This is a genomic window from Campylobacter sp. VBCF_01 NA2, assembly GCF_027797205.1.
Classification (GTDB): Bacteria; Campylobacterota; Campylobacteria; order Campylobacterales; family Campylobacteraceae; genus Campylobacter_B.
In genome coordinates, this window is record NZ_CP115607.1 from 573,617 (window position 1) to 688,604 (window position 114,988).

General features: G+C 41.3%; 119 protein-coding genes (2 of these 119 cut by a window edge). 66 read left to right on the plus strand and 53 right to left on the minus strand.

Annotated elements, in window-relative coordinates:
• The 4 genes in view from queA to hemW are tightly spaced (at most 57 nt apart) and all read right to left on the minus strand, a layout consistent with a single transcriptional unit that may run on beyond the window.
• Window positions 1–473, minus strand: partial view of a tRNA preQ1(34) S-adenosylmethionine ribosyltransferase-isomerase QueA gene (queA, locus tag PF027_RS03065; protein ID WP_270877351.1) — the 5' portion only. 544 nt of this gene lie to the left of the window's left edge; the window shows 473 of its 1,017 coding nt (coding positions 1–473); its start codon is at window positions 471–473; the stop codon falls past the left edge of the window.
• Window positions 473–1,258: a twin-arginine translocase subunit TatC gene (gene tatC / locus PF027_RS03070; RefSeq protein WP_270871982.1), complete on the minus strand. Its 786-nt coding sequence runs from the start codon at window positions 1,256–1,258 to the stop codon at window positions 473–475. Before tatC ends, queA begins: the two co-directional genes overlap by 1 nt.
• Window positions 1,259–1,261: 3 nt before the next feature.
• The gene (gene tatB / locus PF027_RS03075; RefSeq protein ID WP_270871981.1) at window positions 1,262–1,780 is read right to left on the minus strand and encodes a Sec-independent protein translocase protein TatB; all 519 of its coding nucleotides are present in this window, start codon (window positions 1,778–1,780) and stop codon (window positions 1,262–1,264) included.
• Between the two features lie 57 nt (window positions 1,781–1,837).
• A complete protein-coding gene (gene hemW, locus PF027_RS03080; RefSeq protein WP_270871980.1) occupies window positions 1,838–2,896 on the minus strand; it encodes a radical SAM family heme chaperone HemW in 1,059 nt (352 codons plus the stop codon).
• Between the two features lie 113 nt (window positions 2,897–3,009).
• On the opposite strand from hemW, the gene PF027_RS03085 reads away from it, so the two are divergent.
• From PF027_RS03085 to PF027_RS03120, 8 genes are all read left to right on the plus strand, one after another.
• Complete coding sequence (locus tag PF027_RS03085; RefSeq protein WP_270859098.1) at window positions 3,010–3,474, plus strand: RNA pyrophosphohydrolase; 465 nt, start codon at window positions 3,010–3,012, stop codon at window positions 3,472–3,474.
• On the plus strand, window positions 3,474–4,679 hold the full coding sequence (locus tag PF027_RS03090; RefSeq protein ID WP_270859097.1) for an aspartate kinase: 1,206 nt from the start codon (window positions 3,474–3,476) through the stop codon (window positions 4,677–4,679). Before PF027_RS03085 ends, PF027_RS03090 begins: the two co-directional genes overlap by 1 nt.
• The gene (locus tag PF027_RS03095) at window positions 4,679–5,212 is read left to right on the plus strand and encodes a HobA family DNA replication regulator (protein WP_270871265.1); all 534 of its coding nucleotides are present in this window, start codon (window positions 4,679–4,681) and stop codon (window positions 5,210–5,212) included. The genes PF027_RS03090 and PF027_RS03095 overlap by 1 nt, the downstream gene beginning before the upstream one ends.
• On the plus strand, window positions 5,209–5,826 hold the full coding sequence (locus PF027_RS03100; protein WP_270871979.1) for a DNA polymerase III subunit delta': 618 nt from the start codon (window positions 5,209–5,211) through the stop codon (window positions 5,824–5,826). Before PF027_RS03095 ends, PF027_RS03100 begins: the two co-directional genes overlap by 4 nt.
• The gene (folP, locus tag PF027_RS03105) at window positions 5,826–6,962 is read left to right on the plus strand and encodes a dihydropteroate synthase (RefSeq protein WP_270871978.1); all 1,137 of its coding nucleotides are present in this window, start codon (window positions 5,826–5,828) and stop codon (window positions 6,960–6,962) included. Before PF027_RS03100 ends, folP begins: the two co-directional genes overlap by 1 nt.
• Before the next feature lie 74 nt (window positions 6,963–7,036).
• On the plus strand, window positions 7,037–7,978 hold the full coding sequence (locus PF027_RS03110) for a TAXI family TRAP transporter solute-binding subunit (protein WP_270871977.1): 942 nt from the start codon (window positions 7,037–7,039) through the stop codon (window positions 7,976–7,978).
• Between the two features lie 8 nt (window positions 7,979–7,986).
• A complete protein-coding gene (locus PF027_RS03115; protein ID WP_270871976.1) occupies window positions 7,987–10,026 on the plus strand; it encodes a TRAP transporter permease in 2,040 nt (679 codons plus the stop codon).
• Window positions 10,027–10,266 (plus strand): hypothetical protein, encoded by a 240-nt coding sequence (locus PF027_RS03120; RefSeq protein ID WP_270871975.1) that lies wholly within the window; start codon window positions 10,027–10,029, stop codon window positions 10,264–10,266. It abuts the gene before it with no gap.
• 74 nt (window positions 10,267–10,340) lie between these two features.
• Here the strand turns inward: PF027_RS03120 and PF027_RS03125 are convergent, their stop codons facing one another.
• Window positions 10,341–11,528 carry an ammonia-forming cytochrome c nitrite reductase subunit c552 gene (locus PF027_RS03125; protein WP_270861883.1) on the minus strand — a complete coding sequence of 396 codons (1,188 nt, stop codon included), beginning with the start codon at window positions 11,526–11,528 and terminating at the stop codon, window positions 10,341–10,343.
• A gap of 145 nt (window positions 11,529–11,673) precedes the next feature.
• Here PF027_RS03125 and PF027_RS03130 point away from each other — a divergent pair, with 145 nt between their 5' ends.
• The 6 genes from PF027_RS03130 to PF027_RS03155 all read left to right on the plus strand — a co-directional run bounded on the left by PF027_RS03130 (window position 11,674) and on the right by PF027_RS03155 (window position 15,098).
• Window positions 11,674–12,057 (plus strand): CidA/LrgA family protein, encoded by a 384-nt coding sequence (locus PF027_RS03130; protein WP_270861882.1) that lies wholly within the window; start codon window positions 11,674–11,676, stop codon window positions 12,055–12,057.
• Window positions 12,054–12,746 (plus strand): LrgB family protein, encoded by a 693-nt coding sequence (locus PF027_RS03135; RefSeq protein ID WP_270871270.1) that lies wholly within the window; start codon window positions 12,054–12,056, stop codon window positions 12,744–12,746. Before PF027_RS03130 ends, PF027_RS03135 begins: the two co-directional genes overlap by 4 nt.
• 9 nt (window positions 12,747–12,755) lie before the next feature.
• Complete coding sequence (locus PF027_RS03140; RefSeq protein ID WP_270871271.1) at window positions 12,756–13,331, plus strand: cytidylate kinase-like family protein; 576 nt, start codon at window positions 12,756–12,758, stop codon at window positions 13,329–13,331.
• A 217-nt stretch (window positions 13,332–13,548) separates the two neighbouring features.
• Complete coding sequence (gene exbB / locus PF027_RS03145; protein WP_270859086.1) at window positions 13,549–13,962, plus strand: TonB-system energizer ExbB; 414 nt, start codon at window positions 13,549–13,551, stop codon at window positions 13,960–13,962.
• 1 nt (window position 13,963) lies between these two features.
• Window positions 13,964–14,347, plus strand: coding sequence for a TonB system transport protein ExbD (gene exbD, locus PF027_RS03150; RefSeq protein ID WP_270871272.1), 384 nt, complete (start codon window positions 13,964–13,966; stop codon window positions 14,345–14,347).
• The gene (locus PF027_RS03155) at window positions 14,340–15,098 is read left to right on the plus strand and encodes an energy transducer TonB (protein WP_270871273.1); all 759 of its coding nucleotides are present in this window, start codon (window positions 14,340–14,342) and stop codon (window positions 15,096–15,098) included. The genes exbD and PF027_RS03155 overlap by 8 nt, the downstream gene beginning before the upstream one ends.
• A 307-nt stretch (window positions 15,099–15,405) precedes the next feature.
• Here PF027_RS03155 and PF027_RS03160 read toward each other — a convergent pair whose 3' ends face one another.
• From PF027_RS03160 to glmU, 9 genes are all read right to left on the minus strand, one after another.
• A complete protein-coding gene (locus tag PF027_RS03160) occupies window positions 15,406–16,224 on the minus strand; it encodes a hypothetical protein (protein WP_270861877.1) in 819 nt (272 codons plus the stop codon).
• A 92-nt stretch (window positions 16,225–16,316) separates the two neighbouring features.
• Entirely contained in the window at window positions 16,317–17,018 is a 702-nt protein-coding gene (truA, locus tag PF027_RS03165; RefSeq protein WP_270871274.1) for a tRNA pseudouridine(38-40) synthase TruA, read from the minus strand.
• 1 nt (window position 17,019) lies between these two features.
• Entirely contained in the window at window positions 17,020–18,051 is a 1,032-nt protein-coding gene (locus tag PF027_RS03170; RefSeq protein ID WP_270871275.1) for an LptF/LptG family permease, read from the minus strand.
• Window positions 18,044–18,796, minus strand: a complete 753-nt coding sequence (locus PF027_RS03175; RefSeq protein ID WP_270871276.1) for a prepilin peptidase — start codon at window positions 18,794–18,796, stop codon at window positions 18,044–18,046. The genes PF027_RS03170 and PF027_RS03175 overlap by 8 nt, the downstream gene beginning before the upstream one ends.
• A gap of 109 nt (window positions 18,797–18,905) precedes the next feature.
• A complete protein-coding gene (locus tag PF027_RS03180) occupies window positions 18,906–19,904 on the minus strand; it encodes an acyltransferase (protein ID WP_270871973.1) in 999 nt (332 codons plus the stop codon).
• A 29-nt stretch (window positions 19,905–19,933) separates the two neighbouring features.
• Window positions 19,934–20,062, minus strand: coding sequence for a hypothetical protein (locus PF027_RS03185; RefSeq protein WP_270871972.1), 129 nt, complete (start codon window positions 20,060–20,062; stop codon window positions 19,934–19,936).
• A complete protein-coding gene (gene uppS, locus PF027_RS03190; protein WP_270871971.1) occupies window positions 20,062–20,739 on the minus strand; it encodes a polyprenyl diphosphate synthase in 678 nt (225 codons plus the stop codon). Before uppS ends, PF027_RS03185 begins: the two co-directional genes overlap by 1 nt.
• Before the next feature lie 3 nt (window positions 20,740–20,742).
• Window positions 20,743–21,924 (minus strand): bifunctional phosphopantothenoylcysteine decarboxylase/phosphopantothenate--cysteine ligase CoaBC, encoded by a 1,182-nt coding sequence (gene coaBC, locus PF027_RS03195; protein ID WP_270859075.1) that lies wholly within the window; start codon window positions 21,922–21,924, stop codon window positions 20,743–20,745.
• The gene (gene glmU / locus PF027_RS03200; RefSeq protein WP_270876228.1) at window positions 21,917–23,218 is read right to left on the minus strand and encodes a bifunctional UDP-N-acetylglucosamine diphosphorylase/glucosamine-1-phosphate N-acetyltransferase GlmU; all 1,302 of its coding nucleotides are present in this window, start codon (window positions 23,216–23,218) and stop codon (window positions 21,917–21,919) included. The genes coaBC and glmU overlap by 8 nt, the downstream gene beginning before the upstream one ends.
• 166 nt (window positions 23,219–23,384) lie before the next feature.
• Between glmU and PF027_RS03205 the strand changes: the two genes are divergently transcribed.
• From PF027_RS03205 to purH, 21 genes are all read left to right on the plus strand, one after another.
• A complete protein-coding gene (locus tag PF027_RS03205) occupies window positions 23,385–24,242 on the plus strand; it encodes an EamA family transporter (protein ID WP_270871969.1) in 858 nt (285 codons plus the stop codon).
• A 131-nt stretch (window positions 24,243–24,373) separates the two neighbouring features.
• Entirely contained in the window at window positions 24,374–25,558 is a 1,185-nt protein-coding gene (locus tag PF027_RS03210) for an efflux RND transporter periplasmic adaptor subunit (RefSeq protein WP_270871968.1), read from the plus strand.
• 16 nt (window positions 25,559–25,574) lie between these two features.
• Window positions 25,575–27,503: a MacB family efflux pump subunit gene (locus PF027_RS03215; RefSeq protein ID WP_270868317.1), complete on the plus strand. Its 1,929-nt coding sequence runs from the start codon at window positions 25,575–25,577 to the stop codon at window positions 27,501–27,503.
• A 2-nt stretch (window positions 27,504–27,505) separates the two neighbouring features.
• Window positions 27,506–28,864: a TolC family protein gene (locus tag PF027_RS03220; RefSeq protein ID WP_270871967.1), complete on the plus strand. Its 1,359-nt coding sequence runs from the start codon at window positions 27,506–27,508 to the stop codon at window positions 28,862–28,864.
• A gap of 101 nt (window positions 28,865–28,965) precedes the next feature.
• The gene (rpmH, locus tag PF027_RS03225; protein WP_270859069.1) at window positions 28,966–29,100 is read left to right on the plus strand and encodes a 50S ribosomal protein L34; all 135 of its coding nucleotides are present in this window, start codon (window positions 28,966–28,968) and stop codon (window positions 29,098–29,100) included.
• Between the two features lie 14 nt (window positions 29,101–29,114).
• Window positions 29,115–29,420, plus strand: a complete 306-nt coding sequence (gene rnpA, locus PF027_RS03230; RefSeq protein WP_270859218.1) for a ribonuclease P protein component — start codon at window positions 29,115–29,117, stop codon at window positions 29,418–29,420.
• A complete protein-coding gene (yidD, locus tag PF027_RS03235; RefSeq protein ID WP_270859068.1) occupies window positions 29,417–29,746 on the plus strand; it encodes a membrane protein insertion efficiency factor YidD in 330 nt (109 codons plus the stop codon). The genes rnpA and yidD overlap by 4 nt, the downstream gene beginning before the upstream one ends.
• Window positions 29,747–29,748: 2 nt before the next feature.
• Complete coding sequence (gene yidC / locus PF027_RS03240) at window positions 29,749–31,332, plus strand: membrane protein insertase YidC (RefSeq protein WP_442867873.1); 1,584 nt, start codon at window positions 29,749–29,751, stop codon at window positions 31,330–31,332.
• Window positions 31,322–32,059: a Jag N-terminal domain-containing protein gene (locus PF027_RS03245; protein WP_270861867.1), complete on the plus strand. Its 738-nt coding sequence runs from the start codon at window positions 31,322–31,324 to the stop codon at window positions 32,057–32,059. The genes yidC and PF027_RS03245 overlap by 11 nt, the downstream gene beginning before the upstream one ends.
• Window positions 32,059–33,390, plus strand: coding sequence for a tRNA uridine-5-carboxymethylaminomethyl(34) synthesis GTPase MnmE (gene mnmE / locus PF027_RS03250; protein ID WP_270861866.1), 1,332 nt, complete (start codon window positions 32,059–32,061; stop codon window positions 33,388–33,390). The genes PF027_RS03245 and mnmE overlap by 1 nt, the downstream gene beginning before the upstream one ends.
• A gap of 57 nt (window positions 33,391–33,447) precedes the next feature.
• Window positions 33,448–34,329, plus strand: a complete 882-nt coding sequence (locus PF027_RS03255; RefSeq protein WP_270861865.1) for a lysophospholipid acyltransferase family protein — start codon at window positions 33,448–33,450, stop codon at window positions 34,327–34,329.
• Window positions 34,329–35,222, plus strand: coding sequence for an ELM1/GtrOC1 family putative glycosyltransferase (locus tag PF027_RS03260; protein WP_270861864.1), 894 nt, complete (start codon window positions 34,329–34,331; stop codon window positions 35,220–35,222). Before PF027_RS03255 ends, PF027_RS03260 begins: the two co-directional genes overlap by 1 nt.
• Window positions 35,219–36,313, plus strand: coding sequence for a glycosyltransferase family 4 protein (locus PF027_RS03265; RefSeq protein WP_270871963.1), 1,095 nt, complete (start codon window positions 35,219–35,221; stop codon window positions 36,311–36,313). The genes PF027_RS03260 and PF027_RS03265 overlap by 4 nt, the downstream gene beginning before the upstream one ends.
• A complete protein-coding gene (locus tag PF027_RS03270) occupies window positions 36,307–37,488 on the plus strand; it encodes an O-antigen ligase family protein (RefSeq protein ID WP_270871962.1) in 1,182 nt (393 codons plus the stop codon). Before PF027_RS03265 ends, PF027_RS03270 begins: the two co-directional genes overlap by 7 nt.
• Window positions 37,485–38,534, plus strand: coding sequence for a glycosyltransferase family protein (locus PF027_RS03275; protein WP_270871961.1), 1,050 nt, complete (start codon window positions 37,485–37,487; stop codon window positions 38,532–38,534). Before PF027_RS03270 ends, PF027_RS03275 begins: the two co-directional genes overlap by 4 nt.
• A complete protein-coding gene (locus PF027_RS03280) occupies window positions 38,531–39,526 on the plus strand; it encodes a glycosyltransferase (protein WP_270871960.1) in 996 nt (331 codons plus the stop codon). Before PF027_RS03275 ends, PF027_RS03280 begins: the two co-directional genes overlap by 4 nt.
• Window positions 39,523–40,314 carry a polysaccharide deacetylase family protein gene (locus PF027_RS03285; protein WP_270871959.1) on the plus strand — a complete coding sequence of 264 codons (792 nt, stop codon included), beginning with the start codon at window positions 39,523–39,525 and terminating at the stop codon, window positions 40,312–40,314. Before PF027_RS03280 ends, PF027_RS03285 begins: the two co-directional genes overlap by 4 nt.
• A complete protein-coding gene (locus tag PF027_RS03290; protein WP_270859056.1) occupies window positions 40,311–41,063 on the plus strand; it encodes a glycosyltransferase family 2 protein in 753 nt (250 codons plus the stop codon). The genes PF027_RS03285 and PF027_RS03290 overlap by 4 nt, the downstream gene beginning before the upstream one ends.
• 53 nt (window positions 41,064–41,116) lie before the next feature.
• Window positions 41,117–43,309 carry a phosphoribosylformylglycinamidine synthase subunit PurL gene (gene purL / locus PF027_RS03295; RefSeq protein WP_270861858.1) on the plus strand — a complete coding sequence of 731 codons (2,193 nt, stop codon included), beginning with the start codon at window positions 41,117–41,119 and terminating at the stop codon, window positions 43,307–43,309.
• Window positions 43,310–43,311: 2 nt separating this feature from the next.
• Entirely contained in the window at window positions 43,312–44,214 is a 903-nt protein-coding gene (locus tag PF027_RS03300; protein WP_270861857.1) for a DnaJ domain-containing protein, read from the plus strand.
• A 34-nt stretch (window positions 44,215–44,248) separates the two neighbouring features.
• Window positions 44,249–45,781, plus strand: a complete 1,533-nt coding sequence (gene purH, locus PF027_RS03305; protein ID WP_270871958.1) for a bifunctional phosphoribosylaminoimidazolecarboxamide formyltransferase/IMP cyclohydrolase — start codon at window positions 44,249–44,251, stop codon at window positions 45,779–45,781.
• A gap of 230 nt (window positions 45,782–46,011) precedes the next feature.
• Here purH and PF027_RS03310 read toward each other — a convergent pair whose 3' ends face one another.
• Window positions 46,012–46,335: a hypothetical protein gene (locus tag PF027_RS03310; protein WP_270871957.1), complete on the minus strand. Its 324-nt coding sequence runs from the start codon at window positions 46,333–46,335 to the stop codon at window positions 46,012–46,014.
• A gap of 100 nt (window positions 46,336–46,435) precedes the next feature.
• Between PF027_RS03310 and PF027_RS03315 the strand changes: the two genes are divergently transcribed.
• Together PF027_RS03315 and PF027_RS03320 are read left to right on the plus strand one after the other, a co-directional pair.
• Entirely contained in the window at window positions 46,436–46,693 is a 258-nt protein-coding gene (locus tag PF027_RS03315; RefSeq protein WP_270861853.1) for a helix-turn-helix domain-containing protein, read from the plus strand.
• Between the two features lie 398 nt (window positions 46,694–47,091).
• On the plus strand, window positions 47,092–48,156 hold the full coding sequence (locus PF027_RS03320; RefSeq protein WP_270877352.1) for an acyltransferase family protein: 1,065 nt from the start codon (window positions 47,092–47,094) through the stop codon (window positions 48,154–48,156).
• Window positions 48,157–48,210: 54 nt separating this feature from the next.
• Here the strand turns inward: PF027_RS03320 and PF027_RS03325 are convergent, their stop codons facing one another.
• Both PF027_RS03325 and PF027_RS03330 read right to left on the minus strand, forming a co-directional pair.
• Window positions 48,211–49,548, minus strand: a complete 1,338-nt coding sequence (locus PF027_RS03325; protein WP_270877353.1) for a sodium-dependent transporter — start codon at window positions 49,546–49,548, stop codon at window positions 48,211–48,213.
• A gap of 26 nt (window positions 49,549–49,574) precedes the next feature.
• Window positions 49,575–50,927, minus strand: coding sequence for a sodium-dependent transporter (locus PF027_RS03330; protein WP_270877354.1), 1,353 nt, complete (start codon window positions 50,925–50,927; stop codon window positions 49,575–49,577).
• A gap of 129 nt (window positions 50,928–51,056) precedes the next feature.
• On the opposite strand from PF027_RS03330, the gene thyX reads away from it, so the two are divergent.
• Window positions 51,057–51,680, plus strand: a complete 624-nt coding sequence (gene thyX / locus PF027_RS03335) for an FAD-dependent thymidylate synthase (RefSeq protein WP_270871953.1) — start codon at window positions 51,057–51,059, stop codon at window positions 51,678–51,680.
• A 360-nt stretch (window positions 51,681–52,040) separates the two neighbouring features.
• Here the strand turns inward: thyX and PF027_RS03340 are convergent, their stop codons facing one another.
• The 4 genes from PF027_RS03340 to radA all read right to left on the minus strand — a co-directional run bounded on the left by PF027_RS03340 (window position 52,041) and on the right by radA (window position 57,126).
• Window positions 52,041–52,838: a hypothetical protein gene (locus tag PF027_RS03340; RefSeq protein WP_270871952.1), complete on the minus strand. Its 798-nt coding sequence runs from the start codon at window positions 52,836–52,838 to the stop codon at window positions 52,041–52,043.
• Between the two features lie 289 nt (window positions 52,839–53,127).
• Window positions 53,128–53,352, minus strand: coding sequence for a cbb3-type cytochrome oxidase assembly protein CcoS (ccoS, locus tag PF027_RS03345; protein ID WP_270859044.1), 225 nt, complete (start codon window positions 53,350–53,352; stop codon window positions 53,128–53,130).
• Window positions 53,349–55,733, minus strand: a complete 2,385-nt coding sequence (locus PF027_RS03350; RefSeq protein WP_270877355.1) for a heavy metal translocating P-type ATPase — start codon at window positions 55,731–55,733, stop codon at window positions 53,349–53,351. The genes ccoS and PF027_RS03350 overlap by 4 nt, the downstream gene beginning before the upstream one ends.
• A 43-nt stretch (window positions 55,734–55,776) precedes the next feature.
• Window positions 55,777–57,126 carry a DNA repair protein RadA gene (gene radA / locus PF027_RS03355; RefSeq protein ID WP_270869621.1) on the minus strand — a complete coding sequence of 450 codons (1,350 nt, stop codon included), beginning with the start codon at window positions 57,124–57,126 and terminating at the stop codon, window positions 55,777–55,779.
• 145 nt (window positions 57,127–57,271) lie between these two features.
• On the opposite strand from radA, the gene brnQ reads away from it, so the two are divergent.
• The 5 genes from brnQ to PF027_RS03380 all read left to right on the plus strand — a co-directional run bounded on the left by brnQ (window position 57,272) and on the right by PF027_RS03380 (window position 62,048).
• A complete protein-coding gene (gene brnQ, locus PF027_RS03360; protein ID WP_270871950.1) occupies window positions 57,272–58,588 on the plus strand; it encodes a branched-chain amino acid transport system II carrier protein in 1,317 nt (438 codons plus the stop codon).
• 163 nt (window positions 58,589–58,751) lie between these two features.
• On the plus strand, window positions 58,752–60,440 hold the full coding sequence (locus PF027_RS03365; protein WP_270871949.1) for an acetolactate synthase large subunit: 1,689 nt from the start codon (window positions 58,752–58,754) through the stop codon (window positions 60,438–60,440).
• Between the two features lie 9 nt (window positions 60,441–60,449).
• Window positions 60,450–60,920, plus strand: a complete 471-nt coding sequence (gene ilvN, locus PF027_RS03370) for an acetolactate synthase small subunit (RefSeq protein ID WP_270859039.1) — start codon at window positions 60,450–60,452, stop codon at window positions 60,918–60,920.
• Window positions 60,921–60,928: 8 nt separating this feature from the next.
• Entirely contained in the window at window positions 60,929–61,882 is a 954-nt protein-coding gene (gene lpxD / locus PF027_RS03375; RefSeq protein ID WP_270871948.1) for a UDP-3-O-(3-hydroxymyristoyl)glucosamine N-acyltransferase, read from the plus strand.
• A gap of 10 nt (window positions 61,883–61,892) precedes the next feature.
• Window positions 61,893–62,048 carry a hypothetical protein gene (locus PF027_RS03380; protein ID WP_270871947.1) on the plus strand — a complete coding sequence of 52 codons (156 nt, stop codon included), beginning with the start codon at window positions 61,893–61,895 and terminating at the stop codon, window positions 62,046–62,048.
• Between the two features lie 25 nt (window positions 62,049–62,073).
• Here the strand turns inward: PF027_RS03380 and PF027_RS03385 are convergent, their stop codons facing one another.
• From PF027_RS03385 to PF027_RS03425, 9 genes are read right to left on the minus strand one after another with little or no spacing between them, the layout of a single operon-like run.
• Window positions 62,074–62,835, minus strand: coding sequence for a TIGR02757 family protein (locus PF027_RS03385; RefSeq protein WP_270871946.1), 762 nt, complete (start codon window positions 62,833–62,835; stop codon window positions 62,074–62,076).
• 28 nt (window positions 62,836–62,863) lie between these two features.
• The gene (gene rsmD, locus PF027_RS03390) at window positions 62,864–63,439 is read right to left on the minus strand and encodes a 16S rRNA (guanine(966)-N(2))-methyltransferase RsmD (RefSeq protein WP_270871945.1); all 576 of its coding nucleotides are present in this window, start codon (window positions 63,437–63,439) and stop codon (window positions 62,864–62,866) included.
• Entirely contained in the window at window positions 63,426–63,782 is a 357-nt protein-coding gene (locus PF027_RS03395) for a hypothetical protein (protein WP_270871944.1), read from the minus strand. The genes rsmD and PF027_RS03395 overlap by 14 nt, the downstream gene beginning before the upstream one ends.
• Window positions 63,782–64,738, minus strand: a complete 957-nt coding sequence (locus PF027_RS03400; protein ID WP_270871943.1) for an SAM-dependent methyltransferase — start codon at window positions 64,736–64,738, stop codon at window positions 63,782–63,784. Before PF027_RS03400 ends, PF027_RS03395 begins: the two co-directional genes overlap by 1 nt.
• Window positions 64,735–65,901 carry an aspartate aminotransferase family protein gene (locus PF027_RS03405; protein ID WP_270871942.1) on the minus strand — a complete coding sequence of 389 codons (1,167 nt, stop codon included), beginning with the start codon at window positions 65,899–65,901 and terminating at the stop codon, window positions 64,735–64,737. Before PF027_RS03405 ends, PF027_RS03400 begins: the two co-directional genes overlap by 4 nt.
• Window positions 65,898–66,521, minus strand: coding sequence for a trimeric intracellular cation channel family protein (locus tag PF027_RS03410; protein ID WP_270859031.1), 624 nt, complete (start codon window positions 66,519–66,521; stop codon window positions 65,898–65,900). The genes PF027_RS03405 and PF027_RS03410 overlap by 4 nt, the downstream gene beginning before the upstream one ends.
• A 49-nt stretch (window positions 66,522–66,570) precedes the next feature.
• On the minus strand, window positions 66,571–67,161 hold the full coding sequence (locus tag PF027_RS03415; protein ID WP_270859030.1) for an NUDIX domain-containing protein: 591 nt from the start codon (window positions 67,159–67,161) through the stop codon (window positions 66,571–66,573).
• Window positions 67,146–68,528, minus strand: a complete 1,383-nt coding sequence (gene mgtE, locus PF027_RS03420; RefSeq protein WP_270877356.1) for a magnesium transporter — start codon at window positions 68,526–68,528, stop codon at window positions 67,146–67,148. The genes PF027_RS03415 and mgtE overlap by 16 nt, the downstream gene beginning before the upstream one ends.
• Window positions 68,529–68,536: 8 nt before the next feature.
• Window positions 68,537–69,706 (minus strand): peptidoglycan DD-metalloendopeptidase family protein, encoded by a 1,170-nt coding sequence (locus PF027_RS03425; protein ID WP_270871941.1) that lies wholly within the window; start codon window positions 69,704–69,706, stop codon window positions 68,537–68,539.
• Between the two features lie 129 nt (window positions 69,707–69,835).
• Between PF027_RS03425 and PF027_RS03430 the strand changes: the two genes are divergently transcribed.
• Window positions 69,836–70,561: a plasminogen-binding N-terminal domain-containing protein gene (locus tag PF027_RS03430; protein WP_270859027.1), complete on the plus strand. Its 726-nt coding sequence runs from the start codon at window positions 69,836–69,838 to the stop codon at window positions 70,559–70,561.
• Window positions 70,554–71,933 (plus strand): FAD-linked oxidase C-terminal domain-containing protein, encoded by a 1,380-nt coding sequence (locus PF027_RS03435; protein WP_270872049.1) that lies wholly within the window; start codon window positions 70,554–70,556, stop codon window positions 71,931–71,933. Before PF027_RS03430 ends, PF027_RS03435 begins: the two co-directional genes overlap by 8 nt.
• Before the next feature lie 36 nt (window positions 71,934–71,969).
• Here the strand turns inward: PF027_RS03435 and PF027_RS03440 are convergent, their stop codons facing one another.
• The 4 genes from PF027_RS03440 to truD form a co-directional block, all read right to left on the minus strand.
• Window positions 71,970–72,620, minus strand: coding sequence for a hypothetical protein (locus PF027_RS03440; protein ID WP_270871940.1), 651 nt, complete (start codon window positions 72,618–72,620; stop codon window positions 71,970–71,972).
• Window positions 72,621–72,702: 82 nt separating this feature from the next.
• Window positions 72,703–73,140 (minus strand): hypothetical protein, encoded by a 438-nt coding sequence (locus PF027_RS03445; RefSeq protein ID WP_270871939.1) that lies wholly within the window; start codon window positions 73,138–73,140, stop codon window positions 72,703–72,705.
• Between the two features lie 109 nt (window positions 73,141–73,249).
• Window positions 73,250–73,672: a hypothetical protein gene (locus tag PF027_RS03450; RefSeq protein WP_270871938.1), complete on the minus strand. Its 423-nt coding sequence runs from the start codon at window positions 73,670–73,672 to the stop codon at window positions 73,250–73,252.
• A gap of 111 nt (window positions 73,673–73,783) precedes the next feature.
• On the minus strand, window positions 73,784–74,896 hold the full coding sequence (gene truD / locus PF027_RS03455; protein WP_270871937.1) for a tRNA pseudouridine(13) synthase TruD: 1,113 nt from the start codon (window positions 74,894–74,896) through the stop codon (window positions 73,784–73,786).
• A gap of 111 nt (window positions 74,897–75,007) precedes the next feature.
• Between truD and PF027_RS03460 the strand changes: the two genes are divergently transcribed.
• Window positions 75,008–76,048: an HdrB C-terminal domain-containing protein gene (locus PF027_RS03460; protein ID WP_270871936.1), complete on the plus strand. Its 1,041-nt coding sequence runs from the start codon at window positions 75,008–75,010 to the stop codon at window positions 76,046–76,048.
• A gap of 410 nt (window positions 76,049–76,458) precedes the next feature.
• Here PF027_RS03460 and PF027_RS03465 read toward each other — a convergent pair whose 3' ends face one another.
• Complete coding sequence (locus PF027_RS03465) at window positions 76,459–79,035, minus strand: ATP-dependent Clp protease ATP-binding subunit (protein ID WP_270864491.1); 2,577 nt, start codon at window positions 79,033–79,035, stop codon at window positions 76,459–76,461.
• A 184-nt stretch (window positions 79,036–79,219) separates the two neighbouring features.
• On the opposite strand from PF027_RS03465, the gene PF027_RS03470 reads away from it, so the two are divergent.
• The 9 genes from PF027_RS03470 (at window position 79,220) to PF027_RS03510 (ending at window position 86,617) form a co-directional block, all read left to right on the plus strand.
• Window positions 79,220–80,566 (plus strand): S41 family peptidase, encoded by a 1,347-nt coding sequence (locus tag PF027_RS03470; RefSeq protein WP_442867877.1) that lies wholly within the window; start codon window positions 79,220–79,222, stop codon window positions 80,564–80,566.
• A 1-nt stretch (window position 80,567) separates the two neighbouring features.
• Entirely contained in the window at window positions 80,568–81,284 is a 717-nt protein-coding gene (purC, locus tag PF027_RS03475; RefSeq protein WP_270871935.1) for a phosphoribosylaminoimidazolesuccinocarboxamide synthase, read from the plus strand.
• A 3-nt stretch (window positions 81,285–81,287) separates the two neighbouring features.
• The gene (gene purS, locus PF027_RS03480) at window positions 81,288–81,524 is read left to right on the plus strand and encodes a phosphoribosylformylglycinamidine synthase subunit PurS (RefSeq protein ID WP_270859018.1); all 237 of its coding nucleotides are present in this window, start codon (window positions 81,288–81,290) and stop codon (window positions 81,522–81,524) included.
• A complete protein-coding gene (gene purQ, locus PF027_RS03485) occupies window positions 81,521–82,186 on the plus strand; it encodes a phosphoribosylformylglycinamidine synthase I (protein WP_270869604.1) in 666 nt (221 codons plus the stop codon). Before purS ends, purQ begins: the two co-directional genes overlap by 4 nt.
• Window positions 82,180–83,472, plus strand: coding sequence for a hypothetical protein (locus PF027_RS03490; protein WP_270871934.1), 1,293 nt, complete (start codon window positions 82,180–82,182; stop codon window positions 83,470–83,472). The genes purQ and PF027_RS03490 overlap by 7 nt, the downstream gene beginning before the upstream one ends.
• The gene (locus tag PF027_RS03495) at window positions 83,459–84,271 is read left to right on the plus strand and encodes a lysophospholipid acyltransferase family protein (protein ID WP_270871933.1); all 813 of its coding nucleotides are present in this window, start codon (window positions 83,459–83,461) and stop codon (window positions 84,269–84,271) included. The genes PF027_RS03490 and PF027_RS03495 overlap by 14 nt, the downstream gene beginning before the upstream one ends.
• A gap of 23 nt (window positions 84,272–84,294) precedes the next feature.
• Window positions 84,295–85,368: a CapA family protein gene (locus PF027_RS03500; RefSeq protein WP_270871932.1), complete on the plus strand. Its 1,074-nt coding sequence runs from the start codon at window positions 84,295–84,297 to the stop codon at window positions 85,366–85,368.
• A 22-nt stretch (window positions 85,369–85,390) separates the two neighbouring features.
• A complete protein-coding gene (locus PF027_RS03505) occupies window positions 85,391–86,152 on the plus strand; it encodes a TSUP family transporter (RefSeq protein ID WP_270871931.1) in 762 nt (253 codons plus the stop codon).
• Between the two features lie 90 nt (window positions 86,153–86,242).
• Complete coding sequence (locus PF027_RS03510; RefSeq protein ID WP_270871930.1) at window positions 86,243–86,617, plus strand: RidA family protein; 375 nt, start codon at window positions 86,243–86,245, stop codon at window positions 86,615–86,617.
• Between the two features lie 94 nt (window positions 86,618–86,711).
• On the opposite strand, the gene PF027_RS03515 is transcribed toward PF027_RS03510, so the two are convergent.
• Entirely contained in the window at window positions 86,712–88,115 is a 1,404-nt protein-coding gene (locus PF027_RS03515) for a DUF4139 domain-containing protein (RefSeq protein WP_270871929.1), read from the minus strand.
• 98 nt (window positions 88,116–88,213) lie between these two features.
• Between PF027_RS03515 and PF027_RS03520 the strand changes: the two genes are divergently transcribed.
• A complete protein-coding gene (locus tag PF027_RS03520; protein ID WP_270876224.1) occupies window positions 88,214–88,855 on the plus strand; it encodes a Crp/Fnr family transcriptional regulator in 642 nt (213 codons plus the stop codon).
• Between the two features lie 118 nt (window positions 88,856–88,973).
• Here the strand turns inward: PF027_RS03520 and PF027_RS03525 are convergent, their stop codons facing one another.
• Window positions 88,974–91,262, minus strand: coding sequence for a hypothetical protein (locus tag PF027_RS03525; RefSeq protein ID WP_270876223.1), 2,289 nt, complete (start codon window positions 91,260–91,262; stop codon window positions 88,974–88,976).
• Between the two features lie 107 nt (window positions 91,263–91,369).
• On the opposite strand from PF027_RS03525, the gene PF027_RS03530 reads away from it, so the two are divergent.
• On the plus strand, window positions 91,370–92,278 hold the full coding sequence (locus PF027_RS03530) for a helix-turn-helix transcriptional regulator (RefSeq protein ID WP_270876222.1): 909 nt from the start codon (window positions 91,370–91,372) through the stop codon (window positions 92,276–92,278).
• 27 nt (window positions 92,279–92,305) lie between these two features.
• Here PF027_RS03530 and PF027_RS03535 read toward each other — a convergent pair whose 3' ends face one another.
• Window positions 92,306–92,443 (minus strand): hypothetical protein, encoded by a 138-nt coding sequence (locus tag PF027_RS03535; RefSeq protein WP_270871925.1) that lies wholly within the window; start codon window positions 92,441–92,443, stop codon window positions 92,306–92,308.
• A gap of 387 nt (window positions 92,444–92,830) precedes the next feature.
• Between PF027_RS03535 and PF027_RS03540 the strand changes: the two genes are divergently transcribed.
• Entirely contained in the window at window positions 92,831–93,007 is a 177-nt protein-coding gene (locus PF027_RS03540) for a YgaP family membrane protein (protein WP_270859000.1), read from the plus strand.
• A 32-nt stretch (window positions 93,008–93,039) separates the two neighbouring features.
• On the opposite strand, the gene PF027_RS03545 is transcribed toward PF027_RS03540, so the two are convergent.
• Genes PF027_RS03545 through PF027_RS03560 form a run of 4 tightly spaced genes read right to left on the minus strand, consistent with a single transcriptional unit; the run spans window position 93,040 to window position 95,830 of the window.
• Window positions 93,040–94,113 (minus strand): TRAP transporter substrate-binding protein, encoded by a 1,074-nt coding sequence (locus tag PF027_RS03545; RefSeq protein ID WP_270868269.1) that lies wholly within the window; start codon window positions 94,111–94,113, stop codon window positions 93,040–93,042.
• Window positions 94,114–94,144: 31 nt separating this feature from the next.
• Entirely contained in the window at window positions 94,145–94,378 is a 234-nt protein-coding gene (locus PF027_RS03550; protein WP_270861813.1) for a hypothetical protein, read from the minus strand.
• Window positions 94,368–95,414, minus strand: a complete 1,047-nt coding sequence (locus tag PF027_RS03555; RefSeq protein ID WP_270869588.1) for a DHH family phosphoesterase — start codon at window positions 95,412–95,414, stop codon at window positions 94,368–94,370. Before PF027_RS03555 ends, PF027_RS03550 begins: the two co-directional genes overlap by 11 nt.
• A complete protein-coding gene (locus tag PF027_RS03560) occupies window positions 95,414–95,830 on the minus strand; it encodes an Rrf2 family transcriptional regulator (protein WP_270858996.1) in 417 nt (138 codons plus the stop codon). The genes PF027_RS03555 and PF027_RS03560 overlap by 1 nt, the downstream gene beginning before the upstream one ends.
• 108 nt (window positions 95,831–95,938) lie before the next feature.
• Here PF027_RS03560 and rpsO point away from each other — a divergent pair, with 108 nt between their 5' ends.
• The gene (rpsO, locus tag PF027_RS03565) at window positions 95,939–96,211 is read left to right on the plus strand and encodes a 30S ribosomal protein S15 (RefSeq protein ID WP_270858995.1); all 273 of its coding nucleotides are present in this window, start codon (window positions 95,939–95,941) and stop codon (window positions 96,209–96,211) included.
• Between the two features lie 442 nt (window positions 96,212–96,653).
• On the plus strand, window positions 96,654–97,475 hold the full coding sequence (locus PF027_RS03570) for a hypothetical protein (protein ID WP_270861811.1): 822 nt from the start codon (window positions 96,654–96,656) through the stop codon (window positions 97,473–97,475).
• 8 nt (window positions 97,476–97,483) lie between these two features.
• Here the strand turns inward: PF027_RS03570 and PF027_RS03575 are convergent, their stop codons facing one another.
• The 3 genes from PF027_RS03575 to PF027_RS03585 are packed head-to-tail and all read right to left on the minus strand — an operon-like array spanning window position 97,484 to window position 101,560.
• Window positions 97,484–97,852, minus strand: coding sequence for a hypothetical protein (locus PF027_RS03575; protein WP_270861810.1), 369 nt, complete (start codon window positions 97,850–97,852; stop codon window positions 97,484–97,486).
• 49 nt (window positions 97,853–97,901) lie between these two features.
• Complete coding sequence (locus tag PF027_RS03580; RefSeq protein ID WP_270869587.1) at window positions 97,902–98,966, minus strand: tyrosine-type recombinase/integrase; 1,065 nt, start codon at window positions 98,964–98,966, stop codon at window positions 97,902–97,904.
• Window positions 98,963–101,560 (minus strand): YhdP family protein, encoded by a 2,598-nt coding sequence (locus PF027_RS03585; RefSeq protein ID WP_270877357.1) that lies wholly within the window; start codon window positions 101,558–101,560, stop codon window positions 98,963–98,965. Before PF027_RS03585 ends, PF027_RS03580 begins: the two co-directional genes overlap by 4 nt.
• Before the next feature lie 107 nt (window positions 101,561–101,667).
• Between PF027_RS03585 and mltG the strand changes: the two genes are divergently transcribed.
• The 3 genes from mltG to PF027_RS03600 are packed head-to-tail and all read left to right on the plus strand — an operon-like array spanning window position 101,668 to window position 105,704.
• On the plus strand, window positions 101,668–102,624 hold the full coding sequence (gene mltG / locus PF027_RS03590; protein ID WP_270877358.1) for an endolytic transglycosylase MltG: 957 nt from the start codon (window positions 101,668–101,670) through the stop codon (window positions 102,622–102,624).
• A gap of 15 nt (window positions 102,625–102,639) precedes the next feature.
• Window positions 102,640–104,823, plus strand: coding sequence for an NADP-dependent isocitrate dehydrogenase (locus PF027_RS03595; RefSeq protein ID WP_270877359.1), 2,184 nt, complete (start codon window positions 102,640–102,642; stop codon window positions 104,821–104,823).
• Complete coding sequence (locus PF027_RS03600; RefSeq protein WP_270877360.1) at window positions 104,823–105,704, plus strand: lactate/malate family dehydrogenase; 882 nt, start codon at window positions 104,823–104,825, stop codon at window positions 105,702–105,704. Before PF027_RS03595 ends, PF027_RS03600 begins: the two co-directional genes overlap by 1 nt.
• 40 nt (window positions 105,705–105,744) lie before the next feature.
• Here the strand turns inward: PF027_RS03600 and PF027_RS03605 are convergent, their stop codons facing one another.
• The 5 genes from PF027_RS03605 to PF027_RS03625 form a co-directional block, all read right to left on the minus strand.
• Window positions 105,745–106,041, minus strand: a complete 297-nt coding sequence (locus PF027_RS03605; RefSeq protein ID WP_270871920.1) for a hypothetical protein — start codon at window positions 106,039–106,041, stop codon at window positions 105,745–105,747.
• A 77-nt stretch (window positions 106,042–106,118) separates the two neighbouring features.
• Window positions 106,119–106,616, minus strand: a complete 498-nt coding sequence (locus PF027_RS03610) for a radical SAM protein (RefSeq protein WP_270871919.1) — start codon at window positions 106,614–106,616, stop codon at window positions 106,119–106,121.
• A 9-nt stretch (window positions 106,617–106,625) separates the two neighbouring features.
• On the minus strand, window positions 106,626–107,516 hold the full coding sequence (locus PF027_RS03615) for a radical SAM protein (RefSeq protein ID WP_270871918.1): 891 nt from the start codon (window positions 107,514–107,516) through the stop codon (window positions 106,626–106,628).
• A 91-nt stretch (window positions 107,517–107,607) separates the two neighbouring features.
• A complete protein-coding gene (locus PF027_RS03620) occupies window positions 107,608–107,928 on the minus strand; it encodes an ArsR/SmtB family transcription factor (RefSeq protein WP_270858981.1) in 321 nt (106 codons plus the stop codon).
• 83 nt (window positions 107,929–108,011) lie between these two features.
• On the minus strand, window positions 108,012–108,515 hold the full coding sequence (locus tag PF027_RS03625) for a hypothetical protein (RefSeq protein WP_270858980.1): 504 nt from the start codon (window positions 108,513–108,515) through the stop codon (window positions 108,012–108,014).
• 87 nt (window positions 108,516–108,602) lie between these two features.
• On the opposite strand from PF027_RS03625, the gene PF027_RS03630 reads away from it, so the two are divergent.
• Window positions 108,603–109,481, plus strand: coding sequence for an aminotransferase class IV (locus tag PF027_RS03630; protein ID WP_270861801.1), 879 nt, complete (start codon window positions 108,603–108,605; stop codon window positions 109,479–109,481).
• 75 nt (window positions 109,482–109,556) lie between these two features.
• Here the strand turns inward: PF027_RS03630 and PF027_RS03635 are convergent, their stop codons facing one another.
• Both PF027_RS03635 and PF027_RS03640 read right to left on the minus strand, forming a co-directional pair.
• Window positions 109,557–109,760 carry a hypothetical protein gene (locus PF027_RS03635; RefSeq protein WP_270871917.1) on the minus strand — a complete coding sequence of 68 codons (204 nt, stop codon included), beginning with the start codon at window positions 109,758–109,760 and terminating at the stop codon, window positions 109,557–109,559.
• Between the two features lie 390 nt (window positions 109,761–110,150).
• The gene (locus tag PF027_RS03640) at window positions 110,151–111,494 is read right to left on the minus strand and encodes an ATP-dependent DNA helicase (RefSeq protein ID WP_270871916.1); all 1,344 of its coding nucleotides are present in this window, start codon (window positions 111,492–111,494) and stop codon (window positions 110,151–110,153) included.
• Between the two features lie 55 nt (window positions 111,495–111,549).
• On the opposite strand from PF027_RS03640, the gene PF027_RS03645 reads away from it, so the two are divergent.
• Together PF027_RS03645 and PF027_RS03650 are read left to right on the plus strand one after the other, a co-directional pair.
• Window positions 111,550–112,881, plus strand: coding sequence for an SH3 domain-containing C40 family peptidase (locus PF027_RS03645; RefSeq protein WP_270871915.1), 1,332 nt, complete (start codon window positions 111,550–111,552; stop codon window positions 112,879–112,881).
• Window positions 112,878–113,834, plus strand: a complete 957-nt coding sequence (locus PF027_RS03650) for a hypothetical protein (RefSeq protein ID WP_270876221.1) — start codon at window positions 112,878–112,880, stop codon at window positions 113,832–113,834. Before PF027_RS03645 ends, PF027_RS03650 begins: the two co-directional genes overlap by 4 nt.
• Window positions 113,835–113,884: 50 nt before the next feature.
• Here the strand turns inward: PF027_RS03650 and PF027_RS03655 are convergent, their stop codons facing one another.
• On the minus strand, window positions 113,885–114,988 hold the 3' portion of the coding sequence (locus PF027_RS03655) for an anaerobic C4-dicarboxylate transporter (RefSeq protein ID WP_270861796.1). It continues 240 nt past the right edge of the window; the window shows 1,104 of its 1,344 coding nt (coding positions 241–1,344); its start codon lies off the right edge, out of view; its stop codon occupies window positions 113,885–113,887.

Here is a 114,988-nt window from a genome sequence, read left to right on the forward strand (position 1 = left end):
ATATATGGCGGTAGCGGGACATGGCCGATTTCATCGGTGAGAGCGAAAATTTCGTGCGTGCCAAGCGCGCGATTATCACGGCTAAACTCCACCACTCTAAGCCCATCTTCACAGCACTCTACGACCCGCGCGCGCAAATTTTTATCAAAAACTAGCTCGCTACCCACACTTACTCGCCCTCTGATATATGCGCTAAATTTATTATCATTTAACGGCGAATTTAGCAAAAGCTCAATCTTGCCGCCGCTTGATTTAGCCCCGAAAATTCGCGCTTTTATGACCTTGGTATCGTTAAATATAATCTCGCAAGGTGGCAAAATTTCAGATAAATCTCCAAATTTAAGGTGTGAAATTTTATTTTTTTCTCTCTCATAAACCAAAAGCCTTGCGCTCTCTTTTGGCATTAGTGGGGCGTTTGCGATCAAATTTGGCGGCAGGTGGTAATCATAGCTATCTACTAAATTTAGATCCATTACGCCTCTTTTACTGCGCCTTGTGCGCTTTTCTCGCTCTCTTCGTCCTCGTCTGCCTCATCCTCATCATCGTCTGCTTTGTATGGATTTACCATTTTTGCGATAAGGATTGAAAGGGCGTAAAGCACGATTAGCGGACCAGCTAGCATGAATTGGCTCAAAACATCAGGCGGTGTCATAATCGCGGCAAAAACAAAGATTATAACAATCGCAAAGCGGAAAAAACTAGTCAGGCTTTTGTTTGTGATAAGCCCTAGTTTGGCTAGGAAAAATGTAACTACTGGAAGCTCAAAACTAATGCCAAAAGCCACAACTAATTTTGTGAAAAACCCGACATATTCGCCGATTTTAAGCATAGCAGAGTATGCCTCACCACCGAAATTTATCAAAAAGTTAAAAGCTACTGGAATTACGAAATAATAACAAAACGCAGCCCCTAAAAAAAACATCACACTAGCGCTTAGCACAAATGGAATTACATATTTTTTTTCGTTATCATACAGCCCTGGGGCGACGAAAAGCCACGCTTGCCAGAAAATTATCGGCATAGAGAGCAAAAGCGAGGTAAAAAACGAAACCTTCATCGCTGTAAAAAAGGTTTCGCCAAGCTGGGTGAATACGACTTTGCCGTCATCTGGAAGGACTTTGACAAGTGGGGCTTTCATAAAATCTAAGATTATTTCCCAATAATTAAAGCATACGACAAACATAAGAATTACCGTGATTACGCAGATAACTAGGCGTTTGCGAAGCTCGGCAAGGTGTGGTTTTAACTCTTCGAACATATTTTACTCTTTTGAATTTTGTGTTGGATTTGAATTTTGCGCCTGCGGGTGCGCTTCTGACTGCGGGTGCGCTTCTGGTTGCGCTTGCGGTTGCTCCTGTGCCGAATTTGGCGTAGAATTTTGCGCTAAATTTTGCGTAGAATTTTGCTTAGAATTTAGCGAATTTTCCGCTTCATTTAGCGTGGTATTAACAGAGCTTTCTATATCACTTAGCCCTGCATTTAGCGTATCTTTGACCGAATTTAGCCCGCTTTTTATCTCGTCAAGCTCTTCAAAGGTAAGCTTTTTGCGCATGGTTTCTGTGGTTTTGTTAATGCTTTCTTTGTATTTTTTGGCGTCCTCTTTGAGTTCGGCTATGCGGACTTCTTGGTCGAAAGTGGCCTTTGCATCGTTGATTGATTTTTTGATGACTTTGAAGTATTTTGCAATCTCAACTAGCGCGCTAGGGAGCTTTTCAGGGCCTAGGGCGATGACTGCGACGATTAAAATTATCGTAATTTCAGGGAAACTGATACCAAACATTAAAATTCCTAAACAAAAAGATTGCGTATTTTAGCTAAAACTTCATTAATATTAAATTTAATGCTCGCTCACAAATAGGGCGATTTCGTCGGCTAGCAAGAAATTTGGATTGTAAAAAACGCCGTTTTTGAAATCTAGCTTGCCCTCTGCGCTTAAAATTTGGGCGTTTTTAAGCTCTTTTTCGCGCAAAATTTCGCCCCTCACGCCCAAAAACGAGCGAAATCCAAGGAAAATTTTCTCCAAAATTTTATCCTCTAAGCTTAAATTTTCCACGCTTTTTGCAAGCGGATTTTGTATGTATTCTTCGATACTACCTGCGCCGTTGTATCGCACAAATCCGCTCGTGCCCACAGCGTGCGCGCCAAATCCAGCGTAATCCTCGCCACTCCAATACGCCACATTGTGCGCGCAACGCCTGTCATTTTTGGCGAAATTTGAAATTTCGTATTGCGTAAAGCCTAGTTCGCTAGCTTTTTTAAAGAAAAATTTAGCCAAATTTTCATCATCTCTGGCAAACTCTGCGCGCCCAAAAAACGGCGTGCCAGGCTCTAAGGTAAGGGCGTATGCGCTTAGATGCGTTACCCTCGCGCGCGCAAACTGCGCAAGCTCGAACTCTAAATTTTGCTTATCATCAAATTTGCTAGCATAAATCAAATCCAAATTTATATTTGAAATTCCCGCGTTTTTGGCGTTATCCACGGCTTCGAAAATTTCATTTTTTCCGTGCGTGCGACCTAGAAATTTGAGTTTTTCATCATTGAAACTTTGTGCGCCAAAACTTATGCGATTTACGCCAAATTTTCGCATTTGCTCTATCCATTTGGGCTTGGCAGAATTTGGGTTTGCCTCGGTTGTAATCTCGGCGTTTTGGGCGAAATTTGGCGAGAGTTTTTCAAAAATCTTTTCATAATACTGCGCCGAAATCGCACTTGGCGTGCCGCCGCCGATAAAAAGGGTTGAAATTTTGAAATTTTTATTTTTTTTAATGAAATTTGAAATTTCTAAATCCAGCGCGTCAAAGTAGTTTTTAGCTAATTTAAAAGCGTTTATGCGTGAGCCAAACGCGCAATACGGGCACTTTGAGGTGCAAAACGGGATATGAATATAAATATGCAAAATTTCTTCCTAGCCAAATTTAAAGGGCGAAATTTAGCAAAAATTCTTTGAATTTTAGCCAAATTTATACCTATTTTCGCTAATATTTTGCAAATTTTTTTCAAAGAGCTAATATGGAGAAAAATTACAGACCAAATGTCGCAGCTATCGTGCTTGCGCCTTCGTATCCGTTTAGTTGTGATGTGCTTATCGCCCAGCGCAGTGATATACGCGGGGCTTGGCAGTTTCCCCAAGGCGGTATCGACAAGGGCGAGACGCCAAAAATGGCAATTTTACGCGAGTTAAAAGAAGAGATAGGCACAGATGATGTCGATATTATAGCCGAGTGTCCGCAGTGGCACAGCTACGATTTTCCGGAGGCTGTGGCGCAAAAAATGCGCCCATGGGACGGGCAAATGCAAAAGTATTTTTTACTAAGATTAAAAAGCCTAAAAGGGCTTGATATCAAAACGCATAAGCCTGAATTTGATGATTTTAAATTTGTAAATGCAAATCAAGTTTTAAAGCATGTAAATCACTTCAAAAAGCCGATTTATGCGCTTGTTTTAAAATATTTTAAAGAGGAGGGATACCTTTAATGCTTATAGTTCAAAAATACGGTGGCACTAGCGTAGGCACATTAGAGCGCATAGAAGCGGTTGCCGAGCGCGTGATAAAGACTAAAAACGAAGGCCATGATCTAGTCGTAGTTGTATCTGCGATGAGTGGCGTTACAAATAGATTGGTCGAGTATGGAGAGTATTTTACAAAAGATCTAAACACTCGCGAAATGGATATGATGCTAAGTGCTGGCGAGAGGGTTACTAGCGCGCTTTTAGCCCTTGCGCTAAATGCAAAAGGCTACCCTGCGGTGGCGTTTTCTGGCAGACAGGCTGGTATCGTAACCGATACAATGCACACCAAAGCTCGCATTAGTTTTATCGATCCGACTAATATGAATAAAGCCATAAAAGAGGGTAAAATCGTCGTAGTAGCGGGATTTCAAGGCATTACCGAAGAGGGCGATATCACTACTCTTGGCAGAGGCGGAAGCGATCTATCTGCTGTGGCGATAGCTGGGGCGATAAATGCTGATACATGCGAAATCTACACAGATGTCGATGGAGTCTATACCACAGATCCACGCATCGAACCAAAGGCTAAAAAACTCGATAAAATCAGCTACGAAGAGATGTTAGAGCTTGCTAGCATGGGGGCTAAGGTTTTGCAAAATCGTAGCGTAGAGTTAGCCAAAAAGCTTAAAGTAAATTTGGTAACTAGAAGTAGTTTTAATAACAACCAAGGAACACTAATAACAGGAGAAGAAAATATGGAAGACGCAGTAATCAGCGGAATAGCATTAGATAGAAATCAAGCAAGAATCACAATCAGAGGCGTAGATGATAGACCGGGCGTTGCGGCTGAGATTTTTTCATCTTTGGCGCAAAAAGAGATAAATGTAGATATGATAGTCCAAAATATCGGCATTGACGGAGCGACAAATTTAGGCTTTACGATCCCACAAAACGAAATGGAACCAGCCCTAGAAATCATGCGCTCAGTAATTTCTAATCCAAAATGCGTAATCGAAAGCGATAATGAGGTCGTAAAAGTCTCAATCGTGGGCGTGGGTATGAAAAGCCACAGCGGTATCGCTTCGCTAGCGTTTCGCACACTAGCAGCTGAGGGTATCAATATCCAAATGATCTCAACTAGCGAGATTAAAATTTCGATGATTGTGGCTGAAAAATACGGCGAGCTAGCAGTTAGAGCGTTACATAAAGCTTACAATTTGGATAAATAATGCAAGATTTATACACTTGGAGCGCTAAAACTCTGCAAAACGAGCGAGATATGGAGTGGCTCGAAAATCGCAAAGAGCATTGGATACCGCTATTAGCGACAAAAATGCGTCTGCTATATAGCGGGTATTCGTTTGTGGTGATGTGCGATGATGAGAGAAGGTGGTTTGGCGAATATATCGTCAGCAAGATAAACGATAGCAAAAACACCAGACCGCTTCTGCCATTTTTCGAGTTTTCATCGCTTTATAACCAAGAGATTACCTCCCAAGAACAGGTCGCTTTGCTAAATGATATGCTCTCGCTCTCATTTAGCAACGGCTTCATTTATTTTTACATAGGCAGGGGCGATCACGCTTACGCCAAAATAGCCAAAAGCCACGAGGACAGCTATTTGTGGCTCATTGACGAGGCATTGCCAAACAGCTTTCAGCTAAGCGAAAACGATGAGAGCCTAGATATCAAACTGCTTCAACTCTTTAAAATTTTAAACAAAAGTATCGACGCGGTGCTTTTTGGTGAAGTTGTGCTTTGAAACTCATTAATCAAATTTTTATAACGAACGATTATGCGGGTTTTAAAGCAAAAATTCTATCTGAATTTTCCCCTAAAAATTTGCGCTTTTTCGAAAGCGATGAGCTCAAAATCGACGAAGCTAGAAAGATAATCGACGAAGCCTATATCGCCGAGGTAGAAAACAAAATCATCGTAATTAGCGCGGTTAAATTTCGCGACGAGGCGCAAAATGCGCTTTTAAAAATTCTAGAAGAGCCACCTCGCAATACTATATTTTTCCTCGTTGCGCCCTCGATTACGCTTTTATTGCCGACGATTAGATCTAGGCTAATGGTGCAAAATTTGCTTGGCGAGAAAAAGCGCGAGCGCACGGGGCTAAATTTGCGAAAAATCGATTTGAGGCAGATTGATGCGTTTATTAACGAGTGCATAAACAAAGAACGCGTCGGCTCGCTCGATAAATTTGCCCTAAAATCGCTTGTCATGCAACTTGTCATCGAGTGCTTCGAAGCTGGGATAAAATTTAGCGTTAGCGAGCTAGAACACATAAACAAGCTCGTCTATCTCATCGAACACAACGCCAAATCCCACGCTGTATTGCCGCCGCTATTTTTGATAATCAAAGGCAAATAATGAAAATTTTTAAAATTTCAAATAGTGCCGATTTTATGGCACTTTGCGCGCGCATTAATTGCACAAAAGAGGGTGCGAAAATCATGCGCAAAAAATCAAATTTGAACTTTTTTTATATCAAAGATTTGCGCACCCCTGCGGCAAATATCTTAAAGCAAGATGCCCTTAGCATAGGTGCAGAGCTTGTAACGGCTGAGCATGTGATCACAGGCGGGGCAAACTCAGACGCGCTTTTGATTGCAAACGATAAACAGGTTGAAATTCTCTCAAAAAAAGAAAAGGCGCAGGATTTTGGGCTAAAAAATTTGGCGCAGTTTTTGGGGCAAAATTTCAAAAAACCCAAAATTTGCGAGATTATGGGGGTTTTAAATTTAAATTTCGATAGTTTCAATCCCGCTTCTCGCACCCAAAATTTAACCGAAGCAATCGCAAAAATCGAAAAGATGATTGAAGATGGAGCCGATTATATCGATATTGGCGGGGTTAGCTCGAAGCCAGGTAGCGTGTATTGTGGCGGGAAAGAAGAGTTTGCTCGCATAAATGGCGTAATAAGCGAAATTTATAGGCAAAATTTACACGAAAAGGTCAAATTTAGCCTTGATAGCTTTGATGAATACTGCGCCCGTTTCGCGCTAGATCACGGATTTAGCCTTATAAACGATATTAGCGCAAATTTAAATTTAATCAGTGTTATCAAAAATTACGGCGCGAAATACTGCCTAATGCACATGCAAAACTCGCCCAAAAATATGCAAATTTCGCCACATTACGATGATTTGCTTGGCGAGATCGATGAGTTTTTCGCGCAAAATTTGGCGCAAATCGTCCAGCTTGGCGTGGAAGATGTGATTTTGGATGTGGGGATTGGCTTTGGCAAAACGGCTGAGCAAAATTTGATTTTAATCAAAAATTTAGAGCATTTTTTGCACCACAAAAAACCGCTTTTGGTGGGGGCTAGCAGAAAAAGCGTGATTGATTTTTACCATAAATCAAGCGTGGAAGAGAGATTGTCTGGCTCGTTGTATTTGCATTTGCTAGCAGTCCAAAATGGCGCAGGTATCATCAGGGTGCATGATGTGAAAGAACACAGGCAAATGCTGGATTTAAAATCGGCTTATGATAAAATTTTGTTGTGAAAATGGCTAAATTTTATTAGAATTTTATCCAAATTTAGCAATACTTATCAGCTTAAATTTCACAAGGAGGGAATATGAGAAAAATTTGTGTTGGTGTCGCTGCGTTAGCGATATTTGCAGGTAGTTTGAGTGCGAAAGAATTTATCAATATCGGCACAGGTGGAATGACAGGGACTTACTATCCTGTGGGCACTGCGATTTGTCGCCTTGTAAATACCGATAAAAATTTTAAATGCTCAGTTCAATCCACAGGCGGATCGACATATAATGTCAATAATGTCCTTAAAAAAGAGCTAAATTTCGGCTTCGTTCAAAGCGATGTCGTTTATGACAAATACAATGGCAAGGGCAAATTCGAGGGCGAGCCAAATCCAAAACTTCGCTCAGTTATTTCGATTTATCCTGAGCTTTTGGCGTTTGTAGTCGCGCGCGATAGCGGAATCAAGGCTTATGCTGATATAGATGGCAAAAAGATAAATTTAGGAAATCCAGGCAGTGGAAACGAAGTAACAAGCACTTTGATTTTTAATGAATACGGCATTGATTTAGCTAAAATGGCGCAACGAAGCGTGCTAACCGTGCAAGAGTGCCCAATGGCGCTAAAAGATAAGAAAATCGACGGATATTTCTTTATGGTGGGACACCCGACTGCAAATATCATCGATGTAGCGACATCTATGCCGGTTGATTTGGTTGGTATCGATGAAGCCACAGCTGATAAAATCGTAGAAAAATACCCATATTTCGCAAAAGGCGTGATTCCAAAAGGCCTTTATGAGGGGATTGATTACGATACTACGACGATTGGCGTAAAGGCTGTATTAGTCGCTGATGAGAGCGAGAGTGATACAGCCGTAAGAGCGATCGTAAAGGCTATTTTAGATAATTTTGACGAGTATAAACAGCTCCACCCTGCGCTAAATTTGGTTAGCAAAGAATCCCTAATCGAAGGTCTTAGCGCACCACTTCACCCAGCGGCTGAGGCGGTATTTAAAGAAGCTGGAATTTTAAAATAAGGCAGTAGATGAAAAAAGACGAGCAGGTATTAGAGGTAAAAAGTAGAGAATTTTCGTCGAAAAAGCTATTTTGGCTTGTAACGCTAGTGTGCTTTGCGTGGGCTGTTTTTCAGCTTTATATCGCGTATTTTCCGATAAATGGCACGCGCGCTAGATCTATCCACTTAGGTTTTGCGATTTTTATCATTTTCGCTCTTTTCCCTGCTCGTTCGCACTCTAAGGCGCATTTTTACATACCATTTTATGATTATATTTTGCTGGCTGTGGGGACATTTGCGATACTTTATCCTGCGATTGATTTTTACGGGATTGCGCAAAGACCAGGCGATTATTTGCAAAGAGATGTGGTAATTGCGTTTTTAGGAATTTTTGTTTTATTCGAAGCTGGGCGCCGTATGATGGGCTTAGCGCTTCCGATAATTGCATTTTTGTTTTTGCTGTATTGCTATTTTGGGCAGTATATGCCAGATGTCATCGCGCACCGTGGCGCAAGTATCGAAAAGCTAGCCGGCCACATGTTTCTTACCACAGAGGGCGTTTTTGGCGTGCCTGTGGGAGTTAGCACAAATTATATTTATCTATTTGTGCTTTTTGGTTCGCTTTTAGAGCGCGCTGGTGCGGGGCAGTATTTCATAAATGTAGCGTTTGCGCTTTTGGGTAGATTTCGTGGCGGACCAGCCAAAGCTAGCGTTATTGCTAGTGGGCTAACTGGCATGGTTAGCGGAAGCTCGACTGCAAATGTCGTTACCGTGGGAACCTTTACGATTCCGCTTATGAAAAAAGCAGGACTTAGCCCAGTCAAAGCGGGCGCAATCGAGGTCGCAGCTGGCGTAAATGGCCAACTCATGCCACCTATCATGGGTGCGGCTGCCTTTATCATCGCGCAGTTTTTGGGTATGGAATACACGCACATTATGATTGCTGCGCTAATTCCTGCGTTTGCGTGCTATGCGGGGCTATTTTTTATCGTGCATTTAGAGAGCTGTAAGCTAGGGCTTAAAGGAAATTCAAACTACAAAAGAGTTTCAAAGCTAAAACTAATTTTAAGCGGAATTCACTTTTTAATCCCGATTATGGTGCTTTTATACACACTTTTGATTTTGAAGCAAAGTGCCTTTGCAGCGGCGTTTAATGCGATTGGTGTGTTATTTATCATAATGGTTTTGCAAGAGCCAGTTCGCAAACTAATCTACAAAGAGCAAATTTTAAGGCAAGATTTTATCCAAGGTTTTAGCGATATTTTTTGGGCTATGGTCGCAGCGTCGAAAAACATGGTAACAGTCGCAGTCGCCACTGCGTTAGCTGGCGTCATCATCGGCTCTATTTCGCTAACTGGTCTAGGAGCTGTGCTATCTGATCTAGTCGAGGCTGTGGCTGGGGATAATATTTTGTTGATTTTGTTAATGACGGCGATAATGAGCTTGATTTTAGGCATGGGGCTTCCGACTACGGCGAATTATATCGTGGTTTCTAGCCTAATTGCGCCTGTGATTTTGATTTTAGCTGATAGAAATGATTTGCTTGTGCCTGCGATTGCGGTGCATTTGTTTGTGTTTTATTTCGGAATTTTAGCCGATGATACTCCGCCTGTGGGAATTGCAGCGTATGCCGCCGCAGGTATTGCTAAGGCAAACCCTGTAATCGTGGGCGTGCAGGGATTTATTTATGATTTGCGAACAGCGATTTTGCCGTTTGCGTTTTTTTTCAATAACAAACTTCTTTTAATCGAGTCAATCACCACCCCAATGGATCCAAAGGGCATTACATGGATCTCAGATCCCGCCCAAATCGCGCTTATTTTTGCTAGCGCGCTCATTGGTATGTTTGCGTTTAGCTCCGTGCTTCAAGGCTGGTTTGTGAAAAAATGCAACGCCTTAGAGCGCGCGCTACTGCTATGCGTCGTGCCGCTAATGCTCGTGCCAAATATGTGCGTGAGATATTTCGATTTCATCAGTAGCGAATACATTTGTTATGGCGTTGCTTTGGCGATTTATGTGGGGATTTTTGTAAAGCAGTGGTTCGCAAAACCAGAGGGCGAGCAAGCTTAAATGCAAAATTTCAAATGGCAAATTTCAAAGCAGTTAAAAACTGCAATGAGGCAGAAAAATATTGATAATTTTAGCCTTGTTGTTTTGGTTAAGACTTTTTATGACGAGGCGCACCCAGGTCATAGCGAGGATATGAGAGCGGAGGTTTTTGCTATACTTGATGAATATAATCCAAATTTAGATATCGAAATTTTTGATATGGTTTGCAGGGCTTTGGGTATCAAAATCACACTCGGATAAATTTGATATTTTTGTGAATTTTAAAATTTAAAAATGGGGTCAAATTTGACCCCATTGTGCTTTTTAAAGCAGAGTTAGAAAGTTATTTCTATGATTTCATAAGGCTTGGTGAAGCTTTCGTCCTTGACTTTGAGCAGGTTTTGAAGCTGTGGCGCTAGGACATAATAGACGATTTTGACATCGACGGTGTAGGTGTTTTGTGGCATAGTTACGCTAAATTCTCTGCTCTCCCCGGCGTTTAATCTCGTATCTTCCTTCAAAGTTTTTGCGGCATACGATAGGGTTTCATCGCCTCTGCTGTCTGTATAGATCGCACGAAGCGCGCCTAAATTTTGCGTTGATAAAATTTTGCCAAGTCTGTCTTTGAATCTGACATGCACTTCAACCGAACGCCCGCTAAATCCTGTCGGAACCTTGTGAGTGGTTAAATTTTTTAAATTTATCACCGCTTTATCGCCGCCTAAGCGATTAAATCTAAGCTCAATCGCCTCTTTTAGGATATCTGAATTGCGTGCGCCGTTGAAAAAGTGAGATCTGATATCTCTGATAACCGCGCCTTCCCTAGGTGCGCCAGGGGCGATGATTTTTTTGGTCGATTTGCCCATGTGGCAATCCACGCAAAGTTTGGCGTTTTGCACGCCTGCACCCTCAGCTTGTGTGTTATAAATCGAAAGCTTAGATTTGCCGCCTTGTCCTTGGTGGCAAGAGTTGCAAAGCTCGTCGTTGTTTTGGAAAAAATCTCGTTTTTGGCTTTGGTGATACAGCGCGTCAGCCTCGCTCACATCGTATGGGCCAGTCACATAGTCCTCGCTCCACGAGAAGCTTTTGTATCCAGAGATACTCGGATCGCTTTGGTCTGGTTTGATTTTATCGACATTGTGGCAAATGTAGCACGAAATGCCGTTTTTGACATCTTCGCTTTTGGTAAATTCTTTGACCTTGTCTTTCTCGCCAAGATCAAGCGACAGCGCCACGCTCATCGATACATCTAGCTCTTTGATTTTCATTTTTGCGTTGTGGCATTGACCGCATGATAGCGTTAGACTCTCTTCTAAATTTCCCGTTTCTTTGGCGATTAATGAAATTGATTTTTTGTAAAGTTCGTTAGAATCCTCGTGTGATAGCGCGTGTAGGGATTTGACCCAAGCTTCATGCACATCGCTGTGGCAGGTGGCACAGACATTTGGATCAGCGAAATCAGCCTCAGCGGCAAACAAAAATGAGAAACCTAGTCCCAAAAGCCCTAAAAATTTAAACCTCATAATCTCCCTCCAAGTCGAAATTTAGGCTATTCTAGCAAAAGAATTCTTAAAATATTCTATTAGTTAAATTACACTTTTTAGATAAATTTAATATTTTATTTATCCGAATTGCGCTAAATTTCGACGAATTTTTGGAGGTTGAAATTTGAAATTTTTAGAGCAATTTAGCATTATTTTAGGAATTTCTCTGTGCGCTGAAATTTTATCCAAACTTATCCCGCTTAGCATACCGGCTAGTATTTATGGGCTGATACTTATGCTTTTGGCTTTGATTTTTAGGGTGGTTAAAATCTCGCAAATCAGGGAGAGCGCGTCGTTTTTTATGCAGATAATGCCTGTGATTTTTATCCCGGCAGGGGCTGCTATCATCGTAGCTGGCGATGTTTTGATGGCGAATTTTTGGGCAATAATCGTGATTGTGGTGATTTCTACGATTTTGGTAATGGGTGCTAGCGGATTTGTAACGCAGATTTATTACGAAAAAACGCTAGAAAAAGAGCGCAAAAAGCTCTACGAGGACGAAAAATGAGAGAGATACTCATAAATTCGGCGTTTTTTGGCGTTTTTTTGTGTTTGATTTCGTTTCAGGCTGGAATTTATCTGAAAAAACGCTTCAAACTAGCGATTTTCAACCCGCTTTTGGTGGGGACGATTTTGACGGTTTTGACGCTGGTGCTAGTGGATATCCCATACGATAAATTTAACGCCAGTGCCGCGCATGTGAGCTTTTTTCTCACGCCGATTACGGTGTGTTTGGCAGTGCCATTATACGAGCAACTCTCGCTCTTGCGCAAAAATTTCGTTGCGATTTTTGCGGGGCTGTTTTCGGGCGTGCTGGCTGGGACTTGCAGTATTTACGCGCTGGCTTTGATTTTTGGCATAGATCATGCGCTCTATGTGACACTGCTACCCAAATCCGTAACCGCGCCCATTGGCATGGGCATTAGCGAGAGTTTGGGCGGAATCGTAAATTTGACCATGGCGTGCATAATCGCAACGGGGATTTTAGGAAATATATTTGGAGAGGCGATTTTAAGGCTATTTCGCATAAAAAAATCCGTAGCAAAGGGGATTGCGCTTGGGTGCGCAAGTCATGCTATGGGGACAGCAAAAGCCCTTGAAATCGGAGATATCGAGGGCGCAATGGCGTCTTTGGCGATGGCTGTAACTGGGCTTTTTACCGTGGTTGGGGCCAGTATTTTTGCAAACTTTATTTAAGGAAATTTTATGGTAATCACAATCGCTAGACAAACAGGGGCAGGCGGGCGCGAACTAGCCCAAAAATTGGCAGCTAGGCTAGGATATACTTACCTCGAAAAGGCCGATTTGCTCAAACGAGCTGATTCTTTGGGGTGCTTTGAGATGATGTATGAATTCTACAACGAAATGCCCATAAATATGCTCTTGCACGCCATTTCGCACAATGAAATCGCAAACGAAGAGAAGCGCGAACGCATAGCCAAAATTTATCGCCAAATCGCACATGACGGAAATATCATAATTTTGGGGCGTTGCGCTGGGTATTTTTTGCGCAGTAGGGGGGATTTGCTGCGTGTGTTTTTGCGCGCTGAGGACGAGTTTAAACTCGCTCGCCTTGCTAGCGAAACTAAGGGCGATGTCAGGGAGTTTATGGAAAACTCAGACGCTGGCAGAGCGAGCTTTCATAGGTATTACACGAACGAAATTTGGGGCGCGTCGCAAAACTACGATATCTGCATAAACACATCGTTTTGCGGTGTCGATGGCGCGGCGCAAATCGTGGAAAATTTGATTAAATTTAAAGAAAATTTGAGCGATAAATGATTTAAATTTTCAAAACTTATAGCGCGTAGTATAAAATTTTATACAATCAATTTTGAGAGAATTTATTAAAAATTTTGCTTTCAAAATTGATTGATATTGATAAAAGTTATTGACTTATATTCTAAATTTCGTTAAAATACCCCGATTTTTCGCTATTTTCAAAATCACTGTATTTTTGATAAGCAAAATTTACAAATTTTATCCACGGGGGAAATTTATGGATTTTCTAAAAGACTATATTGATTATATAATTATTTCTATTTTGGTTTTTATGAGCTTTTTGGTCGTTTGGTTTAGCATAGAGCGGGTGCTGTTTTACAGAAGAGTATCGCCAAAAGACTACAAAAGCAAGGCACTGTATGAGGAGGCGCTGAGCAAAAATCTCACCGCGCTTTATATTGTGTATTCTAACGCCCCGTATATCGGGCTTTTGGGCACTGTGGCTGGCATTATGATTACATTTTATGACATGGGTGCTAGTGCCAATATCGACGCGAAAGCTATCATGCAAGGCCTCTCTCTCGCGCTCAAAGCCACTGCGCTGGGGCTTTTGGTCGCTGTGCCTACGCTGATGATTTACAACTGCTTTTTGCGCAAAGTCGATGTCATGCTCAATCGCTACGAGGGCTAAAATGCGACTACCTAGGAAAGAGGGGCTAAATATCGTCCCATTTATCGATATTATGCTGGTTTTGCTAGCGATCACGCTTAGCGTTTCGACCTTCATCGCACAAGGGTTAATCAAGGTCGATTTGCCAAGTGCTAAAAGCGCGCAAAGCCCAAGCGAAGAGAAGAAAATCACCATTAAAATCGACGAGCACTCGCAAATTTTCATCGATGATATTGCCGTGGATAGCGAGGCTTTGAAGTCAAATTTAGAGCATTTGCAAAAGCATGATTTGATTGTTTTAGAAAATGATAAAAACTCCAAATTCGAGGCTTTCGTCATCGTAATTGACGCACTCAAAGAGCTAAATCACGAAAATTTCGCAATTGTGACGAAAAAAGATGAATAGTGCAATAGGATTTTTTACTTCGCTGATTTTGCATATTGCCTTGCTTTGCTACGCTTTTGCGAATTTCAGGGCGCCAAATTTGATGCAAGATGAAGCTCTAAGCGTGATTAGAATCGAAAATTTCGTCGCTTTGAGTGATACTGCGCCCGAAAATGTGGAAAATTTAGCCGAGCAAAATTCACAGCCTGAACCTGAACCTGAACCTGTTTCTGAGCCAGAGCCTACGCCTGAGCGAGAACCTGTTTCTGAACCAGAGCCTACGCCAGAGCCAGAGCCTGCCCCTGCGCCCGAACCGCTCCCTAAACCTGAGCCAAAACCAAAACCAAAACCAAAAAAAATCGCAAAAGAAAAGGCTGTAAAAAAGAATTTTGATAGCAACAAAACAGGCGCAAATTTGCCAAATTTAGCCCAAACTAATGCTAGCGCAGGCGCGCCAAAAGCGGGCATGGCAAACATACAAGGCAATGCCAAGAGCGATAATATCGGCGGCGTGATACAAAAAATCATCGCAGCCTACGCGCAAAAAAGCTACCCAAAAAGCGCGAAAATGCGTAGGCAAACTGGCGTGGTAAAGGCTGAGTTTCAATATCTGCCAGGTGGCGTGGTGCAGGGCGCTAGAATAGTATCTAGCTCTGGTGTGGAGGCACTAGATGAGGCTGTATTACGGGCGATAGAGCGCACGAAATCGAAATTTCCGCCCACGACAAGCGCGCGAACTTTTGTCGTAAATGTGCGCTTTGTGCTGAAATAAATTTCAAAATTTTGCAAATTTAGCGACTTTAAATTTTAAATTTGTAGATTGCCACGCTCGTTTCACTCGCTCGCAATGACAGATTAAGAAAAATTTGCCAGCCATTGTCATTGCGAGCTTTCGCAGAAAGCGAAGCAATCTACGAGATTAAATTTACGATTGATTTTTATGTTATTATAAGTAAAGCTTTGCAAAGCAAAGAAGCTTTATTTAAATGATTATTAAATTATTTTATCTTTTTTTGTGGGCAAGGACGCCAACCTTACGATACTCTCTTTTAAAAAATTGGTTTTATTAAATTTTGTTATCAAAAAATTGAATACCTTTTTGGTAAATTATCAATATTTATATTTTTTTGTAAAAAATATTTCTTTACTTCCTTATATATTTCATCACTATATAGATAAATCATAAAATATCTAATTGATAACGGCGAACCGATTGCAGTTTTAGCCGGATTATCAATTTGAATAGATGAAAAAATTTCAAATCCTTTTAAACTCTTATTCAAAAATATATAAAAGAAAAATCTTATAAAAATATATGAAAAACAAAAAGATACAGATAAACTAACAATTAATATAGGTTTGTAGAATAAAAATACAACCAACATAATCATAAAATACATAGTGACAATATTTTGTTTGTGATTGCTTACATCACAACAAGTAAAAAATGGTTTTGCCATTTTATTTTCTACAATTTCACATCGCCTTTTTAATTTCCCATAATCATAAAATTCAATATATCTATTTGTAAATTTAATTTTATGGTGTGAAAAATGCGTTTTTTGAAACATAAAAATAATACTTATCCAGCAAATCGGAAAAAGAATAAGCCAAATATCTAAATTACCGCTATTTGCTAGATATAATTTTTCAAATAAATTATAAAAAATCCCACTAATCATTAAAGACGGCACAAATAACGAAAATACAAAAAATTCTTCATAGCTTTGTATTATCAATGGATTTTCATCATAATCCCTAAAATTTGGATCGGTTTGTTTTTTATTTTCTAGCCATTGTTGATATTTAGCTTCTTTTTCTTTTGCTTGTTGAATTTTCATTTCGGCTTTTTTAGTCATTTGCTCTGCTTTTTCTCGCATTATTTTTTCATTATCCAAATTTAATCCTTTTTATAAAATCCCGGTCAATATCTGTGATACTGAATTTATCAAATTTTACAAATTCAACCCCGCTTAATCAAATGTAAAATTTAGTAAATCACATTTGAGAGATAAAGTCCATTTGGTGGGGCTGGTATGCGGGTGAGGGCGTGGGAGAGGTCTAGGGGGCGATTTGATTTGAGCGAGGCAAGGGCGTTTGCTAGCATTAATCGCACTTGTGCGCGTAAAAAGCCGTTTGCGACGAAATTTACCACGCTGAGATTTCCGTGCGAATACGCGCGCGCTACGAAAATTTCACGAACCGGGCTTTTTATCTCGCTTCCAACCTTCATAAACTCGCTAAAATCGTGTTCTCCGATAAATTTCGCAAGAATCAAATTTAGCTTTTCAATTTCAAATTTGGGCATAAAAATTTGAAAATCGCTTAGAAATGGGTTAAATTCGCCGTGGTTGATGATGTATCGATACGCCCTAGCTTTGGCGCTGTATCTTGGGTGAAATTCATCGCTTACCACGCGCAGGTCGCGCACGAAAATGTATGGCGCGCAGTGGCGATTGATAAGCTCTTTAAGGCGCGGCAAGCTTTGGTAGAGTTCGCATTTGATCGTGCTTGTTTGGCGCAGGGCATGCACGCCCTTGTCGGTGCGAGAGCTAGTGGTGAGCGCGCCAAAAATCCCGACCCTACCTAGCGCGATTTTGAGCGCGTCCTCGACGCTACGACCATGTGGCTGGGACTGCGAGCCACAAAATCGCGCGCCGTTATAAGCGTAGGTAAGAAGTAAATTTTGCATTTTAATATCGCGGTTTGATTTTGAAGTTATAATAAATCCAAGATAGGATAAATGTCAGCGCAAATGTAACGCTAATGGCGATTTGTGGGCGTTTGGCTAGTATCATAATCAGCGCAAAATAGCTAAAAAGCACCCCAAAAATCCCAGCGTAAATAAAGCCCTTTTCGTAGCGGTAAGTTACGATTCCAAAGCTTAGCGCAAAAAGCACGCTTGCTAGCGGAAATAGCGAAACAAGCACATAAATGCTGAAATCTTTTTTGCGTTTGTCGTTTTTGCGCATTTCGCGCCAGTATCCTAGCACATCGCTTCCTGTGCGGATATTGCTCTTAGAAAGTGTGCGTATGATAAGCTCGTCAAACTCAGTAATATGCCACTCATCGCTATCCACGGTGTAGATTTTGCCATCGCGTAAAAGCGCGGAAAAGCTTTGATTTTCGCTTACAAACTCGCCTTTTTTGGCGATGATTATGCGCTCATCTTCGCCTTTTTTGCCGTGGTTGTAAAATACTAAATTTTTGTAAATTTTGCCGTTTTCGCCCTCGTCTTCGCCCTCGATGAAAACCATCCACTCCGAAAATTTCTGCCCAAATTCGCTAGCTTTGATATTTAGCGTGGCGCTGACTTTTTTGTAGTCGATGAAATTGTCTTTGAGATTTTCGGCGATTGGCATCATCACAAGCGAAATAAAGAGCAAAAGAACCGAAAAAATCGCCGCAATCACGCCAAAAAACACAGCGATTTTGCGCGTAACATAACCGATAGTAAAAAGCACGATTGTCTCGTTTTCTTTCGAAAGGCGGAAAAGCGCCATGCTAAGGGCGACAAAAAAGGCAATCGGCACGGTGAAAATGAGAATTCGTGGTAGCATGAAAAGGTAGAGTTTGATTAGCTCTATCAAATTTATCTCGATAAAAGAGGTAATGCGCGCAATCTGCAAGAAAAACACAATCGACATAATGATAAAAAGCGTGCTAAATAGCGATGCAAACGAGCTTATGAAGTTGCTAAATAGGTATTTTTGAACTCTATCCATAAATCATTTCCAAAAGCTCTAAAATTTGAGCTTTGAATAAAATAGTAAGCAAAAGTCCAGCTGATAAAAACGGCACAAACGGCAGTTCGTAGCCTTTTTTGTTGGCGATTGCGTATGCTGGCAGGGTCAAAATAGCGCCGATATAAATCGCGATTCCGCCGAGCTTCCAGCCCAAAATCGCGCCGATGATTATGGCGATAAAAATATCGGCTGAGCCCATGGCTTCGCGCTTTAAGACCTTTGTGATGATGAGGCGAAGCGCGAAAAACGCTAGTCCATACCCAGCGGCTGGATACAGCAAGCTAATGTCAAAATCATAAAGCAAAGGATAGATTAGGCTTATCGCGGTAGCTGTGAAAAGTAGGCTATCTGGCACGGCCTTGAACTCGAAATCGATTGCCGAAAGTGCTAGTAAAAGTATGAAAAGTAGCGCTAAAATGGCGGCTTTGATGATATCTGGCTCGCAGATATACGCGCTTGCGGCTAGCGCACCAGCTAGAAATTCCACGATTGGATAGCGGATAGAGATTTTTTCCTTGCAAAATGCGCATTTTCCGCCCAAAAACAGCCACGAAAACAGCGGGACATTGTGGTAAAATTTCAGCGGAGTGCCACATTTAGGGCAGTGCGAAGCAGGGAAGTTGATACTCTCGCCACGCGGAAGCCTGTGGATTAAGACATTGCTAAACGAGCCGACACAGATGCCAAAAAGGGCGAAAATCGCCATGTAAAGGTAGTATTCCATAAAAATCCATTATTAAATTGATAAATTTTGCAAACGACTATTTTACAATTTTTTGGCTAAATTTTGGGCAAATTCGGGAGTGAATTTGCAAATTTAGGCTTAAAATTTTTTAGACCACTTTGCGTAAAATCGGAATTTTTGAGAGTATAAACGCCAAAAGTGCAGAAATCGCAAAAATGGCAATACTTAAAAGTGGTATCATTATTATCGGATTTAGCGTTATATTTGTGATTTGTAGTTTTATAATAAATATATCTCTAATTGCAGCGTGTATAAGATAAATTCCAAAACTTAGTGCAGAAAGTTTGGTTATAAGTTTTGCAAATTTGCCGTTGTTTTGGAAATTTGCAAATAAATTTTTAAAGAAAATAAAAACGCCAAAGCTTACAAACATAACATTTATTAATCTATAAGTAAAAATAAATTCCTTGCCTTTGGTAGTATGTGTCGCAAAATATGAATTAAAACCTATCGTAATAACAAGAGAAATAAATGCCAAAATGTAAAAAATAGTTCTAGTTCTTTTAGAAATTTCAAAATTTGCAAAATAAAATCCGGCTAAAAAATATATCAAATAACCACTGAATTCAGGGACATTTGAACGAAAATATAGAGTTTTATTTAGAAAAAATTTCAAAAATACATTGATAAAATCATAACCGCAACAAAAAATCGCTAAAACAATGAGCAAAAGTTCAAAATCTTTTTTACTTAAATTTCGCACCAAAACTTGTAAAAATGGAGCCAAAAAATAAAGTCCGATTATCATATATAAAAACCAAAGGTGATATTTTGTGCTTTTAAATAAAAAATCTGTTAATCTAAATGGATTGGTGTCAAATTTGCCATTTAAAAACATATCAAAATAAAGATAAAAAATACTCCAAACGATAAGTGTAATGGATAGTCTAAAAATATTTTTCTTTAAAATTCTGCCTAAATTTTCGCTCACACTTTCACTATATCGCCTAAAATCAAGCAAAAATATACCGCTAACCATGACAAAAACAGGCACACACCAACGAACTAATCCGTTGTAAAAATTTACTATTTGCCATTCGTAAGATTGCGATGGCATTTTGTATTGTCTAATAACAGCTACATGCAAAACAATAACCGCAAAAATCGCAATAACTCTTAAAAAATCAGGATAAAAAACCCTTTGCGGTGTGTGTGTGTGTGTGTGTCAGAAACGCCGTGAGATTGCGAAGTGGTAGAAATTTTCAAATCTTGCAAATTTTGTGCGTTTTTCTCATTTTGTGGCATTATAACCCTCCAAATCTTCGATTTTTATTTTTAAATTCGCTGATGATTTGCGACAATTCTGCGTTAGAAAACTCAGGCCACAAAGTATCGCTAAATGCAAATTCGGCGTAACTTGCCTGCCAAAGCAAGAAGTTTGAAATGCGCTTTTCGCCACCTGTGCGGATTAGCAAATCCACATCGCCACTGCGCGCGGTATCTAGGCGCGCTGAAATTTCGCTCTCGCTAAATTCGCTCCCAGAGCGTGAAATTTCGCGACACGCTCGCACGATTTCATCACGCGCGCCGTAATTTATCGCCAAATTTAGATTTAAATTCGCACAATTTTGCGTAAAATTTTGCAAATCATAAATTTTGCTTTTCAAATCATCACTAAATTTCGCTATATCGCCGACGGCTTTGAAATTTATCCCATTTGCCAAAAAACTCTCTTTTTTATCAACTAAAAATTTCGCCAAAAGCTTCATTAAAAATTCAACTTCGCTTTTTGGCCGCTTCCAATTTTCGGTGCTAAATGCGTAAAGAGTTAAATTTGGGATTTTTTCTTTTATGCAAAATTCGCAGACTCTCTGCACGACCTGCGCGCCCACTTCGTGCCCGCCAGTGCGCAATAGGGCGCGTTTTTTAGCCCAGCGCCCATTGCCGTCCATAATGATTGCTAAATGGTTTAATTGATTCACGATTTAGATTTTTTTAAGTTCGTTTGCTAGTTTTAGCGCGATTTCATCTTTGCTCGCAGTGTCTAGCTCGGTAATAAAATCGTTTGTCAAAAGCGTGATTCTCGTGACATCGCCACCTAGTTTTACCACATCATCTAGCGTATTTAGGCATACTGCGTCGAGATTTTTCTCATCTAGCATGCGTTTTGCTTCGTTTAGTGCGGTTTCTTTGTCGGTTTCGAGCTTGAAGCCGATTTTTTTGATATTTGCATGCACAGAGCTTAGGATATCATCGGTCTTGCCAAGGCGCAGGTTCCATACATCGCCGATTTCTGTCTTTTTGACCTTGCCTTTGTAGCGGACTTTTGGAGTGTAGTCGCTAACAGCTGCTGCCATTATCAGGTATGAGCCATCAGGGAATTTCGTGCTATCAAGGGCTGATTTTAGGCCGATTGTGCTCTCAAAAATCGTAAGTTTGTAAGGCAAATTTGGATAATCCACGCTCGAAATCAGCGTTACATTTGCGCCTAGATAATAAAATGCGTCCGCGATTGCCTTTGAGGTTTTTCCGCTAGAAAAATTTGTAATTCCACGGATATTGTCGATTTTCTCGGTTGTTGGACCGCCTGTGATGACGACATTTTTGCCTTCCCAAAATTTATCCTTATGGATTGCGCGTTTTACGGTTTGAAGTATCGCCTCTGTGGTGGCTAGGCCACCTTTGCCCTTTTCGCCACAAGCTAGCATTTTTTCGATTGGCTCGACAAACAAGGCTTTGACATTGCTTTTTAAAATTTCAATGCAGTTTTGGGTTATGTTGTTTTCAAGTAGCGCAGGATTGGCTGCTGGTGCGATTACGACCTTGGCTTTGGCGAAGGCTGCGTTTATGGTTTGTAAAAATACATTATCGCAAACTCCCCAAGCAAGCTTGTTTATCGTATTTGCCGTAGCAGGAGCGATTAAGACTAAATCTACTTTTGAGTAGTTTATGTGATTTACCCCTTTTTGCCAGTCTTCGTTGCCGCTGCATAGCACAGGGTGATCGCACAAAGCCTCGAAAGCCTTGTAGCTCACAAACTCGCTCGCACCCTCGCTAAGTGCGACATAAACATCGAAATTCGCCTTTTTAAGCGCAGAGAGAATTTCAAACGCTTTATAAAAACTAATGCTTCCACAAACTGCTAGTAAAATTTTCTTCTTACTCATTGTTGCTCCTAAAAAATTTATAGAAAAATTCAGCTTTGTTTGTTTGTTTTGATCTAGCTATCGCTAGTGCGCCATTTGGGACATCTGAAACGATAGTTGAGCCCGCTGCTATGATGACATCATCGCCTATTTTAACTGGGGCTACAAACTGCGTATCAGAGCCTACGAAGACATTTTTTCCGATTATGGTTTTGTATTTTTTCTTGCCGTCATAATTGCATGTAATAGTGCCGCAGCCGATATTTGTGCCACTACTAATCTCGCAATCTCCAAGATAGCTTAAATGGCCTGCTTTGATATTATTAACCTTTGCGTTTTTTAGCTCGACGAAATTTCCGATATGAGTGCTCACAATCTCGCATTTTGGGCGTATGTGCGCCATAGGGCCAAGGTCAGAATTTTTGATAAGTGAGCTTTCGACTACGCTTGAACTTTTGATTATAGAGTTTTCGATCACACACTCACCGATAATGCTGACATTTTCTTGTAACTCGCACTCGCCGATAAATTTTGCCCTGCAATCTATATAAATCGTGCTAGGAAGGCGCATTAGCACGCCAGCTTTCATCAAGCGCTCTTTTATGCGATTTTGCATGATTTCCTCAGCCACGCTTAGCGCAAATTTATCATTTATGCCCATGAAATTTTGTTCATCAACCCACACGGCAGAGCATTTTAGCCCCATATCCTTGGCGATTTTTATGCTATCTGTGAGGTAATACTCTTTTTGGGCGTTGTTTGGTGTGATTTGAGGCAGTATTTTTTCTAGCACCTTTGTATCGAAGCAGTAGCACCCAGCATTAGCGTCGCAAACTAGCTTTTCTTCCTCGCTAGCGTCCTTTTGCTCGACGATTTTTAAAATTTCGCCATTTTTTGTGATAACTCTGCCATATCCAAATGGATCTTTTGCGCGAAATACGCTCAGGGCGACATCTGCGTCGCTACTGCAAAGCGAGCGCAAATCCGCGCTGTCGATTAGTGGCATATCGCCACACACGATTAGAGTTTTTTGGCTATCAAATTTGATATCTTTTAGCGCGCCTGCGGTGCCAGGAAAATTTTCGTGGTCTTGTTTGTAAATTTTGGTGCTTGGATACTCGCTCAAAACTGCCTCTTTGACACGATCAAATTGATAGTGCAAAATCACGCTCACATCATCGCTAATCTCATACGCGCGCTCTAAAACATGGCTTAACATCGACTTTCCGCAAAGCTCAAATAGGACTTTTGGGCGGTCTGACTTCATACGCGTGCCAAAACCAGCGGCTAGAATTACTACTGAAATTTCACTCATAATTTTCCTAAAAAATAAAAATTTAGGGATTTTATCACAGCTAAGATTAATAAAAGATTACTTTTGCGGGCTGAAAATTTAAAATTTGCCATTAATAAAATTTGTAATATAAATTTAATCTCAAATTTTATAAAATCGCTAAATTTTTAAAATTTTGGGGCAAATTTTGACAAAACTTATCATCGTTACCTTTATTTGGGCGTTTAGCTTTTCGCTAATCGGCGAGTTTTTGCGCGGGATTGATAGCGCGTATTTGGCGCTTTCGCGCGTGGCTTTGGCGTTTGTGTGCTTCGTGCCGTTTATGAAAATTAGGGGTGTAAATTTGCGCCTAGCAGGGCAAATTTGCGCGATTGGCGCAGTGCAAATCGGCATAATGTATATTTTTTATTACAAAAGTTTTGCGTATCTCAAAGTCTATGAAGTGGCGCTTTTTACGATATTTACGCCGTTTTATGTAACGCTGATATATGACGCGTTTGCTAGGCGTTTTCGCTCGCTTTATCTGCTTAGTGTTTCGCTTGCGGTTTTGGGGGCATTTGTGATTAAATTTAATGGCATAAACTCTGAGTTTTTAACCGGATTTTTGCTGATTCAAGGGGCGAATTTGTGCTTTGGCGCAGGTCAGAGCGCGTATAAATACCTCTTCGAAAGCAAGGGCCTTGGCGAGCAAAAAGAGCTTTTTGGCTATTTTTTCCTAGGCGCGGTGATTGCGTGCGCGCTTGTGGCGGCGCTTTTTGGAAACGCGGCGAAATTTAATCCAAACGCAGAGCAGGTCGCAATCATAATTTTTATGGGCGTGGTAAGCTCCGCGCTTTGCTATTTTTTGTGGAACAAAGGCGCTTGCGAAGTCGATGCTGGCGTGCTTGCGATTATGAATAACGCTCTAATCCCAGCTGCGATTATCGTAAATTTAGCCCTTTGGCACAAGGACGCTGAGCTTGGCAAATTCCTAATCGGTAGCGTAATAATCGCTTCTTCACTAATCCTACACAAAAAAATAATGAAATTTTATGCAAAAGCCTAAATTTGGTTAGTTTTGATTAGCTTTTGTAAAATTTAGAGATAGAATTTGTAATTAAAATTTCGCAAAATTTCATTAGGTTTAAATTTGTTCGCTAAAATTGCGGATTTGAATTTAAAAAAAAGTTGGAGAAGATGAAAAAAATAGTCAAAATTTTAGTTATTTTAGCCCTGATTTCGGGCGGATATTTCGCGTATAAAAAATTTGGCGCAAAAGATGAAGCCCCAAAAATCCTAACCACAAAAATGCAAAAAGGCAATATCCGTGGCACCGTGACAGCCACTGGCGAGGTTTATGCGCAAGAGTTAGTCGATGTGGGTGCGCAAGTAGGCGGTCAAATCAAAAAGCTCTATGTCAAAGTCGGCGATGTGGTCAAGGCCGGCGATATGATAGCCCAAATCGACTCAGTTACCCAAGAAAACAATATCGCCAAGGAAAAGGCGCAGTTAAACATCTATGAGGCAAATTTGGTTTCAGCCAAAATCGCTAGCGATAACGCCCAGATTCAATACAACCGCGAGCTTAAACTCTACAAAGCAAACGCGACCTCGAAAGAAGCCCTAGAAAACGCCAAAAACAATCTCGCTGCAAAAGAGGCAGCCAAAAAACAGATCGAAGCGCAAATCGAGCAGACCAAACTCTCTTTAAGCACGGCTGAGACAAATTTAGGCTACACCAAAATCACAGCCCCTACTAGCGGGACAATTGTATCGGTGCCGGTAGAAGAGGGCAAAACCGTAAATGCCAACCAAACCACACCAACAATCGCAAAAATCGCAGATTTAAGCAAAATGGAGATAAAAATGGAAGTCGCCGAGGGCGATATTTCTAAAATCAGTGTCGGCACGCCGGTAGAATACTATATTCTCTCAAATCTCAATGATGTGCGCCAAGCCCATGTCTCTCACATAGACCCAGGTCTTACTACGCTAAGTGATGGCAGCTACGACAAGGCTAGCACGAGTGCGAGCTCATCAAAAAGCGCTGTTTATTTTTATGTCAAATCCTTAATCGATAATAGAGATAATTACCTAAAAATCGGCATGACGACAGAGTGCGAAATCATCGTAAATCACGCAGAAGACACAAACTATCTGCCAACTTCTGTGATTAAACGCGATGAAAAAGGCGATTATGTCATGGTAAAAAGGGGTTTTGGCTCAGAGAAAACCTATATCAAAAAGGGTATTAGCGATGATTTAAATACCGAAATTTTGGGCGGTTTGAGCGATGATGATGAGATTATCATCGCAGATGGTTCAAACGCCAATCAAATCGGCGATGGCAGAGGCGGACGCGCTCCTAGAATGAGATTTTAAAATTTAAAATTTAACCATGATAAAGTTAGAAAATATAAACAAAAAATTCAAACTCGGCGACGATGAGGTTCATATCCTAAAAGATATAAATTTGCATATAAAAGCTGGCGAATTCGTATCAATCATCGGTCAAAGCGGTAGTGGAAAATCCACGCTGATGAATATCATCGGCTGTATCGATACGCCAACTAGCGGAAGCTATAAAATCGACGATAAAGAGGTTGCTAAGCTTAGTTCAGATGAGCTTGCAAGCCTTAGAAGCAAGAAATTTGGCTTTGTTTTTCAAAAATACAATCTCATTGCCTCAATCGACGCTACCGAAAATGTCGCCCTACCAGCCGTGTATGCAGGCGTGCCATCTCATGCTAGGATTAAGCGCGCAATAGAGCTTTTAGAAGGTTTAGAGCTAGGCGATCGCACGAAAAATTTGCCAAACAAACTCTCGGGCGGACAGCAGCAACGCGTCTCTATCGCAAGGGCTCTCATAAATGGTGGCGAGATAATCCTAGCCGATGAGCCAACAGGCGCGCTTGATAGCAAATCTGGCGTCATGGTAATGGAGATTTTAAAAAAACTCCACGAAGAAGGTCATACCATAATCGTCGTAACCCACGATAGCAATGTTGCTTCAATCGCTGATAGGATTGTCGAGATCAAAGACGGCCAAATTTTAAGCGATAATGTCAAAATGGGGCGCACATTTGATTTGCATAAAGAAAAGCTAGAAAAAGAAAACTCGCTTTTCTCCGCCAAAGATCAGTTTATAGAGAGCTTTAAAATGTCAGTCAGCGCGATATTTTCGCATAAGTTGCGCTCGATTTTGACAATGCTTGGAATTATAATCGGAATTGCCTCAGTTATCTGCGTCGTTGCCCTAGGAAACGGCTCAGAGGAGAGGATTTTATCAAATATCCGCTCGATTGGCACAAATACCATTAGCGTCTATCCGGGGCGAAATTTCGGCGATATTAGAGCAGGCGGGATAAATACTCTAACCAAAAACGACTCCCTGGCATTAGCGCACCAGCCTTATGTGGATTATTCTACGCCAAATTCGCGCACGAGCGGAACGCTGACTTACGCTAGTATGAGTGCGACGGGGCAGGTTTTTGGCGGTGATGTAAATTCGCTCGCAGTCAGCGGAATAGATGTGGTAGAGGGGCGAAATTTCAACGAAGATGATATAAAATACTCAAATTCTGTCATCATCATCGACCAAAACACTAAAAAAACGCTATTTAAAGGCGTTGAACCACTTGGAAATACGATTTTATTCAACGGCAGGGCTTTGCGCATAATCGGCATAGCTGGCGAGGATAAAAACGCCTTTGGCAGTAGCGAGAGTTTGCGCGTGTATGCGCCATATACGACCGTGATTGATAAAATTTCAGGCGATAGGCAGATTAGCTCAATCACGGTCAAAATCAAAGACGATGTCAGCACCGCAATGGCCGAGGAGAGTATCACACAGCTATTAATCCAGCGCCATGGCACGAGGGACTTTCATACGCGAAATTCAGATACGATTAAGCAAACGATAGAGAGCACGACAGGCACGATGAAAATTTTAATCGGCTCAATCGCCTTTATTTCGCTAATCGTGGGCGGAATCGGCGTAATGAATATCATGCTGGTCTCAGTTACCGAGCGCACCAGAGAGATCGGAATCCGCATGGCAATCGGCGCCAAAGAGGGCAATATCTTGCAACAATTCCTAATCGAGGCGATTTTGCTATGCTGGTTCGGCGGAATTTTGGGAATTTTGTTTGCGCTTTTAATCGGATTTAGTTTTAACTCGCTAAGTCCTGATTTTTCGATGAAATTCACCATTGCGCCGATAATTGTATCCTTTGCGGCTTCATCTGCTATCGGGATAATTTTCGGGTATTTGCCAGCAAGAAGTGCAAGCAAACTAAACCCAATCGACGCATTAGCACAGGAGTAGAGATGAAATTTAATATATTTGTAAGCGCAGTTTTTGTGGCGTTTTTTGGCGGGTGTGCCGCGATAAATAGCAACCTTGATTACGAAGTGCAAGATAGCTTTATAGACGAAAACGAAACCTATGAAATCGCGCAGGATTGGTATAAGGGATACAATCAGCCATATTTAAATGCCCTTGTTGATGAGGCTTTGGCGAAAAACCACGATTTGCGCGCAGCGGCGTTAAATTTAGAGCGCGCGTATGCGAATTTAGGCCTTAGCAAAGAGGATTTATTCCCTACGCTTGGGGCTTCGTGGGGAGCGGGCGCAAACCGCGATATCAGCAGAAGCGATGAGTGGAGCAAGACTTATAGCTCTGGCTTTAATGTCAGCTATGAGCTAGATCTTTTTGGGCGGATTCGCTCGAACATAAATGCTAGCGAGTGGGACGCGAGTGCGAGTGTGTTTGACTTGCAAAACGCCCGTTTGACGCTGATAAATTCGGTCGTGAGCGGGTATTTTGAGATGCTTTATCTAAACGATGCGCTAAAATGGACGAAGCAAAATTTAAAAGATTATGCGCAAATCGAGCAAATCGTCAAGGCAAAATACGATTATGGCAGATCCGAGCTCATCGAATACAAGCAGGTGCAAAACAGCATTTTGAATCTCAAAAACCGCGTTTTAGAAATCGAGAAAAATATCGAGGACAACCGCAAATTTATGCGTGATTTAATCTCGCCTGACTTGGAGTTTCGCGCAGATTTGCCAAGCATTGAGAGCGTGAAATTTCTAGGCGCAGACCTTAGCGTGCCTTACACTGCTTTGCATAATCGCCCAGACATTAGAGCTGCGATTTCTAGGCTAAATGCGGCGTTTTATGACCACAGACGCGCAAGGCTAAATTTCTTCCCGCGCGTAAATTTGGGCGCAGGGTTAAATTCAGCTAATACAGATAAATTTAGCGATGGATTTGATTTGAAATTTTTGAGCGGAAATGTCAGCATTAGTCTGCCGTTTTTGGACTATGGACGGCTAAAATCGCAGTTAAGGATAGCTGAGGTGGATTTTTACGCTTACCGAAATTCTTACGAAAAAACCCTAAGCGGCGCAGTAAATGAGACGCTAAATTTGTATAGAATTTACGAAATCAACCGCGCAAGGCTTGCAAATTTAGCTGATACTTACAAAACAGCCAGTGAAATCGAGCGCATTTACCGCGTCAAATACGACGCAGGTGCTAGCGAACTAAAAGATTTTTTGGAGGCTAGATCGAGTGCGATTTCGGCGCGAATAAATCTACTTGCGCAAAGATATGCGAGTATGCAAAATGAAATTTCGATTTACCGCGCTATGGCTGGTAAATTTCGCCAAAAATTTTAAATTTTAAAATTTGTTTAGCATTGAAAAATTTAGTTTTTCAATGCTTTTTAAGTAAAATTTTTGTAAAATCCACACCTTAAATTTTTTAAAAAAGGAAGAATATGAAAAGAACATATCAACCACACAACACCCCTAGAAAGCGCACACACGGCTTTCGTGTAAGAATGAAAACAAAAAATGGACGCAAAGTTATCAACGCAAGACGCGCCAAAGGTAGAGCAAGATTGGCTGCGTAGGTAGTTTCGCTCCGATAAGCGAAAATCAGGTTTTTTCAGAAGTTTATAAAAGTGCTGCGAAATGGCACTGTGATTGCGCTGTCGTGTATTTTATGGACGGCGAGCGCAGGTTTAGTGCGATAGCTAGTAAAAAGATTGGAAATGCGGTTAAGCGAAATCGCACCAAACGCCTGCTAAGAGCGGCGTTTTATAATCAGCAAAATTTATTAAAAGATGGCACTTTTATCATTATCGCAAAAAAACAGATTGAAAACATGAGTTTTAAAGAGATAGAGCGAAGTTTGCGTTGGGCTTTTAAAAAGATAGGTTCGATAAAATGAGAAATTTTTGTGTTTTTTTGATTAAATTTTACAGAGCCTTTATTTCACCTCTTTTACCTGCGAGTTGTCGCTACTATCCCACATGCTCTACTTACGCGCTCTATCAGTTTAAATTTAACCACCCCTTACACGCATTTTTTGCTACATTAATTAGAATTTTAAAGTGCAACCCTTTTTTCAAGGGCGGTATAGATCACCCTATCATCAAGCATAATTTTAAATTTAATTTTTTTTGGGCATGCAAAAACAGTGCTTTGGGCGTAAAACCAAAAATTTGGTTTATACCATATTCAAAAAATCAGTATTATATAATATTTAGGAGATAATCGTGTTAGATCAAATATCCCAACAAAAACGCCTAGGACTAGCTATTTTGCTAGCTTTTTTGTTTTTTGTGGCATACGACCATTTTTATATGTCAAAAGTCAGAGCTGCTATGGAGGCGAACAAAACAGCCACTGCCGCACAAAGTGCGCAAAGCGTGGCAAAACAAGCCCCAACTAGCGCAAGTGCTAGCATAACTCCAAGCGCAAGCGCGGGTGCGAGCGCGCAAAATCAGTTGGTCAAAATCGTCGGCAAAGAGGCGAATTTTACGATTGATAATTTCGGTCGCATTAGCTCATACACACTAAATGATAAAAAATTTACAAAAGATGGCGAACCGATAAATTTAATCAGCCAAAATGGCGATTCAAAACCGCTTGAAATTAGATTTGAAGACGCTAATTTAAATGAGTTAGCATTTTCGACGCCATATACTGCTTCCGCTGATAGATTAGATATCACAAACGGCGCGGCTAGCGTGGTTTTGACGCAAAATTTAGGCGATTTTGTAGTTAGTAAAAATTTGAAATTTAACCCAAATGGAAGTTACGAAATCGATATCAAATTTAACCGCCCGACTTCGTATTTTATCACACCTGGCTCTCGCCCTGATGTCGAGGTAGATGGATACACAATCCACGGTATCACAGTGGGCAAAAGCGACGATACAGTGGAGATTTTCGAAGACGGCGATGTGAGCGAAAACGAACGCGTCGAAAACGCTGTATTTGTGGCTAGCTCAGATAGATACTACACGAGCCTATTTTTTGGCGAAAATTTAAACACCACGATTACTAGCGCAAACGATATTTCGCAAGCCTTCATTAGAACAAACGGCGATTTTAAGAGCATTGGCTATATCGGACCGAAGGATTATGTAACCCTAAAAGAGGTAGATCCAAAGCTAACTAATGTCATCGAGTATGGCTGGTTTACCTTCATCGCAAGGCCTATGTTTAAATTTTTGCGCTGGATTTACAGCCATGTAGGCAACTGGGGCTGGGCGATTGTGATACTTACGCTAATTATCCGCGCAGCACTCTTTCCGCTTAGCTACAAGGGTATGTTATCAATGAATAAGCTAAAAGATTTAGCCCCAAAAATGAAAGAGTTGCAAGAAAAATACAAAGGCGATCCGCAAAAATTGCAAATGCACATGATGGAGCTATATCGCAAAAACGGCGCGAACCCAATGGGCGGATGTTTGCCGATACTACTTCAAATCCCGGTATTTTTCGCGATTTACCGCGTGCTTTTAAACGCAATCGAGCTAAAAGGCGCCGAGTGGGCTATGTGGATCCACGATCTATCGCTAAAAGATCCATATTATATCTTGCCGATTTTGATGACAGCGCTTATGTTTTTACAGCAAAAGATCACGCCTACTTCATTTACAGACCCAATGCAAGAGAAGGTAATGAAATTCTTACCACTAATGTTTGGTGTGTTTTTCCTAATGTTCCCAGCGGGTCTTACGCTGTATTGGACTGTGAATAATATGTGTTCGATAGTGCAACAATATGTCATAAACAAAATCTTTGCTCGCCAAAAGCAAGCCCAAATTTCGGAGAAAAAACATGAAAATTGAAGCGATAAATTTAACGCAAGCTTACCAAAAAGCAGCAGATGAGTTTGGGTGTTCGATTACTGAGCTAAATATCAGGGTGATTCAACAGCCAAGTAGCGGATTTTTGGGCTTTTTTAAGAAAAACGCCATTATCGAGGTTGTCAAAAAGGGCGAGAAATTTCCACAAAGCGAAAATTTAAGCCAAAAACCAAATGATGAGAAAAAACCGCAAAATTCGCAAAAAACTAGAAGCGCAAATTCGCACAAAGTCCGCAAAGAAAAGCCAAAAGCTACCATAAATGATGAAATTTGCAAAGATATCGAGCAAAAAATCACAAATTTAATCGCACAAAGCGGATTTAATCTTAGTGTTTGCGAGGTTAAAATTCACGATGAAAACAGCGTCTATATCAAAATCGACGGCGATGATAGCGCGCTTTTAATCGGCAAAGAAGGCCACAGATACAAGGCATTTTCGTATATGATTTATAACTGGATTAGTATGAAATACAACCTCTCTGTCGTTTTTGAAGTGGCTGAATTTTTGCAAAACCAAAGCAAACATATTGATTCGTATGTGGGCGCATTAAAGGCGAACGCAAACGGCTCAAAAATCGTAACCAAGCCATTTGACGGGGCATTTGTCAAAATCGCTAGCGACAAGATTAAAGAAAGCTTCCCAGATCGCACGATCGGTATCAAATCCACTCGTAACGGCAAAATCATCATAATCGACGAAAAAAATTAATGAATCAAACAATCGCTGCTATCGCCACCGCTCATGGAGTCGGTGGAATATCAATCGTGCGTATAAGCGGGGCAGGCGCCCTGCAAATCGCGCGCGAAATTTCACATAAAAATGACTTCTCACCGCGCCACGCCACACTAGCGAATTTATACGGCACTGACGGGGTGAAATTTGGCGAGGCGATTTTTATATATTTCAAAGCCCCGCATAGCTTCACTGGCGAAGATGTCGTGGAGATACAAACACACGGCGGACTTATTAGCTCGTCTATGGCGCTTGATAGCGTGGTTTCGCTAGGAGCGCGTATCGCTGAGCCTGGGGAGTTTAGCAAAAGGGCGTTTTTAAATGGCAAAATGGATTTAAGCAAGGCTGAGGCGATTAGCGATTTGATACTTTCTCGCTCAGAAAGTGCGGCTAAGATTTTATCTCGTAACTTGCACGGCGAGCTTGAAGGCTTTGTAAATGACCTGCGCGCTAAGCTTGTCAAAACTCTTGCATTTGCCGAGGTTTGCATAGATTATGCCGAAGAGGATTTGCCACGCGATGTGCTTGAAAATTCGCTAAAAATGCTAAATGAAAACATAGAAAATTTAGAAAAAATCACCCAGATTAGCAAGAGCAGAAAAGGGTTAATCGAGGGCTTTAAGGTCGCAATCGTAGGCAAACCAAATGTGGGCAAAAGCAGTATTTTAAACGCGCTTTTAAACTACGAGCGCGCAATCGTCAGCGATGAGGCGGGCACGACTAGGGATAGAATCGAAGAGAGCCTTAAAATCGGCACTCACCTAATCCGTATCATTGATACAGCAGGCATTAGGCATGGCGAGAGCAAGACCGAAAATATCGGCATTTCATACTCAATCAAGGCGATTGATGAGGCTGATATTATCCTGGCTGTGTTTGATAGCTCTGCGAAATTTGAGAACGAAGATGAAAAAATCGTCCAAATTTTGGAGCAAAAAAGCAATAAAAAAATATTTTATATCCTAAATAAATCTGATTTAGCGCAAAATTTTGCATATAATTTTGCGCAAAAACCGCTTAAAATTTCAGCCAAAAATGGCGTCGATGAGATTTTAAAAGAGCTTGAAATTTATCTAAATTCGCAGAATTTCGACGGACTTATGCTAAGTAATACTCGCCAAATCAATGCTTGCCAAAACGCGCTAAACGCCCTAAAAAGCGCGCGCGAAAAGCTAAACGAGGCCGAGCTTGAAATTTTTGCTTATGAAATGAATCGCGCCATAGAGCAGATTTCATCGATTTCTAGGCCCTTTGAGAGGGACGAAATTTTAGATGAAATGTTTGGGAATTTTTGCCTAGGAAAGTGATTTTATATCTTATTTAGCCAAAATTTACTATAATTACCCCTTTTAATAAGGGTGAAAATGAGAGAAAAATTTGAATATTTCCTAGCCGTAATTTTAATAAAATTAGCCAAAATTCTACCGACAAATTTCTTATATTTTTTCTTTGATTTCTTGGCGAAATTCGCCTTTTTTGCGCTAAAATCACGCGCAAAAATCGCTATAAAAAACCTCAGCCTTGCCTACCCACAAAAATCAGCTGGCGAGATTAAAACCCTAGCGCGCGAAAATTTCCGCTCTGTGGCCAAAACCCTGACCCAAACCCTGCTTTTCTACCATGAAAGGCTCGATTTTAACGCACTTATTGCAAACAAAGATGAGGCATTAGAAAAGGTAAAAGCGCTAAAAGGCGACAGCAAAAACGGCATTTTGTTTTTTACAGCGCATTTTGGAAACTGGGAAGTTTTAGCCCATTTTTGCGGCGCAAACGGCTTTCCTATGGCGGTTGTGGGACGCAGGGGAAATAACGAACTCATCGAAGATCGCCTAGTTACGCCATTTCGCAAAAAATACGGCAACGAGCTAATCTACAAAGATAACGCCATGCGCGGGCTTGTCGAGCGTCTAAGGGCGGGCAAAAATGTAGGAATCCTGCCAGATCAAAAGCCGGGCGGAAAAAACAGCCTAAAAACCACATTTTTTGGGCGCAAGTGTTACACCACAAAGACGATTGCGTCGCTGTATTTGAAATTTAACCCAGTCCTAATCCCCATTTTTGCGCGTCGCATGAGTGATGGTCGCTACGAAATCGTCATCAAAGATTTCACCCCGCCAAGCGCGGATTTGGATAAATCACAGGCTGAGCAGTTTATAACCCAGCAGTGCAACGATATCTTCGAAGAGGTCGTGCGAAGCGCGCCCGAGCAGTGGTTTTGGATGCATAATCGCTGGAAAGTTGGCTAATGAGAGCGCTTATCTTTACCGACGGGCGCAAGGGGCATGAGAGCCAAAGCGTGGCGTTTTGCGAGTTAAAAGGCTTGGAATTTGAGCTTTGCAAGGTTAGTTATAAAAACAAAATTTTAAAAATTCTCTCATATTTTTTGGATTTTTTGGGGCTGAAATTTAAAATTTTCGAGTGCGAAAACAAAAATTTTGCGAATTTTGACATTTTCGTGGGAGCTGGGTCTGTGACATACTATCCCTTAAAATACTGTGCCGCGAAATTTGGCAAAAAAAGCGTTGCGCTAATGTATCCAAAAGGCTATAAAAAGGACTTTTCGCTCATTTTCGCTAACGCTCACGATACCACGCAAACTGCGCCAAATGTGGTGATTTTGCCGACGAATTTAAACCTTAGCAAAGTAGCGAATTTCTACGCTCCCAAAAAAAGCGCGATCGCATTTGTCATCGGTGGGCCAAACGCTTCGTTTGATATGAGTAGCGAAATTTGCGAGATTATAGAAGAGATTAAGGCGAAATTTCCGCTCCACGAATACACTCTGACTACTAGCCCACGCACACCACGCGATATCGAGGTGCAGTTTGAGCGCGCGAATTTCGATTTTAGCGTGATTTATAGCAAAAATCAGATTAATCCAATCGGCGATTTTTTGGAGGGTTGCGAGTGGATTTTTATCACGCAAGATTCTGTTTCGATGATAAGCGAGGCTGTGTGCAATGGTCGCGCAAATGTCGCTGTTTTGGCACTTCCACGCAAAAATTCGCACAATAAATTTGACGATTTTATCGCAAATTTAGCGCAAAATGAGTGTTTGCGAATTTACGCTAAAAACGGCGAGTTAAAACCGACAAAAAAGATAAATTTAAGCCAAATTTTACAAGGAATTAGCCTATGAGAGTGGTGCAAATACTGCCAGAACTTAACGAGGGCGGCGTCGAGCGCGGTGTGGTCGAGCTCACGCGCGAATTTGCTAAATTTGGCGTGGAGAGCGTGGTGATTAGTAACAGCGGAAAGCTAGTAAGCGAGCTAGAAAAAAACGGCGTGCGCCACATAAAATTCGATGTTTGCTCCAAAAATATATTCACAGCGCTTTCCCGCGCTAGTGCGCTAAAAGAAATTTTGCGCGAGATCGCCCCAGATATCGTGCATGTGCGCTCTCGCGTGCCTGCGTGGCTAGTGAAATTCGCCAAAGGGGGGCTAAATTTTGGGCTAGTTAGCACCGTGCATGGGCTAAATTCTGTGAATTTTTACAGCAAAATCATGGTTGATGCCGATAAAATCATCTGTGTCAGCAACGCTACGAAGGATTATGTGGTGCGAAATTTCGGCGCAGATGTCAGCAAAATCAGGGTGATTCCGCGCGGAATTGATTTGGATAAATTTAATCCTAGGAATTTAGACGCCGAATTTATGGCGAAATTTCGCGCCGAATTTGGGCTAAAAAAGGGCGATTTCATCGTCGCAAGTGTCGGCCGCATAACGCAACTCAAAGACTATGAAACACTCATAAAAGCGGGGCAAATTTTAAAGCAAAGCTTTGGTGAGGGGCTAAAAATTTTAATCGTGGGCGGTGTGCGAGAGGATAAAAAAGAGTATTTTTTGGGGCTACAAAATTTAGCGCGTGAGTTAAATTTGGCGCAAAGCGTGATTTTTGCGGGTTCGCAAAGCAAAATCCCTGAGATTTACGCGCTAAGCAATGTCGTCGTGAGTGCGTCGAAAAAACCTGAGAGTTTCGGGCGAAGTGTAGCCGAGGCGATCGCGCTAAATGCGCCTGTGGTGGCGAGCAATCACGGCGGCGTGCTAGATATAATCAAATCTGGCGAAAATGGCGAGTTTTTCGCCGTGGGCGATGAGAGGGGGTTAGCTGCGATGATAGAGCGCGCGAAGGATTATAAATTTGACGGATACGGCTACATAGCGGAGAATTTCAGTTTAGCACAAATGGTGGAGAAAACTATGAGTGTGTATAAGGAGATGGTGTGGTAAATTCGGTTAAGACTGAGGGTAAATTCGACTTTTTCAAAGCGATTTTTCTCTTTGCGTTGGCGGTTTGGACGATGTCGTTGCCGTTTAAAAACGCGGTGTATCAAGTGGGCTTCGTGCTTTTTGATTTGGTTTTTTTAAGCCATTTGATATATTTTAAAAATTTTGCTTTGGTAAGAGAAATTTTACAAAGTGTAAAATTTTTGGCTTTTTGCTTTGTTGGAATATTAATCGCTATGATAATCTCAAACTCCCTAAATACCGAGTTTTTAAGCAAAAAAAGCTGGGAGATAATAGCCCTTTTTCCATTTAGATATGGGCTTGTATTTGTGGGGCTTTGCTATTTTTATAGGCTTAAATTTTTTGGCGAAAAAGAGCTTAAAGTGCTTGTTTTTGCGGGACTTTTTTTGCTTTTGGCAAATGCGGTTTTTTATATCGTGCAAAATCCACAAATTTTAACCAAACTTAAAGATGGTGGCATTACTGGCGGACTCTCTACAAGAACTGCTTTTGGATTTTTTGCAGGACTCGGTTTTGTGCTTTCTCTAACCTTAGTGAAAAACTATGTTTTTAAAGCAATTTTTAGCATTATTTTTCTATTTTTTGTCATTTTTTCATTTACTAGAAGTGCGTGGGTTGGGTGTTTTGCTTGTCTGATTTTATTTTGTGCTTTTAATATCAAAAATTATAAGCTTATTTTGTCTATTTTTGTTTGTTTAGTGGCGTTTGCTTTGGTTGCATATTTTGGTTTCGATAGTGTCGCAGAGCGTTTTAGCGACCTAGCTAATGCGCGAACTAGTGGGCGAAATATTATTTGGGCATACTCGCTTGAAATGATTAGCGAACACCCAATTTTTGGCTGGGGCGTTGATACTTTTAGGAATTTAGCAAATTCCCCAGTTTTAAAAAATAGCACATTTAATGGCACTCACAATATGATTTTAGAGCTTTTGCTTCATACTGGAATTTTTGGTTTTATTATCTATATGAGCGCGATTTTAAGCAACTTTTGGCTCTGTATAAAAGAGAGAAAATTTGAAATTTTTATCATTTTTGCATATTTTTTCGTCGTTATGCAGTTTGATAGTTCTGTATTTACTTCAAAAGAAGCTTTGAGTTATTTGTTGATATTTACATTTCTTTTGTATTCTAAAAAAATACAAGGTAGGCAGATATGAATATTGTTCATTGTGCTGTTTTTAGAGAGTTAGAATATGGTAAATTTTTTTACAACACAGACAGAAAAATTTCTCACGGTTTGCACCAAAATGGGCATTTTGTCTATGATTTTAGTTATAGGGATGTCGAAAGAAGATTAAGGTTTCTAAAAATAAAAAATAGTGGCTTAGATAAAATGAATAAAGAATTAATTAGGGTTTGCAAAAACATAAATGCCGACTTGCTTTTAATCGGCAAAGGCGAAAAAATCGCAACTGCCACGCTAAAAGAGCTAAAAAAGGCACTTCCAAATTTAAAAATCGCACTTTGGTATGTGGATCATCTAAACGAAGTTTCACAGTTTTGGGAAAATTTGAGAGAAATCGACTGCTTTTTTTACGCAAATGCGCTGAATTTGCAAAAGCTTTCCAAGGATTATAAAAACGCCAAATTTGCCTTTTTCCCAAACATTTCCGACGCCGCCTTTGATAGATTTTACGAGCGCGAGAAAACAAACGATATAATCTACATTTCAAGGGATTACAAAGAGGATAATCGCCATAAATTCGCCATAATGCTTGATGAATTTTGTAAAAAAAATGGGGTAAAATGCGAAATTTACGCTAGTTTAGGAAACGGCACCATTTTTGGCGATGAATTTCACAAAGCAATCGCAAAAAGCAAAATCGCCATAAATTTCAACCGCGACGATGATTTAGAGTGCGAAAAATCGCAAAAATTGCTTGGGGCAAGTGATAGAATGGCGCAGTTTATGGGGTGTGGAGTTTGCACTTTTTCGCCTGTAATCGCGGGGTTTGAGAGATTTTTCACGCACGAAAAAGAGATAGTGTATTTCAAAAATCCGAGCGATTGTTTTGAAAAAATAAAAGAGTATTTGCATGATGATAAATACGCCAAAATTGCCAAAGCAGGGAGAGAAAAAGCTATAAATTTGGCAAACGCAAAGAGGGTGAGTAAATTTATGATAGAGACGATTTTTGCGGAAAATTTTAGCGAAAATTACGAGTGGCGCGAATATATTTACCAAAACGGAGAAAAGATTTGAGAATATTACATACACTTCATTGGGTGCAGTTTGCTGGGACTGAGCGAGTTTGTGTGGATTTATGCGACGAAATATCAAAACAAAATGAAGTTATTTTGCTAAGCAATAAAAATATCGAAAATTATATAAGCAAAAATGTCAAATTTATAAATTTTGATTTTGAAAAAAATCGTAGAAATCCATTTTTTTTGTATAAAACAGCGAAATTTATAGAAAAAATTCGCCCTGATATTATCCATTGTCATAACACAAAAGAGCTTGAAATCATGCGTTATATGCAGGTTTTTTTGAAGAAAAAAATTCCGTTAATCGCCGCAAAACACACTTTGGAATTCAAAAAAAATTATAAATTAGCTGATTTGTGCGTGGCTGTGTTAGATGAGACAAAAAAGATTTTACCGCCAAATTCTATAATTATCGAAAATGGAATTTTGTATAAAAAGCCAGAAAAGATTAAAAAACTAGATAAATTTCACATCATCAGCTCTGGCAGATTAAGCGCTGTTAAGCAAATGGATGTGGTCATCAAAGCGCTTAGTTTGGTAAAATTTGACTTTGTGTGCGAGATATTTGGTCAGGGCGAGAAGCAAGGTGAGCTAGAAAGGCTAATTAGCGAACTAAAACTTGATAAAAAGGTCTTTTTGCGTGGTTTCGTGGATAATATAAATGATCATTTAGCAAGCTGCGATTTGCAAATCATCGCTTCGAAATTCGAAGCTTACGGACTTGTGGCGATTGACGGGGTTTATTATTCGCCACTTATGATTTCGACGAATACTGGCATTTGTGAGCGAATTTTGCCTAGTGAGCTAAAATTTAGCGCCACGCCAGAAAATTTAGCTCACAAACTAGATGAAATCCACGCAAACTACGATAAATTCGTGCAAATTTTCGCCCTTATCAAAGCCAAAAAAGACGAATTTAGCGTAGCAAAAATGGCGCAAAAATACATTAATGCGTATGAAAATTTGATAAAGGATTTTAAAAAATGATATATTTTTTCGCAATTTTAGCCGTGGCGATTATAGCCTTTTCGTGTAGGTATAACTGGTGGCGGATCCCGCAGGGCTGGGATAAGGCGCGCGTGCTGATGTATCACTCCATAAGCGAGCATAAGGGCGATAAATTTGATAAATGGCGCGTTCGCCCAGCCGATTTTGAAGCGCAAATCGCGTGGCTAGCCAAAAACGGCTTTACGACTTTCACGCTTAGCGAGTTAGCAAATTTAGCCCAAATCCCGCCAAAATCGGTCTGTATTACCTTTGATGACGGATTTATGGATAACTACACAAACGCCTTTGAAATTTTAAAAAAATATAATTTCAAAGCCACGATTTTTGTGGTAGCTACTGCTACGCAAAACGACTGGGAGCGCGGAAATACCGAGCATTTAAGCCAAATTTTAACTAGCGATGAGATAAATTTAATGCACCGCTCAAATTTAATCGAGTTTGGCTCGCACACGCTAAGCCACGCGAATTTAGAGCGTTTGTGGGCGAGCGAGCCCGAAAAAGCGCGAGATGAAATCGAAAAATCCAAAAAAGAGTTAGAGAAAATCACCGGGCGAGAGTGCAGGGTTTTCGCCTATCCTTACGGCAAATTTAATGATGAAATTTTGTCATTTACTAGGAGTGTGGGATACTGCGCCGCGGTCGTGGTAAAGCGCGGACTTTACGAAGCGGGCGATGATAAATTTGCCATAAAGCGAATTGGCGTTTTGGGGACGGAGAGTTTTTTTGATTTTTGGCTGAAATTTACGCGCATAAGGAATAAACTATGATAAATGCAAGTGTCTATGCAATCGTGCAAAACGAAGAAAAACATATCGAACGAATGCTAAAAAGTGTCGCGGATTTCGCCGAAATCATCATCGTCGATAGCGGCAGCACCGATAAGACGCTAGAAATTGCAAAGAAATTTAATGCCAAAATTTACCACCACGACTGGCAAGGCGAGGGTGTGCAAAAAAACTATGCTTTTAGCCTGTGTTCGCACGAGTGGGTGCTAAATTTAGACGGCGACGAGGAAGTAAGCGCTGAGCTAAAAGCTGAAATTTGCGAGTTTATGGCGCAAGACGAATTCGACGGGCTTGATATTAAATTTCACGAATTTTACATGGGCGGGATTGTCGATGATAGGGTGCGCAAAAACACCCATATCAGATTTTTTCGCAAAAGCTCTGGTGAGTATCGAAATTTGGGCGTTCATGCGCAAGTCAGCATAAATGGCAAGGTGCGAAAATCTCGTGGCGTGATTTATCATTTTAGCGATAAACCAATCAAAGAGCTAGTGAGCAAAAACAACAACTATTCGAGCCTGCGCGCACAGCAAAAATTTGAAAAAGGCAAAAAACCGAGCCTAGCCAAACTGCTTTTTATCTTTCCGCTTGTCTTTTTCAAATCGTATTTTTTAAGGCGAAGTTTTTTCGACGGCAAAAAAGGCTTCATAATCGCCGTTATAAACGCATTTTACGCATTTATGAAAGAGGCGAAATTGTATGAAATTTGGCTTAACAAAAAAGGAAATTAAGCAAAATTTAGCTATTATAAAAAGTTATTAAATTCCACTAAAAGGGCGATAAAATGGATAAAAAAACCATTGCGGCACACAAAATCAGCGAAGACGAATATGCGAAAATTTTAGAAATTCTAGGGCGTGAGCCAAATTTGCTAGAACTTGGCATTTTTTCGGCTATGTGGAGCGAACACTGCTCATATAAATCAAGTAAAAAATACCTAAACGGCTTTCCAACCAAAGCCCCATGGGTCATACAAGGTCCAGGCGAAAATGCCGGTGTTATCGACATTGGCGGTGGCATGGCAGCTGTTTTTAAAATGGAAAGCCACAATCACCCTAGCTACATTGAGCCGTTTCAAGGCGCAGCCACGGGCGTAGGCGGAATTTTGCGCGATATTTTCACAATGGGCGCAAGAGTCGAAGCAAATCTAAATTCGCTTCGTTTTGGCGATGTCGTGGGAAATTCCAAAACAAATCGCTATCAAAGATATTTAGTCAAAGGCGCAGTTAGCGGTATCGCACACTATGGCAACTGCATGGGAATTCCTACGATAGGCGGCGAAACGACATTTGATAGCAGTTTTAACGGAAATATTTTGGTAAATGCCTTTGCTCTTGGAATTGTAAAAAGTGATGAAATTTTCTACGGCAAGGCAGAAGGCGTGGGAAACTCAGTCATTTATGTAGGCTCAAAAACAGGCAGGGACGGGCTTGGTGGAGCTGTTATGGCAAGTGATAGCTTTAACGATGAAAACAAATCTCTTCGCCCGACCGTGCAAGTTGGCGATCCGTTTGCCGAAAAGCTTTTAATGGAAGCTTGTTTGGAGCTTTTTAAGACTGACTATGTCGTTGGAATCCAAGATATGGGTGCGGCGGGGCTTACATCGAGCAGTTTTGAAATGGCAGGACGAAGCGGAAGCGGTATGAAAATGCACCTTGATCGTGTCCCTATGCGTGAAAGCGGTATGACGCCTTATGAGCTAATGCTAAGCGAAAGCCAAGAAAGAATGCTAATTTGCGCGAAAAAAGGTTGCGAAGATAAGATAAAAGAGATTTTTGCGAAGTGGGATTTAGACGCAGAAGTCATCGGCGAAGTAACCGATACCGGTAAAATGGAGCTTTACTGGCACGGCGAGTTAGCTGGCGAGATTCCAATCGAGCCTTTAAGCGAAGCAGCACCGATTTTAGACCGCCCTACAAAACGCCCAGCGTATTTGGACGAAATCGCAAACCAAAATTTATGCACATGCTCTGATAAATTTGACATAAACGCCGATTTTGACAAGGTTTTTTCGCACCCAGATGTGCTAAATAAATCACTCATTTACGATCAATACGACGCAAATGTCGGGCTAAACTCAGCCAAACGCCCAGGCAAATTGGGTGCAGCGGTAATGAGAGTCAAAGAAAATGGCACAAAACTCGCAATCGCTATGGATTGCAACACCCGCATGAATTATATAGATCCTTTCACTGGCGCAGCACTTGCTGTGGCTGTGAGCGGACGCAAGGTAGCCCTTAGTGGCGCGACACCGCTAGCCATAACTGACTGCCTAAACTACGGCAACCCGCAAAACCCAGAGGTTATGTGGCAGTTCGCACAGGGCGCAGAGGGTATCAAAGAGGCCTGCAAGGCTCTAAATACGCCAGTTGTGAGCGGAAATGTGAGTTTGTATAACGAAACAGAGGGTGTGAGTATCCAGCCGACCCCTGCGATCGTAACCGTGGGCGTAAATAACGGCGAGATTATCCCTAGTGATTTCACTCAGGCTGATACTAGCGTCTATTTGGTGGGCGATACATACGGCGTGTTTTCAGGTTCGCTGTATCAACAAGCCATAAAAGGCGCAATCGGAGGCATGCTACCAAAGCTAGATTTAGTCAAAGAGCGCAAACTTTGGGATTTTGCGATTAAAGCGGGCCAACAGGGCGCATTGCGCTTCGCAAACTCAGTAGGAATCGGTGGCGTGGCAATCACCCTAGCCAAAATGGCGTGTGTGGGCAAAATGGGTGGCGAGTTTAAAATGCCGTGCGATGATGAGAGAGATATTTTCGACGAGAGCTTTACTCGCGCGATTTTCGGCGTAAAAGATGAAGCAAAATTTGAAAGTTTGGCGCGCGAAGCAGGGCTAAATTTCGTAAAACTAGGCATTACTGGCGGTAAAATTTTCCAAATCAATAGCATTTCGCGCGATTTGGGAGAGTTGAGCGAAATTTATTTCAACGAATTTGCGAAAATCATTAGAAGCGAAGATTAATAGTGTCGAGTATTTTTTATCTATTTTTGGCTTTTTTGCTTTATCATTTTATAAAGGGATTTATAAGCGGTATTAGCGGAAATTCCGGCTATGAGAGAAAAGAGCCAAAAATGAGCCTTGAAGAGGCGAAAATTTTAATCACCCTAACTGCAAAGGTCGCCAAAAGCGACGGCGTGGTAAATGAGACAGAAGCCACGATGATAGGCGAGATTTTGGACGATTTGGTTCGCAAAATGGGCGGTGGCGAAAACGAGAGAAAACTTTTGAAGCAAGTTTATAAGATAAACAAAGACAAAGAGCACGATATCTACTCTCTCGCGTTTCATTACAATCAAAAATTTCACCTAAGTTCGAGCCGAAAAGCGGCACTAATTTATTTTTTCTTAAACATAGCCTATATCGATCGCTCATTTAGCGAGCAAGAGCGAGATATAATCGCCAAAATCGCGCGCGGATTTGGTATGCCTTCCCATGTGGTAAGTCAAATTTTTGCTATGTTTGAGGCGAGCTATTATGGCACATACGGCGGTTCTAGCCAAAACTACGATAACCGCGGGCGTGGTGGCTACCAAAATAGCCGAAATTCTGGCGGTTACGGCGATAGTCGCGGTGGCAGTTATGGCGGAAATTACGGCGGCGGATATCAAAATTCTAGCTCTGGTGGCGGATATGGTGGTTCTGCGCGAAATACAAGCTCGAAAAAAGACCCTTACGAAGTCTTGGGCGTGGATAAGAGTGCAAGTTTTGGCGAGATAAAGAAAAAATACCGCGAACTAGTCAAAAAATACCACCCAGATATTTTAATGGGCAAGGGCGCAGATGACGAGATTATCCAAGAAGGCACGAAAAAGCTTCAAGAAATCAACGAAGCGTATGAGAGCTTAAAAGAAAAATTTGGCGAGTAAAATTTAAATAAATTTCAATTTATAAGGAGTGAGCATGAGAGCGTTAATCAGCGTTAGCGACAAAGACGGCGTAGTAGAATTTGCAAAAGATTTGGCAAATTTGGGTTGGGAAATTTTAAGCACGGGTGGCACATATAAGCTACTTTGTGAAAACGGCGTAAATGCTGTGGAAGTGAGTGCCTACACAGGAAGCCCTGAGATGTTTGAAGGCAGAGTAAAAACCCTGCACCCAAAAATTCACGGCGGAATTTTGCATAAAAGGGACGACAAAAATCACGCCGAACAAGCCCTAAAACACGGCATTGGCGGAATTGATTTGGTGTGTGTGAATTTATATCCTTTCAAACAAACCACGATTCGCACAGATGATTTTGATGAGATTATCGAAAATATCGACATTGGCGGACCTGCCATGGTGCGAAGTGCAGCGAAAAATTTCAAAGATGTTTTGATAGTAACGGACATTTTGGATTATGATTTAGTTATCGAAAAAATCAAAGCAAAAGCCGATGATTTGGAATTTCGCCGAAGCCTTATGATAAAAGCCTACGAGCACACTGCCGCGTATGATAGCATGATAGCAAACTATATGAACGAGCGATTTAACGGCGGTTTTGGTGCTAAAAAATTTATCACAGGCTCAAAAGTCATGGCGACAAGATACGGCGAAAACCCGCACCAAAAGGGTGCTTTATACGAATTTGAAAACTTTTTTAGCCTAAATTTCAAAGCCCTAAAAGGTGAAGCAAGTTTTAACAATATGACCGATATTCACGGCGCAGTCATGTTAGCAAGTAGCTTTGGCGAAGCCCCAGCAGTGAGTATCTGCAAACACGCAAATCCGTGTGGGTTTGCCATAAAATCGAATTTGCTAGAAAGCTATACCGAAGCGCTTAAATGCGACCCTGTTTCGGCTTATGGTGGCGTGGTGGCGATAAATGGCACACTTGATAGAGCGTTAGCAGAGAAAATCAATGAAATTTTTGTGGAAGTCATAATTGCAGCCAATGTCGATGACGCCGCACTTGAAGTCTTTGCAAACAAAAAACGCATTAAAATTTTCACGCAAGAGAATAAATTTTTAATGCGTGAAAATGATAAATATGACTTTAAATTCATAGACGGGGGATTTGTCTATCAAGAACGCGACTATGTAGGTGCTGATGAGGTCAAAAATGCCAAATGCGTTACCAAGCGTTCGGCAAATTCTGGCGAATTTACCGATTTGCAAATCGCTTGGCAGGTGGCAGCTCTGACTAAATCAAACTGCGTTGTGTATGTGAAAAACTCGGCAATGGTGGCGATTGGCATGGGTATGACAAGCCGTGTCGATGCTGCGCGCGCTGCCGTGGCAAAAGCAAGGGATTTGGGGCTTGACATGAGCGGCTGTGCTTTGGCAAGTGAAGCGTTTTTTCCTTTCAAAGATAGCATAGAAATCGCTAATGAAGTGGGCGTAAAAGCGGTGATCCAACCGGGCGGCTCAATCCGTGATGATGAAGTAGTTGCAGCAGCAGATGAGTTTGGCATGGCGATGTATTTTACAGGAATTCGCCACTTTTTGCATTAAAATATTATTTGCAATTAAACGAGCCTAGCTTTTTCACAGCGTGGGCTAGGACAGTTAGTCTAGTCCGTCGCCCACTCCGTGAAAAATCGTCGCATAAGTGTTAAATTTTGCAATTCCAAATCTAACTTTCGTAGGGTGGGCATCCTTGCCCACCATGATTGTTAATTAAATGATTAAAATGATAAAATTCAATGTAAAGAAATTGATGGGCAATAATACCCACTCTACTATTATTTTTTAGCTTCCATTTCTAATTCTCTCGGACACCAAGCAGATTTGCCATTATCAAGTCTAACAGCTTTTACTAATGAAAATGTGCTTTCTGATACTATAAATTTATCGTCTTTTATAATAACATCGCATTTATTTGCACTCATATAATTATATGCAGCTAATATTTGCTTTTCATTTATGAGTTTAGCCATAGTATTTGTTACTTTGCCGACATTATCTTTATCTTGGCAACACACATAAGTTCTAGTAGCAGTAAGTGTTTTAGCTTCAAGGTTTGAAATTAAAACAACTATTGAAAGAAACAAAGTAAATTTTTGCATTTGAAAATCCTTATTTTAAATTTACCTAACCATAGTTAGTTGATAAGAAATTATAATATTTATATACTTATGGCTAGTTTAACCATAGGTAGGCGACAAAGTGAAAGACTGCACCATTACAGACGAACAAATGGAGCAAATTTACAAAACTATCGGCGAAAATGTCAAACGCATACGCACACAAAAGGGCGTTTCGCAACTAAGCCTAGCTATGGCGATAGGTCACAAGGCAGTCGGCACGATTTCTATGGCTGAACTTGGCATAAACAAAAAACACTTCAACATAGAACACCTAGTTAAAATCGCAAATGTCCTAGAAGTCAGCGTTTGCGAGTTTTTCAAATCAATCAAAATTTAAATTCGCTTGTCATTGTGAGGCGTGAAACGCCGAAGCAATCCAGAGAAATTTAAAGGGCTCTTGAATTTTAAAATTTTTGAATTTAAAAATTTCGGAGCAGTGTTACTGGAATAAAAATTTTAAAATTCAATAGATTATTTTTTGGATTGCTTCGTTTTGTTTGCAATGATAAATTAGAGATTATGGAATTTTACTGGATTGCCACGGCGACAAGTCGCCTCGCAATGACAAACTATGCAAATTTTCGCAATTACAAACCAAACAACTAAGCCCAAATTCCTTATAAATTTATCTCATTTCTAAGCCATAGCATTTCACTACGCTATTAAGTAAATTTAAACTTATAAAAGGCTATAATTTTGGCTTTTTCAAACCAATAAAAAGAGGGTTTTAAGCAGATGAATTTCTTATCATTGCCCAATGCTGGGCGACAAAACGAGTTGGATATAGCGAGGGGTCTTGCTGTAATCTTTATGGTGCTAATCCACTGCGTGGAATACTTCTACAATGGCGAAGATTCCGTGTTTTTCAAGGTCGCAAACTTCCTAGGCTCACCGCCTGCTGCGCCTGTTTTTATGTTTATTTTGGGTTGCGGTATTGTGTATTCTAGGCGTAGTGCGCCGGGGCTACTTTTTAGGCGCGGTGTGATATTTTTGGTGTTATCTTATGTCTTTAATGCGCTTGTGTATGTGCTTCCATACTACATTAGCTCTAAGCTAAACGATGACGCTGAAATTTTCGAAGAAAACTGGACGCAGATTTACGATGCGGACATTTTGCAGTTTGCGGGACTTGCATTTATATTTTTTGCGCTAATGAAAAAGCTAAATTTATCAAATTTAGGCTATCTCATAGTGGGAATCATCTGCTCAGGCGTGGCAATGTATCTAGGCGAGAATTTCGCAGAGTTTGAATCTGACGCAATGTTGGCAGTAACAGGGCTATTTTGGGGCACACACGAGGGAAGCTATTTTCCATTTTTAAGCTGGATTGCCTATCCGATAGCTGGATATTTATTCGCTGATATTTTAATCTACACTCGCCCAGAAGATAAAGGCGCACTATATACAAAACTAAGCCTTATTTGCGCGGTTATCTTTATCGCATCTGCTGTGGTATTGGCTAAGTTTTATGCGTGGGACGATATGATGGACGGCGATCCATACTACCACCAAAACATATTTTTTAACATAATGTTTATCGCCTTTGTTTTGGCGTGGATTGGGCTAATGTATCTGGTAGCCAAAGTGCTTCCAAATCTCATTATGTCGTGTTTAAAAACGATAAGTGTGCTTGTAACGCCGTTTTATGTGTTGCAATACATTTTCATCATTTATATTGCTGTGCTTGTTTTTGGCGACGAAGCAGAGTGGGAGATGACGCCTGTGCTACTAATGTTTGTAGCTGTGAGCGTGCTATCATACATCGTGGCGGTAATCTACTCAAAAATTCGCAAAGCATAAAAAAAGGCTACCGAAATTTCGGTAGCCTAAATTTTAAAATTTTACTCTCCAAATTTAACTAAAAAACAGCAAATTTACCATTATTATGATTATTGCAAATGGTGCGATAAATCTTAGCGAAAAATACCAAAGCTCAAATGCACCATTGCCCATATCTTCGCCAAAAAATTCCGCCAAAATGGATTTTTTCATCACAAATCCGACGAAAATCGCCGAACTTAGCGCGCCAAGAGGAAGCATGATATTTGAGGTCAAAAAGTCTAAAATATCGAAAAAACCCTTGCCAAAAAATGTAAAACTCTCGCCAAATTCCGCGTTCATTGATAGCGTGCAACACGCTCCTAGCGCGCCTACGACTATGCCCGATAACCCGCACGCTCTATTTCTAGAAATGCCAAAATGATTGACAAGATACAAGATAAATGGCTCTATCATCGAAACTGCGCTCGTAATCCCGGCAAAAAACAGCGACACAAAAAACAAAATCGCTAAAATTTGCCCCATAAAACCAAGCTTAGCAAACATCGTGGTAAGCGATACAAACACCAATCCCGCGCCCTGAGATGGGCTAGCGTTAAATTCGAAGATAAATGTAAATACGATTAGCCCCATCATTAGCCCGATTGCGATATTGATAAATACGATATTTACGCAACTTTTCACTAGCTTTACTCCCTCTCCTAGGCTAGCAGCATACGCAGCGATACAGCCAATCCCGATACAAAGGGTAAAAAGTGAAAGCCCAAGCGCGTCAAGCACGCTAGCGACGGTGATTTTGGAAAAATCAGGCGTGAATAAAAACTTCACCGCCTCGCCAAACCCGTCCATAAAAACCGCATATCCTAGCATTAAAAGCAAAAGCACGAAAAGCAGGGGCATCATTATCAAATTTAGCTTTTCTATGCCGCTTTTGATTCCGCGCGATACCACAAAAAGTGTCAGCACAAGCCCTAACGCATAAAATGCAAGGCTTGAAAATAGCGAGTGCGAAATCACGCCCCCAAAGAGTGCGCCAGCCTCATCTACTGAGGCAGGAAGTGCGCTAAAACCGATGAAAATATATCTCATAACCCAGCCAAGGATTACGAGATAAAATGACAAAACAAAAATTCCGCCTACTATGAAAATTCCAGCGAATTTCCACTTTTCGCCGTTTTTGGGGTCGAGATATCTATACGCGCTAGGCAAATCGGCTCTGCTAATGCGCCCAATCGCCATTTCGGCTAAAAATAGGCTAAACCCAATCCCAAGCGTGAGCACGAGGTATAAAAGCACAAATGCGCTTCCGCCGTTGCTGCCGACTAGGGTTGGAAACTTCCACGCATTTCCAAGCCCCACAGCACCGCCAGCGACCGCTAAAACAAAGCCGATTTTGCTAAATTTATCGTTCATAATCTTTCTTTAAATTTCAAATTTGACTATCCAAAATTTACGATTCCTAGCTCTCTTAGCGCGATTACAAAAATCGCAAGCGGAGATACCACGCGAAGTAGGACGAAATACCAAATTTTAAATCCGAAATCTCCCATATATGGCGAAAGTAGGGCATAAACGCCATCTTTTTTGATGACATATCCTACGAAAATGACAATGATTAATCCGCCAAGTGGCATTAAAATTTTAGATGTCAAATAATCCAGCGCGTCGAAAAACGGCTGTCCTGCGATGACGAAATACTCGCTTGTCGCGCCATAGTATCCCAAAATGCAGGCAATCCCTAGCACATAGGTAAATACAAAAACCGCCACGCAAGCTTTCGCGCGAGAAAATGCGCGGGATTTGACTAGGTAATAAACAGCTGGTTCAATCATCGAAATCGCTGAGGTAATGGCGGCGAAAAGTAGGGTTAAGAAAAACGCAAACGCCAAAATATGTCCGATAAAGCCAAGTTTGCTAAATAGCACGGCAAGGGAAACGAAAATCAGTCCAGGACCTGATTGGGCTGGATCGCCGTTAAATTCGAAAATAAATGTGAAAACAACAAGACCCATCATAACGCCAATCATTACATTGATTAAAACGATATTAATGCTCGAAGTTAGGATATTGGTGCGATCTGGCAGGCTTGCAGCGTATGTCAAAATCGTAGTTACGCCAAGGCTAAGTGTGAAAAACGCTAGTCCTAGCGCGTCAAGCACGCTTTGTGAATTTAGCGCGCTAAAATCAGGCAAAAGCAAGAATTTGGCGCTTTGTGCGAATCCATCGAAGCTAGCCGAATACAAAACCATAAGCACAAGCAGGATAAAAAGGCTAGGCATCATCCAGATATTTAATCTCTCAATTCCGTTTTTGATACCCTTTGAGACGATCAAAAAGCACACAAGCGACATTATCGTAAAGCAGATAATCGCTACAAGCGGTGAATTTGAAATCAAAGCGTTAAACATCGCACCGCTATCGTCTAAATTTTGAGGTAGTGAGAAAATCGATGTGGCTGTGTATTTTAAGATCCAGCCCATTACGACGCTGTAAAATGAGTAAATCAAAAGCGCAGTAATCATCAAAAATCCGGCCTTGCTCCAAAGCTCTTTGTTGCTAGGGGCAAGTCTTCGGTAGCTATCGACTGGATCGCTCTCGCCAAGGCGTCCAATGGTGATTTCGCCGATAAAAATGACAAAACTTACCAAAAATGTGAGCAAAAGATAGAGCAAAATAAATGCGCTACCGCCGTTTTGACCTACGAGTGTGGGGAATTTCCAAGCGTTTCCAAGTCCCACGGCTGAGCCTGCGACCGCCAAAATAAAACCAATGCGTGTGAATTTGTCGTTCATACTTTTCCTTTTGGTAAAAAATTTGCCAATTTTATCAGAATTTAGCTTACATTAAGCTATTTAAATTTGATTAAATTTATAAAATTTTGGCTAAAATCACGCGTTATAAAATTTAATCAAGGAAAATTTATGGAAGTAAAACTTTTGAATTTCACGCCACTTTGGGTATGTTCGAACGCCATAAGAACTTGCTGGCAAAGCTTCGAGCGGGGCGATAACGGCGGCGAAAAGGACTTAGCGCTAATCAACCGCGTGGGAAATGAAATGAAGCACTCATCTACGCTTGAACACATTTTTTATAATTTTTATATCAAGGGCATCTCGCGCGCGCTTTTGCAAGAATTAGCGAGGCATCGTATGGCAAGTCTGAGCGTGAAATCCACCCGCTACACGCTAAAAGAGCTAAGAAATGAGCCTGAAATCACAAGCGATAGCGCCGCAAAATACATCGTGCTAACAGGCAACGACGCTGTCGATAGCGCAAGCATAAAAGCCTTAAATAATCTAAGGGAAATTTTAGGCGCAAACACTAGCCTAGATATCGCCAAATACTGCCTGCCAGAGTGCTATAAAACTGAGCTATCGTGGAGCATAAATGCTAGAAGCCTGCAAAACTTCCTCTCTCTTCGTTCTAGCAAATCAGCACTTTGGGAGATACGCGCACTCGCAAATGCGCTCTTTGCAGCACTGCCAGAAGAGCATAAATTTATCTTCGAGCATTGTATGTATAAGGCAAATCCGCAAGAATTGTAAAATTTGTGTCATTGCGAGCCCGGCGTTGAAATCCAGAGAAATTTCGATAAATTTTAATTTACAAATGAATTTTGGTAAATTTTAAATTTACTTTAAATTTTACTGGATTGCTTCGAAAACTTCGTTTTCTCGCAATGACATTTTATGTAAATTTAATCTCGGTCAGTATTTTAAAATACCGAATTTATCAAATTCACAAATTTAAACTCAAATTTGATAGTTTGGGTTTAAATTTGCAAAATTTTACCAACTGTTTATATTTATTATTTGTAGCCTTGCTTCTAGCTTGTCTAGCTCGATTTGAGCAACTGCTTCTCTACTCATTGTGTCTCCTTTAAAAAAAGTTTGTTATCAAATTTTTTAATTAAAATATTTTTTTTGAATATAATCTATGTTTATATTTTTCTTATCTAAAAACCATTGTTTGATTTCCAAATAATCTTTTTTATCAAAAATACACACCATATAAAATTTTCCACGCAAAACATTTATATTGTAAGCCCAACCATTTTTTTGTGGTTCATCAACTATGATTGAAAAAAATGGCGTAAAATCTTTCAAATTTCTTTTTACAATCATATAAAAACAGGCTTTTAAGAATATATTTGCAAAAAAATAAAAAATTATAAAAAATAATCCAATTATCTTAAAAAATGCAAGTGCAATAATTTGATTTACAAAAATAGATAATAATATTCCACCATTTCCTTCTCTATCTTCCATCCAAAATGGCTTACAAATAATATTTCTTAAATTTCCATTTGCAGACGAATATTGTAATTTCCCGAATTCGTAAAATCGTATAAATTTGTTTGTAAAATGAATTTCTGCTTTTCTGTGAATAGCAAAAATATAGTAAGTCATCATAAAATCAACCACTAGGATAAAAATTATTATTGAATTTACTAAATTTATGTGTTTGCCAAATTCTTTTATTACTTCATCATTTGGTCTATATATCAAATAGCCAAAAATATAAACATATATGTTAAGTAAAATCATAAAAGCAACAAGGGCAGAAAATAACGATAAAACCGAGTTAAAAATTTGATGATAATCTTTGATAACTATCGGCTCTTTGTCGTAATCTCTTTGATTTAAATTTTTATTTGAATTTTTATTTCTAACATTTTTATTCCAGTTTTCAAAATTTTCCAAATTTAATCCTTTTTATAAAATTTTCGTCATTGCGAACGAAGTGAACCGTCAGGCGTTTTAAATTTTGCAATTTCTGGATTGCTTCGGCGATAAATCGCCTCGCAATGACAGCGAATTTAGCGTCCGTGAATTTTAAATTCGTAGATTGCTTCGCTTTCTGCGAAAGCTCGCAATGACAAATTAGGCAAAATTCGTGGCAATCTACGAGTAAGAAATTTCGGCGCAGTATTTTTGCAAAATTTCGGGGCAGTATTTTTGCGAAATTTAATGTGGAATTTTACTCTAAATTTCAACTATCCAAATTTTCTTTTTTTCGCCTTAACGCCTCTTTGCGTTTTTCTTCCATTTTCACAGCTTCGTTGAGTGCGTCCTCGCCGTCGAATTCCGTCCCGCCAAGAAATTTCGAATAATCATCGAATTGATGATTTTTTAGCGCCCACAAAAGCCCGCCTAACACGCAAAATCCAAGTATTAGCGAAATCGTAACCATAGTCATTAGCACGGCGTTACTCATAGTTTTATCCTTCTTAAAAGCATTGAATTTGCGACCACGATTAGCGAGCTTAGGCTCATCGAGAGTGCCGCAAACAGCGGAATTGCGTATCCCAAAAACGCAAGTGGAATCGTGATTAGGTTGTAAAGTAGCGAAATAGCGATATTTTGGCGGATTTTAGTGTCTGTTTTGCGCGCGATACGCATGGCGCGCACTAGGCTCGTCATATCGTCTTTGATAAGCACTACATCGCTTTTTTGCACGCTAAGATTCGCGCCACTTCCTAGGCAAATCCCAGCATGAGCGAGGCTAAGCGCGGCCGCGTCGTTTATCCCATCGCCTACCATTACCACTTTTTTGCCCATTTTAGCGAGGTTTTGAATATAGCTAGCCTTTTCATCTGGCAAAATTTGCGCGCCAAATTTCGCTATTTCTAGCTCGCGCGCTATCGCACTAACGGCGTTTTGGTGATCGCCACTGATGATATGAAGCTCGTAACCTAAATTTTGTAGCGTTTTTATGGCCTCTTTGCTATCATCTTTAAGTGGCGCAAGAAGCCAAAATTTGGCTAAAATTTGCCCATTTTGCATGAAAAAATACTCGCTTAAATCCCCGCTAGCAACATTTGCGCCAAGCTCGCACATAAATTTCGCACTTCCGCCATAAATTTCATTTTCGCCAAATTTCGCGCTAAGGCCTTTGGCTGGGTGGTTTGTGATATTTTCTAAATTCGCAGGCGCAAATTTTGCAAATTCGCCCGAATTTAAAAATTCAAGCACGGCCTCGGAAATAGGGTGATTTGAGCTTTGCAAAAGCCCTTTTAGCGCGCCGATATCGCAGCGGGGCGAAATTTCGCTTTTTTTGACGATTAGCGCAGAGCTTGTGAGTGTGCCTGTTTTGTCAAAGACGATAGTATCGGCTTCGGAGAGGATTTCTAGCATTTTGGCCTCTTTGAAGATTATGCCATGCCTTAGCGCCACAGAGATCGCGCACAGCGTCGCAATCGGCGTGGCAAGGGCTAGTGCGCAAGGGCAGGCGATGATGATGACGCTAACGCTGATTAGTAGCGCGCTTGCAAAGCCTGCTTTGGCATACCAAAACACAAACGCCACAAACGCCACGGCTATGACAAAAATCGAAAAATAGCCTGAAATTTTATTAGCCAAAATTTCAAATTTTGGTTTTTTTAGATTTGCGTTTTCTAAAAGCTCGACGATTTTGCTAAGCAATGAGCCCTTAAAATCAGCATTTGCGCGGTATTTTAGCGAGCCAGATAGGCAGAGTGAGCCTGATTTGATTTCATTGTTTTTGCCTAGCGACACCGGGATACTCTCGCCCGAAATGCCCGAATAATCGAAACTTCCCTCGCCGCTACTTACCACGCCGTCGATTAGGACGCGATCGCCTTGGTTTATGAGAATTTCATCGCCGATTTGCACCTCGTTTGGGGATTTGTTTGCATAGCTTCCGTCAAAACCAAGTGTGCAAACCTCGCCAAGAAGCATGTTTGAAAGCGAGCTTAAATTTTCGCCAGCCCTTTTTTGGCTTAAAATTTGCAGATATTTTCCAGCAAACACAAAGGTGATTATCATCGCTACGGATTCGAAATATACCTCGCCATTGCGCGAAAACATAACATAAAGCGAATAAATATAAATTACCAAAGCCCCAAGACCAACGAGCAAGTCCATATTTGGGGTGCGAGTTTTGAGCGCATAAAATGCACTCTTAAAAAATACTGCCCCGGTATAAAAAAGCACAGGCGTAGCTAGGATAAACTCAGCAAAGTGCAAAATATCCTTCGTTCCCTGCTCGATCCCCGTGAAATACCCGCCATACAGCGCGATTGAGATCCACATTATATTCATAACGCAAAAAATCCCAACCAAAAGCCTAGCGTAAAATTCCCTGCGTTTTGCCGTGTCTTTGGCGTTTTGGGTGTTTGTGTCATAAGGATAGGCGTCATATCCGATAGAACGGATTAAATTTAAAATTTCGGCCAAGGATATTTGCTCTTCGTCCCATACAATGCGAGCTTTGTGCGAGGCTGCGTTTAGGCTTACTTCGATTATGCCAGTGGTGTTATTTAGGATTTTTTCGTTTAGCCAGACACACGCCGAGCAGTGAATTCCGTCGATTAAAAGCGAAATTTGGTTAAATCCGTCTTTATCTTTGGTGACATAGTTTTTGTAAATACTGCTAGCTGGGCCCTGAATTTGGGCATTTTGTTTGGCTGGGCGCAGGGTATTTTTGCCAAGGCGCTCGTAAAATTCGCCCAAATTTTGCCCCTGCAAAAGATAATAGACATTTTTGCACCCATTACAGCAAAACTTATGCCCCGCCTCATCGCTAAAAAGCTCCGCGCTCTCAAACGAGCCGTGGCAGTGATCGCATTTTTCCATTGAATTTGTCCGTCCAAGAATTTCGCGCGATTATAGCATTTTTTTACATCCAATCAAGGATTTGCGAAATTTCCGTGGCGTGAAAAATTTTAAGTCCTAGCGAATTTTGCGGTTTCATCGGCGAGATTATGTTTTTAAATTTTTGCAAACTAGCCTCTTTTATGCGCGCATCGAGGTTGAAAATTTCACGAATTTCGCCATTTAGGCTAACTTCGCCAATAAATGCGCTCTCTTTGCTAAGCGGGCGGTTTTTAAAGCTACTTACGATTGCAGCGACCACAGCTAAATCGCAGGCAGTTTCGGTGATTTTTACCCCGCCGATGACATTTACGAAGACATCGTATCCTCCAAGTCCAATTTCAAGCTTCCTATCCAAAAGCGCTAAAAGCATATCGAGGCGGTTTTTATCATATCCTGTGGCAGAGCGTTTGGGATACGAGCTTTCGCAAACTAGGGCTTGGATTTCGACTACTAGGGCGCGCGAGCCCTCCATAGTCACGGTGATTGCAGAACCTGAGGCAGGTTTGGTGCGAGTGAAAAATTTACTTGCGACATCTTTTGCGCTAATTAGCCCTTTTTCGCTCATTTCAAAAATTCCAACCTCGCTAGTAGAACCAAAACGATTTTTAAAACCACGCAAAATTCGAAGTTCCTTGCTAGCATCTCCTTCGAAATACAGCACCACATCGACCATGTGTTCTAAAATCCTAGGCCCTGCGATTGAGCCTTCTTTGGTGATATGCCCGATGATAAAAATGCTAATCCCGCGCTCTTTGGCTAATCGCATTAACTCAAATGTGATCTCGCGCACCTGCGTGACTGAGCCCGGGGCTGATGAAATTTTGTCGCTATAAAGGGTCTGGATACTATCAATGATTACGCTTTTGTAATTTTTGCTTGAAATTTCATCTAAAATCGTGTTTAAATTTATCTCAGTTAGCAAGAATAAATTTTTGTTGATTGCGCCTAGTCGGTCGGCTCGCATTTTGATTTGGCTGGCACTTTCTTCGCCGCTGACATAGAGTGCGGGCGAATTTGGGCTGGCTAAATTTGCAGCGATTTTGAGCAAAAGCGTGGATTTGCCAATCCCTGGACTTCCGCCAATTAGCACGAGTGAGCCCTCTACAAGCCCACCACCTAAAACCAAATTTAACTCAGCGTCTTTGGTATCTATGCGCACGACATCTTCGATTTGGATTTCATCGATTGCTTTTGCGCCACTCGCGCCTTTTTTTTGCTCTAATTTTTCTATCTCTTTTAGGGTTTTAATCTGCTCGGCTTTAAGCTCCACGAAACTATCCCATGCGCCACAATCAGGGCATTTGCCAAGCCATCTGGATTGTTGATTTCCGCAGTGTTGGCACTCGAAAAGTGTTGATTTTGATTTTGCCATTTTGTTTTACCTTGATAAATTTATTAAATTTCGCGCGATTATAGCAAAAATTTTTGCCTTAAATTTTTAGTAAAAATAAAATTTAAATGAAATTTAAATTAAATAATGAGAAAATGAACGATTAAATTTTTGATAAGGAGATTTCATGGACAGAAAGCTTACCAAAAAAGAGTTTTTTACCATTGCTTTAATGCTTTTTGCTATGTATTTTGGTGCTGGAAACTTCATTTTTCCGCCGATTGTGGGCAAAAACGCAGGCGATAACTTTTTCGTGGGAATTATGTTTTTTTGCTGTGCCGCGATTTTAATCCCAGTCCTTGGCGTCGCAGCCGTGGCTAAATCAAAGGGCTTGGCAAATTTAGTCGAACGCGTAGATCCTGTGTTTGCGCTGATTTTTACCGTGGCATTGTATCTGACAATCGGACCGCTTTTTGCGATACCGCGTGCTGCAAATATGCCATTTGATATCGTCGTGCGCGAAAATGTCGCCGAAACATCGGTGCAGATGTGGCTTTTAATCTATTCGGCTGCGTATTTTGCGCTAAATTTTGTTTTATGCTTAAATCCATCAAAACTCGTCGATTTGCTCGGACGCTACCTTACGCCTGTGCTTTTGATTTTGATTTTGGGGCTTTTCGTATCGTCGTTTTTCACCCCTATGGGCGAATTTGTCGCTCCAAACGAAGCGTATAGAGATCACGCAGTCGCAAGTGGTTTCGTCGATGGATACCAGACTATGGACGCTTTGGCTTCACTAGCCTTTGGTATCATTATCGCAAATGCGATGAGAGCGCGCGGTGTTAGTGATGAGGGGCATATCGTCGTATCTATGATAAAAGCGGGTATGTTTGCGGGCGCGCTTTTAGCTGTGATTTATCTGATGATTTCATATCTTGGTGCGAGTGCGGCTAGCCTTTTCCCTGATGTAACAAACGGCGCACAATACCTTAGCAAAATCAGCCACTATCTTTTTGGCAGTGTCGGCACAGCCTTGCTAGGGCTTGCATTTTTCCTAGCCTGCCTTACTACGACTTTGGGTTTGATTAGCTCATGTAGTCAGTATTTTGAAAACCTAGTAAAAGGTAAAATTCCATATAAAATTTGGGTTGTGATACTTTGCCTTGTATCATTTGGTGTGGCAAATTTCGGACTTACAACGATTATTAGTGCGAGTATCCCTGTGCTAATCGCGATTTATCCAGCTGCGATTATGCTTATAATTTTATCGCTAATCGATCCGCTAATCGATACAAGCAAGTTAGTTTATAGGGCTTGCGTGTATGCGAGCTTCGCTGTGGGTATAGTAAATGGACTAGATGTCTTAAAAATCAAAATTCCAGGTATTACTAACTGGGTTAGTAGCTTTCCATTTTATGATGCTATGCTTGGCTGGATTGTGCCTAGCGTAGTGGCTTTTGTGATTAGTTTTTTGATACATATCCTTACGAAAAAATCATTTTAACCAAATTTAGGCTTGCGCGCGTTCGCAAGCCTTTTTAAATTTTGGCTTAAATTTAATCAAATTCTTACAAAAATATAAAATTTAATCAAATTCTTTAAAAAATTCTTAGAATTTAATCTAAAAAATAATAAAATATCCAGTCATTTCATAATTAGGATTGAACATGGAGAAATTAAACGGTTCGCAGATGATTATCGAGGCGCTTCATCAAGAGGGCGTTGAGGTAGTATTTGGATATCCTGGTGGCGCTGCGCTAAACATATATGATGAAACATACAAACAAACATATTTCAAGCATATCCTGGTGCGCCACGAACAAGCTGCGACTATGGCAGCTGACGGATATGCACGCGCTAGCGGCAAAGTAGGCGTAGCTATCGTAACAAGCGGTCCTGGTTTTACAAATGCAATCACAGGCCTTGCCACTGCGTATGCAGATTCTATCCCAATCGTGCTAATTAGCGGACAGGTTGCTGGTTCGCTTATCGGAACTGACGCATTTCAAGAGATTGATGCGGTTGGAATTTCAAGACCATGTGTCAAACACAATTTCCTAGTAAAAACCGTCGAAGAGCTTCCAATGGTGCTAAAACAAGCGTTTTATATCGCGCGCTCTGGCAGACCGGGTCCTGTGCATATCGATGTGCCAAAGGATGTCACGGCTAAGCTTGGCGAATTTGTCTATCCAAATGAGATAAAAATGCAAACATATCGCCCGACTTACAAAGGCAACGCAAAACAGATAAAAAAAGTAGCAGAGCTAATAATGGCGGCCAAACGCCCGATAATTTATATTGGCGGTGGCGTGATTTTAAGCGAGGCTAGCGAGGAAGTAAGACAGCTAGCACATATCACGCAAATCCCAGTAGTAGAGACTCTAATGGCACTTGGTGCGATGAGAAGCGACGATGAGTTAAATTTGGGCTTAGTGGGAATGCACGGAAGCTACGCAGCCAATATGGCGCTTAGCGAAACAGACCTTATAATCTGCCTTGGAGCGAGATTTGATGATAGGGTAACTGGAAAACTCGAAGAATTCGCTAAAAACGCAAAAATAATCCATGTCGATATCGACCCAAGCTCGATTTCAAAAATCGTAAATGCGCATTTCCCAATCGTAGGCGATGTAAAATCAGTCCTAGCAGAGCTAAATCCTAGATTAAAGGACGAAGCAGAGCCTGCAAACTACGCCAAATGGCGCGAACAAATCAAAATTTATAAAGAAATTCACCCGCTAAAATACACAGATAGCGATGAGGTTTTAAAACCACAATGGGTAGTGCAAAAAACTGGCGAGATCGCAAGCGATGACGCTATCATCGTCACAGATGTCGGTCAGCACCAAATGTGGGTAGCCCAGTTTTATCCATTTAACCGCCCTCGCACGCTTCTTACAAGCGGTGGGCTTGGCACTATGGGATATGGCTTGCCTGCTGCAATGGGAGCGAAAGCTTACGCTGGCGAGAAAAGGCAGGTGATAAATTTCACAGGCGATGGCTCAATTTTGATGAATATCCAAGAGCTAATGACGCTTAGTGAAAATAATCTTGGTGTCGTAAATATCATACTTAATAACAACTTTTTGGGTATGGTTAGACAGTGGCAAAGTATGTTTTATGGTGCGAGATTTTCATCGACAGATCTTAGCAAACAGCCAGATTTTGTAAAACTCGTAGAGAGCTTTGGCGGGCTTGGATTTAGCGTTAGCACAAAAGCTGAGTTTGAAAGTGCGCTAAAAACTGCGCTTGAAAGCAATAAGGTTTGCTTTATCGAGGTTAAGGTCGATCGCTTCGAAAATGTTTTCCCAATGGTGCCAGCAGGTGGCGCGCTATATAATATGATATTTGAATAGGATTTGATTATGAATAGTATAAAAAGAATTATTTCAGTCATAGTTTTGGACGAACACGGCGTGCTTTCTCGTATTTCTGGGCTTTTTGCAGGGCGCGGATATAATATCAACTCCCTAACCGTCGCACCTATCCCAAATACAAATTTATCTAGGCTTACGATTGTAACCTTGGGCGATGAGCGCATTATCGAGCAGATTACGAAGCAACTTCACAAGCTAATCCCGATTTATAAAGTAATCGAGGAGGCAAATTTTGTCGAAAAAGAGATGGTTTTAATAAAAATCGCATTAAACGAAAATTTAGCCGGACTTGACGCTTTGCTAAAAGCGTATAACGGCTCTATCGCAAACAGCGACGAAAACCATATCGTGCTTATGGCGTGCGATGACGCTGATAGAATCGAGAGTTTTTTAAAGACCGTGAAAAAATACAACCCAATCGATATCGTCAGAAGCGGTAGCGTCGCACTTGATATGTAGGAGAAGATATGAAACTTTCTGAAATTGTTAAAATTTTAAGAATGGATTTTGCTAGTTTGGGGATCGAAGATGCCGAAATCACAGCGATAAATTCATTACAAAATGCAAACGGGAGCGAGCTTAGCTACTGCGATAGCGAAAAAAATGAAAAATTTATCGCAGATAGCAAGGCGTGTGCTGTTTTGGTAAAAAAGGGCGTAGAGGTTCCAAAAAACATAATCAAAGTCGAGTGTGTCAATCCGCACCTAGCCTTTGCAATACTGAGCAAATATTTCGCAAAACCGCTTATCAGGGAGCCTCGCCCAAGCGCGATTGCTAAAAGTGCGCAAATCGCAAAGGGTGTTTATATTGGCTCAAATACCCAAATCGGCGAGAGAGTCGTAGTCTGCGCTGGTGCGTATATTGGCGATGATGTCGTTATCGGCGATGATTGTGTGATTCACCCAGGGGTCGTGATTTACAATGACACGATTATCGGGGCTCGCTGCCATATCCTAGCAAACGCAGTTATCGGCTCGGACGGCTTTGGCTACGCGCACAGAAGCGACGGTACGCATGTTAAAATTTATCACAATGGAAATGTCGTGCTCGAAGATGAGGTCGAAATCGGCGCAAATACCACGATAGATAGGGCGGTTTTTGGCTCTACGATAATTTCATCTTGCACCAAAATCGACAATCTAGTCCAAATCGGACACAACTGCGAGCTAGGTCAAAATTGTCTAATCGTCTCACAAGTGGGACTTGCAGGATCAACTATACTTGGTAGAAATGTCGTCCTCGGCGGTCAAGCAGGCAGTGGCGGACATGTCAGGGTAGGGGATTTTGTCCAAGTCGCAGCCAGAGGCGGGATTAGCAAAGACCTGCCAGCTGGTAAAAATTTCGCCGGCCACCCGATAATGGAGCTAAAAGAGTGGTTTAAACTCCAAGCCAAGATCGCGCGATTTTTCAAAGATAAATAAGGATTAAAAAATGACGCTAGAAGAGCTGAAAGACACTATTGATAGAATTATACTAGAAAGCCCCGAGCTTAGGGGTTGTGAAGTGGAAGTCGTGGGCGAGAAAAAACACGAAATTTTCGCAATCTATGTCGATGAAAACGCCAGAAAAATAGTCGTAGAAATCTAAATTTAGCCCAAAAATGGGCTAAATTTCACTTCAAATTTTTTATTAATTCCTCAATTTCTCTGCTTTGTCCTAGTCTATACAGCGCAAAATCATATTTTATCGGATCGTGCGGGTCGAACTCACGCAGTTTCGCGCTAAGAGCGCTAACAGCGCGAAAATCATAAACCTTCCTATCAATCAAACCTAAGGCTAGTGAGACCTTGTGCGTGTGAGTATCTAGCGGTATGAGTAGTTTGGACGAACTTATGCGCGAAAACAGCCCTAAATCTATATCGCTTTTGCGCACCATCCAGCGCAAAAACAGATTGTAGCGTTTGTATGGCGAGGTAGGTTTAGTGGTGAAATTTTTGCCGAAGAAAAACTCATATCCAGCCGAGCGATACTCTGAAAGCTCGTAAATTTGGGCTATGAGCGCATTTATGCCGTTTATGATTTCGCCATTTTTCATACCATTTAAAATGATTTTTTCTATATCGCACTCGCAAAGCCTGCGAAGCGCGAGAAAAATCTCCGCCACATCGCGCTCGCTTTGAAAGCGGTATTTTTTGCCTTGTAAAGCTGATTTTATCGTCTTTTCATCGCTTTCAAGCAAATCAAAATTTAGCGAATTTAAAAATTTGATTATCTGCCCTGCGTTTCCATAGGCAAAAAGTGCGCAAATTAGCGCGATTACGGGCGCGTGCGGGGTGTGGGCGAGAGGTTTTAGCACTTGCAAGGGATCTGGGGCACTAAAAAGATTTTCATCAGTATTACTACGCGCCGAATAATACTCCAAAAGTGCCTTCATTTCGGCACCGCTAAGGTTTTTTGAAATTTTATTTTGCATAGTAAGATAGCGTCGTGGCGCCAAATTTCTTGGATTTTAAAAGACTAAATTTGGCGATATTTGCCTCAAATTTCACCTCACTTGCGTGCTCAATTATCACAAATTTTACCCCTTCGCACTCGCAAATTTCGCAGATTAGGCCCACTACGCGCTCGTAAATTCCAGCAAAACCATCTCTGATATCAAATGGCGGATCAAGGTAGATGAAAATTTTTTCGTTGTCTAAATTCGCCAAAATTTGTGGCAAAAGCGCGAAACAATCGCCATTTAGGGCATTTTTTTCTACGCCAAAAAGGGCGAAGTTACGCCTTGTGATTTCGTAAGCTTTGCGGTCTTTTTCGATAGCAAAAACCTCTTTTGCGCCGTTGCTAAGGGCTTCGAGCGCCATGCCGCCGCTTCCGCCAAAGCCCTCGATGAAGCAACTGCCCTCTAATTCATACCTAAATGAGTCGAAAAACGAGCCTTTTACGATTGATTTCGTGCTACGCGTAGTGCCTATGCTTGGGAGTTCCAAGCTTTTTCCTTTGTAAATTCCGCTTGAAATTTTGCCTCTAAATTTCGCCACTTTGTTTCCTTAAAATTTCTAAAATTCGCGCCTTAAATTCATCAAATACTGCGCCGATTTGCGCTTCTAAATCCAAATTTTGTGAAAACTCAAATTTATTATAGCTAGCTTGCACGATCTCGCTTGCGCTAAAATTTTTAAGCGCCAAAACAAGCTGTTCTTTGCTAAACGGCAATTCTAAATCGCCGTTTTTGGCGATGATAAAGAGCGGTTTGGCACTTGCTCTGGCAGTGTCTGTCACGACAAAATCGGCCTCGCTTAAATTCTGCACGGCGAAATTTGCCAAAAACATTTCGAGGCTTTTTTGCATAATCTCGCATTCGCAATCGATAAAAACTCTCATTAAAATCCTTTTAAAAACTCGATAAATTTGAACTTTTCGCCAAATTCGTGGCGCAGGTGGTTAAACTGGGCTAGGGCGTTTTGATAGCCGTTTTGACCCAAATTTTGCGCAAATTGCTCCAAAATTTGTGTCGCGCCAAATTCAATCAAAGCCTTTTCAAAACTCATAAATCTGCCAATTTTCGCGCCAGTATTCTCAAAAGCTCGCGATAAAATTTCAAAATCTACATTGTAAGTAATGTCGCTTACCCCGTAAAATTCGGCTAAATTTTGAATTTCAAAAAAATTATAGACTTGGTGATTTTTGTAAATTCTAAGCGAAATTTCCCCGCTCGCACCCATTTTGCCATAATCAAATGCCAAAAAGGCGAATTTTTGCGCATTAATGCTACTAGCAAATTCCTCGTATCCAAGCGGAATTTCTGCGCCCCCAGCGCTAAATTTTAAAATTTCATTATCGCAAATTTCGCGCCAAATTTGTTTAAAATCCTCGATATAAAGCATTTTGCCATCTTGGACAACCTCGCATTTGAAGGTGTCAAAAAGCTCGTTTGCGATAAAAATCGCCTCGCTAAATTTCGCTTCTTTTAGCGAAGAGAGGTGTTTTAGCGTGATTTCATCGCCAAATTTTTTAGCGAAATTTTCGCTTTGGATTTGGCGCAGCCTCTGGTGTGGCTCGATGATGACAAACTCAAATTTCGCCAAAGAATTTGGGTCAAAAGTAAAAAGCGCTTGCGCTATATCAGCGAGCAAAAATCCCTCGTTTGCGCCGATTTCGACGAGTGAAATTTTGCCAGTAAAATTCGCACTAAGGCGCAAAATTTCGCGCCCCAAGCAAATCCCAAAAAAGCTTCCCACGCTAACAGCGGTGTAAAAATCGCCCTCTTTGCCGATTTTAACGCCATTTGCGTAGTAGCCTTCGTTTAGCCACGCCTCGAAAAAATCGCTAAATTTCAATCTTGAAGCTCTTCAAGAGTCTTGCGCAAAATTTCAAATCCTGCTTTTATCTCTTTTTTCTTTATGTTTAATGGCGGTAAAAATCTTAGCGTTTTACTACCTGATTTTAGCACCAAAAGTCCGTTTCTTAGGCACTCGGCAAAGAGTATGCTTAGATATGTGCTGTCCTTTAAAACCAAGCCTTGCATTAGTCCAAGCCCTGTGCGAGATTCGAAGAAATTTGGGAAATCTTTTAGAATTTTGTCTAAATTTTCTTCAAATTCAGCGATAGTTTTTTTAAGCTCGCCGCTTTCGTAGAGGTATTCTAGCTCGCGCAAAACGGCGTTTGCGGTCGATGTGGCTAGGTGATTGCCACCAAATGTGCTTCCATGCTCGCCAGGGGCAAAGATATTTTCCCTAGCCACGCACGCTCCGATTGGCACGCCACCTGCTAGCCCTTTGGCAAAGGTGATAATGTCAGGCTCGATACCATAAATCTTGCTTGCGACAAACTCGCCCGAGCGATAGACGCCACATTGGACCTCGTCGGTGATTAGAAGTAGGTTTTTTTCTTTTAAAATTTTGGCTAGTTTTTGGACTGATTTTTTATCCAGTGGGCAAATTCCGCCCTCGCCTTGGATTAGTTCTATCATCACAGCGACCGTTTTATCGCTGATATTTGCGATGATTTCATCGATTCCGTCGTAAAATTTAAATCCCTCAATGTATGGAGCGAAAATTTCAGGGTGAAATTTATCCTGTCCTGTGGCACTCAAAGTAGCCATAGTGCGTCCGTGGAAGGAATTTTTTAGAGTTAAAATTTCATATTTTTTGCTCTCAAATTTAGTCGTGCCGTATTTGCGTGCCATTTTTATGGCTGCTTCGTTCGCCTCTGCCCCAGAGTTGCAAAACACAGCGTATGTTTGATAGCCCAAAAGATTGCTGATTTTTTTGGCTAGCACCTCTTGTGGCAGGACTCTATAAATGTTCGAGCTATGGATTATCATCGCGCTTTGCGTGTTTATGGCCTCTATCACCACAGGGCTTGCATGCCCTAGGCTACACACCCCAATTCCAGCGGCGAAATCAATGTATTTCTCGCCGTTGCTATCCCATAGCTTCGCGCCTTTACCCCTCGTAAAAGCGACATCGACCCTAGAAAAATTACTCATTAAATACTTCATTTGTTATACTCCACCTTTGGCAAATGCCAACCCCTATAATACGCAAACATTCTAACTACAATCCCAGCGAAAAATAGTGCCAAAATCGTGTAGATATTCGCCAAGTCAAGCCAGTCTAAGATAAAATAAACCAGCCCGACACCCATACTTATCGTCCCATAAAGCCCCGTGCGCAAAAACCACGGCACCTCGTTTAATAGCACATCGCGCAAAATTCCGCCACCAACGCCATTAAAAAAGGCGATAAGTATCGCCCCAAAAACATTTAATCCATACTCGATCGAAACCATAGCTCCGACAATCGAGAAGCAAATCACATCGATTGCGTCGGAGAAAATAAATATAAATCTGCCTTGCAGTTTTTTGGTCTGGGCTGCGAAAATATGCGAGGCGATAAGCACCGCAATGACGATGATTACTGGCATATAGTGCGTGAAGGAATACAGCGGTCTGCCCACCGTGATATCGCGCACAATCCCGCCACCAAGGGCGGTCAAAAACGCAGCCAAAAAAATCCCCAGCCAGTCGCAATCCCTTTTAACCGCGAATAAAAATCCGCTCAAAGAAGCCGAGGCAATGCCGATGTATTCGATATATAAAATGATATTATGCTGTGTCATCGGCGTGGGTAAATTCTAAAATTTAGTGAAATTTGGGCTAAAATTTGCATTAAATTTCGCCCTTGTTTTGGAAAAACCACAAAAACGCCGCCACTAACCCAGAGGCTCGCACGATTTTTTCATCATACATAAATTTTTTAGCTTCATCTAACGGCAAAAAATACAGCTCGATATTCTCGCCATCGACCCCGCCACCTGCGCCTTTTTTCATACTCTCATCAATCTCGCCGTAAAATAAAATTTGGCGATTTGCGCCAAAACCAAGCGCGCTGTAAAAGCTCGTGATAAACTCTAAATTTTTAAGTTCATATCCGGTTTCTTCGTAAATTTCCTCGATTGCGGTTTGTTCCTCGCTAATGCCTTTGTCTAAAATCCCAGCGCACAGCTCGTAGGTAAAGCCCTTTTCATCGCAGTTTATTAAATTTTCGTCTTGGTAAAACCACACGCTTGGGCGAAACTGCTTAACGAGCAAAAACGCCTTTTTTTCGCTGTGATACAGCAGGATTGAGACGCTATCATGCACCTTGACGCAATCCCACGCGCGCGCCTCGCCGTTTAATTCAAAATTTAGCCTAAATGGCTTAATGAAATTCGAGTGTTCGAGTTTTGAAATTTTAAAATTTTTTATATCAATATCCATGTCGCAAGTCCTAAAAAGCTAAAAAATCCCACTATATCAGTAACCGTAGTCAGCAAAACCGAGCTTCCAACAGCTGGATCAATTCCAAAACGGCGCAAGGCAATCGGAATAATCGCGCCAAAAAATCCAGCCAAGGTCAAATTTATCACCATTGACATCGCAATCACGACGCCAAGAAGCTTCATGCCAAACCATACCCACGCCACAACTCCCATTGCCACGGCAAAAATCGAGCCATTTACCAGCGAAATGGTAACTTCGCGCGTGATTACCGAGCGGATATCGCGCGCCTCGATTTCGCCAAGGGCTAGGCGACGCACCGTAACGGTGAGAGCCTGTGTGCCTGTGTTGCCACCCATGGAGGCCACGATTGGCATAAGCACGGCAAGGGCGACGAGCTGCTCGATTGTAGCGTCAAAAAGTCCGATGATAATCGAGCTAATAATCGCCGTGCATAAATTCACGCCTAGCCACGATGCACGCGCCTTTCCAGTTGAAAATGCAGTATCTTCCTCCTCGGCCTCATCATCGACACCAGCAAGGTTGTAAATTTGCTCTGTGGCGCGCTCTTGAATCAAATCATGCACATCATCGGCTGTGATTCGTCCAATCAGCACGCCGTTTGCGTCCAAAACAGGGATTACATTTAGGTCAAATTCCTCGAAATCCTTGATGACATCTTCGATTTTATCGGTATCGGTGGCGAAATGCACCTTTGCGTCTGCGTTAAATTTTTGCGAAATTTCTTTTAGCGTGAGCGAAAAATCGTATAAAATCAAATCCGAGGTCGAAAACGCGCTTAGCATGTGGCCCTTATCATCTAAAACAAAGAGCTGAAAAACATTTTCGATATCGCCGTTTTGGCGCATTACCCTTAGCATATCGACAGCTTCGCCTAGGGTTTGGTTTTCGCGTGCGCTAAAAACCTCGGTTTGCATATACGCGCCAGCTTCGTCATCGTCGTATTTGTTAATCGTCAAAATATCGTGGCGATCGTCCTCATCAAGCCCGTAAAAAAGCTCCTTTGCCTTATCCTCGTCGATTTCTTCGATACTTTGGAGTAGTTCTGCTTGATCATCACTTTCTAGTTCCTCGATAGCTTCGACGATTTTTTCACTCGGAAGGGTTTCGATGATATCTTCGAGCATGTGATCTGGCATTTCAAGTGCAGCGTCAGCGAGGTCCTCGGGGTCGAGTTTTTCTAGGAATTCGACATATTTTTCCTCGTCGTGTTTTTTAAGCGCCTTTAAGTGATCTGCAAGGTCCGCTGGGCTTAGCTCTTCTTCTATCGTATCGCCGATATGCGCCTCTAAAAGAGCTTCGGCTTCTTCGTAATCTGTCAAAAATTCTTTATCTTTTGCTTCCATTTTTGCCTCTAATTTATGCTGACTAAATTTTCATAAGGTTCAAATTTCGCTGGGTTTTTCGAGCCGTCTTTAACCGCGTCAAATTTAGCGTTCATATCCTTTACCAACGCCTTAAATTTGCGCTCTTCTTCGCTTACGAAATTTGATTTTGTGATTTTTATGGTTTTTAGGGGATCGACTGGCTGGTTGTTGCGATACAGACCCAAATGCAAATGCGGCCCCGAGCTTAGCCCAGTAGATCCCACATAGGCGATTAATTGACCTTGTTTTACGCTCATGCCGACTTTTAACCCTTTGGCAAATCCGCTTAAATGCGCATACAGCGTAACCAAACCTCCGCCGTGGTTGATTTCGACGGTGTTTCCATAGCCGTTTTTGCGCCCTACGAAGGTTACTTTGCCATTGCCTGCGGCATTTACTTTTGTGCCTTTTGGCGCAGCATAATCCACGCCCAGGTGCGCGCGGTATCGTTTAAGCACCGGGTGGAAGCGTTTAGGCGTGAAACGAGATGAAATTCTAGTATAAACAAGTGGCGTGGTAAGCACGAAATGTTCGACCTTTTTGCCAGTTTCGTTATAGTATTTGTCATCGAAATAATAAAGCGATTTTGGCTTTTTGGCTTCCTCGATTGTGCCAGCTAGGATTTTAACCCCGCCAAACGGTCTGCCAAGCCTTGTTTTTTGCTCGTATAAAATCGTAAGGCGATCGCCTTTTTGTAGTTTTTTGAAATTTACCTCGTTTTTAAAAACGCTCGAAAATTCGTTTGCTAGCGCGATACTTCCAGTAGCCTTTAAGATATCGTTTGAGGGCGATGAAGTAATCTCAATACTTAAAGCGTAAGAGTGCTGTTCATAAACAATCGGCGTGTAGATAAATTTGTAAATTCCATTTTTGTCGCGGTAAATTTGGATTTGAAGTTCGTCGTTTATGGGGATTAGGACTTGGACGATTTTGCCAAGCGGGTCTTTTAGCATCATACACTCGACATCTGCGCGCACTTCGGCGGCTAATTCTTGATCCTCTTTGTCTAAATCATAATATGTCGAGAGCGGAATAGAGAAATTTTCCATAAATTGTAGTAAGCTCACGCCTGAGGGCCATTTAAATTTTTCCACACTCGAAGAACTGGCAAATGAAAGGCTAAAAAGTAAAAAAATCAGTGCAAAAATTCTCATCATAAACCGCTTTAAAATTGAAATTAAAACCTCAATTCTAGCCAAATTTGGTTTATATTTGGCAAATATCCCTTGCCGTTTGTTGTAAATTCTTATGTATAATTGGCGAAAATTTTATTTTAGGAGTTAAATTTGAAACGAATTTTACTTGCTTTGGGGCTATTTTTATCATCTGTTTTTGGGGCTGAGTTTTACATGCCACCTTATGAAACGCTGATTTTTGATGTGCAAAATGGCGAAGCCGTAATCGCTGATAATCCCGCTATCATGGTAGGAAGCGCTGGGATTGTAATGCATGATTTCGGCAACGGCGAAAACGCTATCATCGCGCGCGCAGTAGTCAGCGAAAAATCCGGCGCAAAGGCAAAAATCAGATTTGAAGTCTTTGGTATGTTGGAGCAAAAGGCTCTGCCGCTACCAAAAATTTTGCCAGCTAATGGCGATAAGGTGATTTTAAATTACCTTTATGACCGCGCCCTAATCGTGGCTCCAAATGCCGAAATTTACGCACAAATCGTGCAGGCTTTCCCAAATATCGAGTTTATTCACCCTGACCTTGGCGGAGCGTATTTGAGGCTAAATTCCAAACCAAACCCGAGCCGTGATGATTTCCGCAAAATTTGCGCGAAAAACAGCACTGGGCTAATTTTTATCGCAATGAACGAAAAGAGCGTATTCGCAGACTGCGGCAGCTTCAAACCACTTCGCACCTATGAAAGTGGCAAGGTCGCTTACTACACGCTTCCGTTTTATTCACGCGTAGGGGATATCAAAACCGTGTTTTGGGATTTCACAAATGGTCCGATTAGCGACTATGACAGACACTACTCATATCTTTTGGGCTTAGATGATGAATAATTCTGACATAGAATTTTTTACAAATTTACTAGGCGAGGAGAACGCCTATTTCGACGAAGCGCATAAAATCGCCTACTGCTACGACGCGACTAGAAGGCGTTTTAAGCCAGACGCTGTGCTTTTCCCACGAGATGAGAGCGATGTAAGCGAGATTTTAAAATACTGCAACGCTCACAATCTGCCAATTATCCCGCGCGGGGCTGGAAGTGGCTTTACGGGCGGTTCTTTGGCGCATGAGGGCGGGATAATTCTAGGCTTTGAAAAGCACATGAATAAAATTTTAGAGATTGATTTGCAAAATTTAGTCGCCGTCGTTCAGCCGGGCGTGATAAACAAAGATTTGCAAAACGCAGTCGCCAAAATGGGGCTGTTTTACCCGCCAGATCCTGCGAGTGAAGCATACAGCACGCTTGGTGGCAATGTTGCTGAAAACTCAGGCGGTATGAGAGCGGCGAAATACGGCATAACCAAAGACTATGTCATGGCTCTACGCGCTGTGCTTCCTAGTGGCGAAATCATACGCGCTGGCAAACGCACGATAAAAGATGTCGCTGGGTATAATATCGCTGGAATTTTAATCGCTAGTGAGGGTTCGCTTGCTGTGATTACCGAAATCACGCTAAAACTCATCGCAATGCCAAAATTTAAAAAGACCGCAATGGGAATTTTCCCAAGTGTCAAAAACGCAATGGACGCCGTGTATAAGACAATGGCGAGTGGCGTAACGCCCGTGGCAATGGAGTTTTTGGACAATCTGTGTATAAAGGCTGTCGAGCAGAAATTTCACAAAGGTCTGCCAACAAGCGCTGGTGCGATACTAATCTGCGATGTCGATGGCAATATCGAAGATAGCCTAGAAGCCGATTTGCGCGTGATCAAAGATAGCTTTATCGCAAATGGCGCTAGCGAATTTCGCGTAGCAAAGGACGAGCGCGAGAGTGCGGATATTTGGTTTGCGCGCAGAAACTGCTCGCAATCTATCACCTGCTACGGCTCTTTGAAGCTAAACGAAGATATCACCGTGCCACGCTCGAATTTACCTGCGCTTTTGGATAAAATCGCTGAAATTTCGGCTAAATATGGGCTTGTTACACCGTGTTTTGGGCACACTGGCGATGGCAATGTCCATACAAATGTCATGGCTGATAAAAGCAATGTCGAAGAGGTCAAAAAGGCTCACCTAGCTATCGAGGAGATTTTCGCAGCGACCGTGGAGCTTGGTGGCACGCTAAGTGGGGAGCATGGGATTGGTATTTCGAAGGCTCCGTATATGAAAATGGCATTTAACGAGGCTGAAATGGAGCTTTTCCGCGCGATTAAAAAGGCCTTTGATCCAAACAATATCCTAAATCCAAACAAAATGGGGCTGTAAAATTCGGCTCATTTGCGGTGGGCAAGTATGCCCACCCTATGATACTTTCTTATTTTCTATTAAAAAATATCCTATCATGCTAGAAAATTTACTCGTTTCGCAAAAAACTTCTGTTTTAAACTTTTCAATCAAATAATCGTTAAATTTCATACTTATAAAAATCCCTTCATAGAAAAAAACCAAATATTTTTCCCGTCTAACTCCATTTAAAACCCAAAAAATAATTTTTTTTACCAAGTTTGCAACAAAAATTACCGGTTTAAGAAAAACATCTAAAAAACTATTGTCCTCGACTTTAAAATTGCCAAATATTGGCACATAAGAATAGCTAATTTTTGCGTTTTCTAATGGCATAGTATGTGTGTATTTATTGCCATCAAATTTCAAATACTCGTATTCAATTCTATCTACATAAATTTTGGAAAATAAGGCAGTATTTTTCATCGCCCAAAAATATTTTAAATTGTTAAAAATCGCGTAAAAAATGCCACCTATACAAATTGCAATTCCTATTTTTCTTTTTGTTTCTCGCAATACATCCTCATTTGTTACACACAGCAAGAAGCACAACATAAGCGCGAATATTGATATTAAAAAAACCCTATTGGCTATTTCTGCTTTAAAAAACCAATCATTTTTTATGATTATAGGTTCTTTCGATATGTTGTTTTTTTCTTTATTTTTCAAACCTTTTCCTTTATTTTTGAAATTCTAGCACCGTAGGGTGGGTATCCTTGCCCACCAAATTTTATATTTTTATCAAATTTTATCATTTCTGTCTTCTATCTAAAATTCTTAATTTAAAAAATATTGTAAGTAATGCCAAAATAATACCAAATCCAAAAACAAACCAGTTGCACTGCATTATCATATGCAAACTTTCGATTTTTAAATTCATATTGCACAATATCGTTGTCATCGTCGCATATAAAATAAAAAATGCAAATAATAGTAAGAAAGAATTAATTTTTATATCCTTATAAATTTGGTAGCTTCCAATAACCAACAAAAATATTGCAAAAACAAGACCATATCCAAATAAAATCATTAATTCAACATAAATGTGAAAATCTGGAAATAATTCATCAGATAAATTTGGATTATTAGATACTTTATCAGCCATAAAAAATTTATACAATATCGCAAATCCAAATGGTTGAAATACTGATAAAATAAACAAAAAAATTATTTTTATAAATTTACTCAAATCAATTCCTCTTAAAAATATTCAATAATCTTATCACCGGATAAGCAAGTAAAAAGCACCGTATGGTGGTATCCTTGCCTACTAAATTTTATATTTTTATCAAATTTTATCAGTTTTCATCCTTTAAAATTAATTTTTCTATTAATATTTTTGTAACTACATATAATAAAATTGCTATCGTTATATCAATAATTTCTGCTATACCCAAATCTTCTGGTATATTGAAATAATCAATTATTTTGTTTTTCGTTATTTTCATCGTAAAAAATATAAATATAGGGACAATAAGCATAAACACATAAATACTTTTTTTATGTGAAAACAAGAAATAAACATAAGAACACACAAAAAAACTTATAATGGGTCCGAAGAATATTGCAAAAAAACCAAAAATCTTTTGCTTTATTTCTCCATAATAAATAATATTATCAACCAACCAAAACACAAAAACCATACTTACAGAATGTATGATAAATAACATAATGCAAATAAATAATCCTATAAATCCTCTAATAATGGTATTTGTATTCACTAAGCACCATCCTTGCCCACCAAATTTTATATTTTTATCAAATTTCTCATTATTTCAAATTCGGTGCAGTATTTTTAGCTTGCGAAGCGAAATTTGGCTAAATTTCAAATTTTACTCTTCGTTAGGGGCGAAATTTTCGAAAATTTCTCTATGCAAAATTTCCTCCAAAATCACCGTTGCATACGAGCCTTTTGGCAGATAAAAGCTAAATCCAAACTGCGCCTTTTCCTCGTCGTAGCTGTGCGAGATATCCTCTATATAGCTCCACGCATAGCGATACGAGCCGTTTGTTTGCGCCAAATGCCCCTCAGCCTCGGCGAAAATCTCGCTCTCAAATCTATTCGCCACGCCACTTGCGCGCAGTTTTTGCGCCCCAGCGATGAGCCCAGCGCTCGTGATATCGCGGCGCACAAATCGCTCTACCTCTGCGCCTAAATCCTCGCAGGTAAAAAACGCTCCGTGCGGGAAATGCCCCAAAATCTCGCCCGGAAGTAGCTTGTAAAATTGCGCCTGAGTGGCGATAGATTTGGCAAGGTCTTTGTCAAATCCGTAAATTTTGGCAAACTCGCTCACACTAAATTCGCTAGCAAATTTTGAAATTTCAACCCTTTTGGCTAGCCAAGTGTTAAATAGCTCGCTTTGATACGCGCTGATTAAGAAATCGCGCATTTTAGGGTTTTTAATGCGCTTTTCGCCACGCAGTATCGCTAGACCTGCCTCGGCATTGTCGCCAAATTTGCCAAAGCGTTGAAAGCCAAAATAGTTCGCAAACCCCTGTGCGCTGAGTGTTTCAAGAGCTTCGCGCAGTTTTAAAGCGTCAGTTGGCAAGACCTTTTTTAGGCGGATAAAAAAATTATTTCCCTTTAAATGTCCGATTTTTAGCTTGTTTTTGTGGCGATTAAGGCTTAAAATTTTGATTTTTTCGTGCGAAAAACTCTCTAAATTTGGCGCGAATTTGAAAGGAAATGTAACAAACTGGCTAGTTAAGCCCTCTTTGTCTTTAAGCCCTGCATAGCCGAAATCGCGCATCTTAACGCCTAAATGTTCGCTTAAAATCTGCAAGGCTTCCCAGGTGGTTAGGTCCTTTTTTTGCAGATGTATCATCGCATGCTCGCCATCGCCGCTAGGCTCATACAATGGGACTTCGCGCACGACGAAATCGGCAGAGTTTTTGCTAAAATGCGCGTTTATGGGCGCGTGGTTTAAGGTATATAAAAATTTCATATTAATTTCACTTTTTGGCTAAAATAAAAGCGATCATTATATAAAATTGCGGCTAAAAATCTAATTATTAGCCAAATTTTAGTAGAATTTCGGGCGCAAAAAGGAGCAGTTATGTTGGAGATCAGGCTTTTTAGATTTGACCCTAAAATCGATGTTTTAAGCTATTTTAAGCCATATATTTTTGAGCGCGAAAATTTCGCTAGCGTGGGCGAGCTTTTATGCGAGATAAAAGCGGGCGATCCGTATTTTAGCTATGAGGGCGTGAGTTTTGTCAAAATCAATGGCGTGGTCGCAAGCGTGGAGGAGCCATTTGGTGGGATTTTGGCGCGCTTTGGTAGGATTTTATACATTGCGCCACTTAGCCAGAGCGAGGCGCGCAAGGATTTGGAGTGCGGATTCGAGAGCTTTTACTCTAAATTTCAGAGTTTTTCTGCTATCGCTAATAGCGATACTTTCGAGTTTTACAAGGAATTAGCGCCATATTTTTACAGCTCAAATTTAAGGAAGTTTAGCGAGATTTTTTTGGGAAACAGCGCCTTTGTTTTTGCGAATTTTCTGCTCGAAAATTTTCCAGAAAAAAAGGGCGAAATTTTAGATTTTATCCGCCCACAGCTTGTGTATTTCACGCCGTGTAATGCCCTAAATTTGGACTATGATTGCGATTTGATTTATGATAGGCTTTGCGAGCTTTGTGGGATTGATCCAGCGCGCGTGGATAAAATTTATAGCGCACAAAGCCTAGCCGAGATAGACGCAAACACTGCCCCGCACCGCTACACGGGCTTTAAAATCGCTGTTTGGGGCGATGAGGGCGCGCGGGATTTGGTGCGTAGATTTGGCGGAGATGTCGTGAGATTTGAGCGCGAAAACGAGGCGTTAAGGGCTGAAATTTACGGCGCCGAAAAGGAGTGTGCGCTAAGGGTGGCTGGGGAAATTCTCTTTGACGCGTTTGATAGCGGGGCTGATTTTTTGCTGGTAAATTCTAAAAGTGCGTTTGGTTTTATCGATGGCAAAAGTGGTGAAATCTGCGCGCTAATGGGGCGCGAACTAATTGATTTTTACCTGCTTAGCACGGACGAGTTTATCGCTCTTAGCAAGGGTGAAAAGCCAAAAACTTTGGCGTCGCATAAACTAAAAGTCGCGTTGGTGTAGAGCGGTGTGAATTTCAAATGAAAGCCAAGATTTTTTTAATTTTAATCTCTATATCTTTTTACAGTTGTGCTTTTAGATGTTTGGAATTTAATTATATTTCGTGGCATGGATTTAGGCATTATTTTTCAAATGATTTTGAAAAATTTCTATTTTTTGCACTATTTTTTATGTTTGCGAGTTTTTGTTTATATGGATTTTTTTGTAAATCAAAAAGGCAATTTAACACCAAAAATTTTAATTTTATTTCGCCAAAAACCAAAAAACAACCCAAAAAACCAAAAGGCGAAAAGGTCAAATTTGATAAACCAAAAAATAAGTTAAATTTGAAAAATGTAAAATTTAAAAATCAAAAAGACAGTATCGATAAAATGGATTAAATTTAAGGCGCAAATTCGCGCCTTAAATTTCACCTATGAAACGACCTTGATTTCGATATCCTCGCCATTGGCGTCGATTAGGATTGCATTTCCTTCTTTTAGCTCGTCGTTTAAAATCATATCGGCGATCTTATCCTCGACCAAATCATAAAGTGCCCGTCTTAGCGGTCTGGCGCCGTATTCTGCGTCAAATCCAGCCCCGGCAATGAGCTTTTTGGCATTTTCGCTTAGAGTTGCGCTGATACCGCGCTCTTCGAGTAAATGCGCCAGCTCTTTAAACATAATCCCCACGATATCGATGAGATTGTCCTCGCTAAGGGCGTTGAAAATCACAATGTCATCTAAGCGGTTGATAAACTCGGGTCTGAAATAGTTTTTCAGCTCGTCTTTTACGGCGTTTTCGCGCTCATTTTCGCCCAGACTCATAATCTTATCCGAACCGATATTGCTCGTAAGGATAATAATAGTGTTTTTAAAATCCACAACCACGCCCTTATTATCGGTCGCGCGCCCGTCATCGAGTATGCCAAGCAAGATATTAAAGACATCTTTGTGTGCTTTTTCAATTTCGTCGAAAAGTAGCACGCTATATGGACGGCGGCGCACAGCCTCGCTTAGCTGACCACCCTCATCGTATCCCACATATCCAGGAGGCGCACCAAGCAAGCGTGAGACGCTGTGTTTTTCCATATATTCGCTCATATCAAATCTAATCATCGCTCGCTCATCGTCGAATAAAAATTTCGCTAGCGTTTTGGCGCTCTCTGTTTTGCCTACGCCAGTAGGTCCTAAAAACAAAAAGCTTCCAATCGGGCGATTTGCGCTAGCAAGGCCAGCCTTGTTTCGCTTCACAGCGCGCGCTATGGCGTGAAGTGCGGCGTCTTGACCTACGACACTTTGTTTTAGGTGAGATTCGATATTTAGGTATTTTTCTCGCTCTGATGAGAGCATTTTGCTTACGCTAATTCCTGTCCATTTGCTAAGGATTCCTGCGACCATTTCCTCATCGACGCGATTTTTTAGCAAAACTCCACTTTCCTTCATACCCTCCCATTTGGCTTCTAACTCTTTGACTTTGGCATTTGCGGCTGGGATTTTGCCGTATTCGATCTCGGCAGCCTTGCTTAAATCGCCTTTGCTTCTAGCGTTTGCGGCTTCGATTTTTAGGCTATCTATTGATTTTTTGGCTTCGCTTATGCCGTTAAATACAGCCTTTTCGTTTTCAAATTTAGCCAAAAGCGAATTTTTGGTTTCGTTTAAATTCTCAATCTCTTTGTCGATTTGATTTAGTCTTTTGTCGTTTTTGGCGTCGTTTTCCATTTTTAGGGCTTCTTTTTCGACTTGGAGGGTTAGGATTTCCCGTTTTGCCTTGGCTAGTTCGTAAGGCTCGCTCTCGATTTGCATTTTTAGCTCAGCGGCAGCCTCGTCGATCAAATCAATCGCCTTATCAGGCAAAAATCTATCGCTGATATATCGGTGGCTAAGCTTGGTGGCAGCGACTAGCGCGCTATCTGTGATTGTAACATTGTGATGAACCTCTAAGCGCTCTTTTATGCCACGAAGTATCGCCGTAGCCTCGCTCACGGTCGGTTCAGCCACGATGACAGGCTGGAAACGGCGCTGCAAGGCGGCGTCTTTTTCGAAATATTTGCGATATTCTTTGAGCGTAGTCGCGCCGATAGTGTGTAGCTCGCCACGCGCTAGGGCAGGTTTTAGGATATTTGCAGCGTCCATACTGCCTTCACTTGCCCCAGCTCCCACGATAGTGTGAATTTCATCGATGAAAAGTATCACATCGCCAGCTTTTTTGACCTCGTCGATGACGGCTTTTAGGCGGTCTTCGAACTCGCCTCTGTATTTCGCACCGGCAATGAGTGCGCTCATATCAAGCGCCATTACGCGCTTGTTTTGCAGGCTAAGCGGGACATCTTTTTGCGCGATTAACTGCGCCAAACCCTCGACAATGGCGGTTTTACCCACACCTGGTTCGCCAAGAAGTATTGGGTTGTTTTTCGTTTTACGGATTAGTATTTGCATCATGCGAGTAATGACTTCATCGCGCCCGATAATGGGATCTAACTCGCCATTTATCGCCTTTTGGGTCAAATTTAGCGCAAATTTGCTAAGCGCTTCTAGGGTGTCATCGCCTGTTTTGGTGGTGATATTTTTGCCTGCTCTTAGCATTTCTAGCTCTTTTTTTATCTCGCTAAGATCGGCAAATTTAGCCAAAATTTCTTTTAGCGGAGATTTGTCTAAATTCGCCACTAACCAAGTATCAATAGCGATAAATTTGTCCCCAAGGCTCGTCATTAGGCCTTTTGCGCTCTCTAACGAATTTACCACTTCGCGCGAAATTTTGATATTATCGCGCGTAACATTTGAGCTAGTTGGCAGGGTTTGTAGCGCACTTTTGATTTCTAATTCAACCGCGCTTTTGCTGATGTCAAATTTGTTAAAAATTTGATTTAGCACAGAGGTTGAATCCACGCACAATGCCCACAAAATGTGCAAATTCGCAACCTCGCCATTTTTGGAGTGGATAGCTAGGGAGAGCGAACTTTCGAGTAGTGAGTGCATTTTGTCGGTTAAAATTTCAAGTGTTTCGTTCATAAAAAACTCCTTAAAGTTGATTTTGTCTGTATTATATATATTTAGTCTAATTATGTCAAGGTTTTTTAGTAAATAAATTTAATCTTTCAAATTTTTCGCTCTGAATTTTAAAATTTTATCGCTAAAAATGGCTTAAATTTAACTAATATTTAGCGAAATTTTTATAGAATTCCGCCTATTTCAAATTAAGGACAAATTTTTGCAACAAAAACATCTCTTTTTTGGCTTTGGTTTTGTATTTTCACTACTTTTTGGTCTGTTTTTTGTAGGAAATTTGGAGGCGAAAGAGGCAAATTCGACCAAAAAACCTGACAGCGAAAAAACAAGGCTTGAAGCGCTGGCAAAGCTTACTAAAACCCTAGCAATCGTGGAAAATAACTATGTCGAGCAGATGAGCTTTTCGGAGCTTGTAGATAAGACGATTTCGGGATTAATGGGAAATTTAGACGCCCATTCTAGCTTTATGGATCAAAAAGCTTACAATGATACTAAGGTGCAAACTCAGGGCGAATTCGGCGGTTTGGGCATTCAGGTCGGTATGAAAGATGGCGCACTAACGATAATTTCGCCGATTGAGGGCACACCGGCCGATAAAAAGGGGCTTAAAGCAAATGATGTGATTTTGCGAATCGACGGAAATGCGACACTTGGGATTACAATCGATGAAGCTGTAAGCAAAATGCGTGGCAAACCAAAAACAAAAATCACGCTCACAATCGTTCGCAAAGGCGAGAGTAAGCCCTTTGATGTGGAGATCGTGCGCGATATAATCAAGGTCGAGTCTGCGTATTCGAAAATGATAGACGATGAGAAAATTTTGTATTTGCGCGTGACAAATTTCGACCAGCATGTTACGGCTGATACGGCTAAATTTATAAAAGAACACCCTGAGGCAAAGGGGATAATCCTTGATTTGCGAAATAACCCTGGCGGACTTTTGGAGCAGGCAATCGGGCTTGTGAATTTATTCGTGGATAAGGGCTTAATCGTATCGCAAAAAGGTCGCAACAAAGCCGATACCGAGGAACATAACGCAGATCCTAAGAAAAAGGTAACCGACCTGCCACTCGTCGTGCTAGTAAATGGCGGAAGTGCGAGTGCAAGCGAGATCGTAAGCGGGTCGTTACAGGATCTAAAACGCGCTGTAATCGTGGGTGAGAATACTTTCGGCAAGGGTAGTGTGCAGGTGATTTTGCCTATCGAAAACAAAGAAGCCTTGCGACTAACAATCGCGCGGTATTACCTTTCTAGCGGTCGCACAATCCAAGCTGTGGGCGTTACGCCTGATTTGATTGTAGCAGCTGGCAAGGTGCCTCAAAAGAGCGAAAATGAATTTTCAGTCAAAGAAGCCGACCTGAAAAAACACCTAGAAAGTGAGCTTGCAAAGGTCGAAGAGCCAAAAAAAGAAGAAGAAAAAAAAGAGAAAAAAGATGAGAAAAATTTCATCTCAAAAGAGCAGATTAACGACGATATTCAGCTAAAAACCGCAATCGATGCGATTAAAATTTTAAGATTAAGCAAAGGAGAGTAGCATGGCAAGCAAAAAAGAGCTTATTTACGAGGGCAAAGGCAAAAAAATGTGGTCTGTGGAGGGCAGCGATGATTTGCTAATTAGCGAATTCAAAGATTCCCTAACTGCATTTAACGGCGTGAAAAAGGCAGAAGAGGCTGGAAAAGGCGCACTTAATTGCAAAATTTCAACTCAAATTTTTCATTTATTAGAGAAAAACGGCATCAAAACTGCGCTAGTTGAGACGCTAAACGAAACTGAGCAATTAGTCAAAAAATGCAAAATTTTCCCACTTGAAATCATCGCGCGAAATGTCGCTACTGGCTCACTTACAAAACGCCTTGGTATCAAAGAGGGCACGATTTTGCCATTTACTTTGGTCGAGTTTTGCTACAAAGACGATGATTTGGGCGATCCGATCCTAAACGACGAACACGCCATAATCCTAGGTGCGGTAAAAGATCAAGCCGAGCTTGACGAGCTTAAAGTAATCGCAAAGAAAATAAATGAAATTTTGGTTAAATTTTTCGATGAGAGAAATTTGCGCCTAATCGACTTTAAAATCGAACTTGGCAAAGATAGTAAAGGCGAAATTTTGCTAGCTGATGAGATTAGCCCTGATAGCTGCCGTTTTTGGGATAAAGACACGAACCAAAAACTAGACAAAGATGTATTCCGCCAAGGGCTCGGTGATGTAAAAGTCGCTTATGAGGAAGTTTTAAAAAGAATTTTAGGATAAAAAATGAAAGTAATCGTAAATGTAAAATTGAAAAATGGCGTTTTAGATCCGCAAGGCAAGGCCGTCAAACACGCCCTAACTTCGCTTGGTTTTAGCGGCGTAAATTCTGTAAGCGTGGCTAAACAAATCGAGCTTGACATGCAAGGCGAGAACAAAGAGGCGATTTATAAAAATGTAGAGCAAATGTGCGAGGACCTGCTAGCCAACACCGTTATCGAAGATTACGAGATTGTGCTATGAAGGTAGCGGTTATCAATTTCCCGGGCACGAACTGCGAACGCGACACAAAATATGCTTTTGAGCGTCTTGGTTGCGATGTGGAAGTGATTTGGCATAAGGATACTACGCTAAATGCTGATTTGGTCGTGCTTCCTGGCGGTTTTAGCCATGGCGATTATCTAAGAACGGCTGCGATTGCGAAATTTAGCCCTATCATGGAGGCTGTGCGCGCTCACGCCAAAAAGGGCGGGTATTTGCTCGGTATTTGCAACGGATTTCAAATGCTTTTGGAGCTTAAACTCTTAGAGGGCGCGATGAACCGCAACATAAATTTGAGCTTTATCTCTAAATATCACTATCTAAAAGTCATTAGTAATGACAATAAATTTCTTGCTTGTTGCAAAAATGGCGAAATTTTAAATATCCCTATCGCGCACGGCGAGGGCAATTACTATGTGGATAGTGAAAATTTGAAAAAAATGTATGATAATGACCAAATTTTGCTTAAATACTGCGACGAAAATGGCAATGATTTAAACCCAAATGGCTCGGTTGATAGCATAGCTGGTATTTGCGATAAAAACAAAAAAATCTTTGGTCTTATGCCGCACCCTGAGCGCGCTATCGAGGAAATTCTCGGTGGAACGGACGGCGAAAAAATGCTAAAAGGGCTAGTTTGTTAAGAAGAGTTTTAGCCCTTTTTGGTATTTGCGCACTTAGCCTAGCTGCGCCAGAGGTTAGCATAGATTCGCTCGATGATTTGAGCAAATACGCTCCGAAAAAATCAGAGCAAACTAGCTCTACTGAGGGCGCACAGCGTGATAACTCTCGCGTAATGATGAAAATGAATAAAAACGAGGTTATGAATAAAAACCTTAGCCTTGATGATTTGAAGGCGCTCGCACCGACAAACGAGGTGGATTTGGATATTTCTGATGAGAAAATCTATGAGGATATCAAACCCAAAGAACTCACTCTCAAAGTCGATGGAGCGCCTAAAAAAGCCTATTATAATGAAATTTTTAGGATAAATTTCAGCGTGTATTTAGGTCAAAAAGTAACCGTTACGCCAAAGCTAGCGATCGATCGCACGGAGAATTTAATCTGGCTAAACGAGGATAATATCTCGTGGATACAGGGCGATGAGATGTTTGAAACGACGCTGTATTTTAGCGCAAACGGCGAGGGTGCGAAGATAAACGACATTATTCTAACCTTAGAGCGAAATGGCGAATTTTTTGAAAAAAGCTCGATTAAACCGCGCAATCCTGAGTTTATCAAGCTAGAAAAAAGGGAAAATTTCGTCCATATTTCAGCCGATGATTTGAAGCTAAAAAACTACAAAACCGCCAAATTTGACGATAATTCAAATTTACTCACCCTAGATTTAAGCGTGCGAAACGGCGCGCTTGCCTCATTTAGCGTGGATAATCCCTCTATCATAAAACAAGGCGTGGATTCTGTGCGTGGCGGATACGCTAGCCAGAGTGGGTATTATTTCGCTGTAATCGACAAAAATGTGAAAAATTTTGATTTTAGCTATTTTAATCTGCAAACGAAAAAATTCGAAAATTTCGGTATCGAGCTAAATCCGCAGGCTGAGGATCTTAGCACGCAAATCGGGCTCAATCCGAAAGAATCAAAATTCGAAGCTTACAAACAAATCGCCATTTACACCCTCGCAGCGGTGCTTTTGGTGATGTTTTTGCTCAGCAAAAATATCACTCCGCTGATTTTTGCGGTGATTATTTTGGCGCTAAATTTGTATTATCAAAACCCTTATGGAAACGGCAAAATCGCCAAAAATACCGCCGTGCATATCCTGCCGATACCGACATCTACGGTGTTTTATGTCACCAAAGAGCCTCAAAAGGTCGAAATTTTGGGCGAAAACAAGGGATTTTATAAAATCATGCTAAGTGGCAGCAAAATCGGCTGGATCAAAAAGGACGAAATTGTCAAGGATTAAGGCGCTTTTTTACTCGTTTTGGTTCGTCGCTACGGTAATGGTCGTAATCGTGCTGATGTGGGCGAAAAACAGCTCGCACCGCACATTTCGCCGTATGTGGGGCAGGTGGCAAAGATACGCCGTGGGTTATGATATCGAAATCATCGGCTCGCCAGACCCGCAGGTGGGGCTTTTTATCGCAAATCATCAAAGCATTATGGATATCGTGGTTTTAGAAGAAACGCACCCTGCAAACATCTGCTGGATAGCCAAAAAAGAGATTGGCGAACTGCCGATAATCGGCAAAATTTTAACCCTGCCAAAGATGATTGCCGTCGATCGCAAAAACCCTCGCGAGCTCGTGCGAATCGTGCATGAAGTAGATGATCGTATAAAAAATGGCCGCGCTATCGTGATGTTTCCAGAAGGCACCAGACATCGTGGCACAAAAATGCTCAAATTTCAAAACGGCGCAAAAATGATAGCAAACAAACTAGGCCTTAAAGTCCAGCCTATCGTGCTTATCGGCACTGGGGCGATTGCGGATTCGAAGGAATTTCGCGTGCGAAGCGGGCATGTGAAAATCATCTACCTAGACCCCGTCGATACGAGTGATAGCGTATGGCTAGAAAATACCCGCGCTAAAATGCAAGCTATCATCGACGAGCACGAAAATTCGGGGCAAAATTCTACGCAAAATTTGGCGGAAAATAGTGAAATTTCAGCGCAAAATTCAGCGCAAAATAGCGAAATTTCAGCGCAAAATTCTACGCAAAATTCAGAGCAAAATTCGGCTAATAATAGTAGCGAGCAGTGTTAAATTTGGCTAAATTTGGGGAAATTTTGAAAATTTTAATTCTGTTTTTTTCATTTTTACTTTTTGGTTGTGCTAGCGAAAACACCCTCTCTCTCATCGCTGTGGGGGACAATCTAATCCACTCCAAGCTAATCGAGGGCGCGCATGATAAAACCGCCAAAAGCCACGATTTTAAGCCGTATTATCGCTTTATCAAAGATGAAATCAAAGACAAAGATATCAAAATCATAAACCAAGAAACAATCCTAATCGAAGATAAAAAAAAGCTCTCAGGCTACCCAAATTTCGGCTCTCCGCTCGAAGTAGGCGAGGCTGTGAGGGACGCTGGGTTTAATTTAATCGCCCATGCGACAAACCACGCGCTCGATAAGGGCGAAGAAGGCATACTAGATAGCGCTAAATTTTGGTCTAGCTTCGAGGATATCGCGTATATCGGCATTTCGCCAGATCAAAATAGCAGTAAAATCGTTAAAATTTTGAAAAAAAACAATGTTAGCGTCGCGTTTTTGAACTACACTTATGGGCTAAACGGCCACATAATGCCAAAAGGCAAAGGGTATTTGGTGGATTTGTTAAGCGACGAGGAAAAAATTTTAAGCGACTTAGAGCTTGCGAAAAAACACGCCGATTTTGTGGTGGTTTTGCCACACTGGGGCGTGGAATACACGCACAAACCAACCGCCACACAGAAAAAGCAGGCGCAGTTTTTGGCAAACTCTGGCGCAGATCTCATCATCGGCACACACCCGCATGTAATCCAGCCATTAGAGCTCATCACCACAGATGATAACAGAAGCGTGCCGTGCTTTTATTCGCTAGGAAACTTCATCTCTAACCAAGACGAGAGCGCGCGCATGCTGGGCGCCATGGCTGATATCGTAATCGAAAAAGAGGGCAACGCAACAAAGATAAAAAGTCTGCGCGCAGTCCCGCTAATCACGCACATTAGCCCATATTCGCACGATTTTTCGGTGCATTTGTTCGCTCGCTACCCAGATATGCTAGCGATGACGCACAGGCTTAGGCGGGTTGGGGACTTTAAAACCGAAAATCTCAAAACGCTTTGGAACAGCGTTTTTCCGGAGTTTGAGATAAAATAAATTTGATTAAAAGGGGGAGAGTGTGGAATTTGAAATTTGGCAAATTTTGATTTTAGTTGCCGCGGCGTTTGCTGGTGGATTTATCGACGCAATCGCAGGCGGAGGCGGGCTGATATGCCTGCCTGCACTGCTTGCAGTGGGTATCCCGCCACATCTCGCCCTTGGTACAAACAAGCTTCAAGGCACATTTGGCACATTTTCTGCGGCGCTAAATTTCACGCTCAAAGGGCTAGTCGATCCGCGCAAAATCGCCCTAGCGATACTTTGCACTCTCATTGGCGCATTTATTGGCACGCGCGTGGTGCTTTTAATCGACGCGAAATTTCTAAACTACATTATCCCGGTTTTGCTTTTGGCGCTTTTTATCTACACTGTGCTAAGCCCAAATTTAGGCGAAAGCGAGCGCGCAGCGAAGATGAGCAAAAATTTATTTTATGTTTTGTTTGGTCTGCTTTTGGGATTTTATGACGGATTTTTTGGACCTGGGGCTGGGTCGTTTTGGACTTTTGCACTAGTTGGCGTGCTAGGACTTCACATGAAAACTGCCGTCGCGCAGACAAAAATTTTAAATTTCGTCTCAAATATCGTATCACTAGGCGTGTTTATCATCGGCGGACAGGTGCTGTGGATGATAGGTATCATCATGGGTTGCGCGCAGATAGTAGGCGGCTGGATGGGGTCAAATTTGGTCGTGAAAAAAGATGTGAAATTCGTGCGCATGATACTGCTTTTCGTCGTTGCATGCACGATTTTAAAGCTACTTTATGGATTGATTTTTGGCTAAAATTTGGTAGTTTTATAAAAAACTTAAATTTATTGGCTCATAAGTTAAAAGTGGCTAGAATTTTTTAATTTTTTTTTGAAAGGATACTGTATGAAGGTAATTTCGACAAAAAAAGCCCCAGGTGCCATTGGGCCGTATTCACAAGCAATCGTTGCAAATGGATTTGTTTTCACTTCTGGTCAGATTGCGCTCACGCCAGATGGCGAGTTCGCTGGTGGCGATGTGAGAGCACAAACTACGCAGGTTATGGCTAATTTAAAAGCGATTTTGAAAAAGGCTGGAAGCGACTTTGACCACGCGATTAAAACCACGATTTTTTTGGCTGATATGGGCGATTTCGTGGCAGTAAATGAGGTGTATGGCGAGTATTTCAAAGACACCAAACCAGCCCGCTCAACCGTTCAGGTCGCAAAACTCCCAAAAGACGCTCTTGTAGAAATCGAAGTCATCGCAAGCGTGAAATAATTCACAAAATTTTATTAAAAATTTTACAAATCATAGGAAAAAATTCCTATGATTTTTTAAATTTAGCCCAAAATTTGGGCGCGAAACCCAAATCTCACTCGCTTCTAGCGTCGCTGATTTCATATCCGAAATTTATCGTTTTTGCCTCGCCGTTATTTAGCCTGAATTTCCAGCTTGCTCGGCCCTCAGTGTCGATATTATCAGCTTTCGTGCCACTTTTATCAGTGATTTTGACTTTCTCATCCGCGCTTAGTGGTATTTTGGCGAGTAGTTCGATATCCCAAGCCCGCTTGCTTGTGTTTTTCACCTCGTAATTCCAACTAGAAATCGTGGTTTTTTTGGTGCCAAAAAAGTTTTCTTTGGTGTTTTTCTCATCGATTTTTTTGGTGACTTTGATTAGGCGATTTTGTCCTAAAAACACGCTAGTATCCACACCAGCAGGTATTTCCTCGCGCCAGTCCTGGCCTGCATTTACCCCGTCGATTTCGATTGTCGTAAGGGCGTGGTTGAGTGGTTTTTCAAGCTTTGTTTTGGCCTGCAAAAACGCTAAATTTTGGCTGTATGCGTCGATAAAAATGCTAAATTTCGCCTCTAAAATTTGCTCGTCAAAGTCGATTTTCGCGCTCTCATTTGGCGCAATGCTTAAATTTTCAATCGTGTATGAGTTCGATAGTGTGAGCTGGGCATTTGTCGCCTGCGCGGCGCGGTTGCTCATCGCAGCCCTTGGCGCGGCATTTAGCATGGCTTTTTGCATATACACGCCATCTGCTTCGTAAGTTTGCCCACCGATATATTGCGCTTTAAACGGCCTTGGGGCGAGCAGGGCAGAATACGCATACGGATAAATCGCCACACTAAGCGCGTCAAGAGCCGAATTTAGCGGGTTTTTCACGCGGATTGATTGTGTGATAGCAAGCTTTTGCTTCTCTGTATCGGCGCTGATTTTCGCGCTCGCACCCTCGTTTAAAAACGCCGTGTATCGCAACGCAACGCTCTTTGGCGCGCACGCAAAGCTTAAATTCGCATGCCTCATTTGCGCGCTAGGTGTGCGTGCGATTTGCTCGTTTAGCGCGCTCTCATCGGCTTGAAGCTTAGCGATATTTTCAAAATCCCTTAGCGTGCCCGTGTAAAATTCATCTGCATTTCCGCTACCAGAACTAGCTAAACTTTTGCTAAATTCAATCTTAGCTTGGATTGCCTTTTTTTGCGCTACTACCTTTGCAAGGGCTTCTTCTAGGCGTTTTCTCTCGTCGCTTTTTATCTCATAAATCCCGCTGTCTTCAAGCTTTTCTAGCTCGCACTCGCTTTTGATTTCAAGCTGACTTAAATCGAGCGTGGCAGGGATTTCTACGCTAAATTTCGCATTGCCCGGGCTAAAAGTTTGGGTCAAAAAACTATCGTTTTGATAAATTTCGATGAAATTTTGCTTTGGTTTTTCTAGCTCGTTTGCGCCACAGAGCGCGCACGATACGATTAGTGGCAGGGTTAGGCTTTTCATTGCATCTCCTTAAAAATTTTCAAAATATTAGTAATTTAAAGTAAATGGTAGTTTAAAAGTGTAAAATGAAAGCTTTATAAAATTTTTAGGGGTGAAATATGCTAGAAGCGCAAGACTGGGAGTTTTTGAAGGGAAATTTTTGCGATAAATTTGATTTTGAGGACGATGATTTGGGCTTGATTTACAAAAACGCGTATAAAAAGCGCCTAAGAGCGGGGCAGATAATCTATGCTAGCGAGGATTGTTTGGGCTATGTTTTGCTTCGTAGCGGGCTTTTGCGCGCATTTATCGGCACTGGGGGCAAGGAGCTCACGGTTTTTAGCATACAAAACGGAGAGAGCTGTATGATCTGCGATACTTGCAAGTTCGCCCTTGCCCAAAACCGCCTTAGCGTCGAGGCTAGAAGCGAGTGTGAGCTTATCGTAATCCCGCCAAGCATTTTTAAAATCCTAAAAGAACGCTACCCTGCTGTGCTAAATTTCGCCCTGCAAATCGTAGCCAAACGCTTTTCGCAAGTCATAATGGCTAGCGAGCAGGCGATTTTCGCGCCACTTAGCGAGCGCATAATGGGCTTTTTGCGCGAAAATTTGGGCGCAAACGGCGAAGTGTGCGCGACGCACGAAGATATAGCCAATCATATCGGAAGTGCCAGAGAGGCGGTATCGCGCGTGCTAAAAGAGATGGAAAAATCAGGCAAAATCGCCCTTAGCAGGGGTAAGGTCGTGGTGATTGAGATTTGAAATTTTGAAATTTTGCGTTTTGTTTAAATTTTGGTTTGCAAAATACTGCGCCGAAATTTTTTGAAATTTTAAAAATTTTAAAATTTGGCTAAATTTTAAAATTTAGCCAAATTTTGCGCTAAAACAGCCCCTTTAAAATCCCCTTAACAGCCTCTTTTGCCTTGTCTTCACGGCTTTTTTCTTTGGCGTTGTTTTGCGCGTCAGAATTCGCGTCAGTATTTTGCCCTGATTTAGCCCCCTTATCGCCTAAGAGTTTGTCGATACCTTTGCTGATTTCTTTGTTTAATTTTTCCTTTAAATACGCAGAATCTACGCTATATTTTGGGTTTTGCGTGGTGCCAGTGATTTGGACGCTAATATCCGTTTTTTCGATATTTGCCTTAACTGGGATATTGATTTGCTTGCTTTGGGTGTCAAATTTGCCCCCGCTCACATTTAGCTTGCTTTTTTGCGCGCTCATATTTGTGTTAAAAGTGATTAAATTTTGCACGATTGTGCCATCTAAGGTTACATTATTATAAACTTCGCCCGCTAAATCGCGACCTAAAATTTTGCTTACAACGCCCATAAAATCGCTACTTTTGAGGCGTCCTTGATTTATGAGGGAGTTAAATTTACCCTTTTTTGCATTTGTGTTGTAGCTAAAATCCATGTCCCCAACGCCGTCGTAAATGTGGCGCACACCAAGCATATCGGTCAGCTCTTTGACCGCGAATTTTGTGAGTTTGACGCTGACATCATCGTTTATCATCTTGCCGTTCATCGCCCCGCCAAGGATATTTGACGCAAACGAAACGGCGAAATTTTTAGGTTTATAATCAATTTTGCCGTTTCCATTAAATTTGCCAAACAGCTCAATGCCAGTTAGAAATTTCATCTTGCTTAAATTTGGCACATTTACGCCATAATCGGCGTTTAGAGTGCTAGTTTTGAGATTATAAGTGCCAGTTATTTTGTCGAAATTCGCCAAATCTGAGCCAAGTTTGGCGGTAAAATTTGCAAGCGAGTTTTTGATATTTGCGCCCAAATTTAGGCTAATTTTCGTATCGCTTGGGAAAGATTTGCCACTAAGTTTGTCGAGGTATTTTTTATAAAGCACGCCATTAGCGATATTTGCGCTAAGTTCGCCATTTATTCCAGAATCTAGATTTAGCTTGGCTTCGCCGTTTATCGCGCCATTTCCGATAGCTTCCATGCCCAAAAACGAGGTTATAACTGCCAAATTTAGCGATTTTGCGCGCACGCTTAGCGCGCTAAGGTTGCCACTAGCTATCAAATTTCCGCCAAGCGCGTCGAGATTTAGGGCTAGGTTAGCTAGTTTGCCCGATTTTAGCGTGATATCAGCCACGCCCTTGCCAGAGCCTGAAAATTTCTGCCCTGTGATGTGAGAGAGTTTGGCAAAGTCGCTAATAGCGAAATTTGCGCTAACTTTGCCGTCTTTGCTAGGTGCATTATACGCGCCATTTATCACGGCTTTAAGGCCGTTTTTAAAGGCGTTTATGTTTGTGTTTTTTAGCGTGAAATCCTTAAAATCGCTGATTAGCTCGCCACTAGCGAGTAAATCGCCAGAGGTTTCGTAGTTTATGATTTTGGCTAAATTTTTAAGCTCAGGCACGCTTAGGGTAAAATCGCTTTGAAGGGTGCGTTTTTGCATATCAAAAACGCTTTGTTTTGCGCTCAAATTTGCCAAATTTGAGCTGATTTCGCTCGTGGCTTTGGCGATACCACCACTCACGCTGATATCGGAGTTTAGTGCGATTTTAACGCCACTTGGGATAGTTATGTTTAGATCTTTTAGCGCCTTTTCATTTAGCAATAAATTTTGCGATTTTATGGTCGCACTGCCCTCTGGTGCGCCGTTTGTGGCGACGATATTGGAGTTAATGGCGACATTTCCAGTGGCGTAAAGTGGCTGACCTGCCACGGCTAAAATTTTGGCGACATTTAAATTTGGCGCTACGATTTGCAGGTCTGTGGGCATGAAATCTGTGAGATTAGCTAGAAATTTCACATCGCTATCAAACGCCCGTCCTGCGCCGTTTGCGCTGATTTTTTGCATATTTCCTAGCACGCGACCATTTAGCGAAACCGCTTCGCCGTCAAGTGCTACGCCAAAGCTTTTTAGATCTTTTGCGTTTAGCTCGTAGTTTGTGTCGAAGCTTTTGGAAAAAATGTCGTATTTGCCCACCAAATGCGCCGAAATTTCGCCATTAATTAGCGCCGTAATGTCGAAATCGTCGCAGTTAAGGTCGAATTTATTGAGCTTAATATCAAAGCCTGTTTTTTGCGAAAGGTATCGTTCGATATGAGGCTTAGTGATAGAGTTGCCAAAATCGCTCCAAAGTAGCGCGAAAACCCCGCCGAAAATCAATCCGATAAAAACCAAAATTCCTATGATATATTTCATAATCTGCCCTTTAAAATTTTTCGTAAATTTTATCGCATTAGATTAAAATTTTATGCCAAAAATTTTGATAAAATAGGGCAAAATTTATTAAATTTCAAGGATTTTTCATGCTACCGCTAAAACAAGTGGAAAATAAAAAAAATAAAAGATTAAATCAAATTTTTGAATTCATCAAATCTCGCCCCGCAAAAACGCAAGAATTAGCCCAAATTTTCGGTGTCAATGCAAAGACGATAGGTAGAGATATGGAGATTTTGAGGGATTATGGCGTGGTGAAAGAGGGGTGGAGCTGGAAATACGACCCTAGCGCGCAAATGCGGGATTTAAGCGATGAAGAGAGGCTGGTGCTAAGCCTGATAGCAAGTCTGTGCGAAAACATATCCTCTGACTTTTATTTCAAAAATAGTGAGCTGATTTCTGGGCTACTTGGGGGCATGGACGAGCAGATTTTGGCGTTTTTTGGCAACGAAAAGCTGGATAAAAAATCAATAGAAAAATTTAGCCTTGTCCAAAAAGCGATAAAAAACAAAAATATCATCAAATGCACTTACGGCAAGCATGAATTCAAAGCAAAACCCCTAAAAATCGCGTTTTTGGAGGGATTTTGGTATTTGTTTGTGTTCGACTGTGGCGAAGGGGATAGGTTTAAGAAATTTCATTTCAAAGATATCGAAAATATAAAAATCACGCCCGAGGTTTTCAAAACATCCGCACAGGTGCAAAAGCGCATAAAACAGGCGCGCTCGGTGTGGTTTGAGCTAGAAGACAAGTATAGGGCGAGGCTGTGGATAGATGAAGTGATCGCGAAGTATTTTAGGCGCAAACCATATATCAACTGCGATTTTACAAAGGAGTGCGAGGACGGCTCGATCGAGATTGAGTTTGGGTTTAGCAATCCTATGGAGGTCAAACCGCTGATTTATCGGTTTTTGCCACATATCAAGGTCGTCGAACCAGCCTGGCTAAATGATGAGATAAAAGCGGAAATCGCGGGGTATCTAGGCGAGATAAGCTAGCTTTGCAAACTTTGCTTATCGCGCGATTTACAAATAACTAGCTTCAAGCCTATCGTTTATGCCATCTAGTCTGTGCTCTAAATCGATTATTGTGTTTTCTAAAACCGCTATTTTCTCTTCTAAATTTGATATTTTTTTCTCTAAATTTCGCTCGTTGTCTTGCACATCGATTATCGTGTCTCTTAGAAATTCTATATCGTTTTTTAAATCCGATACTATTTTGTTTAAACTATCATCGTGGTATTGTGAATAATCAGTAATTTTTTTATCGCCAACTTTGAAATCTTTGATTATTTGTATAGCTTCTTCTTCGTCCTTGACGCTAAATGTGCCAAAATGAGCACCTGCCGGTCTGAAAAGTCCAAAACTAATCTTGTTGTCTTCCTTTAAATTTCGATTGGATTTTACTCAAAATTTTAGACACTTTTGTGTCAAATTTAGCTACGAAAATTTCTAAATTTGACAAATTTTCGGTGATTTTATCACTATACGCGCGCTCTTAAAATGCTATAATCGCGCCAAATTCGTAAAATTTAGAAAAAAGGAGAGAATATGCAAAGCATAAAAAGCCGTATGATTCGCATAGTAATCGGCGCGATAATCATGGTAGTTGGGGCGTTTTATCACAGCTGGTGGGGCGCAGTGGGGCTAGTGCCGTTTGTCGTGGGGGTGAGTGGATTTTGTCCTGCGTGTTATTTTTTGAATCGTTGCAAACTGCCACAAAATTAAAATTTAAAAGTAGGGCAAGCTTGCCCTACAAATTAATTCGAAGTATTTGAATCGCTTGAAGTGTTGTTGATATAGGCGTTTGTGCTGATTTTGTTCCACTCGCGACCGATTTTTAAAAACGCTCTTTGGCTATCCAAAATCTCTTTGAAAAGCGGATCTTTCGCACTTTCTTCATCTAAAATTTCATTTGTCGCGCTTCTTAGTTTCTCGACTACATCGGCTGGGAAATTGCGGACTTGCACATTTGGAAACTGCGCTTTAAGCTCTGCCCAAATTTTAGAATTCTCATAAAAGCCCTTGTTTTGGAAGTTTTCGCCAGCCATACGAGCTGCTGCTTCGATGATAGCTTGCAAATCAGCAGGAAGCTTCTCGAAAGCCTTTAAATTCACCAAAATTTGGCAATCCCCAGCTGGTTCTTGCCAGCCTGTGTAGTAGTAGTTCGCCACTTTGTGGAAGCCAAGAGGCATATCATACACCGGGCTTACCCACTCCACAGCGTCGATTGTTCCCATTTCTAGCGCCATAAATAGCTCGCCAGTTGGGACAGTGTTTATCGTAGCGCCTAGTTTGCTCATTACCTCGCCACCAAAGCCAGGAATTCTAAATTTAATGCCCTGCAAATCGGCAAGAGAGTTGATCTCTTTTTTGAACCAACCACCCATTTGCATGCCAGTTGAGCCCATTAGAAATGTCTTCATGCCATACGCGCTAAACATTTTGTCATTTAGCTCTTTTCCGCCACCATAATAATACCAAGCGTGTTGCTCATCAGTAGTCATACCAAATGGCACGGCAGTCCATAGCATGGTCTTTGCGTCCTTGCCTTTGTAGTAATACAGCGAAGTATAGCCTAAATCATACTGACCGCTTTTGACGAAATCAAAAACACCAAAGCTGGCTTTGTGCTTTGACGGAGTGTCGATACGGATTTCCAATCGTCCGCCACTTAGCTCTTCGGCGTATTTTTTAAATTCATTAGCCGCGTCGCCAAGGACAGGCATAGTGCTCTCCCAGGTGCTAGCTAGGCGCAAGCGGTATTTTTTCTCCGCTGCGAAAGCGTGTGTCGAAAAAAGCATTACAAATGCTAAAACTAAAAATTTTTTCATAAAAATCTCCCTTCAATAAATTTTTAAAATTTTAATTAAATAATTCAGGTTTGTTTGCGCGCAAAAACTCAACCACAGCGATTGGTTCGTCTGCACCCTGCGCGTCTGAGTTTTGCAGGACTTCGTCGATATTTTCGATATAGGCTTGCGCGGCGGCTTGGAGTTTGTCGCGTCTGACGCCAGCGTAGATTAGCATGGCTTCGAGTGTGATATTTAGCTCGTAGATTAAATCATCGTTGCTTAAATTTTCGTTTTCAGATTTCATTTTCTGCCTTTTGGGTTTTTAAATTTATGAGTTGTTCGATTTGGGACTTTATCGCTTCGTATGAATTCGCGTCCTTAAAGCCGATAAAAATCCCGCCACTAGCGTTTGCGTGTCCGCCACCGCCAAGTAGATTTTTCGCCATTGCGCTCACATCGACTTTGCCGTTTGCACGGAAACTTAGCGTTTTTTTCGAGGTTACATCGATGAAAAAGTCCATATCAGGGTTGCGCGTCAAAAAGTCATTTCCGATGACGCTGACATTGCCGATATTGTAGGTCAAAATGCCTTTGTGGTTCTCGTATTTGATGATAAATTTGTCTTTTTGCGCGCCAAGGAGCGTGACGACATAATCCGAGATTAGGTTGCTTAGCGTGTCATTTCGCTCGGCGTTAAAAAAGCTTTTTTTGATAGCGTGAAGCGCGTCATCTAGGGCGATGTGAGGCTCGTTTAAATTTTGAAATTCAAAAATTTTATTTAGCAAAAAATTTATATACTCTCTGCTTTGCTCTTCGAACATGATTTTGTTGATCTCTTTTGCGCCCGCGACCATACCAAGGCAAACCTTGCCAAGCTCGAACTCGCTCTCATCTTTTAGCCAGATATCGACTGCATTTACGACCTTGACAAATTTCGCTAGCTCTTCGTCCTCGCCAAAAATCGCGCTGAAAAAATCATAGGTGATTTTGGTAGCGCAACGAGAATTATCCAGCAGATACCAAGGGTGCTTTTGCGCGCACTCTGCGCCACTTTGGTGATGATCGAGCAAGAAAATTTTGGCGTTTTTTTGCGCTAATTGTGTTTGAAATTTCTCACACTGAGCGGGGAGCAAATTTAGATCAGTTATCAAAACAAGTGATTTTGCGTCTGGGTTAGTTTGCAAATTTTCATCGATTTTGCCCAAAATTTGGTCAAATTTTTCGACGATTTCTTTGCCATAATTTGCGTTAAAAAACTCCACGCCACTAAGGTAGTGCGCGACTACGAGCTGGGCAGAGTATCCGTCTAAATCGGTGTGGCTTAGGTGGTAAATTTTCATTAACGCTCTTTTTTGATAATGTCTTGCAAGGTGACATTTTGCATATACTCATCGACTTTGTCTTGAAGCTCGTTAAACATGAGATTTACGCGACACAAAGCCCGTCCGTTTGGGCAGCCTTTGGTGCCTTCTTGTGTGCAATCAAAAATCGAAGCTTTGCGTTTTTCGGCGCTTGTGATGATTTCAAGTAGGGTGATTTCGCTAGGTTTTTTGGCTAGGCTAAATCCGCCTTTTGCACCTTTAAATGAGTTTAAAAGCTTGCTTCTGGCTAGGCTTTGCAAAATTTTGGCTAAAAAACTGCGTGAAATTTGAAGTTTTTCAGATATCGTATCGACATCCACAGATTCGCTATTTTGATTTTGAGCTATGCAAATCATCGCAAGTAGGGCGTATTCTGACGCTTTTGTAAAGAGCATTTTCTCTCCTTTTTTGATAAATCCGACTATTTTACCCAAAAAAAGCAAAAATTTAGGTAAATTTAGTATAATTACCGCTTATTTTATTTCACCGATCAGGAGGTCATTATGGCTTTAGACACGGCTCAAAAAGCACAAATAGTTGCGAAATTCGCTAGAAAAGAGAAAGATACAGGTTCAGCAGAGGTGCAAATCGCGCTACTTTCTGCAAAAATTGCATATCTTACAGATCACATCAAAGCAAATCCAAAAGATTTCTCGTCTCGCCTTGGACTACTTAAAATCGTAGGTCAAAGAAAAAGAATGATGAAATATCTAAAAAATAAAGATTACGCTACATACTCAAAACTAGTTGCAGAACTTGGTTTAAGAGATAAATAATTTCAGTTTTTATTTTGTCTTAAAGCGCGTCTAGCCTCGCTAGATGCGCTTTTTTTATAACTAAAAATTTAAAATTTTTAAGTGATAATCATCAATTTATAACGCACAAAACACAGCGATATTCAAATTTTAAAAGCCTATACCTAAAATTTAGTAATCTTATGCGAAAAATTTTCGTGTGCTGTGCTTTGTATGGGACATACAAGTTGAAATTTTTTATTATAAAAAAAATTAAACATCGCAAAGATAAATTTTGCATTATAAAATTTTATAAATTCGGTGATAAAAATTTTTCAGTTTTGACGACTTTACTTGTTATATTTACTCGTAGTAAAAAACAATAAAAATTTTCAAATTTCCTCGCAAATTCCCCAAATTTTAGCCCATTTTAAGAGGGGGGGGGATACAATATAAACTTTATTTTTTTTACAAAGGGCGAAAAATGATTGATAGCGTGGTTGCAAGCGAGCTGTTTATAAACGAGGATATTTTGACATTTTGGGCGGGCAGAAACAAAGAAATCTGCGATATGTGCGTGGCAAACGAAAATTTCGATCGTATCAAACGCTACAATATTTCGCTATCGAATCTCAAAGTCGATACTTTTAGAGCTGGCCATGTGCTTTTTGGCGATGTGGGCGATATATTTTTGAAATTCAGTGCGGGACGCATTAGGTTTTACGGCGACAAGGCTCCAAGGCTGTATCAGGGCGTGTGCCATACCAAAACCAGAATCGGGCGAAAAGATGTGGAGTTTCACTTCGTCTATGCCTCGGCTTACGACGCTAGCGACAATCTCATCGAGGTTTTGCACATCGCAAACGACAAAGAGACTATGTTTTGCCTCGTCGATATCATGCTAAATGGTCAAGATTTCAGCGTCGATGAATACCATGCGCCGACTAAAATCGACCTTGACGCTGACCACACTAGAAGGGTTGCGAGCGTAGATGTGCGAAACCAGCAGTGGAACATAAACACCGCCAAAACAGCCGAAAAAGCAAAAGACGAAAATTTGGATAGCGAGATGATTAAACGCTCTAAATTTGAGGTTGCGGGGCAGATTTCGACACTGCTAGAAAAGCACAAAGAGACGCTGAAAAATATCACAAATAGAAGTGGCGAGAATTTTTACGATTTGTATGCGAAATTTAGCGTTTATGACGATTTTTTGAAAATCGAGAGCTACAAAAGCGCGCTTGGCGATATCCAAACAATCCTAAATAAAATTTATAAAATCAAATTTGACAGGCTTTTGGACTGAAATTTGGGTCAAATTTGGCTTTTTGTTTGAAATTTGCGTGTAATTTTACGATAAATTTTATGATAAATTTTGCGCAAAATTTCAAGTAAAATTTGGGCTTGAATTTTAAAATTTAAAATTCCATTTAAATTTAGCGTTGAGCGATTTTTTGAATTTGGGCTAAATTTTAATATTTTGCAAAAATACTGCGCCGAAATTTTTGGCTCGTAGATTGCCACGGCGACTGCGTCGCCTCGCAATGACAGCGGTTTTAGGGCAATGAATTTTGCGTTCGTGGATTGCTTCGGCGATACTCGCCTCGCAATGACAGCAATTTTAGCGTAAGGCATTTTAAGCTCGTAGATTGCTTTGTCGCTTTGCTCGCAATGACAAATCAAAAAATTTTCAAAATTTCACGCTCAAATTCCGCAAATTTCACGCCAAATTTCACTCGCCAGAAAAGTCCTCCGCTACCATTGCGGCTAGGCGGAGTTTTTCATTATCGAAATGTGTGTAAATGCGCGAGGTATTCAGGCTCGCATGCCCTAGGGCTTCTTGGACTAGCACCAAATCTTTTTCACGCTTGTAAAGCATGGTTGCAAAGGTGTGGCGAAGCATGTGCGCGCCGTTTTTTTTCTTGCGAATTCCTACGCTTAAAAGCAGTTTTTCTACGATTCTGCTGATATAAGCCTGAGTGAGCGCCGAGCCTTTTTTGTTGGTAAAGACATAATCATCTTTGTTTGCAAAATTCGTTTCCAACGCGTCCAAATCGCCCTGGATAAGGCGCTTTTTTATCATTACGACGCGGTATTTATTTCCCTTGCCTCGTATCCGCAGTACATACAAATCTCCGTCCTCACTGATATCCTTGCGGCGCAGGTTTATCGCCTCTCCGACGCGGATTCCTGTGTAGATAATCACCTTTAAAATCAATCTATTTCTATGGGTAAATTTCTTAAAATCCGCGCTATTTATTGCGCCGATAAATTTCGAAATTTCATCTTCGCTTAAAAACTCAGGCAGTTTCACGCCACGATTTCCGCTCACGCCGCCCCAGCTTTTAAGCTCTATTCCGTAGTTGTGCGAGGCGCCATTAGTTTCGTTTTGGCGGTCGATGAAGCCAAAAAAGTTTATCACGGCGATTCGGTAGTTTTTTTTGCTCGCATCGCTAAGCCCTCCCGTGATAGAGGCCAAAACCTCGCTTAAAAGCTCTTCGTCGATATTTTTCATGCTTTCTAGCTCGTAGGATAAAAGCGCGTTATAGAGCTTAAAAAGCGGGTTGAAATATGTATTAATGCCCGTTAGCCCCGCGTTTCTAGCGTCTTTGGCTAGGGTTGAGAGAGCCCCTATATTTGGGACATTTTTGGCTAGTGCCATTATGGTTTTGCTAAACAGCTCCTCGTTTTTAAGCTCTTTGTTTGAAAGCGAGCTTAGCTTATACCTGACGAATTTGGCCATCCAAAAAAGTAGCGAAGCGGCGAAATTTTCTTTGGCGTCTAGGGGTTGTTTCATTTCTCGTCCTTAAAGATCACAAACGGCAACATTAGCGTGTTTTTGATGAGATTATATGGGGTTTTTAAAACATCTGTGGTGACGGCTGTCGAGTAAGTCGGCTTACTCATAGTGCCTCGAATTTCGATGATAGTCGAGATTGTCTTATCCTCGCCCAAGATTATTTGATTTAAAAGCGGGATTTTCGAGATTATCGAGCTTGCGTCTTTGAGATATTTTAGCTCCAAATCAATATTTAGCGCGCCTGATTTTAGATTTACTTCGCCGTTTCCTGCGATATCTGCGCTCGTGCCCTCAAACTGCATTGCGTTTAGATAGATTTTATCCTCGCTGCGGCGGAAGTAAATTTTGCCGTTTTTCACGCTAAATCCGCGGTCATTAAAATCTGGCGTTTTGAAAGCCAGAAGCGAAGGGACGGAGTTTAGGAAGCTAAGGAGTTTTTGATAGACGATATAATCTTTCAAAAATGTATTTTCGACCAAAATCTCCCCTCGATAGTTTCTTGGATCGATTCCGCTGGCTTTGAGCGTGAAATTTCCACTATCGAAGCTTTGCGAGCCGATGATTTGATTCAGCTCCCTGCCACTGATATTTTGCGCGAAAATTTGAAATAGGCTTTTTCTGAAAATTAGCTTAAAATCGCCTTGCTTGAATTTCGCATTTAGGCTCATATCCTTGCCAGAAAGCGAGCCTGAATACGACACCAAGTCGATAGTTTTGTTCATATCGGTTAAAATCACAGATGAATTTGTGCCAGAAAAGTTAAATTTCGAGCGCGCAGAATTCGAGCCTGAGTTAAATTCGCTGGTTTGGACGCTAGTATCTATCATGATATCGAGGTCTTTTAGCGTGATATTTGTGCCAGCCTTGCCACTGCTAAAACTTAGTTTGCCATTGCCCGTAGCGCCATTTAGCGAGCTTCCTGCGACCTTTAAATTTAGACTATCGCTATTGTAATACCTGCCATTTTTTTCTATCAAACCAAAGTCAAATTTCAAATTTTTGCTAGTGATTGTGAAATTTGAAAAATCAGCCGTGCTAATGTGCGCATCACCGCCCGTGATTCCGATAGTTTTGAGGGTTTTGGAAAAATTTATTAGATCTTTTATCTCGGCTACATTTATGTCGATTTTATCGCCAAATCTCATATCTGCACCTAAAAACTGCGAGTGCAAAATCGGCGCAGTCCCGCTAAAATCGAGCGTGAGATTGTCTTTGACATTTGAGAATTTTAAAATTTCATTATCCCCAGCCGTGATATTAAAGCTTTTTATCTCTCCGCTAAATTTAGCTTTTCGCGTGGTAAAATCAATAGTCCCGTCTGCTGTGGCGTTGAAAATTTCATTGCCTAGATTTGAGTTTTTGATATCAAGTTTTTTCTCCGTGATATGCACGCTAGCGTGCGAGCTTTTAAATTTCGCCTTTGAAATCATAATTTCGCCGTTTTTTAGGCTCACATTTGCATCTACGGCTGCGCTTTCATGCACTGGGTCGATGTCGATTAGCACTCGTGCGTCGATTTGCTCGGCCTTGCTGACATACACTGGCTCATTTATGCCATAAAACGCCAAAATATCAATCAAATCCTTGCCGATATTTTCTTTGGTGCGCAAATCCAGCGCGACAATCGGCTCTCCGCTAAAAATTTGCTTGATTTTCACCCCAGAGCCATCAAGGCTAATGCCATTAAAGGTCGGATTGCCGATAGCGATATCTAGCGTGCCATTTTCTAGTGTGATATCAGCGCAATCAGCCAAAACTGGCGAAACGGTGCTAGCGAAGCTCACATTTAAATCCTGCGCGCTAGCTCTTGCGAAAATGCGCTTCTCATCGGCGTGGGGATCGTCTAAATCAATGGCGATTTTTAGGGTGTCGATGTAGTATTTCTGCGCTACGACCAGCCCGTAAATCCACTCTTTGGCGTGAGGATTAAGGCCTGTGAGCGCGCCAAGCTCGTCCATAAAGCGTTTTAGACTCGTGGCGTGGGCGTTTGAAACCTCTAAATTTAAATTTGAGCCCACATTTAGCGCAGAAATTTCGCCTGAGATTTCATGCGAAGCAAATGTGCCGTTAAAATCATAAATGCTGGATTTGAAATTCGCGCTAGCCTCGCCTTTAAGCGTGGCGTTGAAATCTTTGAGTGAGATTTCATTTACGCTTACTTTTAGTCCGTTGCTAAGCTGGCTAAGGCCTGCGTTTATACGAAAGTAGCGAGTGTCGATAAAAAATATATCATCGTGGTATAAAACCTCGATTTTATCCTCGCCAATGCGCAAATTTTGGATATTAATCTCCTCGAAAAATTTCATCGCAAGGGTAAATTTCTTGCTATATTCGATGAGTTTTTCGTTTTTTTCTCTAAGCTCGGCTGGGGTTTTTGGGGTAGGATTTGCGCTTGTAAGCTCTTTTTTGTTGATTTGTAGATCTTTTACGCGCAAGATTAGATTGTTTTCAAGCTTTAAAAAAAATCCCTCGATTTTGACGAATTTATTCTCAAATTTATCGATTTTTACCCCTGTTTTTATAAAGATAATTCCACTCATAAAAAGTAAAAGCAAAATGGTAAAAAATCCGTAGATTATCTTTCGTATCACACGCTCTCCAAACTTTTGGCTAAATAAATTTGTGCGTATAATATAAAATTTAGGCAAAATTTGGGCTTATTTTCGTATAATTTCGCAAAATTTGATTAAGGAAAATTATGCAATCTTTGGGCAGGCTTATCCGTTTTTTATCTTTTGTAGTTGAAATTTTACTAATTTTCGTAGCAGTTATTTTCTGGGATTTTCACCAAAGCGCGCAAAATCCAAAAATCGTCGCAGTTGGTCAAGGAAGCGCGGTAAAAATTTTATCCTCGCTGGGGACTGGGGCGAGATTTGGCAAGACTCACGCTAGACTTCTCTCGCTTTATGGTGGCGCAAAAACCGGTGAATTGGAGCTTAGCGCGGAAAATTTACCAAAATATAGATTTTTATACGAGCTAGCTCACGCAAAGCCTGTGATGAACGAAATCAAGCTAATTCCTGGCGAGACCACGATAGTATTTTTGCAAAATTTAGCCAAATCCCGTGCGTTAAGCTTTGAAATTTTAGAGAGCGAATACAACGCAACTGCGCCATTTTATGAGGGATTTTTGGTGCCAGAGACCTATAAAATCAATAAAAACGAAAACGAAAAAAATATCATTAAAATTTTAAGCGCGAGTGCGAATAAATTTCACGCCGAATTTAGAGAAAAACACTGCGCCGATTGCAACGATACAGCCTATAAAGAGGCGCTAATCAAGGCTTCGATTATCCAAAAAGAGGCCGCGAACGCTGATGAAATGCCAATCGTAGCCTCTGTTATCGAAAACCGCCTAAAAATCGGCATGCGACTTCAAATGGACGGCACGCTAAATTACGGGCTGTATTCGCACACTAGGGTTACGCCAGCGCGTATCCGCACCGATACTAGCCACTACAACACATACCTAAACGACGGCCTGCCACACGAGCCTGTGTGCGTGGTCTCGCCAAACGCGATAAAAGCGGTCTTTGCGCCAGCAAGCACTGAATTTTTATATTTCATGCGAAATAAAAAAACAGGCTTGCATGATTTTGCCAAAACACAGGCCGAGCACGAGCGCAATGTCAGAGCCGCACGAAATGCAAAATAACAAAAAGGAGAGATTATGGCGATTTACTACACTTACACGGACGAATCCCCAGCCATAGCCACACACTCGCTACTACCGATAATTAGGGCGTTTTTGCGCTCGGAAAATATCGAGGTGAAAACGGCTGATATTTCGCTTGCTAGCAGGGTTTTGGCAAATTTTAGCGAGTATCTAAGCGAGGAGCAAAAAACTAGCGATGATTTGGCGTTTTTGGCAAATTTGACCAAAAATAGCGACGCAAACATCATAAAACTACCAAATATTTCAGCCTCGCTTCCACAGCTTAAAGCCTGCATTAGCGAGCTTCAAGCGAGGGGTTATGCTTTGCCAAACTACCCTGATAATGCGCAAAGCGACGAGGAAAAAGCTATCAAGGCCCGCTATGCAAAGGTGCTAGGAAGCGCGGTAAATCCAGTCCTTCGCGAGGGCAACTCAGACAGACGCGCAGCAAAAAGCGTCAAAGACTACGCTAGGGCAAATCCTGTGTGGAGTGCCCAGTGGAGCGGGAGCGAGCAAACCTGCGTGGCAAGCATGAGAGGGGGTGATTTTTATGCTTCTGAAAAATCGAAAATTTTCGCTAATGGTGCAAATTTAAGCATAAATTTCACTTGCGCTAATGGCGAGAAAACCTGCCTAAAAAGCCTAAAAATCGAAGCTGGCGAGGTCGTAGATAGCGCGTTTATGAGCGTGAGTGAGCTTGATAATTTTATCGCCGCTAGCGCGCAAAAAGCCAAAGAAAGCGGGCTTGTGTATAGCGCGCATTTGAAGGCTACGATGATGAAGGTAAGCGATCCTGTGATTTTCGGACGATTTGTGAGCGTGCTATTTAAGGGGGTTTTCGCCGAATTTAAAGATGAATTTGCGAAATTAGGCATAAATGCAAACGACGGGCTAAAAGGGGTATATGAAAAAATAAAAAATTCGCCAAATTTCGCCCAAATAAAGGCTAAATTTGATGAAGCGTTTGCAAATTTACCCGAAATTTATCATATCGACGAAAATACGACAAATTTCGATATACCAAATTTGGTGATAATCGACGCTTCAATGCCTGCGATGATACGAAACGGCGGAAGGCTACGCACCAAAGACGGGCAAATGCGCGAAGCAATGGCGGCGATCCCTGATAGAAGCTACGCTAAAATTTACGAGGCGATGATTGAGGATTTGAGGGCGCATGGGTTTTTAGATCCTGCTAAAATCGGAGCCGTGGCAAATGTGGGATTAATGGCGCAAAAAGCCGAAGAATACGGCTCGCACGATAAGACCTTTATCATGGAAAATGACGGGCGTATCGAGGTTGTAAGCGAAAATGGCGAAGTGGTTTTTGCGTATGATTTGCAAAAAGGCGATATTTTTCGTATGACGCAAACCAAAGAAAAAGCGATTAAAAACTGGGTAAATTTGGCGTTTTCGCGCGCTAAAATCAGTGGCGAGAAGCTGATTTTTTGGCTAGATGAGGCTAGGGCGCACGATAGAAATATAAAAGAAATTTTACTAAGCCAAATCGCTCAAAACGCCGAATTTAGGGGCACAAATTTTGAAATTTTAGATCCGTATAAAGCCGTAATTAAGACAAACGAGATTATTCGAAGCGGGCAAAATGTCATAAGCGCGACGGGTAATATTTTGCGCGATTATTTGACCGATTTATACCCGATTTTGGAGCTTGGAAGTAGCGCGAAAATGCTCTCAATCGTGCCACTTTTGGAGGGTGGAGCGATGTTTGAGACGGGTGCTGGTGGGACTGCGCCGGATTTGGTGGCTATGATGAGGGAGCAAAATCACCTTAGTTGGGATAGTTTGGGCGAGTTTATGGCGCTGTGTGAGGCGCTGGAATTTGTAGCGCAAAAAGAGCAAAACAAAAAAGCAAAAACCCTAGCAAATGCGCTAAATTCGGCTATTTTTAGGTATTTAAATGAAGCAAAATCCCCAAGCCGCGAAGTAGGGCAAAATGATATTCGCGCCAGCCACTATTTTTTGGCTAAATTTTGGGCGGAAGAATTGGCTAAATTCGAGCCAAAATTCGAGCAAATTTATGCAAAATTTAGCGAAAACGAGGCGGAAATTTTAGATGAATTAAACGCGGGACAGGGCAAAGGCGTGGATTTTGGCGGATATTTTATGCTGGAATTTGACAAAATGCAAAAAATCATGCGCCCAAGCAAAATTTTAAACAAAATCATAGAGGAAATTTAATGAAAATAGCAATAATCGGAGCTGGAAATATCGGCGCAAATGTCGCAAACAATGTGATTGTAAATGAAAATTTAGCTGGGTTTTTCAGCGAAATCGCGCTTGTGGATATCGCAGAAAATATCGCGCGCGGTAAGGCGCTGGATTTGGCGCATTTAGCGAGCCTTTGCGAGTGCGATATGAAAGTGCGCGCTGGAAGCGAGCCGGAGCTTTTAAAGGGCGCAGATATCGTAGTAATCACGGCTGGGCTTACGCGAAAAGCGGGGCAAAGCAGGGAAGATTTGCTAAGAGCAAATGCTAAAATCGTGAGCGAGTGCGCGAGGAACACAGCTAAATTTGCCCCTAATGCGATAATCATCATCGTAACAAATCCGCTTGATTTAATGGTTTTGTGCGCGCAAAAAGCAAGCAATTTCGCCCCTAGTCGCGTTATCGGCATGGCTGGCGAGCTAGATAGTGCGAGGCTGAAATTTGAGATTGCGAAATTTAGCGGGGATAAAATTTCGGCTCTAAATGCCCCAGTGGTAGGCACTCACAACGATGAAATGGTGATTTTAAAGGACGAGATAAACGCTAAAATTTCAGCCACTGATTTAAACACTGCCTCGCAAAATACCCTAAATAGCGGTAAAAGCGTCGTTAGCCTGCTTGGCACTTCGGCGTATTTCGCACCAGCTGGCGGTATCGTAAAAATCATAAAAAGCATAATCGCAGATGATAACAAAACCCTAATTTGCTCTGTGGTAGATGAAAACGGCGTGCCATTTGGCAGGTTTGTGAGTATCGGCAAAAACGGCGCGACACCCCTAGAATTCGAGTATCCGTTGGAATTTAAGAAAAAATACAACAAAATGGGGCAAAGCATAAGAGAGTTTGAATTTTAAATTCGTGGCAAATTTGCAAAAACGCAAATTTGCCTAAATTTCAAAACGCCCTAACTATCATTTTGCGATACTCTCTAAGCTTTTTTTCATCGCTGTTTTGCATAAATTCTTTAATGTAAGCTAGCAAATTTTCCTTTTCGCGCGGAATTTCGCATTTGACATGAAAGAGATTTGAGCCGTGCTCGTTCATAAAAATCGTATTATTATCCAAGCAACGGATAAATTCGTAAATTTCTTCTAACTTCTCCATTTCGCTCGATTGCGTGTAAAGCCCCTTTTGCATAGCGCGGTAAAGTGGCGTGCCAGGCACCACGGTGAGCATTGAGGTATTTATCATGCTAGGGTGCAAGCCAGAGTAGAGTTTGGCGGTGAGTCTGGCGTTAGCTAGTCCGTAGTCGTGCCCGCCAGCGCCGTTTAGAAAAATTTAAATCCCGCAGCGTCAAGCTTTTCTAAAACTTCCCTTGCTTGTGCGCTCGTGTAGCCTTTGTTTATTTTTTTGAGCACGATATCATCGCCGGATTCGACACCGATGTATGGGTCGGCAAACCCTGCGGCGGCTAAATTTCGAATCTGCTCGGCGCTTTTATCGTAGAAATTATCGATTCTAGCGTATCCGCAGATACTTTTCACGCTTGGGACATATTTGTGAAGCAGTTCGGCGACTCTCATTAGCGTATCGTAACTAGCCGCAAAGCCGTCCGCGCCTTGCAAAAATATCCGTTTTGGTGCGCCAAAAACGCTTGGGATTTCTTTGATATCGGCTTCGATTTCGCTTAGTGGCGAAGTTTGAAATTTTTGATCCTTAAAATATGTGCAAAACAGGCAGTGGTTGTGCGAGCAGCCAATCGTAGTCTGCAAATACCCGTCTGCGCTCTCGTATGGTGGGCGGTTTATTCCACTTGCAAAATTCATTTTATCTCTTTATAAACTTCCGCTAATCGACACTCTGTCGAAATTTTTCTCACCGATAGTTTTGATTGCAAAGTCTAGTTTGCTTAGCATTTTTTCTTTGTGAGTGTTAAGTATGCCGTCAATTCTCACGCTATCAAACGGGTGCAATGCCCAAAAATATGTGCCTTCAAGCTCCAAATTTGCGATAAACTCGCGCTCTTCTTCTAAAATTTCCTTTTCACTGGCTGGGATAAATTCGCCGTTTAAAATTTGCTCATTCAGCTTCGTATCCTTAAACGCGGTCATTGTGTTTAGTAAAATTTTACTTGGTTTGATTTCGTTTTCTAACCTCGCCATTGCTTGTGCAGACTCGCTTGCCATGCCACGCCCAGCCGTGCCAAGCATAAGCAAATCACAATGCGAAATGCCGATTTTATTTAGCCTTAGGCACTGAGTTTTGCTATCATCTGCGTCGTAACCTTTGCCTAAATTTCGCATTGCGGCGTTAAGACCGCTTTCTATGCCGATGTATAAATCATCTACGCCAGCTTCTTTTAGCGCGATTAATTCCTCGTCGCTTTTGGTAGCGATATTATCGATTCTAGCATACATTGTGATAGTTTTGATATTTGGCAAATATTTTTTGATTAGCTCGATTCGTGCTAAAAGTTTTTTCGTTCCTAGCGCAAATGGATCGCCACCTACTAGGTAAATGCGTGTCGCTTCCCTCGCGTAAGAGCCGTGAAATTTGACGATTTCGGCTAAAAATTCCTCGACCTGCGCAAGGCTTAGCATACGAAATTTCACATTTGCATACATATTGCAATACGAGCAAGAGTTGTGCGAGCAACCCTCTGTAATGGGGAGTAAAAGGGTGTTTGCCTCGATTGGCGGGCGGTAGATTGTGCCGTTGTAGTTCATTTTTTCTCCTTATTTTTAAAATTCGATATTTTTATGATTTTCGAAATGTAAATTTAAAAAAAGTAAAATTTGAAAATTTATAAAATTTGGGTTACAACTCTTTGATTATATAGCTAGCTAGCTCTTTTATCGCCTCTTCGTTTCTGCGATAATATGTCCATTTGCCGTGTCTTTCGCAGAGCAAAAGCCCAGCTCTTTGGAGCATATCGAGGTAGTTTGACACGGTAGAGGGCGACAAGCCTGCCTTTTCTTGGATACTGCTGACACACACGCCACCTTTTAGATCGACTACTTCGCCAAGCGAACTGCCTTGTGGTGGGAAGTTTGCGTCTGGGTTTTTGAGCCAGTTAAGGATATTTAGTCTAGTTTCGTTGTTTAGTGCTTTGCAAATTTCAATTACATCAATTTTCATTTTTTACCTTTTTTAAAATTGCGAGATTTTATCATACATTTCGATAATTGTCAATATATCAAAATATCTCAAATTTTAAAATTTTATTCTTCTGGGTTGATTTCGACTATTTTATTTAGGACATATTGTTCTAAATCTCGTTTGGCGATATCGTTTTTAAGGGCTTCGTTGTAGATTTTTTCGACAGGTTTGGAGTATTTTTCGTATGGAAAATACAAAAAGTGATTTGCCCAAGCTTTTTGGATTAAATTTTTAGTGATTTCCTTGCGTCCCCATGCCTTAAAGCAGTCAAATCCGATAAAGACAGCAGAGGTCAGCAAAATGGTAAAAAGTATGGAAAAGTGAAAGTCGATTTTGGTAAAAAGCAGGTGAGTAATGCCTATGGCAAACATCACGAAAACAAAGGCAAATGTCCCAAAAATCGCATATGAGCGACCATAATTAAATCTGAAATTTAGCTTAGCGGGATCGACTAGCATACCGTCGTTAAACTCAGCGTTTGCCTCCAACAAATCGCGAAAAAGCACAGGTTTATCCGAGATATGAAACATAATATTTAAAATTTTGTCTTTGCAGTTTTTATTCATCTTTTTTCCTTCTCAAATTTGGCGCCATTATATCTGAATTTTAATTTTTATAAGATAAAATCACCTTTTAAATTTAAGGAGAGCGTAATGTTTGAGATAGCTAATATGAATAACGATGATTTTGTCTATATCAATGGCGAAATCGTGCGCGCCAAAGACGCTGCGATAAGCCCATTTGACCGCGGTTTCATGCTAGGGGACGGCATTTATGAGGCTGCACCCGTGGTAAATGGCAAAATTTGCGATAAAGCCGATTTCTGGGAGAGATTTGAAAATTCTGTCGCACAAATCGAGCTTAAAATCCCATATACTCACGAAGAATACGAGGCATTTTTAAACGAAGTCATCGCCAAAAACGGCGTAAAAGAGGGCGTGGTTTATACACAAATCACCCGTGGTGCGGCGTTTAGGGACTTCGACTATACTGATACGAAGCCGACCGTGTTTGCCTATGCCTTTTCAAAAGTGATTTTCGATAATCCTCTTGGCACCAAAGGTATCGAAATCGTAAGCCTGCCTGAGATTCGCTGGCATAGACGCGATATCAAATCAATCTCGCTTTTAGCGCAGTGTATCTCAAAGCACCTAGCGCATAAGGCTGGGGCTTTCGAGTGCTTTTTGGTAGAAGACGGCTTGGTGACTGAGTGTTCGAGTTCGAGTGCGTTTATCATAAAAGACGGCGTTTTGATTACCAGGCCGCTATCGCACGACATTTTGCCGGGCATTAGACGCAAGGTGATTTTGGGCTTTGCGGGCGAGCTTGGGCTAAAAGTCGAGCAAAGGGCGTTTAGCATGGAGGAAGTCTATGGCGCGGACGAGGTTTTCATCAGCGCAGCTTCTTTGATGGCGATCCCTGTCATCAAAGCTGACGGCAAGCCGATAAATGGCGGCAAAATCGGCAAATTTACCCCGCTAATTCGCGAGCGCTACGCCAAACACCTAAAAGAACAAGCTGGGCTTTTATAATTTTGCTTTGAAATTTTGCTCGAATTTTATTTAAATTCGGGCAAAATTTGGCAAATTTAATCAAATTTTTAAAATTCAAAATTCTAAAATTTCGCTTCGCAATCCAGAAACACTGCGCCTGAAATTTTGATTTTTGATTTTGTTTGATTTGGCATGGCAGAAATTCTTGTTTGGTATATCGGCAAGCAAGTATCTCCGCTCTATGGCGCTTAAAATTTGGATTTCAAGGAAAAACTGTGTTAGATATTGTAAAGATGATTTTAGGCTATATAATCCCATACGAATTATTTTTATATATGCCGTTTCAGGTTATTTTATTTGTTTTTTTCACATGGTTTTTGATGATAATTTCATTGTTTGGAATTTTAATTTCTGCATTTTTTAAACGAGTTGCATACAAAAAAATACTCATAAAGTTATTAAAAATTACCATGCTTTTTATGTGGTTAAGTTTTATAATTTCATATTGCTATTATTGTGGCTATGTCGCTAGTTACGGAATATCGCAAGTTCATATTTATAAACCTGTTTTTTATCTATTTGGAATTGTAATAGTGAATATTTTAGTTTATTTATATATGATATCAACGAAATAGTAAAAGAAGCTATTTTATGGTGGGTATCCTTGCCCACCATAAAGATTAAAAACAATAAATCTAATGCAAAATTTCACAAAATTTGATTATAAATTTTAAAAAATTCATTTTCTTCGTAAAATTTCACCACGGCTTTGTCGATTTTGACTATGCGCGAAAGGTAGGCGTAAAGACCTTCTTTGCGCGTGTAGAGGATTTTTAAGCCGTCTAGGCTCGTGGCGCGTGAGAGCGCGACATAGAGTTGGCCGTTGGCAAAAATCCTATCGATATCGCAGGCTAGGTTTTCGATACTCATGCCCTGGGATTTGTGGATTGTGATCGCGTAGGCGAGTTTTAGCGGGAATTGATAATACCGCGCGATTAAAAAATCGCTCGCCTCGTCCTCGTCCGCTCTAATCTCGCTGTAATCATACCCCGCGCGCTCGACTCGCACGAAGGCGCCTGATTTTTTGCGCACTACGATAGATTCGATTTCGCCAAAGCCGTTTAGCTCGATATTTTCTACCACGCCACTTTCGCCGTTGTAAAACTCGCCTGATTTATTCATCGTAAAAAGCACTTTTGCGCCGACTTTTAGGCGCAGGGATTGGCTTAAATTCAGCGAATTTAGCCATTTTGAAATTTTATTATCATCGTAAGTGTTTTCGTGGATTTCGCATAGCCCCTCGCACAGATACAGCCTCGAATCTAGCGCGGCTAGCTTAGCTTCGTTTATCGCATCGACCTCGGCATTTCGCCCAGAGATTATGGTCGCATTATCGTCTAAACTCTCACGCGGAGTGATTAAATTCGCCAAAAATTTGGCTAAATTTTCGCTAATTTTGCCAAGCCTGATTTGTGATAAAATTTCATACAAACTCTCATCGTCCGTGCGCTTAGAACCTAGCATTTCTATGTAGAAAAACTTCATCTCCTCCCATGCGTGCGTGCCAAAGGCATATTCGCTCATACGCAAAAGCGAGCCTTGTTTGCTAGCACTTAGCTCGTCTTTTTTGACGACTGGCGGGAGTTGATAAAAATCGCCCGTTACTAGCAAATGACCGCTAAATTTGGACTTTACGAGGCGATATTCGATCATCTCAAAGACATCAGCGCCGACCATTGAAATCTCATCAAGCACGATTAAATCAGTAATTGAGAGAATTTTGTTAAGTTCAGTTATTTTGGCTTTTTGCGAGCGGTCTAATTTTTTTAGTTCTTCAAAATTTTTGCTAATGCCAAATTTAAAAAAACTATGCAAGGTTACACCGCCGATTTCTACGGCACTAATGCCGGTTGAGCCTAGCACGATGACGATTTTGCCGTGAGTGCGAAACTCTTCGATGACGCCTTTGACGACATAGCTTTTGCCTACACCGCCACCGCCTGTGATAAATACATTTTGTGATTTGAGCTTTTGTGATACGAAATTAATCAAATTTTATCCTGTTTTTTGGCAAAATTATAGCCAAAAATTTTTAAAGGTAGCAGTTTTGAGAAGGCAAATTTTAATATTTATAACATTTATGTGGATTTTGGCTGGTTGTGCCTCGCACACGCCACAAAAATCCAAATTTATCCCCGAAAATCCAGAGGTTTTGGCATTGGAATTTGAGCAAAGTGCGGAAATTTTGCCACCTGTGAGCGCCCAAAGCGTGGCAAGTGGGGAGAATTTTAAGGAAAAGTATTTTCGCGTTTGGGACGCTGAAAAAATAACCGCTAGCCCAAAGGACGCATTTTGGGGGCTAAACTACGCTAAGGGCAGGCATTTTGATCTAGGGGGAAACATCTACACGCAAGCCGTGTATGATGCCATGCACGAAAATGCGAACAAAAAAGCTCTTGGTAGCGTAAATATCCCAGCAATCACCATAAAAAACACGCTTTTGCGAAATATTCCAAGCGATATGCCGATTTTTGGCGATCCTAGCGAGCCTGGCGAGGGCGAGCCTTTTGATTATGCGGCAAATTCGGCTCTTGGCGTGGGATATCCGCTTTTTATCTCGCATTTTAGCAAAGACGGCGTCTGGGCGTTCGTGCAAAATGACGGCGTGTGGGGCTGGGTGAAGACTAGCGATGTGCAAGAAATGGGGATAAACGGCGCTAGCGCGTATAAAAATTCGAAATTTATAGCGATTTTGCAGGATAATGCGCCGATTTTTGACGAGAATAGGCGTGAAATTTTTAGAGCGCGCACGGGGACGATTTTGCCGTATGATTTCGCTGGTGGCGGGCTATATGGTGGCAAGATGATTAGCAAAGAGGGCGTGAGAGCGTATTTTGTGGAGGATAAATTTGCCAGAATTTGGCCAGCCGAGCTAAATAGCGAAAACGCAAAACTAATCAGCGCAAGCCTGATAGGGCAAAAATACGGCTGGGGCGGATACAAACTGCTGCGCGATTGCTCGCTACTGACAAAGGATTTTTTGGCGAATTTTGGGCTTTGGCTCCCAAGGAATTCAAAGGCGCAATCAAAGCGCGGAAGGACATTTTCGCTAGCAAATTTAAGTGCGAGCGAGAAGCTAAATTTGATCAAAACACACGCCAAACCTTATGCGAGCGTGATTTATATGCCAGGGCATGTAATGCTCTATGTAGGCGAGATAGAGGGCGCACCAGCCGTGCTTCACAATGTCTGGGGGCTAAGGCGTATGAATAAAGAGCGCGCGGTGATTGGCAAAACGGCGATTACCTCACTAAGCATAGGCGAGGATAGGGCTGATATCGCAGAAGATAGATTGCTAATCTCGCGTATTAGCGCATTTAGCGTGCTTAGCGAAGACGACGGGGTTAGCATACGAGAACTTTTTGGACTAGAAAAATGAGATCGAAACTTTACAACGACAATCTTTTAATCGAAGCCCAAACCCATATTGATAGACTTCATTTAAATATCGCGTGGGAGCGGTTTTGTGAATTTTACAAAAAGGCTGGCGCGATACGCAAAAACGATGAGTATTTGCTAGGGCTTTTTGGGGCGTGTTTGGGATATCTGCCTGATGAGGGTATGAAATTTATGGACTATGGCGCGCATATCATAGATGAGGGCAGGGTCATAGGGATAATCGAAATTTTAAATGAGGCAAACCCTGATAAAAATTTGGTTATTCCAAGGGCGTTTGCTAGGCTTGGCGAGCACGAGGAGGCTAGATATCTCATTATCACGGATAAAAAAATTTTGAGATTTTACCTAGATTACGAAGCGCAGTGGCAGAGCTTTTATTTTGAAGATTTGGATTTTTTGGAATTTTGCAAATTTTACGCACTACTAAATTACAACGCCCTAAAATCCGGTATCCCAGTGACGATGAGGGAGCGCACGGCGTATCGCGAACAAGATATTTCTAGCAAACTTTACCGAAATTTTAAAATTTTTCGTATGTCGCTTTTCGAGGATATGTGTATCCAAAACGAGAGCTTAAATCATCTTTTGCTAAGCGAGGCGTTAAATAAGCTTTGCGATAGGATAATTTTCGCGATTTATGCTTCGCACAACGAGCTTTTGCCAAGTGGAGCGCTAGAAAGCGTGCAAACATACGACGAGCTAAAAAGCCTTTTTGCGCTTATTCACACGGGGGACGATGAGCGTGGCGTGGTGAGATTTAACGGAGATTTGTTTGCGCCTGATTTGCTTTTGGATAATCTTAAAATTAGCGATTTGGCATTGGAGTTAAATTTGATCTCCAAATACGATTACAAACTCGATGTTACGCCAGATATGCTCTCATACATACTATCGCAAATTTACAATTTCGAAGAAATTTTTCAAAAGAACTGAATTTTAAAATTAAAAATTTCTTGCAGAATAAATTCTGCAAGAAATTAGTATTAGATTAAGGCAGGAGCTACTAAGAAGCCTAACGCTACTGATAGCGCGACCATGATAGTTCCTGGGATGAAGAAGCTGTGATTGAATACATATTTTCCAACTCTTGTTGTGCCTGTATCGTCCATAGCGATAGCACCCAAAGTCGTAGGATATGTAGGTAATACGAAAAGACCTGATACAGCAGCAAAAGAAGCAACCAAAACCCAAACTTGTCCAGCTGTCTCTGGGCTAGTCATACCAAGTGCTAATGCAACTGCTGGCATCATAACTTTTGTAGTTGCAGCTTGTGAATATAGCAAGCAGCTTAGGAAATATAAAACGATAGCTAAAACAAATGGATAGTTGCTAACGATATTTTTCGCTACATCTTTGAAAAGATCGATGTGGCCATTAACAAATGTAGTTCCAAGCCATGCGATACCTACGACGCAGATACAAGCACTCATACCGCTTTGGAAAGTGTTTGCTTGTAATAGTTTGCCTGTATCGACTTTGCACAAAACTGTGATAAAAAAGCCGATTGTAAGCATAAAGCTAATAATAGCAGCGTCGCGAGAAAGGATTGGTTTTTCGACCAAACCAACGCTTTTTGAGATAGCAAGAGCGTAAGCAACGACAATCAAAACACCGATAGCAAAAATCGCAACTGAGCGTTTTGCAAATGGTTTTGGCTCAGCGTATTCTGTAACTTTAACCTCTGAAACTAAACCTTTTGCTAGTCTTTCTTGATAGATTGGATCTGATGAAAGGTCTAGTTTGAAAAATGTATTTACAAGAACCGCTGTAATAATCATAGCAACAAATGTTGTTGAAATACAAATGAAAAGTAGTTTTGGATAGCTTACACCTAGTGGCTCAACAACACCTGTCATAGCTACGAACGCAGCTGAAATAGGTGAAGCTGTAATAGCGACTTGGCTTGATACAACTGAAAGCGCTAGTGGTGCGCTTGGTTTGATGTTTTGACCCTTAGCAACTTCTACGATAACTGGAATCATAGAAAACGCAGTGTGACCAGTACCAGCTAGGATTGTTAGCATATAAGTAACAGCCGGAGCTAGGATATTGATTTGTTTTGGGTGTTTGCGCAAAATTCTAGACGC

Excerpts from the sequence above, each read along its gene's own strand:
- PF027_RS03210 (WP_270871968.1), top strand. The coding sequence starts at position 24,374 with ATGAAAAAAATAGTCAAAATTTTAGTTATTTTAGCCCTGATTTCGGGC.
- PF027_RS03320 (WP_270877352.1), top strand. The coding sequence starts at position 47,092 with ATGAATTTCTTATCATTGCCCAATGCTGGGCGACAAAACGAGTTGGAT.
- PF027_RS03510 (WP_270871930.1), top strand. The coding sequence starts at position 86,243 with ATGAAGGTAATTTCGACAAAAAAAGCCCCAGGTGCCATTGGGCCGTAT.
- yidD (WP_270859068.1), top strand. The coding sequence starts at position 29,417 with ATGAGAAATTTTTGTGTTTTTTTGATTAAATTTTACAGAGCCTTTATT.
- PF027_RS03570 (WP_270861811.1), top strand. The coding sequence starts at position 96,654 with ATGATTGATAGCGTGGTTGCAAGCGAGCTGTTTATAAACGAGGATATT.
- PF027_RS03650 (WP_270876221.1), top strand. The coding sequence starts at position 112,878 with ATGAGATCGAAACTTTACAACGACAATCTTTTAATCGAAGCCCAAACC.
- PF027_RS03425 (WP_270871941.1), bottom strand. The coding sequence starts at position 69,706 with ATGATGAGAATTTTTGCACTGATTTTTTTACTTTTTAGCCTTTCATTT.
- brnQ (WP_270871950.1), top strand. The coding sequence starts at position 57,272 with ATGGACAGAAAGCTTACCAAAAAAGAGTTTTTTACCATTGCTTTAATG.
- purQ (WP_270869604.1), top strand. The coding sequence starts at position 81,521 with ATGAAGGTAGCGGTTATCAATTTCCCGGGCACGAACTGCGAACGCGAC.
- exbD (WP_270871272.1), top strand. The coding sequence starts at position 13,964 with ATGCGACTACCTAGGAAAGAGGGGCTAAATATCGTCCCATTTATCGAT.
- PF027_RS03325 (WP_270877353.1), bottom strand. The coding sequence starts at position 49,548 with ATGAACGATAAATTTAGCAAAATCGGCTTTGTTTTAGCGGTCGCTGGC.
- PF027_RS03630 (WP_270861801.1), top strand. The coding sequence starts at position 108,603 with ATGTTTGAGATAGCTAATATGAATAACGATGATTTTGTCTATATCAAT.
- PF027_RS03260 (WP_270861864.1), top strand. The coding sequence starts at position 34,329 with ATGAGAGCGCTTATCTTTACCGACGGGCGCAAGGGGCATGAGAGCCAA.
- PF027_RS03275 (WP_270871961.1), top strand. The coding sequence starts at position 37,485 with ATGAATATTGTTCATTGTGCTGTTTTTAGAGAGTTAGAATATGGTAAA.
- PF027_RS03395 (WP_270871944.1), bottom strand. The coding sequence starts at position 63,782 with ATGAGAGTTTTTATCGATTGCGAATGCGAGATTATGCAAAAAAGCCTC.
- PF027_RS03155 (WP_270871273.1), top strand. The coding sequence starts at position 14,340 with ATGAATAGTGCAATAGGATTTTTTACTTCGCTGATTTTGCATATTGCC.
- purS (WP_270859018.1), top strand. The coding sequence starts at position 81,288 with ATGAAAGTAATCGTAAATGTAAAATTGAAAAATGGCGTTTTAGATCCG.
- PF027_RS03350 (WP_270877355.1), bottom strand. The coding sequence starts at position 55,733 with ATGGAAAAATGCGATCACTGCCACGGCTCGTTTGAGAGCGCGGAGCTT.
- thyX (WP_270871953.1), top strand. The coding sequence starts at position 51,057 with ATGGAAGTAAAACTTTTGAATTTCACGCCACTTTGGGTATGTTCGAAC.
- PF027_RS03380 (WP_270871947.1), top strand. The coding sequence starts at position 61,893 with ATGACGCTAGAAGAGCTGAAAGACACTATTGATAGAATTATACTAGAA.
- PF027_RS03265 (WP_270871963.1), top strand. The coding sequence starts at position 35,219 with ATGAGAGTGGTGCAAATACTGCCAGAACTTAACGAGGGCGGCGTCGAG.
- exbB (WP_270859086.1), top strand. The coding sequence starts at position 13,549 with ATGGATTTTCTAAAAGACTATATTGATTATATAATTATTTCTATTTTG.
- PF027_RS03285 (WP_270871959.1), top strand. The coding sequence starts at position 39,523 with ATGATATATTTTTTCGCAATTTTAGCCGTGGCGATTATAGCCTTTTCG.
- PF027_RS03330 (WP_270877354.1), bottom strand. The coding sequence starts at position 50,927 with ATGAACGACAAATTCACACGCATTGGTTTTATTTTGGCGGTCGCAGGC.
- PF027_RS03120 (WP_270871975.1), top strand. The coding sequence starts at position 10,027 with ATGCAAAATTTCAAATGGCAAATTTCAAAGCAGTTAAAAACTGCAATG.
- mnmE (WP_270861866.1), top strand. The coding sequence starts at position 32,059 with ATGAATCAAACAATCGCTGCTATCGCCACCGCTCATGGAGTCGGTGGA.
- radA (WP_270869621.1), bottom strand. The coding sequence starts at position 57,126 with ATGGCAAAATCAAAATCAACACTTTTCGAGTGCCAACACTGCGGAAAT.
- PF027_RS03620 (WP_270858981.1), bottom strand. The coding sequence starts at position 107,928 with ATGAAAATTGATGTAATTGAAATTTGCAAAGCACTAAACAACGAAACT.
- PF027_RS03290 (WP_270859056.1), top strand. The coding sequence starts at position 40,311 with ATGATAAATGCAAGTGTCTATGCAATCGTGCAAAACGAAGAAAAACAT.
- PF027_RS03555 (WP_270869588.1), bottom strand. The coding sequence starts at position 95,414 with ATGAAAATTTACCACCTAAGCCACACCGATTTAGACGGATACTCTGCC.
- PF027_RS03085 (WP_270859098.1), top strand. The coding sequence starts at position 3,010 with ATGGAGAAAAATTACAGACCAAATGTCGCAGCTATCGTGCTTGCGCCT.
- PF027_RS03110 (WP_270871977.1), top strand. The coding sequence starts at position 7,037 with ATGAGAAAAATTTGTGTTGGTGTCGCTGCGTTAGCGATATTTGCAGGT.
- PF027_RS03605 (WP_270871920.1), bottom strand. The coding sequence starts at position 106,041 with ATGATAAATACCTCAATGCTCACCGTGGTGCCTGGCACGCCACTTTAC.
- PF027_RS03600 (WP_270877360.1), top strand. The coding sequence starts at position 104,823 with ATGAAAATAGCAATAATCGGAGCTGGAAATATCGGCGCAAATGTCGCA.
- mgtE (WP_270877356.1), bottom strand. The coding sequence starts at position 68,528 with ATGGAAGCAAAAGATAAAGAATTTTTGACAGATTACGAAGAAGCCGAA.
- PF027_RS03090 (WP_270859097.1), top strand. The coding sequence starts at position 3,474 with ATGCTTATAGTTCAAAAATACGGTGGCACTAGCGTAGGCACATTAGAG.
- PF027_RS03215 (WP_270868317.1), top strand. The coding sequence starts at position 25,575 with ATGATAAAGTTAGAAAATATAAACAAAAAATTCAAACTCGGCGACGAT.
- PF027_RS03095 (WP_270871265.1), top strand. The coding sequence starts at position 4,679 with ATGCAAGATTTATACACTTGGAGCGCTAAAACTCTGCAAAACGAGCGA.
- PF027_RS03515 (WP_270871929.1), bottom strand. The coding sequence starts at position 88,115 with ATGAAAAGCCTAACCCTGCCACTAATCGTATCGTGCGCGCTCTGTGGC.
- PF027_RS03385 (WP_270871946.1), bottom strand. The coding sequence starts at position 62,835 with ATGAAGGCACTTTTGGAGTATTATTCGGCGCGTAGTAATACTGATGAA.
- PF027_RS03610 (WP_270871919.1), bottom strand. The coding sequence starts at position 106,616 with ATGAATTTTGCAAGTGGAATAAACCGCCCACCATACGAGAGCGCAGAC.
- PF027_RS03410 (WP_270859031.1), bottom strand. The coding sequence starts at position 66,521 with ATGACACAGCATAATATCATTTTATATATCGAATACATCGGCATTGCC.
- PF027_RS03615 (WP_270871918.1), bottom strand. The coding sequence starts at position 107,516 with ATGAACTACAACGGCACAATCTACCGCCCGCCAATCGAGGCAAACACC.
- PF027_RS03550 (WP_270861813.1), bottom strand. The coding sequence starts at position 94,378 with ATGAAATCTGAAAACGAAAATTTAAGCAACGATGATTTAATCTACGAG.
- PF027_RS03245 (WP_270861867.1), top strand. The coding sequence starts at position 31,322 with ATGAAAATTGAAGCGATAAATTTAACGCAAGCTTACCAAAAAGCAGCA.
- PF027_RS03310 (WP_270871957.1), bottom strand. The coding sequence starts at position 46,335 with ATGCAAAAATTTACTTTGTTTCTTTCAATAGTTGTTTTAATTTCAAAC.
- PF027_RS03560 (WP_270858996.1), bottom strand. The coding sequence starts at position 95,830 with ATGCTCTTTACAAAAGCGTCAGAATACGCCCTACTTGCGATGATTTGC.
- PF027_RS03580 (WP_270869587.1), bottom strand. The coding sequence starts at position 98,966 with ATGAAACAACCCCTAGACGCCAAAGAAAATTTCGCCGCTTCGCTACTT.
- mltG (WP_270877358.1), top strand. The coding sequence starts at position 101,668 with ATGCAATCTTTGGGCAGGCTTATCCGTTTTTTATCTTTTGTAGTTGAA.
- PF027_RS03365 (WP_270871949.1), top strand. The coding sequence starts at position 58,752 with ATGGAGAAATTAAACGGTTCGCAGATGATTATCGAGGCGCTTCATCAA.
- folP (WP_270871978.1), top strand. The coding sequence starts at position 5,826 with ATGAAAATTTTTAAAATTTCAAATAGTGCCGATTTTATGGCACTTTGC.
- PF027_RS03525 (WP_270876223.1), bottom strand. The coding sequence starts at position 91,262 with ATGAAATATATCATAGGAATTTTGGTTTTTATCGGATTGATTTTCGGC.
- PF027_RS03465 (WP_270864491.1), bottom strand. The coding sequence starts at position 79,035 with ATGAACGAAACACTTGAAATTTTAACCGACAAAATGCACTCACTACTC.
- lpxD (WP_270871948.1), top strand. The coding sequence starts at position 60,929 with ATGAAACTTTCTGAAATTGTTAAAATTTTAAGAATGGATTTTGCTAGT.
- PF027_RS03635 (WP_270871917.1), bottom strand. The coding sequence starts at position 109,760 with ATGGGATTATATAGCCTAAAATCATCTTTACAATATCTAACACAGTTT.
- tatC (WP_270871982.1), bottom strand. The coding sequence starts at position 1,258 with ATGTTCGAAGAGTTAAAACCACACCTTGCCGAGCTTCGCAAACGCCTA.
- PF027_RS03460 (WP_270871936.1), top strand. The coding sequence starts at position 75,008 with ATGTTGGAGATCAGGCTTTTTAGATTTGACCCTAAAATCGATGTTTTA.
- PF027_RS03115 (WP_270871976.1), top strand. The coding sequence starts at position 7,987 with ATGAAAAAAGACGAGCAGGTATTAGAGGTAAAAAGTAGAGAATTTTCG.
- PF027_RS03175 (WP_270871276.1), bottom strand. The coding sequence starts at position 18,796 with ATGGAATACTACCTTTACATGGCGATTTTCGCCCTTTTTGGCATCTGT.
- PF027_RS03595 (WP_270877359.1), top strand. The coding sequence starts at position 102,640 with ATGGCGATTTACTACACTTACACGGACGAATCCCCAGCCATAGCCACA.
- PF027_RS03140 (WP_270871271.1), top strand. The coding sequence starts at position 12,756 with ATGGTAATCACAATCGCTAGACAAACAGGGGCAGGCGGGCGCGAACTA.
- rpmH (WP_270859069.1), top strand. The coding sequence starts at position 28,966 with ATGAAAAGAACATATCAACCACACAACACCCCTAGAAAGCGCACACAC.
- ilvN (WP_270859039.1), top strand. The coding sequence starts at position 60,450 with ATGAATAGTATAAAAAGAATTATTTCAGTCATAGTTTTGGACGAACAC.
- truD (WP_270871937.1), bottom strand. The coding sequence starts at position 74,896 with ATGAAATTTTTATATACCTTAAACCACGCGCCCATAAACGCGCATTTT.
- PF027_RS03405 (WP_270871942.1), bottom strand. The coding sequence starts at position 65,901 with ATGAAGTATTTAATGAGTAATTTTTCTAGGGTCGATGTCGCTTTTACG.
- PF027_RS03625 (WP_270858980.1), bottom strand. The coding sequence starts at position 108,515 with ATGAATAAAAACTGCAAAGACAAAATTTTAAATATTATGTTTCATATC.
- purH (WP_270871958.1), top strand. The coding sequence starts at position 44,249 with ATGAGAGCGTTAATCAGCGTTAGCGACAAAGACGGCGTAGTAGAATTT.
- PF027_RS03435 (WP_270872049.1), top strand. The coding sequence starts at position 70,554 with ATGAATAATTCTGACATAGAATTTTTTACAAATTTACTAGGCGAGGAG.
- PF027_RS03415 (WP_270859030.1), bottom strand. The coding sequence starts at position 67,161 with ATGGATATTGATATAAAAAATTTTAAAATTTCAAAACTCGAACACTCG.
- coaBC (WP_270859075.1), bottom strand. The coding sequence starts at position 21,924 with ATGAGTAAGAAGAAAATTTTACTAGCAGTTTGTGGAAGCATTAGTTTT.
- PF027_RS03185 (WP_270871972.1), bottom strand. The coding sequence starts at position 20,062 with ATGCCACAAAATGAGAAAAACGCACAAAATTTGCAAGATTTGAAAATT.
- PF027_RS03135 (WP_270871270.1), top strand. The coding sequence starts at position 12,054 with ATGAGAGAGATACTCATAAATTCGGCGTTTTTTGGCGTTTTTTTGTGT.
- purC (WP_270871935.1), top strand. The coding sequence starts at position 80,568 with ATGGCAAGCAAAAAAGAGCTTATTTACGAGGGCAAAGGCAAAAAAATG.
- PF027_RS03540 (WP_270859000.1), top strand. The coding sequence starts at position 92,831 with ATGCAAAGCATAAAAAGCCGTATGATTCGCATAGTAATCGGCGCGATA.
- PF027_RS03520 (WP_270876224.1), top strand. The coding sequence starts at position 88,214 with ATGCTAGAAGCGCAAGACTGGGAGTTTTTGAAGGGAAATTTTTGCGAT.
- purL (WP_270861858.1), top strand. The coding sequence starts at position 41,117 with ATGGATAAAAAAACCATTGCGGCACACAAAATCAGCGAAGACGAATAT.
- PF027_RS03170 (WP_270871275.1), bottom strand. The coding sequence starts at position 18,051 with ATGGATAGAGTTCAAAAATACCTATTTAGCAACTTCATAAGCTCGTTT.
- rpsO (WP_270858995.1), top strand. The coding sequence starts at position 95,939 with ATGGCTTTAGACACGGCTCAAAAAGCACAAATAGTTGCGAAATTCGCT.
- truA (WP_270871274.1), bottom strand. The coding sequence starts at position 17,018 with ATGCAAAATTTACTTCTTACCTACGCTTATAACGGCGCGCGATTTTGT.
- PF027_RS03530 (WP_270876222.1), top strand. The coding sequence starts at position 91,370 with ATGCTACCGCTAAAACAAGTGGAAAATAAAAAAAATAAAAGATTAAAT.
- tatB (WP_270871981.1), bottom strand. The coding sequence starts at position 1,780 with ATGTTTGGTATCAGTTTCCCTGAAATTACGATAATTTTAATCGTCGCA.
- PF027_RS03545 (WP_270868269.1), bottom strand. The coding sequence starts at position 94,113 with ATGAAAAAATTTTTAGTTTTAGCATTTGTAATGCTTTTTTCGACACAC.
- glmU (WP_270876228.1), bottom strand. The coding sequence starts at position 23,218 with ATGAGTGAAATTTCAGTAGTAATTCTAGCCGCTGGTTTTGGCACGCGT.
- PF027_RS03125 (WP_270861883.1), bottom strand. The coding sequence starts at position 11,528 with ATGAGGTTTAAATTTTTAGGGCTTTTGGGACTAGGTTTCTCATTTTTG.
- ccoS (WP_270859044.1), bottom strand. The coding sequence starts at position 53,352 with ATGAGTAACGCCGTGCTAATGACTATGGTTACGATTTCGCTAATACTT.
- PF027_RS03220 (WP_270871967.1), top strand. The coding sequence starts at position 27,506 with ATGAAATTTAATATATTTGTAAGCGCAGTTTTTGTGGCGTTTTTTGGC.
- PF027_RS03255 (WP_270861865.1), top strand. The coding sequence starts at position 33,448 with ATGAGAGAAAAATTTGAATATTTCCTAGCCGTAATTTTAATAAAATTA.